Raw genomic sequence first — 113860 nt, 5'->3', positions numbered from 1 at the left:
TTTTGGATAGGTTGCAGGGCATTAATGGTGTCGTAGATGTTGGCTAAATCTTTGGCATCACGCGCCCTAAAGTATTGGCCGCCAGTGAGTTGCGCAACCTTGGTTAAGGTGCTTTCATCAAGGTCTTGGGCGGTGTTTACGGTGCGGCTCATGAAGAAGTCTTGTACCTGCATCTCTCCTGCGCCAACACCGATGGTGTAGATGGTGGTATTAAATTTTTTAGCAATTTCGGCTGCTTGAATGGGGTCTAGTACCCCAGCGTTATTACTGCCATCACTTAGCAGTATCATTACGCGCTGGGGAGCGTCGCTATCGACAAAGGTTTTAGTGGCTAAACCTATGCCATCGCCAATGGCAGTTTGAGTACCGATGAGCTTTAATACCGTTTGATTGAGTTGTGTTTTTACTGTTTCGCGGTCAAAGGTCAACGGGGTTTGTAGATAGGCATGGTCGGCAAAATATAACAGTCCTAGTCTGTCTCCTGAGCGTTTGTCGATAAAGTCAGCAACCACATTTTTCACCGCAGTCAATCGGTCGATGTAATCATTACCTGCCTTCATATCGTTTTGACTCATAGAGTAAGACAAGTCGATAACCAGCATCATATCTCTATGCTTGGGATGAATTTCTATGGGATCGCCGTACCAAACTGGTCTAGCACAGGCGATGACCAACAACACCCACGCCGAGATAGCCAATAGCTTGGCTACTTTCTCGGTTTTGTCTGCTGTTACCGTCGCTTGGGTAACGTGGGGTAGAACAATCAGCGATGAAGACCTGTGTTCCTTTAGTAGGCGAAATGCCAAATAGGGAAGGGGCAGCGCCAACAACATCCACCACCATTCAAAGCTAAAACCACTCATGATGCGTTCCAGTCTCTATATTTTCTTTTCGGTGGCAGAGCGTGTTCAAGCCAATGCTGGCAATCTTCGATTAGGGATGTATTGATGTCGTGATTGTTTACCCCTCTACAATACAGCGCTGATTGCCACTGCGATTGATTGGCTAAGAAGCGCGGCGTTGCCAGCTGAGAGTCCAAAAACGTTAGCCAGTTTGCGCCGGTTAGTTGAGCAATATCTTTACGCGGGAAATAGCTCAATGCTGCTTGTCGTAGCAACTCTTGGGCCTGTGAAACCGTTATTTGGTTTACGTTTTGTTTTAGGATATGCAGGGCGGCCTTTTTGGCACGCCGCCTACGGCGTAGTTTTCGCTGTAGTGCAAAGCCTAACAAAAGTGCAATAACGATAACGGCCAAGAGGCTCCAATAACCCCAAGCCAACGGCCAAGAACTTGGTTCAAGGGGAAGGTGAAGCGGTTTTAGTGGCAAGCTGTGTGCTGAATTTATCTGACTCATTTATTAGTTCTTAAAAAGGATGTTTGAGCAATTGATTCAATAGCGGTGCGCCGCTAGAAACCTGCGATAGGGTGATGCCATATTGACTCAGTTGCGCGTTCAATTGCTGTTGTTGATGGGTAAAGGCGTGTTTTATGGACTGTTTGGCTCTACTGCTAGAGAGATTAACTGATAATAGTTGGTCTCGCCCTTGTAGCACCTGTATACCTTTGGCTTGGGTTTGTCCAAGCTCTAGCGGATCGTAGATCTGAATAGCTCGCACTCGGTTATGGGCAGCAATCTGGGTTATAGAGGTAATATCTTGCTTGGAAAGTGTCGCGAAATCCCCAAGGCAGATTAACTCACACCCTTTTCGACATAGATTAGCCAGAGATGGAAAGGGATCGCACGGCTGTTGTAGCCCCGCTACCATGTCCAGAGCATTATTATGGATGTCGCACAAACGATTAAGTAGCCTAAGAACCGCTGTCTTAGAGTTAGATGGGCGGATCTCGGTCAGGGTTTCCCCACAGCGAATAATGGCTCCAACTCGGTCTTTACTGCCAATGGCAATCCAAGCAAGTAAGGCCGCCAAATGACAAAGCTGCACCGATTTTAATAGCAGTTGCGTGCCTGTGAACATGCTCGGGGTAAGGTCAATAAATAGCACCACTGGGCGTTCACGCTCTTCGGTAAACAGCTTGGTATGTACCTTTCCAGTACGCGCTGTAACGCGCCAATCAATCTGGCGAACGTCATCACCAGCTTGATACTGACGCACCTCTGAAAAGGTCATACCGCGCCCTTTGCGCGAGCTGCTGTGTTGTCCATTAAGTTGCGACCAAAGGCTTTTAGCAGGTGGCTGCCAGCGTTGACCGTGAATTCGGTAAAAACTCAGCTCTTCAACACTTACGGTCACGCCATTACTGACCTGAGGCAACTGAGCTGCGCTGATGGCTTGCTCAAGCACATTAGAGCTAGTGTGCTTATTGGCAAACAAGTGATTAAGGCGCTTAAACATATCTAATCGCCTTAAGCGGATGCAACTGTTCGCAGCAGCTCTTCGATAACTGCATTACTGGTGATACCTTCAGCCTGAGCTTGATAGGTCAATAGGAGACGGTGACGAAGCACTGGGAATACCACAGCATGAATATCTTCAGGGCTAACGAAATCTCTGCCGGATAACCAGGCGTTAGCGCGCGCAGCTCTATCTAAGGCGATGGTAGCTCGTGGGCTCACTCCCATCTCAATCCATTTGGCTAGGTTGTCATTATAAGCTTGTGGATTACGGGTAGCCATGATCAGTCGAATGATATATTTCTCTATGGTGTCGGCCATATGAATAGACAATACTTGGCGACGCGCCTTGAAAATATCCTGTTGTGATAGGGGGTGTTCAAATCGCTGAACCTCTCCTAACGCTTCACCACGATTAAGGCGCAAGATCTCTAATTCACTCTCAGCGCTTGGGTAGTTAACCTCAAGATGAAGCAGGAAACGGTCTAATTGTGCCTCGGGTAGCGGGTAGGTGCCTTCTTGCTCGATTGGATTTTGGGTTGCCATTACTAAAAACAGCTCTGGCAGAGGGTAGGTGGTTTGACCTACGCTGATTTGTTTTTCTGCCATAGCTTCAAGCATTGCCGCTTGTACCTTGGCAGGGGCACGGTTGACTTCATCGGCTAACACTAATGAGTGGAATATGGGGCCGGATTTGAACTCGAACTCACCGGTCTCGGGGCGATATACATCGGTGCCTGTTAGATCAGACGGCAGTAAATCAGGGGTGAACTGAACTCGATGAAAACTCCCTTCAATGCAATCAGCAAGGGATTTAACGGCGCGGGTTTTAGCCAGCCCCGGAGGCCCTTCAACCAAGATATGCCCATCGGCTAATAGCGCAACCAGTAATTGTTTTACTAGGTTGTCTTGACCAATAACTTGAGATTCTAGGTAGCGTTGTAGTTGCTGGAATGACTGCGCTGGCATGTGCGATGTTCCTTAAAGCGAGCGTTTGAATACATAAGTAGAGGGATAACCGTCAGGAAAGTTCCCTTTTTATTACGATTGTTTTGACCGAATAGATAGTGGCCATTGTTAAATATAAATATTTGGGTGTTTTATCGTAATTTCAAGGGGTTATGAATGAAAATCAATAAGAGATTGTGTGCTATTCAAGGGGTTTATTATGATTGTGGCTGCGGCTCTAAGTATGATTTGAATAGCGCGCTTTAGTATTCGTTTTACTTATTGGTAGAGGGCGTTTACGAGGGTATACATAAACAGCGTTAATGATACAAGATAACCTTGGTATATGTATTCATGCATAGGGTTTCTCGATAATAGCGGCATACTTTATCGAGGCACAAAAAATCATGTTTAACAAAAATCCTATGTACAATAAAAAATCTTCACTTAATAAATCACTTATCGCATTGGCTATTGCCGCGGTTGTTCCTACAAGTGCTTTTGCTCATGGCAATGTAGATGTGTCAAATGGTTCGCAGATGGAAGTTTACGTTGCGAATGAGGAGCATCATGGGCACGGTGAAGCAGAAAAAGCTTATGGGATTGAAGCGATTTGGATGCATGAAAGTGGATTTTTCGTTTATGCTGAGGGTGAAACAGGAGCACATGATTTTTATCAAGTTGGTGCGGGTCAATACTTCAAGCCGACGGATAACATCGGATTATTTGCGTATGGCGCCTATGCCCAAGGTGGTTATGAGGACAGCAATGAGCTTAGGGCACGTTTAGGTGTTGATTATCAGGTGACGCACGAGTTCGCCTTGCATGCGCGTCTTGGATTTGATTATGGTAATAGTGCTATCTCAGTGGGTGACGATCATGACCATGACCATAGCTTCAGTAACCAGGGTTCCAAGTCAAAAAATAGCCAAATTGGTCGCCTAGATGCAGGGTTTTCTTATGAGATTGGCCATGTGGCGGAGTTCTCGTACAACTATGTAGTACAGACCCAATATGAATCGGCACTGGTGCAAGATAATGACACTAACCTGCATTATGAGGCGAGGTTGACCTACACTGATGCGGCGCTAAAGCCATATGTAGAGTATAGACAAACCAACAAAGCGTTTGACTCCCATCACTTCGAAGAAAGTGCCGTTCAGTTTGGTATCTCTTTTAACTACTGATGACTGACAAAACATAGACGTATTGTAAACCGCTCTAAGCATCAAGGCTTAGAGCGGTTTTGGTTTAATTCATGGAGTGCAGACCGAACATATTGCCTTCAGTATCTGTGGCTAGGGTCATAAACCCGTATTCGCCGATAGCCATCTTGGGTTGTTGAATACTACCGCCACAGCTTATAACTCGGGCTTGTTCGACAGCGCAGTCGTCACATGAAAAATAGACTAAGGTTCCACCAGCGCCGGCAGAAACACCATTCATCTTAGCCAGTGCACCGCTTGCCCCATACTGCTCCATCTCAGATGGAAACCCCCACATCTCGATTTCATTAGCCGATGGATTGTCCATTTTTTGTAGTTGAAGGTTGAATACACCTTGATAAAAAGAGACCGCTCGAGGCATGTCATCAACATAGATTTCAAACCAAGCGATGGGATTTTTAGCCATGATTTCAATTCCGATAAAATGAGTTGAAGTTTAAGCTTATGCACAACTTGCAATAATGTCAGGTTTGGATAGTTTGTATGTGGCGTAACGGATCTATTGTGAGGTTTGGTGCGTTCGAAAATTATAATGAGATCAAATCTAGAATCAGTTTCAATTTTTTATTAATAATAAACCGCGCTACTTTGTAATAATATACTGGTGGTAGATGAGAACGAATTACTTGCCTGAGGGTATGGGTTTGATTGATTTGCGACATTACTTCTATATTAAACAGTTAACTTTACTTAGGTTTATGAGGAAAGCTCGATGAAAAAGACAATTCTAATTACAGGCTCAACCGATGGCATTGGTCTAGAAACCGCTAAATTATTGGTTGCCGAGGGGCATAATGTTCTCGTTCATGGACGTAACCAAAGTAAGCTAGAGAGCGTTATTACCAGTCTCAAACAGATACCTGGCGCTGGGATTATCGAGGGTTATGTCGCGGATTTATCGAGCCTAAAAGAGGTTGAGTCTCTTGCCCAGGCAGTACGAACAACCCATGATAAGCTGGATGTGCTTATCAATAATGCCGGCGTTTATAACGTACCAACCATCACCACCAAAGATAATTTGGATGTGCGCTTTGTGGTAAATACCATTGCACCTTACCTGTTAACCCAAAAGCTATTGCCTTTGTTTGATAGCAAGGGACGCATTGTTAACTTGTCGTCTGCGGCTCAAACAACGGTTAATCTAAACGACTTAGTAAGCCCAGATGCCGGTCCATCTCATGGTCAGATCTACGCGCAAACTAAATTGGCACTTACGATGTGGACAGTGCATTTGGCTCAGCAACTACAAGGCAATGGCCCGGTGTTGGTGGCGGTTAACCCGGCGTCTTTCCTTGGCAGTAAGTTAGTCAAAGAAGCGTATGGTATGGCGGGTAATGACCTGGGTATCGGCGCTGATATCTTGTATCGAGCGGCATTATCGGATGAATTTGCCAATGCATCCGGTAAATACTTTGATAATGACCTTGGCAGTTTTGCCGCACCACATGCCGATGCTGAAAATGCTGCAAAGAATGCAAAAGTGGTTGCTACTATCGAATCACTATTGGTTTAGACCTTATAGCAGGTAGATTTGAAAACGTCGGTTGCTTATAGCGCCGGCGTTTTTTTGTATTTAGGGGATTATCAAGATTTTGTTGATACTGATTCTGCAATTGGGTTTCTTATCACACCGATAAGCGAGGAGTAGACTTCGCTACCACAAACCACAAACCACAAACCACAGACCCAAAGCTGAGGAGCTTAATATGCATTTCGAAGGTAAAATCTACCGCCCTTGGATGGAAGCAGAGAGTGTTCTAATTCAGACAACGCTGGGCTGTAGCAATAATCAGTGCACCTTTTGTACTATGTTCGACGATAAACGGTTTAAAGTACGCGATACTGAAGATATCTTTAAAGATATTGAGCAAGCAAGGGTACTGTATCCAAAGGTTGAATCTATCTTTTTAATTGATGGCAACGTAATGGCGATGCGCACCGACAAGCTGTTAAAAATCTTAGATAAGATCAGAGTCACCTTCCCTGAGCTGAAGAACCTTGCTCTGTACTCAGCATTTAACGATTTTCGTCGTAAGAGTATTGCAGAGCTTAAAGAACTGCGCTCGGCAGGATTGACAACCGCTTATTCTGGCCTTGAATCTGGTGACCCAATTGTGCTGGAGCGAATCAAAAAAGGCATGACTCGTGAGCATGCGATTAAAGGTATGGAAATGGCTCGTGAAGCGGATATTAAGGTATTGGCATCATTTATCTTTGGCTTGGGTGGTCGTGAGCGTTCAAAAGAGCATGCACAAAATACCACTAGCTTGCTTAATATCATGCAGCCAGATGCCATCGCACCAATGGCGCTAGCCATTCAGCCTGGTAGCGAGTTAGAGCGTGAGGTAGAGCGCGGAGAATTTATCCTTCCGACACCGATGCAGATCTTAGAAGAAGAGAAATATCTACTTGAAAATATGCAAGACTTTCCATGCTTTTATTGGGAAATCATGGTAATAATATTGCGTCGATGCGCGGTCCGTGGCCAGAGGTTCGTGACCCGTTCCTTGAGCATATTAACAAGCATATTGCCCATAACCCAATGGCGCAAAAGAATGTGATTGAAACCTATGCATGGTAAATAGAACCTAGAAATCGGTTAAACGTAAAAAGCGGCGCACTCTATATGTAGGAGTGCGCCGCTTTTTTGTTTGTCAGCCGCTGTATAAGTGAGACCTGTTAAAGGGATTGCCAGTCCAGCATGTCATAGACCTCAAAGGCAACCTCTTCATAGGGATGGCTGTTGAGTAGTGCTTCTATACTCGGCTTTAGATAGTGATCATCGCATACCAACTCGACCTTAAGTTCAGGGACTTTTTCGAGTTTGCCGTGCTCACCAAGGTGTGGGTTGGCACCGGCAAGTGGACGAAACTGTCCTTGTCCTTCTGTTTCAAAACAGCAACGGTCGTAGTCGCCGATCTTGCCTGCACCGGCGTTAAAGATGGCCTCTTTGACCGACTCAGCATCGGTGATAGGCACAAAGAAAATGATTTTTTTCATAGGGTTGCAGCCACCGAAATCAATGTTTAATAAAGAATTATAGCGACACCATTGCACCTTTGCCTACACCCTCATAAGCGATAACTTGTAGGGTGTCGTTCGAGGTAAGGCTACCTTTGACTTGTTGTGCGATATAGCTTGCCAATAACTCAACTGTGGTATCGGTGTCTAGCACCTCGGCGTTAGCTTGTGCGATGGCTAATTCAAACTCACCCTGCGGCGCGGTGTAACGAAAGCCAAAATGGGTCTGGTTTGAGATGCGATTGGCATGCTCGCTCAGCTGCAATGTTTCGACTGCTACTTGGTCTTCCTTAGTGCCAAGGTAGATATCTTGCCAACGTTCGGCAAATTCCTGTTCGCGAATACTATCGCGCTGGCCATTTACCAGCAGTTCAATGGGGGAGCGATGACCGTGTGCGATTCTTTGGCAGTTACCGTCGTGCTTTTTAAGGCCGTGGGTATAGTGATAAAAAGCGCCATCAATAGGTTCATGGCGCAGCGTTAGTTCAATACCTTGTACGTTGTCAGGTAGATGTCCTTGCAGCACTTGATAGACATGTTCGGTGACACTATCGATGGTAATCTCATCGCTGTCGATCAAACAATACGCTTCATCAGGGCAGTGCAGGTGGATACTTCGTGTATCGCCCAGTAAATCTAGGGTTGAGTAACCTGGCTTAGTCGATGTATGGCGAATCGATTTGTTGCGTGATGGAACCAATAGTCGGTGGTCGACATATTCATCAATCAGGTGTTTTATTTGCTTTTTAACCTTACCAAAATCGAGCACCATGCTCATTTCATTGAGTTCCCCTGACATGATGATATCGACAATCCAACTTTCGCCAACCATACCGCGGGTTGGACATAGATATGAGGCATCAATGACGGTGAGTTCTCTGACAAATAGATTCAAGCTAATTTCCTTGTTGATGATAGTCGGCAATATAACGCCCAGTATTATACCTATTCCATTGAAATGTGCATGTTTGTCTTAATGCAACCTGAGTAAGTCTGATGAATGTTAGTAATATGTCAGCGACAAGTCAGTAATGACTATTTAACGCATATTGCACATTTATGGAAAATATCTTTACAGACGAAATAGCAATATTTATTGAACTTTTTTAAGAGAATCTGTGATACTTGTCACGCTTAGTTAGCAGGGTAATATCGATTAATTAAATTAATGACAGGAATCTCATGAATAAAGTTAAAGCTTTAGTTGCAGCAAGTGTGCTTCTAACTTCTGTTGCCGCTCACGCGGATACAGGTAAATCAGTGAATACTACGCCACGTAGCTACTCAAACCAGGCGGATTTTAAGGTTGGTGTAGGTTTTGACCAAGGCTTTGGTCTTACGGCTGAGTTTTTCCACACTGTAGATGCATTTGTTGGTAACGATGGCCTTTCTGCGGATTACCTTGTTGTTAAAGATAAGCGATTCACTCCGCGCCTACCGTTTACATACTATGTAAGCGTGGGTGGTTTCTATGATTTTGACAAAACATGGCACGGCGATAACGGTCACTGGGTACAGCACCCATATGGCAACAACTATCGCAACTACTGCGACAGCGTAGATGCAAATGGCAACTGTCACCATTGGCACAATGGCTATCGCGACTATGGCAATGGCTACTACGGCTATTGGGAACGTGACGAAAGCAAACACTTCAATGATTACGGTATCCGTGTACCGCTAGGCGTTGATTGGCAGTTTGCTCCTGAGTGGGATGGCTACGCGTCATTGGCTCCACGTGTAAACGTGCCTGATGATTTCCACTTCGGTGTAGATGCTGCTATCGGTATCCGTTTCGCGTTTAACTAAGCGATTAAAAACTGAATTTTAACTAGCTGTTACGCAGTTGGTTCAAAGCCGCTCATTGGCCTGCCTAATGAGCGGCTTTATTGTTATGCGTTGTTCTATTTCTAACCATAGTTAGCTCTAAACTTCATGCGAAATAAAATATCTTAAATTCCTTGTCTTTTCTTACACTTAGATAAATTTCTAGCCTACGCTTATGGGTAGAATTATCACAAGGAAGAGATATGGTCACCTCAAAAGAATTTTCAAAGCAGGCGATTGATGCCTTTATTAAAGTCACAATCATTGGGCTGCTTTTATATTGGTGTTATGAAATATTAAGACCCTTTATGCTGCTGGTGGTATGGGGAGCGATTATCGCCACCGCTTTGTTCCCTGTTGCCAAAACAATGCAATCTAAGTTACGCCTTTCTCAAGCTAAAGCCAGTTGGTTACTGTCTCTAGTGGGGGTGTTGATTTTGGTTGTCCCAACCTATTTAGTCTCCGATAGCCTGTTTGCTAGTGCCAGTGATGTTTATGGCAATATTCAAGACGGCACTTTTGAACTTAAGCCTCCTTCCGAGTCAGTAAAGTCATGGCCTTTCATTGGTGAAAGGGTGTATGCAACACTGCTTGGCATCTCTGCCAATCTGTTGAGCACCATGACCCAATATTCTGATGAAATAAAAAGTGTATTAGGCAGTGTCGCTTCTGCTATTGGTACGCTTGGTGGTGGCATCTTGCAGTTTGTTATATCGCTACTGATCGCAGGTGTGTTTATGTCAAATGCCCAGAGCTGCGAGCGAGTATTCCAACAAATATCGGTTCGCTTAGCTGGAGAGTATGGGGTTCAGTTTACTCAGATAGCAAAATCAACGGTGCGTAGTGTGGTGCAAGGCGTCATCGGGGTTGCGGTTACACAAGCCATTATGGCTTCGATTGGTCTTTATCTGATTGGAACACCATTTGCAGGTCTATGGGTCGTTGCAGTATTGATTGTGGCAATTATTCAACTGCCGCCTATTTTGGCGCTTATCCCAGCGATTATCTTTGCTTGGACTACTGACTCCACACTTGCCGCAACCCTATTTACGATTTGGTGTGTTTTAGTCAGTGCCAGTGATGCAATCTTAAAACCTATGTTGATGGGACGTGGTACCGATATTCCAATGCTGGTTATTCTACTTGGTGCTATCGGTGGTATGGCAATGTCGGGCATTGTTGGCTTGTTTGTTGGGGCTGTGGTATTGGCGGTGACGCACCGTTTATTCTTAGCTTGGATTGAGCAATCTGAGGTTGATGTCGACGCCGCTCCTGAGGCAAAGGGAAGTAGTCAATAATGGCGAAGTTAACCGAGCGTGATAACTTCTTATTTCTATTGGTTGCATTGGTATTGTTGCTGTTTGGTTGTTCGGTATTAGAGCAGTTTTTTGATACTGGACAGGGAGTGGTGCTGGTTGGACTATTGGCGTGCATGTCAGCATCTACTTTAGGGATAGACAAACAGCGGATTTTTACCCGCGGCTGGCTTGGATTCTTAATTGTATTGGTACTTATCTCTGCCACTGTGTCTATATTAGAGGCGGCAAATCTGGCATTAGTGTCGTTATCGGCTTTGATTATCTTTATCGGGCAGTACTTGAAATACGCCACTCGTTTGGTGCTAAAAGCGCCTAAAATAGACAAAAATCAGATTGTGGGTTCGATTTGCATCTATTTGATGATGGGTTTGTGGTTCGCGTTCGTTCAGTTGCTGTTGCTGGAGTTACTCGGTGGCGGATTTAACGGTATTGAGTACGGACCTTGGCTAGATAACCTGTCGCGGATGATCTACTTCAGTTTTATTACTATGACATCGGTCGGTTACGGCGTGATTGCCCCTACGGAACCATTAACCCGTTTTGTCGCATACTTTGAGGCGGTAGCGGGGGTGTTCTATCTGGCTATCTTGGTGTCTAGCTTAGTGAGCGCGGGATTGAATCAGCGAAGTGACGATTAATACAATATGTCGCATTCCTTAGGTGTCAGCCCAGGAATGCATCTTGTATTATTGCAATGGCTGTAATCTGAACTCTGAACTTATTTCACCCAGGGTGAGATAGATACTGTCTTCGCTACACATTACGCTTAAATCATTGGTTCTTTGCAGCCCCGCAACCAGATTTAATAAGGCTTCGCCATCGAGTTTGGTCACTGAAAGGTCGAGCTTAGAGAGTTTAGACTGGTTTTTGTCAAACCATACCTGAGATTTAGAGTCAGCAAATGGGTAGACCTTTACTGTTTCAGCCAATCGAGTCGCTTTTTTCAGGCGTTCATAACTCGGTTCACCCACCTCAATCCATGTCTTAGTTATACCGCTGTCATCATGTAGCCAAATATCAGGCTGCTCTTGGTCAGATAAACCTTTAGTAAAGGTGAGTTCAGGGGTGTAATTGAGAGCAAAAGCAACAATTCGAGCCAGCATACGTTCGTTTGTTTCTGACGGATGCAGTGCAACGGTTAGATTGAAGTCGTCGAATTTGTTTTGATTGGTGTCCGCTAGATTAACGCGAAATTTATATATAGTCGGTTTGAGAGCCAAGATAGGGTGCCAGGCAGTAGAAGTGTGGCGCGATTATAACCAAATTTGTTGGCTGAAGGTATTGATAAATGGAAGGAATCGGGCCGATTTACATCGGCCCTAGCGAATTATACCGCTTTGATTTGTTCTGCTTGTGGACCTTTTTGTCCATCAGTTACAACAAATTCTACTTTTTGCCCCTCGGCAAGGGTACGGAAACCGTCACCAACAATTGCTGAGAAGTGTGCGAAGACGTCAGGGCCGTTTTCTTGTTGGATAAAACCAAAGCCTTTAGTCTCGTTGAACCATTTTACGGTGCCGGTTACTGCGTTTGACATTGTCGAATTTCCTTAACAATAAAAATATAGCGATTAAAAGGGGGAGGCATTTTTAATTGTGCCTCTCTCACCCTAGCAAATCCAGTCTATGGTTAATGGCTTATAAGTCAACGAGATAACCAACAGTTTTAAGCGCTGATTTTCATTTCTGTTACTCGGTAGGCATTTTTAATTAATATCTTTTAAAGATTACAATTTCGCCATATTGCTGCAAACTCATCAGCTGGTGAATTGGCGATAGTGGTTGTGAACAAATCCAGTAAATTAGTTGCCGGCAATAATTAACCTCAACCCACTATTTGGGTATAGTAGCCAAACTAATTAAAAAAGGTGGTAGTTATGCAAGCAACAGTATCATGGGTTGATGGGCTTAAATTTATCGGTGAATCTCAATCTGGGCATTCTGTGGTATTGGATGGCAATGGTGGCAAATCTGCACCAAGCCCAATGGAGATGGTTCTAATCGCGGCAGGGGGCTGTAGCTCAGTTGACGTTGTTGATGGGCTAAAAAGCGCAGGGCAATCGGTTACTGGCTGTGTGGCGAAGTTATCTAGCGAGCGCCGTGATGTAGCACCTAAATACTTTACGTCTATAAACATCCATTTTGAGGTATCCGGAACGGATCTTGACCCTGAATTGGTTGCCCAGGTAACCGCAGACTCATTGCAGAAATACTGTTCGGTATGCTTAATGCTCGATAAGGGCGTTGAGATGACTCATACTTGGGAAATAGCATAAAAAAATCCCCATCGGATGATGGGGATAATTATTAAGATTGAGTGTCTTGTGCCGGTTGGTCGTCAGGACGTTCATCTTCATGATTTTGATAGTAATAGTCCCAGATTTCGTACTTTTCACTATCTGAGATTTCGCAATAGGTGTTGCGTTTGTCGTTCTCATTAGCACGAACGATATCATAACCTTCTTGCACGCAATAGGTGGATGCCTTGCTGGTCACCGGATCCCAGTCTTTTACGGTATATTCATTTGATTCACTGGCACACCCTGCAAGGATGGCGCTACCTGCAATAACGGTCAACAATAGACTTTTTTTCATTCTTGTGGCTCCACAGACTCTAATATATGAGTTATTCCTTTCAGTGTACGAGATATCTTAATTAATTCAATAGCTAACAAAAATCCGCTCAACAAAATTTGTTTGATAATTATAGGTGTTGATAGGGCTGGGTGTTATTTGGGCAAGGGTCAAATATTAACCCGCCCTTAACCCAAGCTTTGTTAGTGTAGCGAGCAACGAGCCTTCGATTGAGTAATGGAATATAGAATAATGCATAAAGGTAGCTTACAGTTTTTATTGGTAGAGGATGACCTTGACCTTGCTACGGCCATTGTGGATTACCTCGAGCTTGAGGATATAGCCTGTGATCATGCTGCAAATGGGGTGTCTGGGTATAACCTAATCCGAGATAATCATTACGACGTGGTGATTCTAGACCTTAATTTGCCTAAGTTGAGTGGTTTAGGTGTGTGTGAGCGGTTGAGGGCGCAAGGTATTGATGTGCCAATCCTAATGTTAACCGCAAGAGATACCCTTGAAGATAAGTTAAAAGGGTTCTCTATTGGTGCTGATGATTACCTGATTAAGCCGTTTGCGATGCAAGAACTCATCGTGCGCGCGCAGGTTTTATCAAGGCGTCGCAGCGGTGAGGTCAATCGGCTTAAGGTAGCGGATCTGGTATTGGAGTTAACCACCAGAACGGCAAGTCGCAATGGGGTGCAACTAAAGTTATCACCTATCGCAATGAAGCTCCTTGAAACCCTGATGCGTGATAGCCCCAACATCGTGAGTAGAGAACGCCTGATACAGGGCGTTTGGGGTGATGAGCAGCCAGATAGTAATAGCTTAAAAGTACATATGTTTAACCTGCGTAAAGCCGTCGATGCCAACTTTGACCACAAATTGATTCATACCGTTGTTGGGCAGGGCTTTGTGTTAAAGGAGAGCGTATGAAATTAAGGTCTAGCCTGCGATTGTATGTGGTTGGCGCTATGTTTGTAGCCGGCTCACTGGCCATTTTAGCCATGTCAGGGGTTGCGATAAATTATTTCTTTGCGGGTATGGATGTCGGCATGAAAGAACATATGCATTCCTACGCTTTTTACCAGAAAGTGAGTGACGACCATCCCTTGTACAAGCGTGACTTAACGGTGGCAAGTCGCTGGCAAGATCTGCCGCCGATAATTCAACAGCGCTTTGACGAACAAGATTTAACCAACGACGTGTTGATGAAATCCATTGATGGGTTCCCTCTATTTGGTCACCCTAAGGCAGGCTACTTTGTGATGCGTTTGCAAGAGCAAGGTGAGACACGCTATATCTCGATAGAGCATAGTCGCCGCTTTGCCGGAAGTAACAATCCCAGATTTGGCTATATATTACTATTTGGATTGTTAGCCATTGTTCTGCTCGGAGTGACCCTAATACTGCTGATACGCAAGGTATCAAACCCAGTGCGGGGCTTAAAAAATTGGGCTAGTGTTCTTGATAAGCATAATCTCAATGAGCCTATTCCTGACTTTAGGTACGCAGAGCTCAATACATTGGCACAAATTATTCAATCAAGCCTTAGCTCAGTACAAGAAGGGCTAGAGCGCGAACAGCGCTTTTTGGGCTATGCCAGCCATGAACTGCGTACGCCAATTGCCGTTATTCGTAGCAATACTGAGTTATTACGTAAGATGCAACAAAAGGGTGTGTCTGTAGCCAAACAACAACAGGTTTTGCAAAGGGTTGAACGAGCAACTTATACTATGGGCGATCTCACCGAGACACTGTTGTGGCTAAATAGACCTCAACAAAAAAGCTTACCCGTTGAGTCATTACGGCTTGGAGAGTTAGTCAGCCAGCTGGATTATGAATTGCGATATCTGCTCGATGGCAAGGGGGTGGTAGCGACGGTTACTACAGATGATACCGAGCTGGTCGCTTCGGCGGCATTGTGCCGTATTGTGATTACTAACCTGATCAGAAACGCGTTTCAACATACCTACAACGGCAAAGTCATCATTACTCAAACTGGTTGCAGATTACTGATTGTTAATGAGAGTAGCCATGACCCTATTGGGCAACAAGACCTTGGATTTGGATTGGGATTAGAGTTAACTGAGCGATTGGTAACTCACTGTGGTTGGGCATACAGCAATCAAGTCGTGGGTAACGGCAGGGCAGTTAAACTGGATTTTAGCTAATGCTATGTAGTGTGTGGATTCACCTGTCACGGGGTTAATGGCATACTGCGCCATTGAACATTAACATAGAGCTTTACGTATGCGTCATCTCCACACTGCAACCCATCCCGATATAGTACATTTGGATAAAGTCTGTATCGTTCAGAGAATGGCAACACGCGCCATTGCGTTACAGGGTGACAAAATTCTGCTTTTGTATACCGAGCGTTATGAGGACTATTCGCTACCGGGTGGAGGCCTAGAGCAGGACGAAGATCTGATCAAAGGTATGGTGCGCGAGCTTGAAGAAGAAACGGGTGCTGTAAATATCCGTAATATTAAGCCATTCGGGGTGTATGAGGAATTTAGACCTTGGCATAAAGATGATGCCGATGTAATGCACATGCACTCGTACTGTTTTACCTGTGATGTGGACAGCGAATTGGGAGAGCCTAATTTTGAAGAGTACGAGATCAAAAATGGAATGCAGGCCCAATGGGTGCCGCTGGTAGATGCCATTGCACATAATGAAAAAACCATGGCTCAAAGTGCCAAACAAGGGTTAAGTATCCAGCGCGAAACCTTCCTGCTACACCTTATTCAAAAAGAGCTATTGCCTGTTGCATAATACCACCACCATTAATCACGGGAAAATCATGTCTAATCCTACTCATCTATCTGTTCCTATATTGACTACCACTCGCTTTGTTGTGCGCCCATTTCAAGAAAAGGATCTCGCGGCTTTTGCGCGATATCGAGCCAATGATGAGGTAACCAAATATCAAAGTTGGAGTGATTATTCTATTGATGATGCGATGAGCCTATTTAAGCGCATGGATTACTCCCGCTTTGGGGAGAATGATAGCTGGTGGCAACTGGCTATAGCATCTCAAAATGAGGATGATCTGGTAGGGGATATAGCGGTCCATTTTGTGGATGAGGATCAAATAGAGATTGGCTTTACTGTCGCACCAGATTATCAAAGACAACAGGTTGCTTTCGAAGCGGTGAGCCGCTTTGTAGAATACGTGTTCACGGATCTTAAAAGACACCGCATAACCGCCACAACCGATACCCTAAACCAAGCCTCTTATAAATTATTAGAGAAACTTGGTTTTCGCCGAGAGGCCCATTTTGTACAGAACATCTTTTTTAAGGGAAGCTGGGGAGACGAATATCAGTATGGGTTATTGCGCAGTGAATTTGAGTCAAATTTAAAATCTTAAGTTTGTATGCAGATTTATGCAGTAAATAGGCCGAGAATGTAGCGCTGTACATTCAAAGGCACATCAATATGGCATATGCAAAAATCACATTAAAGAATAACGAGTCTGGCGCAGTTAAAGAAGCTCCACTTGGTTTTTCATGGTCACTACTTTTTTGTGGAATGTTTGTTCCACTAGCACGACGAGATTGGTTGTGGGTATTGATCTTAGTTGTGCCAACCATTCTTTCTGTGTGGGTAGGACCGGGGTATTTTGCCTATGTATCTGCGTTTGGTACGCTTTTAAATATCGCGATTGCGGCGGTTTATAATCGCATATATATTCGAAACTTGCTGCACCGCGGCTTTGTTATTTCTCATATTGAAGAAAAAGATCTCAACAAGATCAAACAGAAAAACGCTGAACTGTTCGCTTAAAAGCCATACTTAAAGACTATGCAGGTGATGTAAATTTGGGAATTACCAACCACAGCAAAACCAGAACAATCACCGCATAGCTCATAACTATTCCAATAAAAAAGAACACCACTAGGCACAGCGCCAAAGCCAGCATTGCGATATAACGTCCCACACCTTGTAACAGTCGTACTGCGCTCCACATTGCAAACAGATAGATCACCACAAAGATCCCATTGGCGAGAGTTAGAAATAGTTCAATATCTAAGCCGGAGTAATGTCCAAACACACAAGCCAAAGCGATGACTATCCCTACGCTAATCGTCGCGGTTGCCGGCACGCCTTGTCTGGATAATTCGGCCATTTTGCTGTTAGGTTTGTATTCACGAGCCAGTGACCACAGCATCCGCGAAAGGCTTTGGGTATATAGATTAATCGTGGCAAAGCAGGCTAAGAATCCCATAATACTAATTAACCAAGTCGCCTGTGAACCGAATAGTTTATTAGCTAAAAAGGGCACTGAGGTCGTATTGAGTTGGGGCGTTCCATAGGCGTGATGCTTAAGGACCACCACCGAGAAAAGGTAGTACGCAATCCCGGCCAGTAAACAGCCAACCAGAATCGCAATTGGATAATCGCGCTCAGGGTTTTTGAACTCTTCTCCCATATGCGCAAAAGCCTCGATACCTACAAAACACCAGAACATAACAGCAATTGCAGGCCCAATCGTACTTGGTTCAATTGCAGTTAGATTGTGAGGCGCCACATCATAGCCGCTGATATCCCCTTTATAGAGAAATAGACCGATTAGTAGCACTATGCCAAGTGCAATGGCTGTTTGTAAGCGGCTAGAGGATTTACTTCCAGCCAGATTGACGGCCATCAGCAGCGCCACAATAAGTAACTGAGCGATGACCGGTGAGGCTAATGCACTGGGTAATAGCTGCTGTGCAAACCCACCTGCGATGGCAACTGCGGCAGGAACGCCGACCGGAATCACGCTAATAAAAAGCAATGCAATCGCTTTTTCAAGGCGCGGGCCAAATGCCATCTTTACAAAATATGAGGCGCCGCCTGCATTGGGGTAGCGTTTACCTAAGGCGGCGAATGTCATGGCAATAGGGCAGACAGCGAGGATCAGAAACCACCATGCCCATAAGAGATCTTGATTGGCGATAGTGGCCGCAATTGCTGGAACCATAAACAATCCAGTACCAAGTAAGGTCGTGGACATCTGTCCTATGCCGCCAATAAGGGTGATTTCTTTTTTTAGTGATGCCATGAATGTGCGCTTGAAGGGTTACACGAAAACGCCAAGTATAGGCGCAAATTGCAATTTAACGTGACTAAAATACAGACCCCGACATCTTGTGCCGGGGTCTGTATTTATCTTTGACTGCGAGTTTGTATTAAACCGTGGCTTTTTTAACTCGGATCTTACTTTTAGCAACTTCAGTCATGTTGAGTTGTTTGATAGCTTCTCTTGCTTCAGACATCTCTGGCATTTCTACAAAAGCAAAACCTTTAGAGGCACCTGTTTCTTGGTCCAATACCAGCGTACATTCTTTGACCGTGCCATGAGCTGAAAATAAAACACGGAGTTCATGTTCTGTGGTGGTGCGAGCGAGGTTGCGAACTAAAAGTTTCATAGGTATCCGTTGATATATTGATTACCGCTGAATTGTCGCAGTAAATGCCGCATAAACCAAGAAATGATTGTATTGCTATCCATTTTAACTCATGGGTTAAGCCTTAAATCGAACCTGAAGCCAGAGCTAGCGGCCTTAGCGGGGGCAGATATAGCGCTCAGCAAGGTCTCTATTTGTTGCAGCGTAATCGCAGGACACTGGGCGTTATCGCTATAGCTTAGTTGTAGCAATTGATCCCATATCTCACGAGATTGGGTGTCTAAACGCGCTTCGAATGTCGCGCAGTTGGCATAATGGTATATGTGCTCAACTGCGAGTGGATAGTGTTGCGCTTGGACGGCACTTATAATCTGCTTTTTATGACGGGCTAAATCTGGTTGATTGGTGGCAGGTTGTAGCTGGCGCTTGGCTTTAGCGCGGCTTGTCATATAACGCTTGCTCAGCACAATTACGGATGCGGTAATCATTAACCCTATCCCGATATATAGCCATTGAAGGCGGCTCAATTGTGGGAGAAAAGAGGTGGGTTGTGCATTAATAGACCGAGTATCTTCCCCAATTTGAATGGTAAGTGTATCTGTACTTAGGGTGTGCTCTGTTTGGGTTTTATTGTCCCACCATTTAACGCTTTGGCCTGGAAGGGTAAGTTTTCCGGACTGCTGAAAGACCAAGGTCACAACCTGGGTCAAAGTCGCGGTATTGCGTTTACTCAGCCTGTCAAATACGTTCTCTTTGGCAACCGGCTTAGGATAGATATCTACCCCTTGTATATTAGGTATCAAAAGCTCGGGCAATACTACAATATCTGAGTTTTTCACCTTAAGTTGATAGGTAAGTACCACTGCATCCCCAGCGCTAAATGCTTGGTTCATTGGTTTGTCGGTGGCAAGGGTAAGTGTGGCATCACTGCCCACTACATAAGACTTTTGATTGTGCAAAGCCTGTGGCAGTGACACATCAAAAGCTGTCGCAGGCGTCGATATACGGCCCTTACTATTGTGTTGTGGTGACGTTTTTAGTTCAACATCGAGATTGAAGCTTGGGATCTGAAATTGCCCTTGCTGCAGCGGAAAGACGTGAAATTGTATTTTTTTAACGAACCAATTCTTTCCATCTGCCTGATAAGTCGAACCCGTAATCTGCGGTTTTTGCTTGGCTACAACGGCATCTTTTATATCAATATAGGGCAGGGTTAATTGCCCAGAAAATGGCAGCGCACTCTTGATCTCAACCTCCACTGTGGTCTGCTGTTTTGGCACAATACTTTGATCAATCACCTTAATATTAACCGCTAAGTCGCCGCGCTTGAGCATGTTGTCAAAGTCAGTGGAAGCGAGCGCAGATGTCTGAAAAACTACATAGATCAGCACGCCCATGCAAAGTGGTAACCAAGGTAGGTAGGTAAGGTGTCTATTCTTGCTCATGTGCATATTCCTGCTGAAACTTCTGGCGTAAAAATTTTGATGGGTTCTGCCTGACTTGCTTTAACCAAACGGTATCTGAGATCTGTATTTTGTTGTCTGCTTCTTGCTCCGACTCTTCACCCACAATATTCCTATCATCAATCACTTTTTCAGACTCTTGTTTTTGTGGTGGCGCATTCTTTATTTGTTCAATAGCAGCCTTGATTACCTCAATATTTTGTGTGGCAACCGCCTTATATTTATCTACCGATTGGAGCTGTTGGTAGAGCTCTTGGGCTTGTTGCAACTGTCCTGAGTAAGCATATACATTTGCCAGTAGAAACTGAGAGTGTAGGTCTTGGCGCGTTTCTAATATTGATGCCGCGCTAGCAAAATCACCGGCCAAATAGGCGCTGTGCGCCTGCCACTGCGGATCATCGTATAGACGTTGCGCGCTATCGTACTCACCAGCATTGAAGTGAATTTGCGCTTGCTGGTTGTGAGATAACCACGCCGAAACAAAGCTTTGCGGTGCGACAAACCACCAGCCACACCCCACGATGAGAAGAGCGAATAACCACTGCCATACGGGGCGGGTGCGTAAGTATTGCCACAGATTGTTAAATGTTATTTCCATTGCAGAGTCCACCCTCGTCTAAACCACATTAACTGGATAGGAAGAAGAAAAAATAGCAGGCCATAGCCAGCATCTACCCATGGGCTGGCCTTGTCATCTACTGCAAAAAGATTGCTTTGAATATTACGATAGACCTGATCTACGTCATCCGCATTATGGGTAAATGGGGTCATAACGCCATGCCCAGCTTGTGCTAACTGGCTTAAATCCTGTAGTTGAGCCGAGGTTAACGCGTTGCCGTTGCGACCACTATCTGGGTTTTCACCGATTGCCCACACCAATACTTGGTGCTGTAGTCCACTAAAGCTCTCCGTCATCGCTTTGATGGCCTCGGAGTTGGTTTTATCGGTCACGATCAGTACCGTAGACGGAACCTTAGACTGCTGTAGTAACCTGACAATCGGCCCTATCGCTGAGCTTGGATTTGAGTCTTGATTTGGTAGCAGGCTTGCATCCAACACATCAATAAAATAGTGAAATAGCGCTCGGTCTTTGGTTACCGGCATCGCCACGTGCGCACTTCCACCGTATACCACTAGCCCGGTTTTAGCGTCGCCTCGACGGTCTATTAATTGCACAATTTTTTGCTTTGCTCGCTCAAGACGTGAAGGCTGAATATCAGTGTTAGACATAGAGCCAGAGACGTCGAGAGCCACGATTAGCTCTGCGTTATCTTCAAAAAAAGGTGCCGGTTGTCGGTTCCAGCTAGGGCCTGCCATAACGATGGTCGACAGTAGCGCAAACAAACTAAATAGACGTATTGGGGTGAAACGCACCTGACGCTGAGGATGTACGGTGAGATGCGCTATCATGTTTTTTGACATCACAGATTGCCATTGAGATGTAAGATCATCTGCCTTAGTCATTAGATAATAGATGACAGCAAACGGCACTATCGCAAGTAACCACCATGGACGTAGAAAATGGAAATTGCTGAGGACATTGATGAGCGCTCCATCAGATAGACTATTCATTGCTCAGCTCCTGAGTACGGCGTACAAGGGTATTGATGCGTGTTTGCTGCTGCCATTTCATTAGGCAAACGAAAATCGCGGCCATCAGGTTGGCAATCAGACATATTGCATATGCCCAGTGATGTAAACTGTGCTTTGGCCTATGGGTAAGCAGCTCAAACTGCTGCTGCTCCAGATTGTTAATCGCTTCATATGCCTGTTCTAGTTCTGCACGATTCATAGCATGGAACATCCGTCCCTTGGTGATGTCGGATACCGACTGTAGGGTTGGAAGATCCATCTTATAACGGCCCTTGGTAGTTGGATCGCCAATGGCAATGGTGTAGATCTTTACCCCGTATTTAGCCGCAATCTCGGCAGCTTTTATCGGGGGTATCTTAGAGCTGGTATCGTCACCATCGGTTAGCAAGATTAATACCCGTTGTTTGCTTTGCTCTTGTTCAAATATGGCGATAGAAAGCCCAATCGCATCCCCAAATGCGGTTTGAAATCCAGCATACCCAAGCTCTACATCGCTCAGCAGTTCAAGCCATGTGTGAGTGTCTTCGGTGAATGGCGCTTGTACGTAAGCGGCATCTGCAAACAGGATCAGTCCAAGCCTGTCGTGCTCGCGGCGTTGACCAAATTCTGCCAGTACCTGTTTTGCAATTGTGAGTCTGTCATGTTTGATACCTTGCTTGTCGGTAAAATCTTGTTCAGACATTGAACCAGAAAGATCAAGGGCCACCATGATCTCGCGCGCGGATTTTTTTTGCTCGATTGGCTCGCCTACCCACATTGGCTTGGCGATAGCCGCTACCAGCGACAGATAGCTTATCACCACCAGTACCCACTGAACCTTGTTGCGTACTAGGGTGGTCGAGCCCTTCGATGGTTGCTGCTCGGAAACCTTAATCAGGCGCTGAAAAAACGGCACCTGAAGTCCCTGTTTCGAGGCTTGATAGGTCGGAAAAAATCGATAGATAAAGAGGGGTAGCAATATCAAAAGAAATGCGAACGGATATTCAAATTCAATCATGGTCTACCTCATGCAGTGCTATCCATTGCGCGATATGTTGGATCAATTGTTGATACTGCGGTTGGCTGTAAGTGTTTATTGGGGCGTAGGCAAGGCTTGCCAGCATCCCTGAAAAGGTAGTCGCAAATTGACAGCCTTTACATTGCTTATCGAGCCACTGTTCCCACTGCTTTCCAATAACAGGAGAAACCGTTCGTCTAGGGTAGGCGTACAGCGCCGTTCGACGAAGTAACTGCGGAAGTTGCTGTATGCCATCTTGCTTAAGTCGCAGTTGTTCAAGCTCTAATAGCGCCATTCTTCGATAAGCATTGGCCTGATAGCGACGCCATACTAAGTAGCTTCGGTATAGTACAAAGGTCAATATTAATAAGGCGACTACTGCCCAACCCGGTGCATTGGGTAACCATGAAACCGCTTGTGGTAGATCCGGTTCGGTTAACTCGGACAACATCGGGTTTAAGCTGATGGGTTTTAAGGTATTGATAGCGGTATCAGTACTCATGATTACGCTCCCAATGCTGTTCTTAATTGCTTCTCGGCAGGAAGCAGTGTTGAAAATTCAAGCACAGGAATACGATACTTGTTGGCTACCTGACGAAAGGCATCAATGGATTGCCTGACATCGGAAGAAAATCGCTCACCAATACCTCGTTGTTCTCCAGATAAAGATATCTGCAACTCGCCATCGCTCAATACCATATTGTTCACCTGGGCTAGATTATGCTCAAGGGGGTCTGTGACATGGCACAGTACAACATCATTGTGCTTACATAGCGCTCTTATCTGCTGTTCACTGTGCGCATCGTAGCCGTAGCCATCGGTAATGAGGATGACTAACCCATCATGCTTTACTAAGCGTTTGGCTTGATGAAACAGTTTGTTAAATGAGTCGCTGTGCGACTGGCTTGCCAGCTGGGCTTTGAGTTGCTGGTTCTTAAGCACGATCTGATGCAAAATTTTCAAAACATGGTTGCTACTGCGTGATGGCGCCAGAGGAACGGCGGATGTGTCATTGAACACAATTGCGCCTACTCGGTCGGTGCTCGCTACGATCTTCCATGCAATTAACGCGGCAATTTCCGCAGCAATGACTGATTTCATCACCCCAGTGCTGCCAAAAAACATACTGGTCCTTTGGTCAACCAACAGGTACACATTGCGTTCGCGTTCTTCTGAGAACACTTTAATATGCGGTTTACCGGTGCGCATGGTGACTTTCCAATCCATGGTTCGGATGTCATCCCCAAACTGATAATGGCGCATCTCTTCGAAGTTTAACCCTCGACCGCGTAACTTAGACACATGGCGACCGGTTAATAGGCTATTGACTGGTTGATTTGGTAAAAAGTCAAAGCCAGTTGCCTTATGTTTTAAGCGGCGCAACGCATCTAGGGTGGTATAGATCTGAGGATCGATTATTGGCGAGCTCATTGAATTGCTCCGACTTAGGCTACAGCGACTTGCGCAAGGATTTCATCTATTACTTTGTCTGAGCTGATGCCTTCAGCCAACGCATCATAGGAAAGAATTAGACGGTGACGCAGTACCCCATGCACCACCGCACGAACATCATCAGGGTCGACAAATTCTTTACCTTTTAACCACGCCATAGCGCGAGCGCATTTATCTAATGCGATAGTCGCCCTTGGGCTTGATCCTACCGCTATCCATTGCGCCAGAGGCGAGTCGGCATAGTTTTGCGGCTGGCGGGTCGCGACTATGATGGCAACCATGTATTGCAACACCGCATCACTGCAATAGATGTCTCGAATTTGTTGTCTCGCGTCAAAAATACATTGTGGATCAATTGGTTCATCTGCAGAGGATTGCGGCTGATCTTCAGCTCGTACCATTCTTATGATCTGCTCTTCGGCCTTGGCATCGGGGTAATCGAGGTTTATTTTCATGATAAAGCGATCCATCTGCGCCTCTGGCAGCGGATAGGTACCTTCTTGCTCTACCGGGTTTTGGGTAGCGAGTACCATGAATAGATCGGGAAGCTTATAGGTCTTGCCTGCAACCGTGATTTGACGCTCTTCCATCGCTTCTAGTAGCGCGGCCTGAACCTTAGCTGGTGAGCGGTTAATTTCATCTGCAAGGAGCAAATTGTTAAACACTGGGCCCGGTTGAAAGGTGAGGGTTGGCTTCCCATCTACATCTTGGTAGATCTCAGTGCCGGTGACGTCTGAGGGGAGTAGGTCAGGGGTAAACTGCACGCGTCCTAAACTAACCGAGAGAGAGGCGGCTAACGCTTTAATGGAGCGGGTTTTAGCGGTGCCAGGCAGGCCCTCTAATAGCACGTTGCCATTAGTCAGCAGTGCGACTAGCAGAGTATCAACCATATGTTGTTGTCCGATAACGGACTTTTTCATTTGTTGCTTGAGTTGTAAAACCGTATCTAAGGTTGAGTTCATTGTTTTCCACCAAATGCGTTGTCTTTTAAATCACCCCGCTACGCAAGCGGTGTGCCAATTACACGCCACACTAAGTTATATGTGTGCGCTAGATACAATTAGGATAGACAAGCTTTGATATGCGCATCAAGCACAAAATGGATTATTTATTATGCTTATTCAGTATATCCATTATAACTTTAAATCAATAGCAAGCTGCTCGGTTATGACTAAACTGTATAACGTGAAAGGCAGATATCAAGTCAATCGACAACCGAGATTAGTTGGTTTGATGTGCTCAATTTGAATAAAACGTTATAGGATTCAAAACATGAAAAAACTCGCTTTAAGTGTCGCTTTAGGACTAAATATCGTTGCTCTTCCAACTCTTGCAGCAACAGAAGTTACCACCTTAACCGACTTCTTCAATGATAAAGGGGAGGTGACTACAGCAGATAACTACGCGGTAAATGAGACCTCTCGTCAGTACTTAAAGGTTCAACAACAGGTAGGGGTGAATAAGTTTTTACACAAACGCGTGCTAACCCCAACAGACAAACAACCTGTAGTGCGTATGAACCGTGATACCTACTATTCAATGGCGGTTGTGAATGTATCAAAAGGGGCAACAGTGACCTTGCCAGAGATCCCAGAAGGCAAGTATATGTCGATGGAAGTGATCACAGAGGACCATCGCATTCAACCGATGCAATACGGAGCGGGTACATTTGATCTATCAACGCATAGCGGTGACCATGTCTATATCATAGTGCGCACCGATGCGACATTCTCCTTAGACGAAGTACATGCTATTCAAGATAAGATGACAATTCAGTCTAATGCAAATGAAGAGTTTTCTGCGCCACAGGTCGATAAAGCTTCATTTATGAAGGTTGAAGAGGACCTAAAAGCAGAAATGCCTAAGTTGCTTAAGCGCGATGGCGCACAAGCCACCTTTGGTATGTTTACAGACCCAAATGATGAATCAAAAGAGCTATTTACCAAAGAGAAGTATGCTGTCGGCGCTGCAATTGGTTGGGGCGGGGCGCAATTACAAGATAACATCTATGAGGTATCGGGTAACTTCCCTGCTGATAAGTGTCATCAAGCGACGTTTGAAGACCCGCAAAATCAGGCGTTTTGGTCGGTAACGGTTTATAACAAGCAAGGCTTTATGTTCAATGATGTCGCTAATGTAAGCTCAAATACAGCTAAAAAGAACCCAGATGGCACTTATACGGTAAGCTTTGGCTGCGGTCCGGATGCGCCGAACAATATCGAAACTAAGAATAAATCGGGTGTCTTTAACCTAGCGTTCCGCCATTATATGCCAAGTCAAAAAATGCGTGATGGATACCGAGTGCTACCGTACGTTAAACAAGTAAAATAGTATGGTGACCAATCGCACTCTTGTTGGTGCGATTAGTTAAGCGCATATCGTAAACAGTTTCGGCCTTGATAGCTTGCGCTTCAAGGCCGTTTTATTTGTTAGGGCAAATCAATTGCGTTATAGCCAAGATGTAGCCCATTATACCAATGACATAATTAAATAATGATAGGGGGTATAAATGGAACCACGGATTAGCATTATTACGCTCGGCGTTGCAGATCTACAGCGCTCGTATGATTTTTACCATCAAGGTCTAGGGTTACCGGTGTCACGCACTCCACAAGATGGGATTGTCTTTATCAAGACCTCAGGCACTTGTTTGGCTCTGTATCCTTTGCAGAAATTAGCGGAGGATATCGACCCACAAATGCAGGCCGTACCGGCCAAGTTTAGTGGCATCACTCTCGCACACAATGTAAAGCAAAAGCACCAAGTAACTGAGCTACTTGAGCGTGCTTGTGCGGCTGGTGGCAAGATAATTAAACCGGCGCAAGATGTATTTTGGGGTGGATACAGTGGCTATTTTTCTGACCCTGATGGATATATGTGGGAGGTGGCATACGCTGATTCTTGGGAGTTTAATCAAGATGGCAGCTTAGTTATTGATTAAACCAGCTTACTAATAAGGAGTGAGACTTAGTGACCGTTATCCGATTTTACGAGGGGCAACTTAGCGATGATATTCAACAGACTGTCAGCGCGGGTTTTGAGCGGCATAGCCAGCTACAACACGCCCCCGAATATGTACAGAGGCACATTCATTGGCAGGCCTTTGATGACAACGGTGATTTTATCGGTATTGTGACCGGTAAATGCCTATGGGATTGGTTATATATTGATGAGCTGTGGGTCGATGATGGCTGCCGTGGTACTGGGCTTGGTAAGGCGCTAATTGAAACGGCGCAACACTATGCCAAAACCCACAAATTTACAGGGCTTTGGTTATGGACCCAAAGCTGGCAAGCACCTCGATTCTATGAACAACTTGGCTTTGAAGAATTTACTCGATTCGAAGACTTTCCAAAAGGGCATAGTCGAATTGGGCTTAGAAAGTATCTAAACAGCGTCCAATAGATTATGCCTAGACGCTGTTTGCGATGACTGCCGCTACTGCATTTTATGATACTGGGCGACGGTCAGCCCATAGTAGAGCTTATCATCATAGCCATCTGCGGTTGTGTAGTACTGTTTTTGACACCCTTCAGCTCGGTAGCCACACTTTTCTAAGGTTTTATATGAGCCGATATTGCCAGCGTAACAGTCTGCACTAACCTTGTGTGCATTTAGCTGTTCAAACGCAAGCTGGGTCATTAGCTTACAACAAGCACTTGCAATGCCTTGCTGCCATGCGCGAGTTGGTAGTTGATAGCCTACTTCAAAGTTACCTTCGAGAAACATAACCGAGGTGAGGGCGCACATTCCCATGTAGCTTCCTTGCGCATCGCGCAGTATAAAGGTGGGATTATCCGGCCAGCATCCCTCTAAAATCGCCTGTTTGGTGTTATCAATTATAGGGTTAAAGAACCCGTCATAAAGGCTGTTGTCCGCAGGCGCAAAGAACAGGTATTGATTGGCCTGGTTGTCATTGAGCATTTCGATAATATCAGCCAGATCGTCAGCTTGGATAAGGGTCATCGTAAGATCATTGTGAAAGGGGATCGACTGACCTTGGCGTAGGGTAGAAAAAGGCATGGGTGTCCTTGGAATTAGTTCTATTTGGATTGATGCTGCGTGTTTTGCAACTCAAGGAGCAGAGCTTTAATTTGTTGTAGCTCTGTTTTGATTTGTTGGTGTTGCGCGACTAAGTCATGGTTAGTTTGATTGTCTTCTTCGGTCATAAACCATGTCGCAACAAATCCGGTAAAGGTGCCAAATAACCCCACCCCAGCTGTCATTAGTACAGCAGCCAGCATGCGACCAGCGGTAGTTACTGGATAGTAGTCGCCATAACCAACGGTCGTTATGGTGACGAATGCCCACCACAGTGCATCCCCAGCGGAGTGGATATTAGACTCTGCGATACCTCGTTCAAATTGTAAAATGCCTATCGCGCCAAAGATGACCAGTAATACTGAAATACTGGCCACGATACTAAACGTCCCTTCACGGCGGTTGTGAAACAAGTAGGCAAGGATAACCTTAGATGAGCGAATAGCGCGTAACATACGCATAAAGCGGAAAAGATGCACAAAACGCCCGTACCTTAGAGCATCGAGCATCGGGATACTAGACAATAGATCTATCCATCCCCATTTCATAAATTGCAGCTTGCGTGGTGCTTTATAGAAACGAAGTCCGAAATCGGTTAGAAATACCATACATACCATGCTGTCAATAACGCGCAGTAATCGCAGCAGATCATCGGAGAGATCAAACGCACTTTCAACAAACAATGCACCGAGTACGTAGACAGAAAGGATAAGAGTAAAAAATTGAAATGGCCCTAGCTCGTGATGCGCTTGAGCTCGCTGGTTGTGGTCCATGATGCGCTCGAATGTGTACTGTAGGGGGAAGTGTCTCTGAAGAGCGAGGGTTAATTCAAGTGTAACGTATGAGTTTCGTGATGATGGCTATTAAAACAATGGTGTTGATGGCCGGTTTTAGGCGACCTAAGTGGTCACCTAATCTGCAACGGTTAGCGAATCGTAACCGCTGTGCCACTAGCAGATACCATCATCATGCCGTTTTTTTGGCCTAAGACCTCATAATCGATATCTATTCCAACTACCGCATTGGCACCCAATTGCTGGGCACGATTTTCCAGTTCTTGTAGCGCAAATGCGCGCGCACGTTCAAGCTCTTTCTCGTAGGTTCCTGAGCGACCGCCAACAAAATCTCGAATGCTAGCAAACATATCCTTGAACACGTTGGCACCTAACACGGCTTCTCCGGCAATCACGCCATGGTACTGTAAAATGGTTGACCCTTCGATTGAGGGAGTGGTGGTCATTAACATCTTAAACCTCGCAAAAAATTTGTATTTACCGACAATGATTCTAAATCTTTTTAGGTCTGATTACACAACAAAGCTAAAAAACTCTGATAGCTAGTATAAGTAAAACCCATTAATTCTATCGGCTGGGTTGGTTAAGATAACCTCAACTCGCAACAGCAACCAAATAGCTTGTTGCGTCAACACGGGAACAACGGACGGTTCTTTGAGGTATTACACCGTTAAGGGATAACCCTTAATGACTAACCAGAGAATTATTATGAAAAAACTACTCCCTCTTTTAGCTGTATTGATGATTGTTGGATGTGATGAATCAGAGACAACAATGCCAAATGACCGTCCTACCATTGAAAACCCAATTGCGATTGATCCTGGGTTTGATATCCCAGTCGAAGGTGAAGAAGAAGACGTGCTGTATTACCATGGCGATGAGGTTTCTGGTGAGTTTATTAAAAATGGGATTGTTGTCGCTAGCACCGATGCCAATGGGCAACTACTGGATATTAATAACCTGCGCATTGGTAGTGTGACACACTGGAATCGGGATGCTGAAAATAGGCCAACCGGACTCATTTTTACATTTGACGACAGGTTTTACTTCGATGGTCATGTATTTGAACCTAGATATTCCGACGGAAGTGGTGAGATCATGCACTATCATACCGACAGAGATGTTTATGATGGCGCAGTGACTATCTCGGCAATGCAACACGACAATTAAACAAAGGCGGGGCTAGTGCGCTGTCGAGTGTTTGGCCCCAATCAAAAACCGCTATTTAATCAGACATCCTTTAAAAAATATTACTACTATTTAGTCGTACTTAGGCAAGGATGTGGTATGGATTTAAAGTTATTGCAGGTTTTCAAAGCCGTTTATGAGCAAGGTTCACTGTCGGCTGCAGCCGATTTTTTAGATGTAACCCAGCCTGCGGTCACCGCTTCCATCAAGAAGCTAGAGGCGGAGTTAGATTACCAACTGTTCATTCGGAGTGGTCGCAGTATTATGCCTTCACCTGATGGTGTCCAACTCTACGATAAGATCTATCAACATATCAACGCGATTCAAGACTCGTTATCTGCAAAACAAACACTAAATGTGTATGCGGTCGAAACCACCTATTTCGTATTAGGTGACGTGCCAAACATTAATCTGAAGGAATCTCCTGCATACGAAGAGCAGATTTACGCGGATCTGCGTGCTGGCGTGGTAGATATTGCTATCGATTATTTTTCCCTTAAAGAAAGCGCCTTTTTATATGAAGATGTATTACAAGAGACACTGGTAGGTGTACATAACTCCAAATCATCGTTTACCTACCAAGAATATATGCAAGCAACGCATATTTTGGTGAATTTAAGGCGTCATAATCAGAGCATCGTGGAGTTGTTTGGTAAGTTAGGTAGCCGTAATGTAGGTTCTACTGCCAATGGCACGACCAATGCGATCATTGCCGCTAATAAAACCAATAGTGTTACGGTGACAACCCGCAGCCTAATTCCTTTTGCCGAGCAGTTGGGCATGGTTGCATTTGAGCTGCCATTTGAAGCCAAGTCTATCGGAGTGAAACTCACTTACCATAAGCGCTATAAAAATGACCCGCTATTCAAATCGATTATTGCCAATATTAAGCAGGTTCTTAAATATAATTAGCGTATCAACTGTTTAGCAGTGATACGCTATTTCTGGTTACACGCTAAGTAAGCTATCTGACTCTGCTTCGAACATTTGCATCACATCTGAAGGGTCGCTCGCTTCATTAGGTTGCAGATACAGCTCAATTAACTTTTCAACCTCACACTCATCGAAGCGGCTTTGTACCGATAACAGTTGTACGGATTTGCTATCGTCCAAAATAAGCCATTGTCCTTGACCATGCTGTGATTCAGCGCTAATAAGGCGTTGCCCTTTGACGTGCAACTCGCCCTTTAAAATTGCGGCAAGCTCAGTCATGGTAAGGGTGGATTCCATTCGATATAAGTATCCACTTTGAACCTTCTGTCGAGCCCAGTAGTCGATGCGATTTAAAGCCAAGGTTTGGTTGGTAATTAAGATAGCGCAGCTTAGACTGCTAAATGCGCAAATAGCCACCGCAGAATGCTTGAATTCCGGTTGCCCAGACAGGTTATCCGTGGTGCTGGCAATCAGTGTGCAAGGCTTACTATTTTTGGCGGTCGTCTCGTTCCAATGTATCGGCATAAAGAGCTGGGTGCGAGATACATCCGAGGTGACTTTAGCGCGTACCAAGGCTTCTCCTTGTTGATTGCTCACCTTGGCCAATTGACCGTCCTGTATATGATATTTTGATGCAGTTTCTGGATGCAGTTGCACAAATGGCTCACTGATATGGTCGGCTAATCTGGGCGAAAGGCCAGTTCTGGACATGGTGTGCCAATGGTCTCTAACCCGACCGCTGTTTAGAATCAATGGGTGCTTGTCATCTGTTTTGGCTAAAGGAGCGTGATAACGAACCGGCACAAATCGAGCTCGCTTATTCGGGGTATAGAATTGACCATTACTGAACAGCCTCTGATTGACCACTTGGTGTTGAAGCTCTGTCACTGGCCATTGTTGCGGTTTAAGCTGGCTATAGCCCTTGTCGTCTAACTGGGTTAAACCAATCAAATTAAGGTCGCGCTCAAAGTTATCATTTCCAAGAGTCGTCAGCTTGGCGTACTCTGAAAAAATCTCGCCCTCGTGTATGTAGTCAAAGGCCTCTTTAAACCCCATTTTCTGCGCAACCTGACTAACTATCCACCAATCGGGCTTTGCCTCTCCGGGGCTAGGAAGAATGCGTCGCTGTCTTGAAATTCGGCGCTCGGAATTCGTCACAGTACCTGATTTCTCACTCCACCCTTGAGCAGGCAAAACTACATCAGCCAAGCGACTGGTTTCGGTATCGGCAATACAATCTGAAACAACCACTAAGGGGCATTTTTCAAGCGCAGATCGTATCTTGTCTGAATTAGGCAAGCTGACCATAGGGTTGGTGGCCATGATCCACACCGCCTTTATTTTCCCAGAATCTATGGCATCAAACATGTCGATGGCTTTCAGGCCAGGTTGCGTGGCTAGGGTGTCCGTCTGCCAGTAATCACTGACGAGTCGCAGGTGCTCTGGGTTATCAAATTCCATATGTGCGGTAAGGGTATTGGCTAACGCGCCAACTTCTCGCCCGCCCATAGCGTTGGGCTGTCCAGTGACAGAAAATGGGCCGCAGCCGGCTTTACCGATTTTACCTGTAGCAAGGTGACAGTTGAGGATGGCGTTCACTTTATCTGAGCCACTGCTGGACTGATTCACCCCTTGAGAGTAAATAGTGATGACCTTATCTGTGTTGGAAAATTCCCGATAAAACTGAATTAATTGGTGCTCGGTAAGCCCTGTGATCTGCTCTATATTTTGCTCTGAAAGCGCAGCGTGGATTGTCTTATCAAAATGATCGGTATGTGATGAGATAAACTCGTGATCCAGAGAGTCCTGCTCGAAAAGGTGCGCAAGTAAACCATTAAACAAAGCCACATCTGAACCCGACTCTATAGGCAGATGGGTATCGGCAAGTTCGCAGGTATCGGTCTTTCTTGGGTCAACCACGACTATCTTTAACGAAGGGTTTTCTTGCTTGGCTGTGCGAAGGCGTTGAAATAAAACAGGATGGCACCAAGCTAGGTTTGACCCCACAATCACCACCATTTCTGCTTGCTCAAGGTCTTCATAGCAAACGGGAACCGTGTCGCTACCAAAGGCTCGCTTGTGCCCGACAACAGAAGAAGCCATGCAAAGGCGAGAATTACTATCGATATTAGCCGTCCCCATAAAGCCCTTGATGAGCTTGTTGGCAACATAGTAATCCTCGGTTAACAGTTGTCCTGAAACATAGAATGCCACGGAGTCTGGGCCATGTTCTAGGATAGTTTGTGCAAACCGCTCTGCGACCATTGTAGTGGCATCTTCCCACGACAATGCTTTATCACCATGGTCAGTTTTTTGGGTTGGAGATAACAGGCGACCATCATGAATAACCGTTTCTCCTAGCGCTATCCCTTTGGTGCACAACTTGCCATAGTTTGAGGGATGTTCCTTATCTCCGCGTATCTCCAACTCGCCGGAATGCTTCGGTCTGGCTTCGATTCCGCAACCAACACCGCAGTATGCACAAGTGGTTTTGATCCATCCTTCATTATGTTCAGCCATGGGCGTTCCCTTTCATGTCTTAAGCTCTAATCTCTATTACCCTGCAAAAATCAAACCAAAGCCTTAAAAAAAACACTATTCAAAAATATATCTTGTAAAACAATGCCTTAAAATTACACATACCCCTAAAGTGGTATGTGATAGTTGCTTGAATATGCTATTTGTGATTGTTTCTGCACCATTTTGAACAATTTTGCACCGCGAATGGACGTAAATTGTGAGTTTATGTTTTTCTGTGTGAAATTTGCACAGTGATTTTGTAGAGTAATTGCATGTTAAGTGATTGTTATTAAAGGTTAATAAATTTTAATTTTGTCTTAGATCAAATTATTGGCTTCAAATTTGCAGGAGTTGGCACAGACGCGAATAAAAATTTGGTAGTGATGGTGAGAAGTCATGACGTACCAGATCTAGGAGTGAAGTAATGGGAATACAAAGCAAATATCTAGGTCGAGTAACCTTAGTGGGAGCAGGTCCAGGTGACCCTGACTTGCTAACGGTAAAAGCGAGCAGAGCCATACAACAAGCTCGATTCATCATGTACGACAACTTAGTGAGTCATGAAATCAGAGCCCTGTTCCCAGAAGGTGCAGAGAAGGTATTTGTCGGTAAATCCAAGGGTATGCACTGCGCAACGCAGGATCAGATCAACACCTTATTACTCAATGCCGCGCTAGAAGGTAAAGATGTGTGTCGTGTTAAAGGCGGAGACTGTTTTGTGTTTGGACGTGGCGGCGAAGAGATGCTGATGCTGGCAAAACAAGGAGTAGAAGTGGATGTCATTCCGGGCATTACGGCGGCTTCAGGTTGTACTAGCTATGCAGATATTCCTCTTACTCACCGCGGTTTGGCTCAAGGTTGCACCTTTGTCACCGCTCACGCTGACAAAGAACTCGATATCAACTGGGATGCACTGGCTCAGCTGAAGCAAACCTTGGTCTTCTATATGGGGCTGAGTAAAACGGACATGTTAATGGAGAAACTGACTAAGGGTGGATTATCAGAAAACACTCCGGTTGCCTTCATTGAGAATGGTTGTACCCCTAAACAGCGCGTACTTATCGGCAAACTTCATCAGCTCACTTCCCTTAAACAACAGCACCAAATTAAGTCACCGGCATTGATTGTGGTGGGCGAGGTTGTGTCCGTTGCTGAGCAAATGGATTGGCTTGGTCAACTGTCTGGCAGGCAGCTACCCAAAGCAGAGCATGAGCAAACACTGCAGATGACGGCATAAATAAAATTTGGTTTTCAAGGAATGGATAATATGAAAAAGCAAACAGTGATAGTGGTCGGTAACGGCATGGTAGGCCACAAATACATAGAAACACTATTGCAGCACAAAAGGGATGACATAGAAATCATTACCTTTTCTGAGGAGCCACATCTTGCCTATGACCGTGTTCATCTTACCTCTTATTTTACTGGAGGCGCTAAGGAGTTAGCTTTAGCGGATGAGGGCTATTACACCGACAATGGTGTCAAGTTTGTGGTCAGCGATAAAGTGGTCAAGCTTGATACTGATGCCAAGCAAGTGATCACCGAAAGCGGCCGTATCGAACAATACGATTCTTTAGTGCTGGCTACGGGCTCTTTCCCTTTCGTTCCTCCAATTCCTGGTAATGACGGTGATCATTGCCATGTATATCGAACCCTTGAAGACCTAGATGGAATTGAGGAATCAAGCAAGCTAAGCCAAAGCGGTGTGGTTGTGGGCGGTGGCCTCCTAGGTCTTGAGGCAGCCAATGCTATCCAAGAACTTGGCTTAGAAACCCACGTAGTTGAGTTTGCGCCGCGCTTGATGGCAGTGCAGCTTGATGAGGGTGGCGGTGCCTTGCTGCGCCGCAAAATTGAGTCTATGGGTGTTTCGGTTCATACCCAAAAAGCGACCAGTGAAATCGTCGCCGGTGAGAATGCGCGCTATCGAATGAACTTTGCTGATGGATCTCATTTAGAGACCGATATGATCGTGTTCTCTGCAGGTATCCGTCCTCAGGATGAACTGGCTCGTGACGCGAATATAGAGATAGGTGAGCGTGGCGGGATAGTAGTAAACAATTACTGCCAAACGAACCTTCCCGATGTCTACGCAGTAGGTGAATGTGCCCTTTGGCAGAATCGCATCTTTGGCTTGGTTGCACCGGGCTATCAGATGGCTAAGGTTGCTGCCACTCATTTGCTAGAAGGTGAATCAGAGGCCGCATCATTTACTGGCGCTGATATGAGCACCAAGTTGAAGCTGCTTGGCGTTGATGTGGCGAGTATCGGTGAGGTGCACGGTCAAACACCAGGCGCTCAATCTTACACCTTCAGTGATGAGATTGACCAAGTCTATAAGCGTCTTATTGTTTCAGAGGATGGCAGTAAGATCATTGGCGCTGTGCTGGTGGGCGATGCCCAAGCCTACGGCACCTTGCTACAAATGAAGCAAAATGACATGCCTCTGCCGTCGAATCCATCTGTGCTTATTTTGCCTAATGTAGCGGGTGAAGAGTCAGCAGGTATGGGCATTGATGCCTTGCCGGACAGTGCGGTTATCTGTTCATGCTTTGATGTGACCAAAGGCGATATTAAGCAAGCGGTTCAGGCGGGCTGCAGCACCATGTCGGCCCTTAAAGAAACGACCAATGCCTCGACCGGTTGTGGAGGGTGTAGCGCACTGGCAAAACAGGTGTTGGACAGTGAACTATTAAGCCTAGGTGTAGAGGTCAACAATGACCTGTGTGAGCACTTTGCCTACTCTCGCCAAGAGCTCAGCGACATCGTTCGCGTCAATCAAATCAAGACCTTCGATGAACTGCTAGAGCAATACGGCAGTGGTCACGGCTGTGAAGTATGTAAGCCTACAGTCGGCTCTATCTTGGCGTCATTTTGGAATGACTACATTCTGAAAAATGAGCATATGGAGCTGCAAGATACCAACGACATCTATCTAGGCAATATGCAAAAGGACGGCACCTACTCTGTTGTGCCGCGTATTGCAGGCGGTGAAATTACCCCCGACAAGCTGATTGTGCTTGGTCAGGTGGCGAAAGAATTTGATCTCTATACCAAGATCACTGGTGGACAGCGTGTGGACTTGTTTGGTGCACAGCTAAACGACCTTCCTATCATCTGGAAAAAGCTAGTAGATGCAGGCTTTGAAACTGGACACGCTTACGGTAAATCAGTGCGCACAGTGAAGTCTTGTGTCGGTAGCACTTGGTGCCGATATGGGGTAGGCGACAGCGTTCGCTTAGCTATCGATATCGAAAATCGTTACAAGGGTTTGCGTTCTCCGCACAAGTTGAAGTTCGCGGTATCGGGCTGTACTCGAGAGTGTGCAGAAGCGCAGTCTAAAGATGTCGGCATTATCGCCACTGAAAACGGCTGGAACCTGTATGTGTGTGGTAACGGCGGTATGCGCCCTCGACATGCTGACTTGCTTGCTACTGATTTAGACGAAGCAACCTTGATCCAGTACATCGACCGAATGCTGATGTTCTATATCCGCACCGCAGAGCGCTTGCAGCGCACCTCAGTGTGGTTAGAGAACCTTGAAGGTGGCATTGAGTATCTAAAACAAGTGGTGGTTGAAGACAAGTTAAGCCTAGGGGCAGAGCTTGAGAAGGATATGGCAAGCACTATTGGGCAATATCAATGTGAATGGAAAACTACCCTTGAATCCCCTGAAAAGCTCAAGCGTTTCAGTCACTTCATTAATACGGACCAACGTGACAATACGCTCAGCTTCGTTTCAGAGCGTGAACAAAGGGTACCAAAGAACATTACTGAACAATCAATAGACGTGGTGGAAATCGATTAAGTGTTACGACGCTCAGTCATGACCAAAACCACGCAAACCTGAAATCATTTTTGAACTAGGAGAAACACTATGAATCACTGGCAGACCATTTGCGATGTAACCGACATCGCGCCAAATGTTGGCGTTTGCGCCCTGATCAATGGACGACAAGTCGCAATATTCAACTACCAGCGAGCTGGCGCGCTATACGCTATCTCAAATTACGACCCAATCGGTAAGGCGCAGGTGTTATCTCGCGGGATTGTAGGTTGCATTGACGGAGAGCCGTGTGTGGCTTCGCCTCTTTATAAGCAACACTTCAGCCTAAAAACAGGGCTGTGCATCGAGGAGCCTGAGATCAGTGTGAAAACTTATCCGGTAAGACTGATTGATGGCGCTGTACAGATACAGGTAACGGAAGCGGTCGCAGCCTAACACCTTGTCCATGCCAGCAGTAGGATGTCGCTGGAATGAAGGAATACAAGAAAAGGAATTATATTATGGATAACAGTAAATTTTCTCTGTTTTCGTTTAGTGGCAAGATGAAAGTCTTGCACCTTAGCTGGATGGCGTTCTTCATCACCTTTGTGGTGTGGTTTAACTTTGCACCACTTCTGCAAATGGTAAAAGAAACCCTCGGATTGAGTACTCAAGAGGTAAAAATGCTCTTGATCCTCAACGTGGCTCTGACCATTCCAGCGCGTGTCGTCATAGGCATGTTTACCGATAAATTCGGCCCACGTAAGGTTTATTCAGCACTGCTTGCAGTTTGTTCTATCCCTTGTTTCATGTTCGCTTTTGCCGATACCTTTGTGCAGGCGGCTATCGCTCGCTTCTTGCTCGGTTTTATCGGTGCAGGCTTTGTAATCGGTATTCGCCTTGTATCGGAGTGGTTCCCACACGATGAACTGGGTACCGCTGAAGGCATCTACGGTGGTTGGGGTAACTTCGGTTCAGCAGCTGCGGCGTTCTCTCTACCGACTCTAGCACTGTTGTTCGGTGGCGACGAGGGCTGGCGTTATGCTGTTGCAGTTACTGGTTTAATGAGCTTGGTGTTCTCTGTCATTTTTTATCGCTCCGTTTCTGATACACCTAAAGGCTCTACCTACTTCAAACCAAAGCATCTAACCGCTATGGAAGTAACCTCGAAAGGCGACTTCTTCTTACTGCTCATCATGAAGATCCCTATGTACGCTGTACTTGCTTTGCTTACTTGGAAGATGTCTTCAAGTGGTATCAGCATGCTGTCAGATACCGTGGTTACTTCCATTTATGCAGGTCTATTTGCGCTTTACTTGGTCGAACTTAGCCAGGTATGGAAGGTAAACAAGAAGGTGTTTAAAGAACCTGTACCTGAGATGCATCAGTACAAGTTCAAACAAGTGGCAGTGCTTAATGTGTTGTACTTTGCGACCTTTGGCTCTGAGCTGGCTGTAGTTTCTATGCTGCCGTTATTCTTTGCTGAGACCTTTGAGTTAACCCCTGTGCTAGCGGGTATGGTGGCTTCGGCTTATGCCTTTATGAACTTGATGTCACGTCCAGGTGGTGGTTGGATTTCTGATAAGTTTGGTCGTAAACCTACGCTACTTATCTTAACTGCAGGTCTTGCTGTGGGTTACTTCCTTATGGGTCAAGTGGGCAGTCAATGGCCAGTATGGCTGGCAGTAGCGGCAGCTATGTTGTGTTCATTCTTCGTGCAAGCGGGTGAAGGGGCTGTATTTGCAACAGTACCTTTGATTAAACGTCGCATGACAGGTCAGATTGCGGGTATGACGGGTGCATACGGTAACGTGGGCGCGGTAACTTATCTAACTATCCTATCGTTTGTGGATTACCAAACCTTCTTCTATGTGATTGCCGCAACCGCAGTACTTGGCTTTGTTACGCTAATCTTTATGGAAGAGCCAAGCGGTAAGATTGCTGAGGTGAACGAAGACGGCAGCGTTACCTTAATCAAGGTATCTAACTAATATTGATAGTACAGAACTTAAGCCCTGCTTTGCAGGGCTTGTCTAGTTTCAAGGATGGAGATAAGAATGCAGGCACAGCAGGGCATCACGCAGTCAAGGTTGAGCTTAAGCTACGGTGGATGTTCACTGAAAGGGGCGCGCGATGAAAACCAAGATGCATTTTTAGTTAAGGTTCCCCAGAAGCGCTACGAGCTGGAACACAAAGGGGCGGTTGCATGTATCGCAGACGGTGCCAGTTGCAGTGACAATAGTCAGAAGGCGAGTCACACCGCGGTAATGCAGTTTGTTGCTGACTACTACGCTACCCCTGACAGCTGGAGTATCCAACACTGCGCCAGCAAAATCCTCACCTCTATGAACAACTGGTTGTTTGAAGAAGGGCTCAAACAGAGCCTCAAACACAACGGGTTTGTGACCACATTCAGCGCAGTCATATTCAAATCAAATACCGCGCATCTCTTTCATGTTGGCGATACACGCATCTATCTGCTTCGAGATAACATCCTAAAATTACTCACTCGAGATCACCAAAGGGTCAACTTCGGTCAAAACCCCCACCTTACTCGCGCATTAGGTATGGATAATCGATTGGACGTGGATTATCAGATGGTTGAATTGCAAACGGGCGATCGCTTTATTCTGTCCTCTGATGGGGTTCACGATGCTTTCACCAAACAGCAATTATCGAAATACTTGTGTGAAACAGAAGATAAAGAAACGCTCAGTAATAAAATCAGTAGCGAGGCTATTGAGCAGGGGAGCGCCGATAATGCCACTTGCTTATTGCTGGACGTAGATTCCCTCCCACAGCAATCACTACTTGAACATCAAGCGAAGCTCTTGTCTCGCGCAGTGCCTCCTGCACTTAAAGAAGGCAATCGAATAGATCATTTCTCGGTGCAAAAAGTCTTGTACGCTGGGCCAAGAAGCCATGTATATCAGGTCCTCGATGAGAAAAGCAGTGAATTAAGAGTGTTAAAAGCGCCTTCGCTGACCTATAGCGAAGATACCGAGCACCTGAATCATCTGGCGAATGAGTTTTGGGTGGGTAGTCTGCTAAAAAGCGAGCGGGTTATGCAAGTCTATCCTACGCCGAATGATTCCAAATTTGTTTACCAGCTTTGCGAATGGGTGGATGGCATTACCTTAAGGCAGTGGATGTATGACAATCCAACCCCAACACTAAGCGAGGTGCGCACTGTTTTAGAAGAGATAATAAAAGCGGTGCGGGTGCTACAAAGAGCGGACATGGTGCACCGTGATCTAAAGCCTGAAAACATCATGGTGACAGATTCGGGCAAGATAAAATTGATTGATTTTGGGGCTGTGAAAGCGCTAGGGCTGGATGAAATCAATCATAATCATCACGAGAGTGAGCCATTGGGCGCTGTAAACTACATTGCGCCAGAGAGTATAGATACCGGAGAGGCAACAACGCTATCCGACCTGTTTTCTGTGGCAGTGATTGGCTATGAAATGCTGTGTGGAGAACTGCCATACAAGCCTATCTCAGCGCAAGTCGCGCAAACGGCAAGGCATCATAAATGGCATTATCGTCCCATCACTCAGTTTCGTGAAGATATTCCGTCATGGCTGGATCTGGTGTTTCGCAAGGCGACTCAAGCAAGTCCAAATAGCCGCTATCAGGTGCTCGGTGATTTTCTTGTGGATCTCTCAACCCCAAATCAAAAACTAGTTAGGCAAGCCAAAAAGGCACCGCTATTAAAGCGTGAACCTTTAACCTTTTGGAAAACCCTAGCGGTTATCGCAATAGTATGTGTTGTAGTGCAATGGTTTTGGCTATTGAACTAGCTTTGAGCCTAACGTAATTTGAACGGCTACAAGATTGAAACTTTCTCTATGGTAATAGGATCGATAGGTAAATCATCGAGCCCAAATTTTGAGTGAGTCTTTACTTTAGCAATAGCATTTACGACATCCATTCCAGCGGTAACTTGACCAAATACGGCGTAACCCCAGCCCTTATTATTGGTCGCAGTGAAGTCGAGAAAATCGTTGTCATCAAGATTGATAAAAAACTGTGAGGTAGCCGAGTGCGGCGCATCGGTGCGCGCCATCGCAACCGAACCAATTACGTTTTTAAGACCTCGATTGGCCTCATTCGCAATTGGGTCATGAGCCCCTTTTTCTAGAAGGTTCTCAGTATGTCCACCACCTTGAATCATAAATCCGTCAATTACGCGATGGAAGATAGTGCCCTCAAAGAAGCCTTCCTTGCAGTATCTAAGAAAATTTTTGCAGCTAACGGGCGCTTTTTCTAGATTGAGCTCGATGGTTATTTCGCCCAGATTGGTTGTTAATACGATCATATAATCGGGTTGCCGTTGTAGATTGGAATAAGTGCGAGTATACACGCAATATCCCGTCTAAGCTTAGGGAAGATTAAGGGGTTTTCGATATTATGAGTGGGTAAGGTGGGGATTATGAATTTAGGTATCTACATTTATGACCAAGCGGAAGTTCTTGATTTTTCAGGGCCTTTTGAGGTGTTTAGCACCGCTAATCGGCTCGGCGCTAAGGATCTAAATGTATTTCTGATCGCTGAGAAATCGATACCCGTGGTGGCACGTGGCGGTTTTAAAGTGTTACCTGATTACAGTTTTCAGGACCACCCAAAAATTGATCTACTGGTTGTGGTTGGCGGCGTTCATACTGGTGAAATGTGTAACTCAAACCTACTTAACTGGCTAGTATCAGTCGCGCCTGTGGCAACTGAGGTAGCGTCAGTTTGTACAGGTGTATTTCTACTGGCGCAAGCCGGGTTGTTAAAACAAGAGACAGTGACCACCCACTGGCAAGATATCCCACAATTAGCCATACAGTTTCCAATGTTAAACGTAATTAATTCTCAACGTTGGGTAACATCAGGGAAATTCACCACCTGTGGGGGGATTTCAGCAGGGATAGATATGAGTTTATACTTAGTATCAAAACACTACGGAGTTGAATTTGCCGAGCAAGTTGCACTGCAAATGGAATACCGTTGGTGCAAGGAACCCATTCAATAATCCATGCACAATTGCGAAAACATACCCAGTCCTTTCTCAACCGTGAAAGGAGTTGTTGCGATTAACCTAAGCCAAGTAATTAACCTGAGCTAAGTAATTAACTTTAGCCAAGTTAACCGCTGATGAATCTGTCATCCAACTCCTTAAATCACTACCAAGAGAAGGTTTGAATTACGTTCTCTTTTGCCATTGGATTGGCATGAATAGCTCGATTTATATTGGCAAGAAATTGCTCGCGCGAATCAAGAAAAGCGCCTTTTTGTGGAAGTACGTTATTGCCGTGATCACCCCAGTAGTAAGTGTCGATATCCAGATTTTCTAATAGGTACTTCTCTTCTTCTAAGACTTGCATCTCGGTGGGCATTAGAAACTCACCGCGTTTGACTTCTTGCTCCATAACCGTTCCAGGTTGAATTGCCAAAGCCATCGGCGCAATTTGTTCTGGCTTAGTGATATTGAGCAGATCAGTCGTTGCTTCAATATGTTCACGAGAACGCTCACGACCACCAAGACCAAAAATAAACGACAACAGGGTTTCAATACCGGCCTCTTTTGCCATTGCCATTCCTTCAATAGCATGCTCGCGTGTCATACGTTTCTTAATGTTTTCTAGCACCAGTGGATCGCCAGACTCTAAGCCCGAATAGCACAGATCTAATCCAGCGTCTTTGATCTCTTTTAGCTCTGAAATGGTCTTGCGACGGAAGTCATTAAGTCCGCTATACATAGAGATTTTATTCGCCTCAGGGAAGGTATGGCGAAGCTTATCTAAGATTTTGATTAAGTAATCGGTACGCGCTGCCATCACGTTGCCATCAATCAGAAAAATCGAGTCAACAAAGGGGTAAACACGGCGAGCTTGTTCAATATCTTTAAACACGTCTTCAATGTCACGTACCTTAAATCTCTTATCATCAAACATACTGCAAAATGTGCAGGTATTGATACTACAGCCTAGGGTTGTTTGAATCAGAATACTGCGAGCTTCTGGCCACGGACGATATACTTTACCTTCGTATTGCATGTTTGTTCTCCACTATCGCGCTAAATCAGTCACCACTTAGCGGTGATTGTGCGCTGTCTTCGATGGAGAAAAGATTACCAGTCGATGTTTGTTTTGATAATGGCTGTAAATATACAATCACTTTATACAAAAACAATATAATCTTGGGGGGTGGATAGTGCCGCTTGCGACATGTAGTTACTGAGTCTCGCCCCTCTCGATGAGAGTGACAGGTAAAAAAGAGCGCCTAAAATCTATGGTGAATGGTTGAAGGGGAATTGCGATAAACACCGTCACCCATAAAACGTCACAGTTCTCTACTAAAATTAAACGATAGCGAGCACGAAATGCAAAATTGTTGAACGGGCTCATATTATTGGGATGCGCGGTTTAGATAAGGCGTAGCAAAGGTTTACATCAAAGCCCAATCAAGAAACAATCCCGCTACATATGTAAGACTTGTGCAAACAACAACTGGAACACTATGAGTAACAACGTAAATAAAAAATCAAACCCGCTATTTGAGATCCTGTTTAATGTGGTTTTGCCGTCATTTATCTTGATGAAATTCAGTGGCGATGAGCACCTAGGAACAGTGTGGGCTTTGATCGTTGCCTTGGCTTTTCCTGTTGCCTATGGTGGCCTGGAGCTGATACGCAATAAAAAGTTCAACCTTATTGCGGCACTGGGTTTTGTCAGCGTTTTATTGACGGGTGGAATTGGCTTACTGGAGCTCGATACCCAATGGCTGGCTTTGAAAGAGGCGTTGATTCCGGGCTTAATCGGTATCGTGGTATTGGGTTCAACCTTTACTCGAACCCCTCTGATGCAAAAATTGATTTTCAACGAAACCATTTTAAATATGGCGCTGATCAAACAAAAATTGGCGCAGTCAGGTAATGAACAGGCTTTTCAGCGCTGCTTGATGAACTCTAACTACTTGTTTGCTAGCACCTTTGCTTTTTCTTCGGCAATGAATTACATCTTGGCAACCTATATTGTTACCAGTCCTGCCGGCACGGCAGCGTTTAACGAAGAACTGGGCAAGTTAACCCTTTATAGTTACCCGGTAATAGCTATTCCAAGTATCTTGATGATGTTTGGCATTTTCTATTATGTATGGCGTCAAATTCGCACTATGACCGAGTTGGAAACAGAGCAGATATTTCATCACAATAATTAATTGCTAGCGTTTCACTACTTACTAAGCCAGATATGTAACGCCATATCTGGCTTTTTTGTGAATGCAGACATCTGCTGAGCTTATCGGTTAGCCTAATCGATAAGCTATCTAGTCTCGAACATCTCTCGCCCATAGATAGCTCTAATAACTATGTATGTTATTGAAATTTATCGCCTCTGTAACAGGTGGCTCTACAAACCCAAACCAAGTATTATCACTTTTTCTCTTGTTGCAGGAATGCTAATCTCAAGGTCGACCTTTTAAGATTACCGTATGCGCACCTTGCGGCATCATTGATTTACGAGAAACTAATGAATCACACACATATGCGATTCCTGCTTGTAGTAGGGCTATTATTAGGAAGTTTGGTGGCTCGAGCTAGCGAACAAGCTGTGTTGCAGAAGTCTCAAAACGTTGAAGCTCAAATTACCAACAATGCGGCCCAAACACAGAAAAAGGTTGCCAGTAGTAGTGATAAGTCCATGCAACTACAAGCGGATATCGCGGCATTAAAGCAACAAGTGCAAGACTTATCTATCTATCGTTCTCATCTTCAAGGGTTGATTGCAAGTCAGCATCAAGAGCTTCAAGGATATGAGTTACAACTTTCTCAAATAGAAGTGACGCGTCAAAGTATCGTGCCATTGATGTACCAGATGCTAGATGGGTTGCAACAACTTAATGATCAAGACCGTCCAATACGTATCGAGAGCCGTAAGCTGCGTCTACAAACGCTTACCCAGATGATGACTGAGGCCGATGTGAGTGATGCGGAGAAGTATCGACGCATCCTAGAGGCGTATCAAATAGAGATGGATTACGGCAGTAAAATGGGTATCTATTCTGGCGCTATTGATGTGGATGGTCACACCATCATTGCAGAGCAGTTATATATTGGGCGGATCTCCCTTGTGGCACGCTCCAATGATCGCAACCATTATTGGGCGTGGAATAACAGCAATAGACTGTGGGAATCTCAATCAAGCAGTGTAGGGCGCAATATAGATAAGGCGTTTGATGTGGCAAACAAGCAGGCTTCTCCTAGTATTCTCGAATTGCCGGTTTCACTCCAAGGTGCACACCAGACTACGGGTGAGGAGAAATAAGCGATGAAACATCACCTGATCAAAATAAGCCTTGCCCTGTTAGCCCTGATCTATGCGATACCAAGTCATGCCAGTCAAGCGTTGCTCGAGCAGACCATCAAGGCGAAAGCTACTCAACAACAACATAATAAGCAGCGACAACAACAATTTGCAGGTCAGCTGCAACAGTTACAGCGTGAGTACGACGCCTTAGTTAAGCAGCGTAACCAGCTCAATAAAACTATCGATTCCTTAAGTAGCCGATTCCAGACAAACGAACAAACGTTAGCCGATAAGCAGAAGGCTTTGACACTCGCAACAGGGAGTTTGGGGGAGATATTTGGTGTTGTTCGTCAGTCGGCAAAAGCGTTACAAACTGAGCAGCAGCGCTCTGTCGCCTCAATTGGGTTAGAGAAAGACATTCACACTATTGACGATATTATTGAAGCGAAAACGATTCCATCTAAAGCGCAATTACATGGGTTATGGCAGGCGTATGTTCATCAAATCGATAATAGTTCGCTAGCTGCAATGATCACTGTTCCCTTTGTACCTGGCTCTGGGCAGATCGAGCAAAAGCAGGTGTTACGCATGGGAGCGTTTGGTTTAGCCGATAACTCTGGCTACCTTGCTTGGAATTCACAGACCCATCTTGCAACAGCCTATAGGGTGCAGCCCAAGCATCCGTTAACCGCCAGCACTAATATTATCTCGCAAATGCCGATGCTATCGGTAGACCCTAGTCGCGGGACGTTGCTTGAGCAGTTGTCACATAACCCGACCATAACTCAGCGCATCGCACAAGGTGGGATGGTTGGTCAGATCATTATTGCACTACTGGTTATTGGGCTTTTGATTGGGGTTTACCGCGCTATGGTATTACTGGCGATTAAATCAAAGATCAATAAACAGCTCAAATCAATCGATTCGCCGACACCGGATAACCCGTTAGGTCGAGTTATGCTGGTACATAAAGTAGACCAAAGCACGACTATTGAAGCGTTAGAGCTTCGTTTGCTAGAAGCTGTAATGGATGAGCAACAGATTCTCGACCGTGGCATTTCTACCATCAAATTGCTGGCAGCGCTGGCACCGATGCTGGGCCTTTTAGGGACGGTGACCGGAATGATTGACACCTTCCAAACTATTACTCAATTTGGTAATGCGGACCCTAGGATTATGGCTGGTGGGATCTCTATGGCGCTGATTACTACGGTATTAGGCTTAATTGCCGCTATGCCACTGCTATTGATGCATAATCTGTTATCTAGCCTTTGTGAAGGTGTGCGTAATGTGATTGAGAAGCAGGGCGTTGGTCTGGTAGCGCAAAGTGCTGAACGTAAACAAGTACTTGAAAGCAAACAGGTTGCATCATAATGAGTGGCTGGTCATCTATCTGGGCCATGGCAGGTGATGTTCCCTTTGTCAGCTCTTTACAAGAGCTGATGTTTCGAGGTGGCCCAGTTTTGTGGTGGTTGGCTGCGGTAGTTGTTGTATTCTGGGTATTGGTGCTAGACCGAGTTTTGTATTTGTATTGGGTGTTTCCTAAAAGTCAGCAGTATTGGGTTGGCAAGTGGCAACAGCGAACAGACCGTCATTCATGGTATGCCATCTCACAAAGAGAGGCTTGGCTTTCGATATCTCAAGCTAGGCTTAAGCGCTCTCTTTCATTAATCAAGGTGTTGGTTAGCATGTTCCCTATGCTGGGGTTGTTGGGAACCGTTACTGGGATGATTTCAGTATTCGATGTGATGGCAATACAAGGAAACAGTGAGCCGCGCCTTATGGCGTCAGGTATATCAATGGCAACCTTACCCACAATGGCAGGTATGGTAGCAGCGCTTGTCGGCATGTTTGTCTATTCAAGATTATATGCATTGGCAGAGCGTAAACAGTTGCACTTAGAGCGACTCCTGCGAATTAGCGAATAGAGGCTTAGTGATGAGATTAGGACGTCGACGTCAATCAAACGAAGAAGCGCAAATAGATATGACCTCTATGTTAGATATCGTATTTATTATGCTGATATTCTTTATTGTAACCAGTTCATTTGTAAGGGAATCTGGTGTTGAGGTAAATCGACCGCAAGCGGCGCATGCGACTAGCCAAAAAGATGCAGGTATATTTATTGCTATCACAGATACCAATCAAATTTATATCGACAAGCGCCTTATTGATATCGAACGGGTACAGGCGACTATTGAAGGAATGTTGATTGATAAACCAGAAGCGTCAGTGGTTATTCAAGCGGATAAATTTGCTTTTAATGGCACTGTAGTTGAGGTTATGGATGGCGTGAAAGGGGCTGGGGTAGCGAAGATTGCTCTGGCGACAGCGGCCAAATAGAGAACAGCATGAAGAGACTGTTTATTGTATTGCCAGTGGCGCTGCTGATGACCTTTTTTGTATTTGGCTCTATGACTTGGCTTGTGAATCTGGGTAAGACCCAAATACCTGAGCAAAGCCCAAGCGTACACTTTGATATTGTGCAGCTAGAGCAGCAGAGCCCGCTTTTACGCCGTCAGCGCCTATTGCCCGAGCCTCCACCTAAGCAAGTTCAAGCGCCCACAACCAAGATAACGACCACATCACATTTTCCTCAGCCAGCGCTGTCACTGGAAAATCTGGATTTACCTAAGGTAGCGATAGATAGATCGGTAACGGGGCTCGCGATTACCAGCCCGAGTGCTATCAATATAGGGCAAAATCAGCAATTAATGCCTTTGCATCGTATGGAGCCTCGCTATCCAACAATGGCGCTTAGACGAAAGATAGAAGGGTATGTGGTGCTCAGTTTTACCATAAATAAGGCTGGCACTCCGGTTAATATTAAGGTGTTGCAAAGTAAACCGCGCCGCATCTTTGATAAAGAAGCATCTCGAGCCTTAAAAAACTGGCGCTATCAACCTTTGATGGTCGATGGTGAGCCGCAACCATTGCAGGGACAGACGATAAAGTTGGAGTTTAAGCTGCAATGATCAATAGAATAATTGCGATATTGGCAGTGTTAATGTTTGGCATGTTGGGCTCAAACCTCTCAGCCCAAGAGCTAAGCCGCTTCGTTGCGGCGCGGGTTCAGCAAGCGTATGAATTTCAAAGTAACGACCAGAGTGTAAAAGCGATTAAGGTATTAGAATCGGTGGACTCTAGTCGCGCGTTTGATACCAGTTATGTGCAAAGAATGCTTGGGATTTTATACTGGCAACAACAGCAAAACAGTAAGGCGGAGACGGCGCTGACTCGCGCTATACAATCTAAGGGGTTGCCCATAGAGCAACACCTTGAAACGCAAATAATGTTAGCTGATATACAGCTTTCCAATGCAAAGGTGCCTGAGGCACTAGCCAACTACCATCAGGTAATTGTACAAAATAAACAAAAACCTAGCCTAGATGCCGCGTCTGTACAAAAGGTCTGGCTACGTATTGCGCAAGCTAATTATCAGCTAGAGAATTGGAAACCGGTTTTAACTGCGGTTCAAAATTTTTACGCACAGGCGGGAAAAGCCGATACTTCAGTGCTTCGCCTGCAATTAGCGGCTGAACTTTCTTTGAAACGCTGGAGTCGTGCTCTTGAAACCACATTCGCATTGCGCGCTATCGAGCCTAAGCGCGAAAAATGGTGGACACAAGCGGTGAATCTGCAGCTTAGAACGAGAAATTACCCGCAAGCCTTAGCGACCTTAAAGCAGTTCGAGCGCGCTGGATTTGAGTTAACCTCAAGCCAATATCGGATGATGGCTCAGCTGTATGCAAAACAGGGAGTACCCGAAAGCTCGGCGCAAATATTTCATCAATTGAATAATAGCAAACCAGTATCTGCCAATGATTTAGCAATAGAGGCTAAGTATTGGCAGTTAGCCAGAGAGTGGGATGATGCTTTGCAGGCGTGGGCAAGGGCGGCGTCTATAGATAGTGACTATCGCTGGCCGTATATTCAGTTGTTGATGCAAAATAAGCACTATCAACAGGCAATAGCTCAGTTGGAACTTTTGCAAAGCAGTGCTCGAAAAGAGCTGACTACGGCACAGGTTTACTATCGCTTAGGGGATGGTAAGAAAGCCTTGCTGCATGCGCAAAAGGCTAACCAAATACATTCCGATGAAGCCACGCTCAGTTGGATTCGTTTTCTTGATTCAAAATATCACTAAGGCTATTAAAATAGCGGATATTAAAGCGTTGTCGCCACCCAATCGCGGCGACAATAGGCTATTTATGCACAACATTTTTTGTATTTTTTGCCGCTACCACAACTGCATGGGTCATTTCGGTTGGGGGTCTTTTCAAATACGGTGGTTTTGGGTTTGTTGAGTAGCGTATCAAGTTCAACGGTGTTTTCTGGTTGCTCTGCATCTACCACAATGTTTGCCACAATCGAGTGCTGTTGCACAATTTCTTCAAGCTCGGCTCTGCGCTCTGCACTGGCAACGGTGACTGAAATAGGTGATCCTTCAGTGCCAGCCTTTACGTCACGATTTACGTTGTAGCCAGACATTACGTGGTTTTGTCTTGTTTCAATACGGCCTTTAAAAAACATTTTTGACATGCTGGTACTCTTTAACTGTTGGGATTATGCAAACGAGCGGCGATTATACGTGGCATAGCCAAATGATAAAGCATTAGTTTTATATATGGCGGGTGAAGGTGGCACTCTCACCTACGAGCTAAATAGAGAAGCAACAAAAAATGGCTCATACATCAGGTGCTTGAGCCATTATTGTGTCTGCTATTAAGTTATTCTGTTTTTAGATTGGCGCCACGAGTCGCTATTATATCTTTATACCAATAGAAGCTTTTTTTCTTAATTCGGGTCAGATCCCCGTTCCCTTCATCGTCACGGTCAACATAGATATAGCCATAGCGTTTGCTCATCTGCGCGGTTGAATTGGCCACCAAATCAATCGGTCCCCATGAGGTGAAGCCCATCAGTTCAACACCATCAAGTAAGGCTTGGTGAGCTTGAACTAAATGGTCGTTAAGATAAGAGATACGGTAATCATCGTTAACTTGATTGTTTTCATCGAGCGTATCTTTTGCGCCAAGGCCGTTCTCTACGATAAATAGCGGCTTTTGGTAGCGATCGTACAGCATATTAAGCAAGATTCTCAGACCTTTAGGGTCAATTAACCAACCCCATTCGCTCTGCTGTAGATGAGGGTTAGGGACGCTATCGACAATGTTACCGACTTGCTTTTGCATTGGGTCAGCACTCGCGCAACCGCTGGCATAATAACTAAACGAGATAAAGTCGACACTGGCACTGGCAATGGTATCGAGATCGCCAGGTAACATCTTTATCTCAATGCTGTTTTCTCTGAAGTAACGCAGCATGTAACCTGGATATTTACCTCGGGTTTGTACATCGCCAAAGAAAAGCCATTGATTGTTTTCGTGTATCGCAGCCATGACATCGTCAGGGTGACAGGTTAGTGGGTAATTTATCGCACCGAGTAGCATATTGCCTATTTTAGCGTCGGCAATGATCTCATGGCACAGGTTTACCGCTTTGGCGTTGGCAACAAGTTGATGATGTATCGCTTGGTAGATCTGTTGTTTGGTGGCATTTTCTTGTAGCCCTACACCCGTAAAAGGGGCGTGTAATGACATATTTATTTCATTGAAGGTTAGCCACAGTTTTACCTTTGAGCCAAAGCGTTCGAAAACAGTGCGGGCATATTTTTCAAAGAATCCAATAACTCGGCGGTCACCCCAACCATTATAGTTCTCAACCAAGTTATACGGCATTTCATAGTGTGACAATGTCACAAATGGGGTGATATTGTGTTTCGCTAGCTCATCGAATATTTCATCGTAGTAGGCAAGGCCTGCTTGGTTGGGCTGTTCATCGTCGCCGTTAGGAAAGATGCGGGTCCACGCAATTGAGAGCCGTAAGCAGGTAAAGCCCATCTCTTTGAATAGGGCGATGTCTTGCGGGTAGCGATTATAAAAATCGATGGCGAGATCTTTAATACCGGCGGTACGTTGTGATGTGGTCTGGTGAGGGCTGAGTATACCTTGTGGCAACATATCTGCGGTTGAAAGCCCTTTGCCGTGTTGTCGGTAGGCGCCTTCTACTTGGTTTGCGGCGATCGCGCCACCCCATAGAAAATGTTCGGGAAATTGAATCATGTTGCTCTCCAATAAGTTGGATTGTTAGTATTTATCTAAATGTGACCTAATAGGTATTATAGGGCTTGGTTTATATATTCGATGAATAGCCTTAGTCTCTGCGGCATATATTTCGTGTGAGCGTATTGCAATTGAACACTCCCATGATGGTTACTCTTTACTGTCCAATCGGCTAAGACTTGTACAATCTCTCCCTTTTTTAACGCTTGTTCGGCGACAAAGTCATGGAATAAACCGATCCCAAGGTGATTTTTTACACCGTCTAGCCTCAGTTGTGCTTGGTTTACTGCATATCTTCCACTGACGCTAACCGATTGAGATATGCCATTCTTATCAAAGGTCCACACATTGTCATGCTCAGTTTCGGCAAGGTACAAACAGTTATGGGCCAACAGATCACTAGGTCGTTGTGGTGTACCGTGCTTCATTAGATAGGGCTTACTTGCGCACAGCAACAGGTGGGTGCTTCCTAGTTCTTTGAGCACCAACTGTTCGTCGGGGGTATCTGACAGACGAAACGCCACATCAATGCCCAGTTTTTGGATATCGACCGAGCCATCTAGTGCTCGCGCTTTTATCTGTATATTGGGATATTGCTTTAGAAAATCTATGATAAGCGGTTGTAATACCACACTAAGAAAGGCTTCAGGGGCACAAATAGATAGGCTACCTTGGGCTTGAGAGTGATTCGTTGAGGAGATCTCTACCGCTTGCTGGGCCGCATTTAACATCTGCAATGCCTGCTCATAAACCTTTTGTCCCTCTTCTGTGATACGAAGGCGGCGCGTGCTACGCTCGATAAGTTTCACTTCTAATGCACGCTCTAAGCGGTTTATTGTTTTTGAAACTGCTGAGGGTGTCATAGCTAAGCTATTGGCTGCATTAGTAAAACTACCTTGTTGGACGACTAATGTATAGCTGGCAAGGTCGGGTAGTAATGCCACTAACTGAGTAGTTTTCATAACTTGTGCCTTAGATTCACAAATGATTTTCCATGTGGGGTATTATACTCGCATCGGCTTTCAACTAGAATCTCTTTACACTGTAAATCTATAAAGCTTGTGTCTGTGTAGGGCAATATTTTACACCTGACTGCCAATACTAAATAGGATGATCGAATCATGTCTTCAGCGTTTTATAAGCAAATCCAACAACAAATTGAAGAAGTAAAATCTGAGGGTTTGTATAAATCTGAACGTATTATCACTTCTCAACAGCAGGCCCTAGTATCAATATCTAGCGGTGAAGATGTACTAAACTTCTGTGCAAACAACTACTTAGGTCTTGCCAATCATCCTGAGCTTATTAAAGCAGCGCAACAAGGTATGGACCAATACGGCTTTGGTATGGCATCGGTTCGCTTCATTTGTGGTACTCAAGATATCCATAAGCAGCTTGAAGATAAGTTGTCTGCGTTCCTAGGTATGGAAGACACCATCCTTTATACCTCGTGCTTTGATGCCAACACGGGTTTATTTGAAACCATTCTTGGCAAAGAAGATGCGATTATCTCTGATGCGCTCAATCATGCTTCTATTATCGATGGTGTTCGCTTGTGCAAAGCGATGCGTTTTCGCTACTCCAACAACAACATGCAAGAGCTTGAGCAACAATTAATTGCGGCTAAAGAGGCGGGCGCTCGTAATACTCTAATCGTAACCGATGGCGTTTTCTCTATGGACGGTGTCGTAGCTAACCTGCCAGCTATCTGTGACCTAGCGGATAAATATGAGGCATTGGTTATGGTTGATGACTCTCACGCCGTCGGCTTTATGGGTGAAACCGGTGCAGGAACACATGATTATCATAATGTGATGGACCGCATCGATATCGTCACAGGCACGCTAGGCAAAGCAATGGGTGGCGCGTCAGGTGGCTACACCTCAGGTAAGAAAGAGGTGATTGATTGGCTGCGTCAGCGCTCACGTCCATACCTATTCTCTAACTCTGTTGCACCGGCTATCGTATCTGCTTCACTACGCGTATTAGACCTGCTTGCGGAAAGTGGCTCTTTACGTGACCAGCTGTGGGAAAACGCGGCTCATTTCCGTACTCGTATGGAAGATGCGGGCTTTACTATGGGCGGTGCGGACCACGCAATCATCCCAATCATGCTAGGTGATGCAAAGGTAGCAGCTGAATTTGCTGACCGGGCATTGGCTAAAGGGATCTATGTAATTGGTTTCTCTTTCCCGGTTGTGCCGAAAGGGCAAGCACGTATTCGTACTCAAATGTCTGCAGCACATTCTCGCGATCAGCTCGACCGTGCAATTGATGCATTTATCGAAGTAGGTCGTGACATGGGGTTGATAAAATAATGAAAATTAAAGCACTTTCTAAACTCAAGCCAGAACAAGGTATCTGGATGAACGAGGTCGATATGCCTGAAATGGGGCATAATGACCTGCTAATCAAGATCAAAAAAACCGCGATTTGTGGTACGGATGTTCATATCTATAACTGGGACGAGTGGTCACAAAACACCATTCCTGTCCCTATGGTTGTAGGTCACGAATATGTGGGTGAAGTGGTTGCGATTGGTCAAGAGGTACGCGGCTTTGAAATAGGTGATCGCGTATCTGGTGAAGGCCATATTACCTGTGGTCATTGCCGTAACTGCCGTGGTGGTCGTACACACCTATGCCGCAACACTATTGGGGTAGGCGTTAACCGCACTGGCTCTTTTTCTGAATACCTAGTGATCCCTGCGTTTAACGCATTTAAGATCCCAGAGGGCATCTCTGATGATTTAGCGTCTATCTTTGACCCGTTTGGGAATGCAGTACATACCGCTTTGTCATTTGATTTAGTTGGAGAAGACGTGCTTATCACAGGCGCGGGCCCAATTGGCATTATGGCAGCTGCCGTAGCAAGGCATGTAGGGGCGCGCCACGTAGTTATTACCGACGTTAACGAATACCGCTTAGATCTTGCTCGTCAAATGGGCGTAACACGCGCTGTAAACGTGGCTAAAGAAGACCTTAAAGATGTAATGACAGAATTGAATATGTCAGAGGGTTTTGATGTGGGTCTTGAGATGTCCGGTGTACAAGCGGCGTTTAGTTCAATGCTAGAAGCGATGAACCACGGTGGTCGTATTGCACTATTGGGTATTCCACCGTCAGACATGGGCATTGACTGGAACCAGGTGATCTTTAAAGGTCTGGTGATCAAAGGGATCTACGGACGCGAGATGTTTGAGACTTGGTACAAGATGGCAAGCTTGATTCAATCAGGTCTAGATCTAACTCCAATTATCACTCATCACTACAAGGTTGATGACTTCCAAAAAGGCTTCGATGCTATGCGTAGCGGGCTTTCCGGTAAGGTTATCCTCGATTGGGAATAAGCATTTAAAGGGCTGGTGGAGGATCGATACATAACCTCCACTACTGTTTATACATACAGTCAAGCTCATATATTTTTATATATGTTTAAATCTAAAATGCCCCAAGAGTAAAAACAAAAATGCCCCAAGAAGTTTGGGGCATTTTCTTTAATTGACCTCCAATAGTTGGACAACCAATTATTGGGGGTCTTTTTATGTCCAAATATAGGCATTTATACACACTTTGATTGTTGGCTTATAGCCACTGCTGAACTTGTTTATCGGTGTAGTAGCAGGCTGCTAACTTTAAGTAGAGTGATACGAAAAGGCCTTCCTCCGATAACGGAGGAAGGCCAAGCAGTAGAATTGAATGTTTGGGGGATTAAACCGTCAACTATTTACCGTTTAGTTTTAATGCTGAGAAGCTTACGCTGTTGTAGTCGCCATTCTTTTTATCGATAGCGAAATCACCAGTGCCTTTACAACCAGGGCCCCATACTGGGTGAGCTTCTTGGGTGCTACATTGGCCGTAAGCACCAGCTTTGAAGTAGAAGTCATCTTTTGCGTAGCCGATTGCATTGTCTTTAGCATCAATACCCTTGCTCAAGTCAATGTCATAGGTAACAGTGTCGTGGTTAGCTGATTTGAATGTTAGGTGCATGATTGTGCCCTTAACTTCAATGCTGTAGCTGAACTCTTCACCAAGAGCGATGCCTGCTTTACCCGGTTCTGCTGGATTCTCCCATGTGTTACCCCATACTGGGTATGCAATATCTTCACGGTTTGGATCGTTTTTAGCTAGGTTACGCTCGTAGTTCCAAAATACTGAACCGTATTCGTGATCAGGGAATTTTTTGTAGAAGATTTTTATAGGCTCGTTGCCGTAGCCATAACCTACATTTTTAGCGATAAGGTCTTTGTGGCCTTTAGCGTGGATCTGACCAACAACGACTGAGTATGCAGGGAATTTGTTAGGGTATTTAGCATGTAGAGAAACGTGATTAACCTTTAATGTTGCCTCTAATGTGCCACCAACAGCGCTATATTGGTCTGCTTGTGGATGGCTACTAAGTGCCCACTGGTTCAACTTAGAATCAGTCAGAATGTTATCAAAGTCGGCGCCACGTGGCATTTGACGTAGTTCAGAGCGTGCATTCTTCGAATTTTTTGTTGTAATGGCTTTGTTTTGTACTTCAAATACTAGGTTGCCATCTTTGTCCAAATGAAAGAAATTTTCATGCGAATAGCTAAGCATAGCTACGCCTTCGATCTCATCTACTTTGCCATCTTTATTGATATCTGAAGGGATAGTGATCTTCCAGTTAGTCATATCAAATTTGTCAGCAGGAACAGGGTGAGATACGCCGTTGTCAAGAACGTTGGCAGCCGCTGGTAGGGCAAGCAGTATAGAACCAGCTAAGACAAGAGTTTTTTTCATGTTTCTTTCTCGTTGTATGTATTATTGTCGTACATGATAGGCGGGCTAATGTTGAAAAAAAGGACTTACCCCGCGTTGTGCCTGTTAGCTCACGTTTTGATAAACAAAAATTAGCGCCAGTTCAAAAAACTAAACAGAAATTACTTAATATTCTCGGTGTTGGCATTATGCATCTAAATGCGTCATGGTTGGATTTATATGCCTAGATGCACAAGTAATAGGGACTAGATGATAAATCTGGTAACATCCAACCACCTTCAGCTCACGTTTTGATAGTGCTGGGTTTACCAAGATTAGGATCTATTTTGACTAATAATGATATTTTGCGTCGTATACGTTACACATTTGACCTAAAAGATAATGCTGTAATTGAAATTTTCTCTCTGGCAGATTTAAGTGTAACTAAGGAACAAGTTATTGCTTGGCTAAGTAAAGAGGAGCAAGAGACTTTTATCAAACTTAGCGATACAGAATTAGCGATATTTCTAAATGGATTTATTAACCTAAAACGTGGTAAGCGAGACGGCGAGCAACCGATACCTGAACAGCGTTTGAATAACAATATGGTATTTCAGAAGCTGCGCATTGCGCTTAATTTGAAAGCTGAGGATATTATAGAAGTGTTAGAGGTGGTTGATTTTCGCCTGAGTAAGCATGAATTAAGTTCATTTTTCCGCAAGCCTGAAAATAAGCATTACCGTGAGTGTAAAGACCAAATTCTACGCAACTTTTTAATGGGCATTCAGTTACAACTGCGCCCAAACTCTAGTGCTTTAGACGAATAATCGATTGAATTAGCGGCAATGGCTTGCCATTGCCGCTATTTCTATACCATCCAAACATCAAAAATACGACTTCAGTTTGTTTCTCAACCACATGTTGGCGGGACTGTTTTTATCGCGGTTATGCACCATTAGACGGTATCCAATTGGGGTGGCGGTAAAGGGTGGCGATAACACCTGAATTTCGAGTTTATCAGCGAACATATCGGCAATACTTTTGCTTACGGTCGCGATGCAGTCACTAATCGACACCATTGACATTTGTGACACCAATGATGTGCATTCAGCGGCAACGTCTCTTGCTTGCAGCGTTTCCTTAGAGAAGTAATCGGCAAGATAGAATTGATTGCGGCGCAGCTTTAATGTGATATGACGTTGCCGATAAAACTCGGTTGTCGATAGAGTACCTTTCACGCCCGGATGTCCACGTCGAGCGATAACACACATCTCATCTTCAAATAGGTCTTCAGTAAAGAAAGAACTGGAGGCGTAGTTTGAGAACTCTATGGATAAATCGGCTTGGCGCTGATGAAGATCATTTATAAGTTGTTCTTGGTTGGAGCGAGTAGGCCGCAGCTCGATTGTGATATTTCCAAGTTCGGTGTCTTGCTCAATTATAGGAAGTAGCATCAGCATCACCGGTTCCGAGGTATACACCACAAATCGATGTGGGGAGTTGATATTAAACCCTTCTAAATTTTGCAGAGCGTTATTGATTTGAACAAGCGCCGGTTCAAGCTGACGAATCAATTCTTGCGCGTCCCGAGTCGGCGCAATACCTCGCCCTGAACGTACAAATAGCTGGCTGCCTACTTGCTGTTGAAGGCGCTTTAGCAAACCACTCACACCGGGCTGAGTCATGTGTAATTCCTCGGCGGCCAAGGTGATAGATTGATGTCTATATACAACAGAGAACACCCGTAGCAGATTCAAATCGATGTCATTTATCATGGCTAACCCATAGTGAAACGTGATGTATTGAATCAAGTTTCATTTATATATCGTGATGTGTCAATTGGTTAAATTAGCGTCATACCCATTGAGACACATATCGAGGCTTAGCATGAAAATCAACTTTGCACCTTCAGTACTTTCTTTAGCTGTAATCATCTCTTTTGGCGCAACTGCCAATGATTACGCTTCTATAGACACCTATGAAGGTAAACCTGCAACAGAGCACACCGCAAAGGAAAATGCGCAGCTGGCGAAAACCCTACCTTGGCAAGATACTTCCGCTTTTAGCCGCACTGAGCGCGGCTTGATTGCTGAGTTTGGTACCCACGAAGCCGGCGAGCTTAAAAACCGCTTTGAATACATGACAGATATGTCGGTAACTGACCTTCCAGCAACGGTAAACCCATCTATCTGGCGTCAAGGTATGTTGAATTATGCGGCAGGCGGCTTATATCAAGTCGCTGATGGCGTGTATCAAATTCGAGGTGCTGATTTATCGAACATGACCATCTACCGCTCCGATAATGGCTACGTAATTCATGATCCATTGCTATCAAGGCAAGCGGCGCAGGCGTCATGGAAATTCGCCAAGCAGCATCTGCCTGCTATTAATCGCGAGCACAAAATTACGGGAATGATTTATTCGCACATGCATGCAGACCATTTTGGTGGTTCTCGTGGCATCTTTGAATCGGGTGATTTTGATAAAAACGCCCAGATCTATGCACCAAAAGATTTTATTAAAGAGCTTGCCGATGAAAACGTTATCGCCGGTACGGCCATGGGGCGTCGTGCCAATTATCAATACGGCACGACCTTAGATAACAACACTAAAGGTATCGTAGATAATGCGTTAGGGCTTGGAACATCGCGTGGTGAGGTAACGCTGGTGGCGCCAACCACTGAGATCCAAGCGCGAGAGAAGGTCGTTACTATTGATGGCCTTGATTTCCACGCAATTAATATGCCTGGCGCGGAAGCGCCCGCTGAAATTGTGCTTTATATTCCGCAGTATCGCTCATTGAACACCGCAGAGCTTACCTATGATGGTATGCATAATATCTACACCTTCCGAGGGGCTAAGGTGCGTGATGCCTTAGTATGGACCAAGTACCTAACTGAGCTAAAAATGCGCTTTGTCGATAGTGGTTTGGTTGACAATATTCACGCCGCGCACTCGGCGCCGGTGTGGAATGAAACTGGTACCGATGTTAATGAGATCTCTCAGTACATGACCCTACAACGTGATAACTATGGCTTTATCCATAATCAGGCAATGCGCCTTGCGAATCATGGGGTTACGATAAATGATGTCGGGCGAGAGATTGAAAAGATTGTCCCTCAGTCACAGCTTGATACATGGCACACCAATGGCTATCACGGATCTTATAGTCATAATGCTCGCGCGGTAGTGAATCTATATCTTGGCTATCACGATATGAATCCAGTTAACACAAATCCATTGCAAACTAAGGATAAGGCATGTGTTTATGTAAACGCCGCTGGCGCTGAGAGTCTATTTAAAGCCGGGCAAGTGCATTTTAAACAGGGTGAGTATCAAGCCGCATCACAGCTGTTTAATGATTTAGTGCAGTGTGATCCAAATAATTTTGACTATCGCTATGCTTTGGCCGATAGCTTTGAACAGCAGGGCTATCAATCTGAAACCATGGCGTGGCGTAACAGTTATCTACAAGGTGCAGCGGAGCTAAGAACCGGAGAAATCAAGCCTTCAATTAAGCTGGCATCAGCAGATGTGATTGCCAATACCCCAACCGGCATGTTCTTAGATTATGTGGCAGTCAGTCTTAATGCCCCCAAGGCTGAGCAAGCTAAACTGAACTTCACATTTGGTGTTAATCATCCGGACTTAAACGAGCTCTATTACGGAGAGGTTTCCAATGCCAATATGGCGAATATTGAAGTAGATAAACTGCCACAAGTAGATGTTGAGCTCATTATCAACAAAGGGGACTTTACCAAGGTAGTATTAGGTAAAACCACCTTACAACAGCTGGTCTCATCTGGAGAAGCAAGCATAAAAGGTAATGCTGAGCTGATTGGCCAACTGTCGGCTACCTTGGATGAATTCGACGGGTTATTTGAAATACTGCCTATGCCCACGAAATAATCGTCTGCTAAAAAGCTAGCCGTAATCAAGCCGCTCTAAACTCGTGTTAGAGCGGTTTTTCGTTTATTGAATGCCAGCGACCGTATTGAAGGTTAGGTGTGATGTGTGAATTTTATTAGCCGTTACTAATCAATGAATTGGCGTTAATAGCTGTTGCCTATTTTAAGATAGGAATTATCTATTGAATCAATAGAAACGTCCAATTTCACAATTTTGGGGTGGGGATGCATTATATATCCATCGACGCGGGACAGCGTCATCAACAACTAAAAAAAGAGATTAAAATTATGATTAATTCAGAAATCAAACCATTTCAAGCTACAGCATTCAAAAACGGTGAGTTCGTAGAAATTTCAGAAAAAGACGTTAAAGGTAAGTGGGCTGTATTCTTCTTCTACCCAGCAGACTTTACTTTCGTATGTCCTACTGAGCTAGTTGACCTGCAAGACAAATATTCAGAGCTTCAGTCTCGCGGCGTTGAAGTTTACTCAGTATCAACTGACACGCATTTCTCTCACAAAGCGTGGCACGACACTTCTGACAAGATCGGTACTATCGAGTACTTCATGGTAGGTGACCAAACTGGCACTATCACTAACAACTTCAATGTAATGCGCGAAGGTCAAGGTCTTGCGGACCGTGCTACTTTCCTAATTGACCCAGAAGGCGTTATCCAAGCAATGGAAATCACTGCTGAAGGTATTGGCCGTGACGCTGAAGACCTACTACGCAAGGTTAAAGCTGCACAGTATGTTGCTGCTAACCCAGGTGAAGTTTGCCCAGCTAAGTGGAAAGAAGGCGAAGAGACACTAGCTCCTTCTCTAGACCTAGTTGGTAAAATCTAAGACTGACTTAGTTTTATGGTATTCATAGCTTAGTTTCGCTCCTAAGAGCTAAGTTATGACCGTGTTAAAAGGTGTCATACTGCGCTGCGGTATGCGCCTTTTTTCTTTTCAGGCTAGATGGAGAGATTCGTCTGGTTGCTATATAGCAAGAATGAAGTTATCTGAGTAACAGTTATGGATAAAAAAGCGTTAGTGGTTGAAGGCGGCGCGATGCGCGGTATCTTCGCAGCTGGTGTGCTAGATGCGTTTATTGAGCGTCAGTACCAACCGTTTCAGTTTTGTATTGGTGTTTCTGCTGGGGCCTCAAACCTACTTGGCTATCTATCTGGGCAATCTAGACGCAACTATAAAATTATTACCGAGCTTGCACCTAGCAAGGGGTTCTACAGTCTGGCACGCTTTGCCACTGGCGGACATTTAACGGATGTTAAATGGTTAAGTGAAACATCCTTGCAAGAGTACCCTCTTGATATAGAAAAACTTTTTTCCAATATTCCGCTGTATGCGGCAACAACCGATATCGAAACAGGAAGAGCCAATTACTTTCAAATAACCCAGCACAATATGCGTAATGTCATCGAAGCGACGACTGCATTGCCAGTGGCATATAAAGAGATGCCATGTTTTAGCGGCGGATGTTTTACCGATGGCGCAGTGGCAGATTCAATCCCAGTAAAAGAAGCGTATCGCAAAGGCGCGCGCGATATTACGGTGATCCTTTCTCATCCCATAAACTATTCAATGCCAGAGTCGAACAGCCATTGGTTGATGAAGCGCTTATTGTCAGATAACCCAGTGGTTGCACAAGCACTGCAAACTCGAGCTAAGCGATACAATCAAGCATTAGACTTTATTCGCTGCCCGCCAGTGGATGCCACAATTCGCGTTATCGCACCACCAGAAGAGTTTCCAGTAAAGCGCTTAACGAGAAAGCGTGAGGTGTTAGATGTCGGCTATCAAATGGGACTGGATGCGGGGAATGAGCATATTGCGCACTTAAGTGGTGTTAAGGAATTTACGCCAGAAGAATGTCCTGCGTGTTATGCATGAGATTCAGGTTTATCAAAAGCAGGGTTTAGAGATGTGTGATTACACCTGTTTGATAGGTTTTGCCTACTAAATTAATAGAAATGTCCAAATTTACCTATATTCGCTCACGGGGCATTATAGATTCAACAGCACGGGACAGTGCATCAATATATAACTAAAAAATATTTTAAAAGGCGCAATTATGTTAGATCAAGCAATGAAGCAGCAATTAAAAACCTACCTAGAAAACCTAAAAACAAACATTCAGTTAGTTCTTAGCTTGGATGGAAGTGAAACCGCTAGCAAATTGGAAGCACTGGCTAGTGATATCGCTTCATTGACTGACAAAATTCAAGTAACGCGCGATGATAACGCAAGTGCGCGCAAACCCGTTATGCAGGTAGTGAATCCAGAAAAAGATACCGCAATTGGTTTTGCAGGCTTGCCAATGGGGCATGAGTTTACCTCGTTAGTATTGGCGCTTTTGCACAGCGGTGGTCACCCAATCAAATTAGACGCAGATGTGATTGAGCAAATCAAAGGCCTTGATCAAGCATTAAACGTCGAAATCTTTATTTCACTATCATGTCAAAACTGCCCTGAAGTCGTTCAGGCGTTCAATATGATGTCAGCCATCAATCCACTTATCAAAGCAACCATGATTGACGGTGCAGCCTTCCAAGACGAAGTGAAATCACGCGATATTATGGCAGTACCAAGCGTGTTCATTAACGGTGAATTATTTGGTCAAGGGCGCATGACACTGCCTGAAATCCTAAATAAAGTCGATACGGGCGCGGCTAACAAGAAAGCAGCAAGCCTAAATAAAGAAGCACCATTTGATGTTCTGGTGGTTGGAGGCGGGCCAGCAGGGTCTTCAGCTGCGATTTATGCAGCGCGTAAAGGCATTCGCACTGGGGTTGTTGCCGATCGCTTTGGTGGTCAGGTAATGGATACCATGGCAATTGAAAACTTTATCTCAGTCAAAGCGACAACAGGGCCTAAGCTCGTCGCAAGCTTAGAAGAGCACGTAAAAGAATATGGCGTGAAGGTGATTTCAGAACAGCGCGCAGCCAATATTATTGACGCAGAGCAAACCGATGATGGTTATATCCACGTCGAATTAGAAAGTGGCGCCGTACTTAAATCTCGCACTGTGATCACCAGCACAGGTGCACGCTGGCGTGAAATGAACGTACCAGGTGAGCAAGAGTATCGTAATAAGGGCGTTGCTTACTGTCCACACTGTGATGGCCCATTGTTTAAAGGTAAGAAAACAGCGGTAATCGGTGGCGGTAATTCAGGCATTGAGGCTGCAATTGACCTTGCAGGTATTGTTGAACACGTGACGGTACTTGAGTTTGCAGACACGTTACGTGCTGATCAAGTGCTGATTGATAAAGCCAATGCAACGCTAAATATTGAAATTATCAAGATGGCGCAAACCACTCAAGTTATCGGTGATGGCAATCGTGTAACCGGTCTAGAGTATAAAGATCGTAATACAGAACAGCTTAAACAGATTGAATTGGCGGGCATCTTTGTACAAATCGGCCTGATGCCAAACAGTGAGTGGTTGCAGGGCAGCAAAGTAGAGTTATCACCGCGCGGTGAGATTGAAATTAATGCGCATGGCGCAACCTCAATGAATGGTGTGTTTGCCGCGGGTGATGTGACGACCGTGCCGTATAAACAAATTATTATCGCAATGGGTGAGGGTGCAAAAGCAAGTTTGGGTGCGTTTGATTATCTGATTCGTAATCCTAAGCCGCAACAAGCATAATCATACTCCACAACTTATAGCTTGTTTGCAATCCTATCAATGCCCTCTGGGACTTCCCAGAGGGCATTTTTGTCTCTGTAATAAAGAGACATTTGTAATGTAAGTAGTTATCAAATTCTTAGATTAAAGATGATATGGTTGGCGCAAGCTGTAACCGTTGTGCTTTTAGGTGAGAGCAACGCGGCGGCTTTCGTTACATAAACATGTTTCTTGGAGAAAATAGACCGTATGAAAGTATCATTGAAGGCGATGACTGCTGACTCTTTTTTAGACTATTTGGAACTGGCAATCCCCTGCTATGCCAACGCCAATGTTGAATCGGGGCGATGGGATGAGAGCGGCGCATTAGATCGCTCTAGATTGGCTTATGAAAAACTGCTACCACAAGGCCCGAAAACTGCTGGTAACTACTTATTTCATATTGTGGACAATAGTAATGAGCTGGAGCTTGGTTACGTGTGGGTGGAAGTTGAAACGGCCACCAAGTCGGCATTTATCTATGATATTGCAATATATGAACAGCACCGTCGCAACGGTTATGCCAAATTAGCATTGAGCTGCGTTGAAGCATTTGTGACCACGTGTGGCGCAGTATGTTTAGGTTTACACGTATTTAATTATAACGTGGCGGCGCAGCGCCTTTACCTAAGTGTGGGGTACAAAGTAACGGTGCAAAATACAGAAACGTTAGTTGGGCACAATATGATGAAAGTGTTGGATGAAGATACGTTTCAGTGATTCAAAAATACTTGACCATTGGCCCTTTGGGGTCTCCATCAACAAAACTAAAGCCTAAGTCTTGATAGTATTGGATAAGTTCGGGGATCTTAAATAGCCTGATAAGTAGCCCTTTTTTATTGTGCTGTATGGCTTGTTGCTCAACCTCAGTAATTAACGCGCTGGCAAGCCCTTGACCCCGTTGATTGGGGGCTACCCAAAGCATTCCAAAATACAGGGTGTCTGATTCGACAATGGGATCATGAAAGCAAACACCAGCAATGAAAGCGTTTTGACGCTTGACTACTAAAAAGTGATTGTTGCAATCCGATAGGCTTTGCTTAAGCTGTTCAATAGATTTAAAGCGTAAATAAGGTTCGCCAGTAAAGGCTTCATATTCGTAGAAAGCCTGATTAATGGCTGTATACAATTGAATCACATCACTGTCTGATAGGCGACTGGTGTCTAACCTGCTAATGCTATATTCCATTGCCAAAATGCTCCTGTGGGGGATGACTTGCTACAGTATGCAACGTTAAAAGTTCTCAAATAAGATCTCAAGACGCAGCCGAATACTGGCTTCTTCAATAAAGCTTTGCTTGTATTCTCGATACCAATTGTATTCAGGGGTAATCTCATAATATAACCAACGATAGAATATATTGTGGCGGTACGTCATGCCTATTTGGGTATTATAGATAAAGGGTTTTGGCTCATCTGTGCCTAAAGTGCTCAAGGTATAGTTTAATGCTTGAGTATTGGATAGGTATTGGTACAAGGTAAACCCGCTACCCATACCCCATATTCCGTCTTTGGTATCGTAATCCCAGTCGTGCTCAGCAAATGAACTCCAGCGTAGTAGGAGCTTCTTGGTAAAGGCAAAGTCGAGGTCTATTTGAGTGGACTCACCAGTAATCTTTTTCTTTTGATAAAGCTTTTGGGTGATACGTAAGGTGTTGTTGATGGTGAGAGGGTAGGTAAATTGATACCTTGCTTCAATACTAGGGCGAAAAGTCGCCTTGAAGTTGAAGCTGCTGTATCCCTTGCGAATCCAATCATATCTGACGCCCACGCTGCTTTCTAACTCTTCAGCACTGCGGGGGAATAGGTCAAACAGGTCATCCTCTCCATCGGATTCAATGACTAATTTCAAGCGCCGATTTACCTTTGGTAGATTAAATTTGGCGTTTAGACGTGCGTTGTATTTAAAGCCTGTTAATTCGTAGTAGGTAAAGTCGTTTTTCCAACGCACAGACGTGCCAGCGCGGGCGTTCTCTGTGATGCGTTCATCAACAAAAAAGTTGTCAAACCAAACCGCAGGCTGACAGAACTTGGTGTTTAGATAGTGATACGCCTTGTTGAGTGCACGGTCATCGCTGGGCTTGCTTAAGCATTTTTCTTCTATGTCTTCTTGTGCAGCACCAAAGGTTGCAGTACCGTACAATACAACAAACAAAGCGAATGAAGTGAACCGCAATTTCTATCCTTGAAAGTGGTTAAATTCTTCATTTAAATTTAACACTAATCTCAAGAAGTGCTTGATTTAAATTCAAAATGTTAGAAAAAGAAAACCTGATAAAGTTGGCCACCGTCAAAATGCCATTTGGAAAATATGCGGGCAGGGTATTGATAGACTTGCCTGAAGAATACCTATTTTGGTTCGAGAATAAGGCGCAATGGCCTAAAGGCGAGCTAGGAAAACTGCTGCAATTATGTCTGGCGCTTAAAATTGAGGGGTTAGATGCGGTAGTTAAGCCATTGAAACGCTAGATTGCAAAAATGGAAAGCGGTAATTGTGGATGTTTTTGGAAAATAAGCTCAGCTGATTTGTGTATGTGATCTCGATCAATTTCTGCTTAACTTGTTGTAATTATTCGTATTTTTGTGTTTATTGTAATGTATGGTGATCCCTTGTGTATCTTGTGATTGTTTATTGTGGGTATATTTATCCAAAATGATTGGCTTAAATATTCCTTTAACTTCAGGCGCTGAGACCGTAATCTTCTTGGCAACAAAACAGCACTACCAAGTTTGAGTAGTTACTGCTTACTAAACAATAAACCATAATGGGAGGGGCATCATGTCTCATCAAATCATTAAAGATCTAGAAAAACGTTATACTGCTAAAAAATATGATGCTGACAAACGTATTTCAGCCGAAGATATGGATGTAATCAGAGAAGCTATTCGCCTATCAGCTTCTTCAATTAACTCTCAACCATGGAAATTTATTGTGCTTGAGAGCGACGAAGCAAAGCAACGCTTCCACGATACCTTTGCTAACAAGTTCCAGTTTAACCAACCACATGCTAAAGACGCATCGCATACCATTTTGTTTGCACACAACCCTAAATTCACTAAAGACGATTATCGCAAAGTTGTTGATGTAGAGGTTTCTTCTGGTCACCTTCCAGCAGAGATGTATGACAACATGCTAAACGGTGCGTTTGGTTTTGCAGAGATGCAAACCAATGAAGAGGGTGTTAACGCGGCTTGGACCAAAGCGCAAACCTATATCGCTCTTGGTAATACATTACATACTCTAGCGCGTCTAGGTATCGATTCTACGCCTATGGAAGGTGTGGACGCTGAGCTTATCGGTGAGATCTTCAAAGACGAACTTGATGGATTCGAGTGTGATTTTGCCCTAGCGTTGGGTTATCACAAAGACGGTGAAGACTACAATCATGGTGCACCTAAATCTCGACTACCAGCTGCAGCGGTAGTGAGCACTCTATAGTAGTGGCATTTGCTGATTAATAGATTAAGGCTAGGGTTTCCTAGCCTTTTTTGTACCTAGGATTTACAATGGTGTAATCGTTTGCTGTATATAGCAAATAACGGTGGCATGTATACGGGAAACCGTTAGACTATCTGCCAACTCTCCGTCACCGAACGGAGATTTTTTTGCCTGTATTACTATTTGTATGATAATAGGCAGAGGTGCCTAAGAGTCTATACTCACTGTGCACCAATTAGTTTTTGATTCATAGAGCCATATTTGTGCTTTGTGAGCTATATAAAAAGTCGCTTAAGGAAATGTGATGGCAATACCTGATAAAAGCAGCATCGTCATTTTTGGAGCATCTGGCGATCTTACCTATCGTAAGTTGATTCCTGCTTTGTATCACCTATATGAAAACGGTCAGCTTCCTGAATCGTTTGCAATCTTAGGTGTCAGCCGAACAGAATATTCGGATGAGTCTTATCGTGAAAAGCTACGCAAGTCGCTTACTGAGATGGAACAAACAAAACCAGATGTTCTGGAACGCTTTATGTCCCATCTTCACTATCAAGCTATTAATACATCCGATACCGATGATTATCAGAAGCTTGCCGTTCGTCTGGCTGAGCTAAAAGATAAGTACGGATTTGTACACAATAACCACCTTTTCTATCTCGCAACGCCCCCAAGCCTATATAGCGTTATTCCTGCAAGCCTTGGCGCGCACGGTTTAAACAGTGAAGAAGATGGCTGGAAGCGATTAATTGTTGAGAAACCATTCGGTTATGACCTGCAATCTGCGCGTGAGTTGGATATTAAGATCCACCAGCACTTCCAAGAGCATCAGATCTATCGCATCGACCATTATCTTGGTAAAGAAACGGTTCAGAACCTATTGGTGTTCCGTTTTTCTAATACCATGTTTGAGCCGTTGTGGAATCGTAATTACATCCAATATGTAGAGATCACGGGTGCAGAGTTCTTAGGCGTTGAAGAGCGAGGCGGTTATTACGATGGCTCTGGCGCAGTTCGTGATATGTTCCAAAACCACCTATTACAAGTGCTTGCGTTGGTTGCTATCGAGTCTCCACCTCGTATTAATGCAGACGCAATTCGCGATGAAGTGGTTAAGGTCATGCGCTCATTGAAGCCTCTTGATGAGAATGATCTTAAGAATAATCTGGTGCTAGGACAATATACTGAATCTGATGTGCGTGGCGATTTCTTGCCAAGCTATCGTGATGAAAACGGGGTTGCGGATGATTCTCGTACCGAGACATTTATTGGCTTAAAGGCATTTATCAATAATAGTCGCTGGAACGGCGTGCCGTTTTACGTGCGTACCGGTAAGCGTTTGCCAACTCGTGTAACTGAGGTTGTTATTCACTTTAACCCAACGCCACACCCTGTCTTTGGTCAAGATGCTCCAGCGAACAAGTTGGTTATCCGAATTCAACCGGATGAAGGCATTCAAATGAGCTTTGGCTTGAAGCAGCCAGGTGCAGGTTTCCACTCTAAAGAAGTGAAAATGAACTTCCACTACAAGAACCTTCAAGAAGCACAAATGCTAACGGCTTACGAGCGTTTGCTACTTGATGCTCTAAAAGGGGATGCGACCTTGTTTGCACGTAGTGATGCTGTTGAAGCATGTTGGGAATATGTACAGCCAATCTTGGATTATAAAAATGACCCTCAAGCTTTATTTGGCTATGCATGTGGTACATGGGGACCGAAAGAGGCGCATGACCTACTGGCAGCAGATGGACGTCAATGGCGTTTCCCTTGTAAAAACTTAACTGACACAGATTATTGCGAACTATGATCAATACCAAGATTTTTGATACTGCAACAGCAGTAGTTGAAGCATTAGCCAAGGATATGCAAGCATACAGCGAACAGGGTCGCCCTGTGCATATCTCTTTGTCGGGTGGTAGCACTCCGAAAATGTTGTTCAAGTTGTTGGCGAGCGATGCATATGCTAAGGCAATTAACTGGGATAACCTTCATTTTTGGTGGGGTGACGAACGCTGCGTGGCACCGGATGATGCGGAGAGTAACTACGGCGAAGCCAATGCATTGCTGTTTAGCCAAGTCGCGATTCCTGCACAGAATATTCACCGCATTTTGGGTGAAAACGAAGCACACGCTGAAGCCAAGCGTTTTGCAGGCGAAATGCTTGAGACTATCCCATTAACACAAGGTACACCTGTGTTTGATTGGATACTACTTGGCGTTGGTGCTGATGGGCACACGGCATCGTTGTTCCCAGGTAAAACTGATTACAGCGACCCTCAATTTTCAGTAGTCGCAACTCACCCTGAATCGGGTCAGCTGCGCGTGTCAAAAACCGCTAAGGTTTTAGAGGCGGCTAAACGCATCAGCTATCTCGTTCTCGGTGCTGGCAAGACTGAAATTGTACATGAAATTCAAACCACTGCGGCTGAAGCATTGTCGTATCCTGCTGCTAAAATCAAATCAGCAACGGGTGAAACCCAGTGGTATTTAGACTCTGACGCAGCGGCAAAGATCGCTTAATCGCTGACGCATACATATAAACGGAGAGATTTAATGAAAGGTGATATCGGTGTTATTGGCTTAGCAGTAATGGGCCAAAACCTTATCCTAAATATGAATGACAACGGGTTTACCGTTGTTGCACACAACCGTACCGCGGCGAAAGTCGATGAGTTTCTTGAAGGTCCTGCAAAAGGCACCAACATCATGGGTGCTTACTCGCTGCAAGAGTTGGTTGAGAAACTAGAAGCGCCACGTAAAGTGATGCTTATGGTTCGCGCAGGTGATGTGGTTGATAAGTTTATCGAAGCATTGGTACCGCTTCTAGACAAAGGCGACATCATCATTGATGGTGGTAACACTAACTACCCTGATACTAACCGTCGTGTAGCTTATCTTCGTGAGAAAGGCATTCACTTTATCGGTACTGGTGTGTCTGGTGGTGAAGAAGGTGCTCGTTTTGGTCCTTCAATCATGCCTGGCGGTTCACCTGAAGCATGGGAAGCGGTTAAGCCTATTCTACAAGGTATCTCAGCTAAGACAGATAAGGGCGAACCTTGCTGTGATTGGGTTGGTAACGACGGTGCAGGTCACTTCGTTAAAATGGTACACAACGGTATCGAATACGGTGATATGCAGCTTATCACTGAAGCATATCAGTTCATGAAAGATGGCTTAGGTCTATCTAATGATGAAATGCAAGCCGTGTTTGCTGATTGGAATAAAACTGAACTAGACAGCTACTTAGTTGAAATCACTGCCGATATCTTGGGTTATAAAGATGAGCAGGGTGAAGCCCTAGTTGAGAAGATTCTTGATACAGCTGGCCAAAAAGGTACAGGCAAATGGACCGGCATTAATGCCCTTGACCTCGGTATTCCATTGACCCTTATCTCTGAGTCAGTATTCTCACGTTGTCTGTCTGCACTTAAAGACCAGCGCGTAGAAGCCCAAGCGTTATTTGAGAAAACCATCACGCCTGTTGAAGGTGATAAACAACAATGGATCGATGCGCTTCGTCAGGCTCTACTTGCATCTAAGATCATCTCTTACGCACAAGGCTTTATGCTAATGCGCGAAGCGTCAGAGCAAAATGGTTGGGATCTTAACTACGGTAACGTAGCGCTTATGTGGCGTGGCGGTTGTATCATTCGTTCTGCATTCTTGGGTAATATCCGCGATGCATACGAAGCGAACCCAGAAATCGCTTTCCTTGGTTCTGATGACTACTTCAAGAACATTCTACAAGGTAGCTTAGCGGCGTGGCGTAAAGTGGCGGCTAAGTCACTTGAATCTGGTATTCCAATGCCTTGTACTATTTCTGCATTGTCGTTCCTAGATGGCTACACTACAGCGCGTCTACCAGCAAACCTACTTCAAGCTCAACGTGATTACTTCGGTGCTCACACTTATGAGCGTCTAGACCGTCCACGTGGTGAGTTCTTCCACACCAACTGGACTGGTACTGGTGGTGATACTGCTTCAACAACTTATGATGTTTAATCTGAGTTGATCTGATAGTAATACAAAGGCGCTCCTAGGAGCGCCTTTTTTATTTTTGGTTGTGTATACCGCAATTACCCAATGAATGCGATGAAGCCTTGCAGTACAACTAAGTTAACCACATCTATAAAGAAGGCGCCGACAATAGGTACCACCATAAACGCCTGAGGTGATGGGCCATAGTGGCTGACTAGCGAACCCATATTCATTACCGCAGTTGGGGTTGCGCCTAACCCAAATCCGCAGTGGCCGCCAGTTATAATGGCTGAGTCATAATTGCTGCCCATGACTCTAAACGTTACGTTGTATGCAAAGATAGCCAATACAACGGTTTGTACAGCGAGTATTATGAGTAGTGGAACCGCAAGATCGAATATCTCCCACAGCTTGAGGCTCATCAACGCCATAGCTAAAAATAGCGATAAGGAAACCGTACCCAGGATATCTACGGTGTCGGTATTGAGCTTATAGGTGCCTCTAAATTCAAAGATATTGGTTAAAATGACCCCCAAAAACAGTGCAAACACAAAATCAGGAACCCCTTTAAGCCATTTAATATCGAGCGATCCCGTCCACTCTTTGATGTAGGTAGCGCCTACCACGCAGATAAGAACCATAAACAGGGTTTCTATAACGCGGCGAGCGGAGACTTTCTCTTCTTCCATCTCGTTGTAGGTAATAATCTCGGGGTATTTATCGTGGTGTTTATCACCTGAGCCATACTCTGAAACCAGATTGTGCTTATTTATCCGCCTTTGAGCAACAGGCCCACCGATAAGCCCGCCAACAATTAAGCCGAAGGTGGCTGACGCCATCGCAAATTCTAGAGTTTTTAACCCGTATAGATCCTCAAACGTTGTCGCCCACGCAGCTCCCGTGCCATGCCCCCCAGATAAGGTGATTGAACCGGCAACCAAGCCCATCAATGGGTTGATATCTAGGATGTTTGCCAAGCTAACCCCAATGATATTTTGGATAATGATGTAAACCGACGCCACACCCAAAAAGATAAAAACCTTTTTGCCGCCTTTCAGTAATTGGCTGTAACTGGCTGACAAGCCAACGGTGGTGAAAAACATCAACATCAAGATTTTTTGTAACGGTAAGCTAAACGCAAGATCAATACCTAAGGTATGTAACAGAGTAATAATGGCGGCGATAATTAAGCCACCGACAATTGGCTCCGGTACCTTATATTTTTTCAAAAAAGAGACACGGGCATTGACGAATTGACCTAAGAATAAAACCGTAATTGCGATAAGAAAGGACTCTAGTGGACCTATTGTATAGACGGTGTGCATATCGCTTCCTTAAACGCCAATCAGAATATCTTGCTTAACTATAGACGACTATTTTGGTGTGCAAGTGCTATGAACACTAAGTGCTAATGGAGACAACCGGCAACAAAGGAAACTCGTGCAAAACCAAACACTTCATCGGATGCCTACTACAATCTTTAGTTAGGGATGCAGACTCATGGTCTGTCGCATGGCCCCTATTTCAAAGAATGAGATAACACTAATGGAGAGTGAGCAATGCAAACATTTGTAACTAAGCGCTTATTGGCTGTTTCACTAGCGTCATTTACTACTTTAGCTATAGCTGGGCAAGATGTTGTCTATGATGTCGATGGACAACCCTATCAGGGATATTGGTCAAAAGCGGCTGATGGTGCGCCATTAGTGGTGTTAGTGCATGATTGGGATGGCCTTACGGATTATGAAGTCAAAAGAGCCAAGATGCTGAACGATATGGGATACAACGTGTTTGCGGCTGACTTGTTTGGGCAAGGGGTTCGCCCAACTGAGGTTAAGGATAAAAAGCAACACACCGGTGAGCTATATAAAGACCGCGTTAAACTGCAAAAGTTAATGGCAGCAAGTCAAACTAAGGCAGAAGAATTAAACCAAGCTAAAGACAATACGGTGATGGTGGGGTATTGTTTTGGCGGAGCGGCAGTTCTTGAGTCAGCACGAGCGGGTGGTGATGCCAAGGCGTTTATTACCTTCCACGGCGGCTTAACCACACCAAAAGGGCAGAGTTATGAACAAACCTCGGCGCCGATTGTGGTGTTCCATGGTACCGCTGATACTGCAATCACTATGCAAGACTTTGCAACATTGGCCGTCGAGCTAGAAGGTGCTGGTGTGAAACATGAAATGATATCATACAGCGGCGCACCGCATGCCTTTACTGTATTTGGTTCGCAACGATACCGAGAAGATGCGGATCACAAATCATGGCGTCGTTTTGGCGAGGTGTTGCAAGAGGTGACTCAATAGCCGCTATACGCATTCATAGATAGCATAAAGATGGACGTAGCGCTTAATTGGAGTGTTACCGCCATCTTTTTTTATTGGATGGGCGTGAGATTTATAACAAGGGCTTAGCTGCAATGGTGCAAGTAACTTATCAAGCTTTTGAGTTTCAGAAGGGCTAAGAAGAATGCCTTGTTGTGCATACTCTGAGAAATCATCAGGAAAGCGGTTTAACCACCAATCAAGCAGTTGCTGGCTACTGCTAATTCGACTAAGCCAGTGATCGCAGACCAGCACTAAGCAGTCATTAGGCTGAATAGCAAAATTAAACTCGGCTTTCCATAGGCTAACGGTTTTTATTAGGTTATGTCGATGAAATCGATTGGCTGATTTCAAAGAATCGGGTATTAGCCATACGCTTCCCAAGTCGGTAGTAAAGCGTCGAAATGGGGTACTGGCGTTGTCGGCGCTGGGGTAAACCTCAAAGGTTTCCGTGGTGACAGAGGTTTGGTATCGGCTTGCAACACTGGTTAAGCTTCGCTCAACCAGACTCGCCAAATGACGATTGTCCATTCCTCGGTTATGAACGGTAGGATAGGCGTGCTGGGTTAAAGAGGAACAATCGTTTTGAACCTGCATTAGTGTCTGGATAACGATGTCTTTTAACAACTTTAACTTCCTACTCTAGAGCTTATCATTATGATTTTACTGGATAATTCTTTGTTTAGCTGTTCTTGGTCAAATATTTCGATAAAGACATTCGATTTTATTAGCTAGTCATTAACAAATACGTCACCATAATGTTTCATATCGGACGCAGGGTATGAGTTTTGCGTTCAATTATTTCATGCTGGAGGCTGTGTGACTCAAGGATACAACAATACCGCGAAACTGATCCATTGGGTATCGGCAATCGTAATCATCGGGATGTTTGCATTAGGTCTATGGATGGTTGACCTGACTTATTATAGCCAATGGTATCAAACCGCGCCGTATTGGCATAAATCGGTTGGAATACTGCTGGCTGGATTGACTCTGTTTCGAATGTTATGGAAGTTGCTTAGTTATTCACCACAGATAGACGGCAATCGATTTGAAAAAGTAGCTGCAAAATCTGCACATCACTTCATGTACCTGCTTTTGTGCATACTGTTTATTTCTGGCTATTTGATTTCCACAGAAGATGGGCGCTCGATTACGGTGTTTGAATGGTTTGATGTACCGGCCTTAGGCAAACTGTTTGACGGCCAAGCCGATCTCGCAGGTCAGATTCATTATTATGTTGCCCTTACCTTGATTGGCCTAGCTGCCATTCATGCCTTGGCAGCCCTTAAACATCACTTTATAGACAAAGACAATACGCTTCGCAAAATGACAAGAGGATTAAAATGAAAAAATCAATACTAGCGCTAGGATTGGCGGTTGCGATGGCAACGCCGCTCGCGGCAAACGCAGCAGATTATGTTATCGACACTAAGGGTGCACACGCGTCAATCAACTTTAAGGTGAGCCACCTAGGCTATAGCTTTATTAAAGGACGTTTTGACAAATTTGAAGGGGAGTTTAGCTATGACCCTAAAAACATCGCAGCTTCAAGTGTCGAAGTAACCGTTGATACTACCAGCCTTGATTCAAACCATGCTGAGCGTGATAAGCACATCCGCAGTGACGATTTTATTGATGCTGGTAAGTATAAGCAGGCGATATTTAAGAGCACCAAGGTTGAAGATAAAGGCGATGGAAAACTGGCCGTGATCGGTGACCTTACTCTACATGGTCAAACTAAATCTATTACCATCGATGCGGACTTTATTGGACAAGGGAAGGACCCGTGGGGCGGGGAGAGAGCTGGCTTTATGGGTACTACACGCTTGGAGCTTGCTGATTTTAACATCCCTGTGATGGGTGCATCGAGCTATGTTGATATGGAACTGCACGTAGAAGGCAAGAAAAAGTAGTCTTGCTACAATATTTGTAACGCGGGCCTGATCTTTAATAGATCAGGCCTTTTTCGGTTTAGTCAGACCATCAATTGAACAGTTCTATTATTAATTTGTGGTTCTTGATAACCAGATCGGGGTTTGAAGACTTTAATATCGACTCTTCCAGTTTGTTGCTGTCGAGTTTATATATAGGCTGATCGGTAAGCCCATATCCGATCATGGCTACCGCTGGTTGAATTAACGCCTTTACATCTGAACTTAGGTGTCCGGTTTTCTCTGTAAGCTGCTCAAGTCGGAGTGATTCGAGGAATATCTCACCGCTGTGGTGATCATATCTTGGAATCGCACTGAATCTTATGTCTAGGTTAAAGTGGTGTTTTTCATGCCCCATCATCTCTACAACTGCGTCTGTAGTGGCAAACACAGACAGCCTGTTAGCCTCAACCCGACCAATATTCACCTTTAGATCATCGATTGATATCTGTGCGTACAATACATCTTTTATGCCAACCGACTGTTCCAAACTTATATTCTGCTTTAGATAGTTAGTCATATCTTGTTCGCTGATGCTGTAATTAGCGCAACCCCCAAGAAAGAGACTGGTACAGAATAGAATAAGTAACTTGTGTATATGTTGGGTCATAGGATGCTCGTAGTAGGCCAAGCAGTGCTAATGATGCCGCTGCCTAAATAATGTGATGCACGTTTATAGCAAATACTAGGCGTGATAAGTAGGTTTATACACTATCACTGGCAAAAGTGGCTGATTAGATAAACATTATGCCTGTATTTTGTTCAGGTATTGCCGTTGGCCATACTAATCACGCGTTTAAGAGTCCAACGAATCAGTAGTGGCACCGAGGTATCACCATGTTTCTCACAGTACTCAACAATAGCCAGAGCAACATCGGGTTTAGCGTGCTTTTTAAGAACCTTGTTGATCACCTTTTTGGCAGGGATTGGATGATCAAGGGGGATCTTAGCCATATCTTTAAAGAAGGTTTCAAACCCATTAAAGTACAGATAGTGTTCAATATCCTTGTCGGGAAGCTCTGTGAGTCGGTGCCGCTCCTGTTCACCATGCAGCACATTGCGCACCGAGTGCGCGTATTTTTTTCCGGCAGCGTCACCATCGGTTACAACATGCCAATCTATACCAAATGCCTTGGCAACCTTAAGTAAGGACTTGAGTCCCGATTGTGCAAATTCAACAATCTGCACCCCTTCAGCGGCTAAATCATAACCACACTGGTTGGCGAGTTCATTAAATAACCACACCTCAGTTTCACCCTCAACCAACAGCCAGCAACGAGCAAATAGGGCGCTCGAACGATGAAATCGAATATGGAAACCAACGCGGCGTAACTCATCGGCTGATAATGATTGTGCGGAGATACTCCTAGATTCGGTCCGGTCAGACTTTCTAATGAGTCGCTTAATACTACCCAGTGGCACCGCGCTCAGTAATACAGCGGAATTGGTGGTTAATATCTTTTGCATGGGTAGCATTTGTAATAGAGCCCATGCCCGCGCTAGGTGAGTGGGATGTAAGCGCCCCTCTGGGTCTTCGATGATCAACAAAGGCCTGGCGCAACGTCGTAGTTCGGTATCTCCCTTTGCTTGCAGGTAATTATTAAGTAGCCCCATTAGCAGTAAGCGCGTTTGCTTGTCTTGCGCATTATCAACAAACTGACTTAACGAAGTATTGGTATGGTTTTGTTGTATGCCACTGGAGCTAAATATCCCATCTCTTGGACTGCTTGGGTCATGGCGACCTTGGGACTTATAAGAAAAGTAATGGTCAACAAGATCGTGCATAGTTCGAAAACTGCTCTTCATCTCTTGTTTGCTTACCAGCCCCGGATGGGCAAGCAGGCGGCGGCAAGTATTTTTTATACGCCTTTCTATGCGTGAATTAGGTTGTTGAGTGGTGTGTACACGTTGGAAGCGCCGTGAATCTCTTAGCCTTATAACGGGGTGCAATCCCATTAACTCTTGGGCCAACTTTACGCTGTGGTGCAAGGGTTTAGGATCTCCCATTTCATCAAGAAAGGCGTACTCGCTGGATATTTTGCCGTCTTGCATAGCAGCGCTTAACCGATAAATGATAAATGGCTTATGGTTGGGGTCTTGGTTCCATATCGGCTTGATCTTGCGATATCGCCCAGACCGTGGCTCATTAATGGTATTCGCTCTAAGCTTAAGTATGATTTGTAGATGCTGGGTCTGAGGATGAGATATGGCATAATCCACATGAAAATCACGCATCTCAAAGGTATAAGGCTCAGCATTGGTCGGTAGTGAGACAGATAAAGCGTCCAGAAGTGACGATTTACCCCAGGTGTTTTCGCCGATTAGGGTAGTTAACTCATCAAACGCCAGTGATAAACGCTTAATACCTCGAAAGCCAGAAATCTCAATACGCTCTAATTGCATATGTTTCTCCTAATAAGGTAGGCTTTAAATGGCTACTGTTACCTTGCTGTAAGTATATACAAAACCTTATACGTAAGATGTTATTTACAGAGCAATTTTTCCATCATATGGTGAGCATCTTCAGTAGGATTACAGATAGGGTTTACTTCACTCTATTTTAGAGTAAGGTGAGCTTAACGCCGCTCACTAGAATGGTGGGTGTCCTAAATTAAGAAATGAAATCTATGCCCAAAACGGTAACCCAGATCCGCATCGCCCATATCAATGATACACACTCTTATTTCGAGCCTTCTACTGTTCAACTCGAGCTCAATATAGATAATCGTCAATACACGCCGTACGTTAGTGTCGGTGGGTTTGCGCGTATTAAATCTAGAACAGAGCAATTGAAACACCAAGCTTGGGTAGATAAGCGCGCGTTTATGTTCTTACATGCAGGCGACTGCTTTCAGGGGACACTCTATTTCTCTCTATTTAAAGGGAAAGCGAATTCAGATTTATTGAATCGCTTAGGTCTAACCGCCATGACCTTGGGAAATCATGAGTTAGATATGGGTAATCAACCGGTGTTTGATTTTGCCAATCAAATTAATTTCCCGTTACTGTGTGGAAATTGGGATTTATCAAATGAGGCTGTACATAAAGTTCATAGATTGAGTAGCACTAACAGCTTGAAGCCTTATAACAATGCAACGGGAACCGCTTGCTGGATTACGCAAACCGTTGATGATACGCAAGTCGCTATATTTGGCCTGTCGATTGATAAGATGTCAGAGATCGCCAACCCTGATCCAGATACAGGGTTTATTAATGCTATTGATACTGCACGCAACACGGTTGACGAGATCAAACAAGCAGGCATTAACAAGATTATATTACTTAGCCATCTAGGTTACGATACCGACCATGAGTTAGCGAATACGGTTTCGGGGATCAGTGTGATTGTGGGTGGGCACTCGCACGTATTACAGGGCGACTTTAATGACTTGGGTATTAAGTCGAAAGATGAGTATGGAAAGCGTGTGGGTGATACTTACATTGTTCAAGCAGGAATGCATGCACAAACACTAGGACACTGTGATATTGATTTCGATGAACAGGGAAGAGTAGTGGCATTTTCGGGGAAAAATGAATTACTGGTTGGCCGGAGATTATGTATCGATGCCAGCATGACTGACGCAAAATGCATCCAGCACTATGATTACATCTCAAAGCGTCTGTTTGAACACCACAACGTAGTCAGGTGCATTAAAGACCAACACATCCAACAACACATTAATAGCGTATATCGTCCTACGGTACATGCGCTGCAAACGACGATTCTTGGTCATTTGGCCGATGGATTAAGGCATGTTCGAATTCCGGATGAACAAGGGGGAAGTGAACTGTGCCCTATGGTTGCTGAATCATTTCTAGAAGCAATGCGCGGTATCGGGCATGAGGTTGATTTTGCCATTCACAATGCAGGAGGGGTTCGCTGTTCTTTAAATTCAGGACCTTTAAGCCATGCTGATATTGCTGGAAAGCTACTACCGTTTGCTGTACCCATTGGTGTGTATAGGATCAAGGGACAATATCTAGCCGATATTCTCGAAGGGGCGATAGATAACGCGCTGGATGTACAAGGTACGGGCTCTGGCAGTTTTCCTTATTGTCATAACCTAAAGTATACATTGGATTTGAATGCACCAAAGGGCAGTAGAGTTGCGGAATTACAGATACTCGAACGAGGTACGTGGCGCAAACCACAATCAGATAAAATTTATTGTGGCACGTCATCGGCTTATACGATGAAGGGTAAGGAAGGCTATGGCGCTATTTTGTATAGTGAGCCGGATAGTGTCGTAACCGAGATGACCATGGCAGAGTGTTTTATTCAGATGATTGCTGAACAACCCCTGCGTTTTGAGTCCCAAATAAAATTAGGCCATAATCGCTAGATATCACAAAATCCAATGTTAAATTATTGTTAATATAGCGGGAGTTATTGTATCAATGTTGATTTGTAAGCGCATAATTTGCACAAATATGTACTTTAATTACCCATAGCCGCATATGCAACAATGTTTGATGTTGCAAGGATGTGTCATTAGAAAAACTAATGCATTTCTATAATTTTACTCGTTTTATTAAAAGCCACTAATTGCTTATATTCCTTCGCAGAAATCATTGAGTTTTAACTAATTTTTGCAGAGGCTTACCATGGCACAAGTAATGCACATCGATACAATTTCAGTACCTAGCTCACAGGATAAAAAGAGCTATTCAATAGATTTCAAAGGATTGATCATGCACCTAGTAGATATCTTGTTTGGCAAGAGCCAACCAACATCAAGCTACTATGTGTCAGACTTGTCAGAGCATGTCCAAAAAGATATTGGTATTGTTCGTTAATAGTCAAAGTTTGTAATTTGAACCTCGCTTTTGGGCGGGGTTTTTTTATGGTTCATCGCGGCTTTCCGGGGAAGGCCGCTTTTATCTTCATAAAGAAGTAATCCGTATCTCGGTACCCATAGCCCATTCTTTTGATTAGCTTGATCTTGTTATTAATCCCTTCCAAGGTGCATGTATTTAAATGATACAAAGCTGAAGACACTATCCCATGAAGGTACGGTTTCAGCTTTTTAGCGAAGTTTATGAGCGGTTTTACTCCGCTTTCATGGACTTGCTGCCACCATATTTCCCAAAGGTCTTTGGCTTGTTTTTCCGAGTCGCAGTACCAGAGCTCCTTGAGCTGAGCACCAAGTAAATGGGTCACCATTAAGTCACGGTTAACCGCAAGTATTTCATCCAGGTAACTTTGTTGCTTAGTATTTAAGTTCTCTCTATTTTTCAGTAATACCCAACGTGAGCGCTTGACCCAACGCCGTGCACTTTTGTCATCTTTAAGTTGGTTGGCTTGATCTACTCGAACTCTATCCATAACTTCTCGACCAAACTTAGCGACGACATGAAAAAGGTCATAGACAATACAAGCCTTTGGACAATGAGCTTGAACCTCTAGGTCAAAAGCGGTGTTCATATCCATTGCCACAACTTCGATATTTTGAGCATGCTCTCCAAGCATTTCAAAGAACGGACGTATATCTTTACGACTTCTACCTAGACCAATCCAAAGTACTTGATGCGTTTGTGCATCGGCGATAACAGTGGCGTAACGATGCCCCTTGAATATGGCAAACTCATCCATGACCAGTTGACGCAAACAACCCCAAGGAACCTCAGGTACGACACGCTTCAGACGTTGCTTATCTATTTCTTTGATGGTGTGCCAGTGCACCCCAGTAAGCTCTGAAATGTGTTTGATGGGTAGCAATGGTAATAGATTCTCAATGTAATCAATCAGCCGATTGGTAAGGCGAGAATATGGCTTAACCCAAGAAATAGACTCAGTCTTGATACCACAATTTGAACACCTGATGCGCCGAGTTTGAACGAGTAATTCGACGGGTGTGCCTAGCATCATCGCATCCTTAAGCGTTCGCCACTGAGTGTCATGAATAGAGTCAGAAACTTGACCACAAGAACAGTATGCAGGGGTATCAGGAATTAAGGTGATAGAGATTAATGAATCAGTTTTATAAGACTTTACGATCTGAAAGCCTTCCCAGAACGACGATAGGAAAGTATTATTCGGCATGAAAACGGTAGTTTGTAAAAGGTTGTGTTTGGCGATGTAACCTTACCACTAACTACCGTTTTTGTTTTCAGTTCCCACTAATCCGCGATGAACCTTTTTTATGCCAGTTGAAAATTGTATAAAGTAATAAAAAGGGAAGAAGGAGTCAAAAACCTAAAAACCTATTTGTTTCAACCAAAAAAAGCCTCGCTAAAGCGAGGCTCATATAATTGAGTGTAATCAGTTCTAACGAATTAGAAAGTTACTTTAGCACCTAGCATGCCTTTAAGTTCTTCGTCTTGAGTGAACTTCTTGCTTACGCCAGCGTAAGTTTTGAAGTAATCAGTGAACTGGTAGCCAAGGTCAAGTGCAGCTTGGTCACGAGTGTCATCTTTAAGATTTTTCTCAGAGTCGAATTTCGCGCTAGTGAAAGTAGAAGCAAGAGTCAGCTTCTCAGTGAACGCGTAAGAACCAGCAAGTTCATAGCCTTGGAAGTCATCGCCCATTTTTGAGCCGTTAACGTATAGAGCTGCAACGTAAAGAGCGTCAGTTAGGTTAGAGCTTAGGCCAACAAGAAGGTTTTTGCTGTGGTCGTCAGAAGTACGAGCACCAGCGTTGTATGCTTCTTCTGCGTAACCTGCACCAAGTTTGAATAGGTGGAAGTCGTAGCTAGCTGCTGCGCCGTAGCCATCTTGGATTGTTAGGCTTTGACCGTTAACCTTTACAGCTTCGCCGCCGCTGTTGTAGTTAGCTTTAACTGTTAGGTCACCAAAGTTACCGATGTACAATGCTTGGTTGTCAGCACGGTCAGCTGTAACAGATTTGCTGCTTGCTTCTGCGCCGTAAGTGTTCAGGATATCAGTGAAGTCAGTGATAAGGCCTAGAGAACCATCTGTTTTACCATATTGCACTTCGTTGTTCGCGTTGCCGATACCAACATATAGGTAACGAGTATTGTTGCTTTTATCTTTAGTGTATTCATTCTCGATGAAACCGTGAGCGAAGATATCGTCGGTGATGTTAGTTTTTGCATCAACGTTTAGACGAGCACGAGAAATATCAGCTTGAGAGTCGTTTTTTAGTACGTCGTTTTTGCCTTGGTCTGATAGTTCAGTACGTGCTTCAACGCGGCCGCCTACAGAAAGAGCTAGGTTATCAGCTTTGTATACTTCAGCAGCGTTTGCGCTTGCAGCGAAAGCTGCAGCTACAGCGATAGCGGTAAGGGTCAGTTTCTTCATTTTTTAGGTCCTTTAATTTGGGAGAGTGCTTCAAATCTCAAAAGAGCACTTGCGACTAAGGTTATATAAACTCAGCAGCGGTTTTAACCCGTAAAAAAGCAATCTAAGGTTATGAATTGCATGTGCAATTACATGATGTGAAATGAAGGGTGTGAATTCATTGAAAATATAAGATGTTGATTATTATGTACATTTTAGTATTGTTGATTATAAAGTGTAAGTTTATACGACTAGGGGTGCATATGTATAATGTGTGCTCTAGCGCAAAAAACAACGCTGTAATTGGAATGCAGAATTTGATGAAATCTGTAAATGGAGAACTAGGTCACAATGCCTTTTGGCGCAAAAGTAAGCAAGTGATCCTCAATAACTAAGGAATTGAATGATAAAGGCTATTTTTACGTGGAGTGGAGGCAAAGATTCTTCGCTGGCGTTACATAAGATACAGCAAAGACCTGATGTCGAAGTTGTCGCACTATTAACTACCCTAAATAAAGAATATCGTCGCATTTCAATGCATGGGGTTCGTGAAGAGCTACTCGAAAACCAAGCCGAATCATTAGGCTTACCACTGATTAAAATGTGGGTCGAGCAAGATTCATATGACGAATATGAACAGCGAATGAAAGACGTATTGCTGGAGTACCAATCACAGGGGGTTACTCATGTGGTGTACGGAGATATCTTTCTAGAGGATTTACGTGAATATCGTGATAATAATCTAGCCAAGATTGGGCTAAAAGGTATCTACCCGCTATGGAAGCGTGATACATCAGAGGTGATTCAAGAGTTCTTAGCGTTAGGGTTCAAAACGGTCACTTGTTGTATTAACGACCAGTATTTAGATGAATCACATGTGGGGGCGACCATTACCCAAGATTGGATCAATGCCTTGCCACCAGAGGTGGACCCATGTGGAGAGAATGGGGAATTTCATACTTTCTGTTTTGACGGTCCGAACTTCAGTCAGCCCGTGGTATTTGATAGTGGAGATAATGTGTATAAGCCGCTGGATGAAAAATATGTGGATGAGACCAAAAATCCGCATGTGAAGGGTTTTTGGTTTAGTGAGCTAATACCGCGCTAAACTATTTGATTGTCTTTTTAATAAAAAGAAAACCAAAAAGAGGCGCCTATTGGCGCCTCTTTTATATCAAGCCTTAATTAAGGCTTGATTATTTCTTACGGCAAAACTCACAACGTAACCACATAGATTGGCCTTCAACTTTACCTGAAAACAGTTCTGGGTCATCTTGAGCTAGGCTGATATTTCGAACCATAGTACCGATTTTAACCACCATTGAAGACCCCTTAACAGGAAGATCTTTGATGATAGTAACTGTGTCGCCTTTTGCCAGAGGTGCACCATGGCAATCAACGTGTTTTTTACCGTCATTTTCCATGCCAGTTTCAGCCCAAAGTTTGGTCTCTTCTTCCATGTACATCATGTCTAGAAGGTCTTGAGCCCAAGCTTCTGTGCGCGCTAGACGAGTCAATTGACGCCATGCCAGTACCTGAACTGGAGCCTCTTGACTCCACATGCTGTCGTTTAGGCAACGCCAATGGTTTACAACCATTTGCTCTTGGTCTTCAATTTGAGTACGACAGGTTTCACAAAGCATAGCGCCGTGATCTACCGTAACTTGAGTATGTGGGGCAACCGCAAATGGGCTTAGGTTCGAAGTTGAAGAACAAAGTTCACATTTATCGCCGCTACGTTGCAGTAGGGTTGCTTCTATAGACATCTCATTACCTTGCTAATGTATTTTTCGCGATATTATACGCTAAAACCAAAAAAATGCGAGTTTGGTCACTATTGTTAGACCTAGTCTGCATAGATTAAGGGGCGCTACAATGAGGCTGTTGTTGGTTGGTGTTAGGCAATATTTTTGCTTCTGCGGTTAAATCTTTTATTCGAGTATCGTGTGATGGGTGAGTGGAGAGTAATTCCGGTGGTTGATTGCCGCCAGATGCTTTTGCCATATTCTTCCACAGTTCAACGCTTTGGTATGGGTCAAATCCGGCTTTTGCCATTAATTTCAACCCAACAATATCGGCTTCACTCTCTTGAGTGCGACCATAGGGTAATAACACCCCATACTGAACACCTGCGCCCATTAAGGCTAAAATTTCATTGCGATACTCTTGATTAGATAGTGCGGCATCGGATATTTGCAGCCCTGCGTTAGCCAATTGGGCGTGAGACATACGCTCATTGCCATGATCTGCCAACACATGCGCTATTTCATGACCAATAACGGTTGCCAATTGGTCTTGGTTGACGGCAACCTTAAGCAGCCCTGTATATACACCGATTTTACCTCCGGGTAATGCAAACGCGTTGACTTGTGGGCTATCAAATACCACCACTTCCCATTGGCTAAATTCCTTCTGTTTTGGTACCTGCTGTAATATTTGACGGGTAACACACTGCACATATGTATTTACCGCGGTATCTTTGCTGATGGGCTGCTCTTTTTTCATTTGTTGGAAAGAGTCGGCACCAAGTTGTGACATCTGGCTATCAGAAAAAAGAATGACCTGATTCCTGCCCGTTGGTGAGGTACTACAACCCACTAAAATAATAGCGAAAATCCAAGCTGCAATACGATTAGTAAACTTCATAGTGATGGTTCCGAAATCAATTATAAAAAGGATATACTGGGTTAGCGGTTTTTGCCGTTTTTTATAATGCGACACCAAAATTAAATAGGGATGATATAGATAGTGACGATTTGGAAAAGAACAACCACATTACAAAAGCTAAACGCCAGCTCTAAAGATACCCTTATTGAGCATCTCAACATTAAATACAGTGACATTAGCGACAACAGTTTAAGTGCCACCATGCCAGTCACCACCAACACTCATCAGCCTTTGGGAATGCTGCATGGCGGTGCATCTGTAGTACTTGCTGAAACATTGGGCTCCGTGGCGGCAAACCTTTGCGTTGAGGAAGGTGAGTTTTGTGTAGGATTGGAAGTAAATGCCAATCATATAAAAGCGGTAAGGGATGGGGTGGTTACTGGAGTCGCAAGACCTATCCATCTTGGTGCTAAAACCCAAATTTGGGGAATTGATATCTTTAACCAGCAACAGCAGTTGATATGTGCCTCGCGGTTGACGGTAATGGTGCGTGGTAGTAAGTCCAGAGTAGGTGTGTTATGACCCTTGATTTTGAACTGGGTAAGATAGTGGTCACGCCACTTGAAATTATGATTCGTATTGAAGGGGTGCAACGCTTAACCCTACAAGCTCAAACAGAGGCGTTACAGATCATGGGAGATGTATTAGTTGTTCATGATGCCCAGAGCCGGTGGTCGATGAAACTTGATTCAAATCTAATCGAGCAAATTATTGAAATCACGGGAATTACTCGCCTGTAAAGCCTGCACCTTGGCAAAACAAAGTGCTAAAATAAGGAAATTATGAATTTATCTTTTTGTTCGGAATTTCCCCTTTATGAGTAGTCCCCGCTTAAGAATCCAATTTGAAACGCTATTTGAACACTTTGAAGGCAAAGACAGCGATACCCGTATAGAGGACATTACCGAAATCTTATTCTGTACTCGGCGTAACGCACGTATCGTCCTGAATAAGCTCACTGAAGAAGGCTGGATAGAGTGGCATCCGTCTGCGGGGCGCGGTAAGCACTCAAAATTGATCTTCAAGCAAAACCGTAATGCGGTAGGTGAGGAACTCGCCAAACGTTACCTTGAACAAGGCAAAATAGAACATGCGCTGCAGGTATTAGATCAAGATCCGAATCGATTAACTAAGGTCATTCAAGATTACTTAGGTGTTCAGCATAATGAAGGTCAGCAGGTAATCAGACTGCCGTACTATCGACCTTTAGCTATGTTACATCCCAGAAAACCTCACCGTCGTTCTGAACAAAATATTATTCATCAGGTGTACAGCGGCCTGACTAAATTAGATGTAGATGACAACCTTATCCCCGATCTTACCCACGGCTGGGAGTCGTTCTCAAACACGCACTGGCGCTTTTATCTGCGCTCTCAAGTGCGTTTTCATAATGGGCAGCTGCTAGATACCAAAGACATCGTCGAACATCTTCAATCTTTGGCGTCACTGCCTCTATTTGCTCATATTGAGACCGTTACATCGCCTTCAGCATTTGTAGTTGATGTTTTTCTTAATAAGGGCGATCACTACTTTGATCTAATATTGGCGGAATCGAGTGCTAAGGTCCTACCTAAGAATCACCAACAGATGGAAAACTTCGACCGTTTACCCGTTGGTACGGGGCCATATAAGGTGGTACTTAATAGCGACAAGCAACTGATTTTGGAGGCATTTGATAACTATTTTGGCTATCGAGCGCTGGTGGATAGAGTGGAGGTATGGGTGATTGATGAGATCCATTCGGCCATCGTTTACCCAAGCCTTGATCAGCCCGGTTTGCCTACTAAGGGTAGAGATAGTGATGTATCGCTCGATCCAGGCTGTACCTATGTGGCGATCAATCATAATAGTGCCCTAGGTCAAAGTACCCAATGGCAGCAATATTTCGCTTCTAAACTAACCTCGTTTAACTTGTTTTCTAAGTTGCCTCAATCCTCTATTGTTGAGCTAGGTCTGATACCTGCTCACGGATTAAAGCCAGGCTGGTATCACTCACAACCCCTTGAACTCTCGCAGCCTCCACATGGGTCAACAGTCACTATTGCGTATCATAAACAACACCCAATGTTTCCAATCATTGCTAAAGCGATTGCCAACTTGCTCAAAGAAGATGGGCTGACTGTGCAGTTTAATCGCTATGAGGTGTTCCCAGATGATTTGGATAGCGTTGATTTGTGGTTAAAGCCGATGGGGATAGGGACCCATCGCGATGATATGTTGCGTGGGTGGTTGCTGCAATACAGCGATATTGACCGTCTAGGTAATAAAGAATTGTACCCTCAATTGACCGAAATGATTGAGAGTTGGCATATCAACCCACAATTGCCATTTCCCGCAAAGGCCATTGGGCGATTTTTAGTTGAGCATCACTTCATCATCCCGATGTTTCATTGTTGGCTTGGAGTCAGCAAAGACCATTGCGGCTCACTGCAAAACGCCAAATGCAATGCGTTAGGCTGGTTTGACTTTTCTCAGGTTTGGGTGCGCCCAGAAACATAAATACGATTTATGGGTGAATGAAACTTCACCTTATCGTTTTACATCAATGACCCTAGCATAATCACTTACGTCAAATATATTCCTATTTGGAGTGATTATGCGTGTTCTTTACAAGGCTCTAACTCTGAGCTGTGTCAGTTTATTTATCAGTCTGCCAGCGCAGGCGCACGGCCTTATCTACGATAGCGGCCAATATGAAGCGAATGTATTTCAACAAGATATGCATTACTGCGAGGGATTGGCACAGCAAACACCGCAACAAGAAGCGGATGGTTTGGTTCAAGAAACGGCTAAGCGTGGTATGCGAGGTGCGACAGCTGGTGCAGTTGCGGGAAGCGTTTCAGGAAACTCAGGCAGCTCGGCGGCTAAAACCGGCGCGGCGGTGGGTATGACCCTTGGAGTTCTTGGAAATCGCGGTAATCGTAAAGCCACTGAACAAAATAATCAACGCGCTTACAGTGAAGTGGTACGTAACTGTATGTCTGGGCGTGGTTATACAGCATTAAACTAGGGGAACATCGAATGAAAAATAGAATACTTAAACGCGCTATCGTTGGCAGTACTGTGGTCGGATTTATGCTGACTATCGGAGTCTCACAATCTATGGCTCAAGCCCCAGTAAGTGACCCATTGTTATCGTTGACACAATTGTCAGGACAAAACTTATCGGGTGAAACAAGCCGCAATGTGACCATTGATGGTGTGGAATATTTAGCTACTGAAACCTATAAACAAACTACTGAGTTACAAAACAACCACAGCACGACTCAGTTGGTGCGCAATACCGTCGAAACGATAACCTTACAACCACTCGACCTTGAACCGGAGAAGGTCAAGATGAGCAACTCAAGATGATGCCTTGATTGTTATTGTGGTTAGGTAATGCCCAATCACTATGGCACGGGTGCTCAACGAAAGGGTCGCTTAGCACCTGTAACCATTGCTCTATGATGCCAAAATTGCCAGCTTCAACTTCATCTATAGCTTGCTGCGCAAGGTGAGTCCTTAGTAAATAGCGAGGGTTCACCGCGCACATCGTTTGCTGACGCTCGCTGTCAGAAAGGTGGTCTTGCTCAAGTCGATGCTGGTATTGTTTGAGCCATGTTATCCAATTAGGGTGTTGCCAATCGCTCTGCGCATACCATTGCGCATAATCAAGTTCAGATAAGCGCCTAAGGGTGTAATGATAGTCAAGCTTGTGCGATTGCATCAGTGTCAAACAGCGATTAAGCATGTCACTATCACTAGTTTGAGTGGTTGTTAGGCCAAAACGTTGGCACATTAATTGGGTGTAATGGAGTTGGAGTTGCTGCGGGTAATCTTGTAGCGCTGACTCTATGATCTCTTTATCAATAAGCGATGATAACGCATAGCCTAACGCCGAAAGATTCCAGTGTGCAACGGCAGGTTGTCGATGGAATACATAGCGCCCTTCATAATCTGAGTGGTTGGCACTAAAGCCTGGGTCATAGGTTTCCATAAAAGCGAATGGACCGTAATCTAAGGTTTGCCCTAAGATGGACATATTATCGGTGTTCATTACTCCGTGATAAAACCCATAGGCTTGCCATTTCGCTAGCATGGTTGCGGTATTACTAATTACGGCTTTATAAAAAAGCTCGTATTTGTTTTGGCGCTCAGACAGATGCGGAAGGTGCCAGCGGAGCAGGTGTTCGACCAGCCCTGAAATAAGGTGCGACTGTCCGCTATAGAATAGATACTCAAAATGACCGAAACGAATATGGGTTGGCGCGATACGCAGTAACGTTGCGGCATATTCAATATCTTCTCTCTCTACCTCAGTTTTTGAGCCGATTAAGGCTAGTGCCTGGGTCGTTTCTATACCTAGACCTTGCATGGCAGCACTTACCAGATACTCCCTTACGCTAGAGCGAATAACTGCACGGCCATCACCACTACGAGAGTATGGGGTTTTTCCGCTGCCTTTCAGGTGCATGTCCCATTTATTGTTGTTGCGGTCGATAAACTCGCTTAGTAGCAAACCTCGTCCATCGCCTAGATCAGGGTTATAGTGACCGAATTGGTGTCCGGTATATTTCATTGCTAAGGGGTGCCATTTCGGCAGTTGCTGTTGTCCTGAAAATAATTCAATAAGCGGTTGTGGGTTATCTAGGCTAATACCCAAGCGCTTAGCCAGGCCGTGATTGGCATGAATGAGATAAGGGCTTTGTAAAGGCGTCGGATTAACTTGCGATCCGAATGCACGGCCTAGTTCATAATAGGTGCTGATATAGTTAAGCTGCTCAATACTCTGCATACGTCTAATCCTTAGTACTGGTAATAGTACCTATTACGGGTAAAAGCCGTTATTGTGACAATGTCACTAAGTGCTTGGTGTAATCGTGTTGTGGAGCGGTGAATAGGGATTCTGTCTCTCCAAACTCAATCACAGTGCCTTCCTTCAGTACCATAGTGTTATGGCATAAACTGCGTACCACATTCAGGTCATGACTTATGAATAAGTAGGTAAGTTGGTATTTTTGTTGAAGCCGTTTAAGCAGATCCAATACTTGAGCCTGAACCGTTCGGTCTAACGATGAGGTTGGTTCATCTAGTAGGATAAACTCTGGTTTAAGGATTAAGACTCGCGCAATGGCAATACGTTGCCGTTGTCCTCCAGAAAACTCATTGGGATAACGATGTCGAGTATCAGGATTAAGCTCGACCTCTTGCATGGTGTGACAAATCCGTTCATCTATTTGCTGGTCGGAAAGCTGCTGGTGGACCCTAAGCCCTTCACCTATGATCTGTGCAACGGACATCCTTGGATTTAGCGCTGAAAAGGGGTCTTGAAAAACCACTTGCATGCGATGCCTAAGTGGAAACATCTGCTTGCGGTTAAAGTTTGATATTTGATGGCCATCAAATTCGATCACCCCATCACTATTAAGAAGCTTAAGCAGCGCCATACCTGTAGTAGATTTACCAGAACCGCTTTCACCAACTAAGCCTAAAGAATGCCCTTTTTTTAAGGTGAAATTGATATCCGTCACCGCTTTTACGTGACCTGTAATACGTTTAAATACCCCGCCCGTTATAGGAAACCATACCTTTAGATCTTTAACCGATATCAGGTTGGGGTTGTCGTTACTTCCTACAACGGGTTTACCCGATGGAGCGGCGGAGATGAGTTTTTGGGTGTAAGGGTGTTGTGGGGAGGTAAATAATGGCCCACAATTCGCTGTTTCTACGATCTCTCCATCCTTCATTACGCATACTCTATCGGCGATACGTTTTACAATACTCAGGTCATGGGTGATAAATAGCATCGCCATATTTAGCTCAGATTGAAGCTCCTTTAACAGCTGAAGAATTTGCGCCTGCACTGAAACATCCAGTGCCGTAGTAGGTTCATCGGCAATCAGTAGTTCGGGTTCATTGATCAACGCCAGCGCTATCATCACCCGTTGTTTTTCACCGCCAGACAACTGATGTGGGTAGGCGTTAAGTTTGTGCTCAGGATCTCGAATGCCAACCTTATTTAACCAAGTCAACGCCAGCGATTTGGCTTGGTTTTGACGTAAACCTCGGTGTATCTCAACGGTTTCAACCAGCTGTTTTCCTATCTTGTGTAGCGGATTTAAAGAGACCATAGGTTCTTGAAAAATCATGCCGATTCGTGCCCCTCGGATGCCTCTCATCTGCCGTTCTGAGATTGTCAAAAGCTCTTGATTGTCGAAATGAATGCTACCGCTTTGATAGCGAGTTGCGGCTTTAGGGAGTAATCGCAAAATAGCATTGGCTGTAACAGACTTTCCCGAGCCGCTTTCGCCAACTAAGGCAAGGGTTTCGCCGCGCAAAATAGAGAGGCTAATACCTTTAGTTACGGTAGTCATACTTTTATTTGCACCACAAAACGCGACCGATAGATCGTCAATATGTAGTAACTGTTGGTGCGACGAGCCTGAGCTTGATTGCGGCATAAACTGATATTTCCATTGAGTTACGTAAAATTATAGGGGTTATAGAGTGAATGACTTATAAACAATTGTGCTGTTTGTCTCATTTGATCAACTATTTTGTAGTTAACTAAACTATTTTTAGGTAAATTAATTGTATTACTTAATAGAGTGTTCATTTACTTTCGTAGCTAGTACCCCCCAGTATTGCTAACCATCAAGCCCTAGGACGAGAAAATGCCAAAAGACATCGATAAATCTGCTTACAGCTTAATTAAAGAAGCTGAATTACACCTGCAACTTGCTCAAAAATGTTTAAAAAGCCTCGATAACAACGTAAGTGATGTGTTGAGTCAGGCAAATACATCAATAGATTCGATTGCCGGTCAAAACCAATCTAGCTTGTTAGCCACTACACGCTTAGCCAATGAACTAAAGCAATCGATTGAAGTTTTAAAGAGCAAAGCAATTAATTAAAAATCATAATGTATGATTTAACAGCGGGGCGTTTTCGCCCCGCTGTTGTTTTAGCCCACCGCATGTGGGTCAAACGCATCTCGCACCGCCTCGCCAATAAAAACCAGCAGACTTAACATCACCGACAATACGATAAAAGCAGAAAAGCCAAGCCATGGTGCTTGTAGGTTTGCCTTTCCTTGGGCTAACAGTTCGCCTAATGAAGGAGAGCCACTAGGTAGGCCAAAACCAAGAAAATCGAGAGATGTTAGCGTGGTCACTGAACCGGATAGTATAAATGGCAACATTGTCAGGGTGGCAACCATCGCGTTTGGTAGCATATGCCTTAGGATAATCCGGCTATCACTTACGCCCAACGCATACGCCGCTTTTACATAGTCAAAGTTTCTACAGCGTAAGAATTCTGCCCGCACCACGCCCACGAGACCCATCCAGCTAAATAGCACCATAATACCGAGTAACCACCAAAAATTTGGCTCGACAAAGCTCGATAAAATAATAAGCAGAAATAGGGTAGGCATGCCGGACCAGACCTCTATAAACCGTTGCCCTAACAGATCTAGCTTACCGCCATAGTAGCCCTGAGTTGCGCCAACGATGACCCCAATGACACTGCTAACTATGGTGAGCACAAAACCAAATAGAACAGAAATGCGAAACCCGTAAATGACTCTGGCCAATACATCTCGCCCACGGTCATCGGTTCCTAGATAGTTGATGCTATCTGGAGCAGATGGCGCAGGGCCGGGAAGGTTGTAGTTGATGGTATCGTAGCTAAACGGGATCAAAGGCCATACCATATAGCCGCTTTGTTCAATAAGATCTTGCACATAAGGGTCGGTATAATCGGCTTCTGCTGCAAATTCGCCACCGAATTCTATTTCTGAATATTGAACTACAACCGGAAAGTACCATTGGTTGTTAAAGCTAATAAACAGCGGTTTGTCGTTGGCGACCAATTCAGCAAACAAGCTAATAATAAACAACAGCATAAATAGCCACAGCGAATAGTAACCACGACGGTTGGCAATAAAGCGCTGAATACGAAGGCGGAGCATAGGATTCATTTAACGAGCCTCGAAATCAATACGCGGATCAACCCATGAGTAGGTAAGATCAGAGATTATGCTTAGGATCAGACCAAGTAGCGTCATGATATACAAAGAGCTAAATACCACAGGGTAATCTCTTTGTAGGGTAGATTCAAAACCAAGCAAGCCAATGCCTTCAAGAGAAAACATGACCTCAATTAGCATCGAACCGGTAAAGAATATCGAGATAAATGCACTTGGAAATCCAGCAATAATAATAAGCATAGCGTTGCGAAAAACGTGTTTATAAAGGATGGCACCCTCATCTAACCCTTTGGCTCTGGCAGTGACGACGTACTGCTTGTTTATCTCATCCAAAAATGAGTTCTTGGTCAGCATGGTGAGGGTGGCAAATCCGCCGATCACCATAGCGCAGGTAGGAAGGGCAAGGTGCCAGAAGTAATCGATGATTTTCTGGTACCATGTCATGGTTTCAAAATCATTAGAAACCAGTCCCCTTAACGGGAACCAATCTAGATAGTTACCGCTGGCAAATAAGATAATCAGCAAAATGGCGAACAAAAAACCGGGTATCGCATAGCCCACGATAACCAGTGCGCTACTCCAGATATCAAATCTTGTGCCGTGATGAATCGCCTTAGCGATACCCAGCGGAATAGAGATTATATAGATAATTAGGGTACTCCAGAGGCCTAATGATATGGAGACAGGCAGTCTTTCTACAATCAGGTCTATGACGTCACCATCTTTAAATAGGCTTTCTCCGAAGTCGAAGGTGATATAGTTACCGAGCATTTCCAGATATCGTTGGTGCATAGGTTTATCAAAACCGAACTGTTTTTTTATCTCCTCAACAACTTCGGGATCCATACCCCGAGAGCCTCGATAGCCAGTAGTATTGGTATCTTGAGCTGCTTCAAGTTTTACTTCTTGACCACCACCGGTAAATCGCTCCATTACTCCCGAATCAAGGCCCTGCATTTGAGCAATAGCTTGCTCTACCGGACCACCCGGTGCAATCTGGATAACAAAAAAGTTGATGGTGATGATGGCCCAAAGGGTTGGCACCACTAGCAATAATCGTCGAATAATATAAGCAGACATAGCGCTTAGTAACCTAATAAAAATTAAGACATAATTCAGGGTTTCACTGAATTCAGGCTAGCGACGTTTAACCGGAAGCTTCTGGGCTTTGTCGGTATCTATCCACCAGGTATCTAAGCCCAAATCATATTCTGGGCGCGTATCAGGACGGGCAAACTTATCCCAGCTCGCGACACGAAAGGTACTGCTGTGCCATGCCGGAATCGCATAGAAGTTCCATGTTAGAACTCGGTCTAATGCTGGAGCTAGCGCTTTTAACATTTCAGGGTCTTGCTGATGCTGGTCGATCTGCTCTGTAAGGTAGTCAATAGCTTTGCTTCTTACTCCCGCTTGATTGTAGGTACTATCGATAAACTGGCTGTGCCATACAATCTTTAGGCTTGGGCTAGGGTAGGCATTGGCGCTGTAAGAACGGAATATCATATCGTAGTCACGCTCATGCCAACGCTTGAGGTATTGGGTGGTGTCAACGGTGCGGATTTTCATGCTAATGCCCATACGACTGAGGTTCTTCTTCAAGGGTTCGGCTATACGTTCGGTCGTAGGGCTAAAGGCCATCAATTCAAACTCTAGAGGCTTACCGGTTTCGACATGGGTCATCACACCATTTTTTGTCTCCCATCCGGCGCTGTTAAGGATCTTGATTGCGGTGCGCATCTGAGAACGTATTCGCCCAGAACCATCAGAGTGAGGCGCTTTATAGGCTGGGCCAAACACACGCTCAGGGATTTGTGCCTTGATTGGTGTAAGGATCTCTATTTCCGTTGCCGATGGCATACCTTGGGCTTGATATGCGGTATTTTGAAAGTAGCTATTAGTACGCTGATATTGTTGGTAGAACATATTTTTGTTCATCCATTCAAAATCTAACGCATAGGTTAACGCCTCCCGCACTTTAGGGTCTTGAAATACCGCACGCTCGGTATTGAAAATAAACCCCTGCATGCTTTGGGGGATTTGATGCTCTATCTCTTCTTTTTTGATAAACCCTTTATCAAAGTTAGATCCTGTGTACGCAGTGGCCCAGAATTTGGCCGTGCCTTCTTGGCGTAGGTCATATTCTCCAGCCTTAAATGCCTCAAGCATAACGGTATCATCGCGATAATAGTCGTAGGAGATACTATCAAAGTTGTGTCGCCCAACATTGACTGGAAGTGACGCTGCCCAGTAATCTTTAACGCGGGAATAGGTGATGCTTTGCCCCGCTTTAAAGTCGGTGATCTTATAGGGACCACTGCCAATAGGAGGGTGTGACAGGGGCTGACTAAGGTCTTTGTCTTTCCAAAAATGTTGCGGTAATACCGCCATGCCTTGTGCAAGAGAAAACAGCACGTCTTTGTCGGGTTGATTCATTTCTATGCGCGCAGTACGCTTTGATATTGCGGTGACTGATTTCACTTTTTTATAATAGGTGCGGTACTGGGGAACGCCTTGAGCCAAAAACTTTTTGAAGGTAAATTCAACGTCTTGGGCTGTGATTGAGACCCCATCATGAAACTTTGCACTGGGATTAATATCGATTTCCATCCAGCTAAAGTCGTCCGCATGGCGAATATTTTGGGCAATAAGTGGATAGGAAGTATTGATTTCATCGCTAGGTGAGAACATGAGAGTATCGTAGATTTCACCGGTCATTGAACCGGGCTTACCACGCGAACCGTAGCGATTAAAGCTATCAAAAGTACCGATTGCTCCATAGGTAATATGGCCCCTTTTAGGGGCGCTTGGGTTAACATAGTCAAGGTGTTGAAACCCATTGGGATGCTTTGCTTGTCCAAAGCCGACCAAAACATTGGTTTCGATGGTATTTGCAAAGGCCCACTGAGAGAAAATAACTGCAGACGCTACCAAAGTCCTTTTTAGCATGAGTACCTCAAATCCTAGATATATTCGTTGTGTTGCATATTCTTTACCATATCCGATTATGCACAAAAGTGGAATGGGATAAAATGGTAACTACTTGAGTATAGGAAATATTTAGGTGTAATTATCTTATAGGGAGGTGATATTTCAGGGAGTCAGTGACTAGGGTGCACATTGATGGCGTTATAATGTAAACTAAATGCAACTTATAAAAGGGGGCCAAGGTGCAAGCCAAAAAAACTAATTCTGATGTTTTACAAGGTAAACTCGTTACTGAATTTAAGACGGTGAGCGCAATGATATCGATCTATTGTCGAAATCATCATAATACGATTCACGGATTGTGTGCGCAGTGCAGCGACTTAAAGGAATATGCAAAAACTCGATTAGATCGATGTGTCTTTGGCCAACAAAAACCAACCTGTAACAAATGTCCGGTGCATTGCTACAAACCAGAGCAGAAGCGGATGATGCGCGAAGTAATGGTGTACGCGGGGCCTAGAATGCTACTTAAACATCCTGTGCTAGCAATAAGGCACCTGTATCATGAAACGAAACAGGTGCCTGAATTACCAAAGCAGAATGTGTCAAATCGTTATATCCGACGCCAATCTCCTAAAACTTAAAACCTAGGACTTAGGTCCGGTAGGCTTAGCAGTACGTCGTGGTCGACGACTTGGTCTACTTGGAGCTGATGAGGCGTTACCCTCTTTGCTGCCCGACGGGCTTCTACCGGCGCCAGGTTTTATTGAGTGGCGTTTGTTCTTGTTTGCTGGCTTGTTTCCGCTAGAGTTGCCACCTGAACGTTGCCCGTCTTGATGGCCCGTTTTGGCTTTTTTCGGTTTATTCGGCTTTATTGGGCGAGTATCAAGCCTAGATTCTGGCACTTCATTTACTGGCTTAAATCCTTCCAATTCATGTCGTTCAATAAGCTTCCCGATAAGCCTTTCTATTGAAAATAATTCTTTTGCTTCATCCGCGCAGACTAAAGAGTAGGCTTTGCCTGTCTCTCCGGCACGTCCGGTGCGTCCAATGCGGTGTACGTAGTCTTCTGATACGTGTGGAAGGTCGAAGTTTACAACCTGTGGCAGCTGAGGGATATCAAGCCCACGAGCGGCAATATCGGTGGCAACTAATACTCGGATCTTTCCAGTTTTAAAGCCTTCGAGTGCCTTAGTGCGTGCACCTTGGCTCTTATTCCCGTGGATCGGTAGAGCAGAGATGTCTCGCTCTTCCAAAAAACGTGCCAGACGGTTTGCGCCATGCTTAGTTTTGCTAAACACCAATACCTGTTGCCAATTATTTTGTTCGATTAACTTAGCTAGGATTGCGGGCTTTTGACCCTTGTCTGCTACATAAACGCTCTGCTCAACCAGATTAGTGGTTGAGTTGGGTGGGTTTACCGAGACTTCTACTGGATTGTTAACTAACCCGCGGGCGAGATCGCGGATTTCATTAGAGAAGGTGGCAGAAAACAGTAGGTTCTGACGTTTTTTAGGCAACAGATCTAGGATACGTTTTATGTCGCGATAAAAGCCCATGTCCAGCATGCGGTCAGCTTCATCGAGTACTAAAATCTCTAACTGTGAAAACTTAACCGCATTTTGATTGTATAGATCCAATAGGCGGCCAGGAGTGGCAACCAATACATCACACCCTTTGCGTAAATTTTGCATTTGCGGGTTAATCTTAACGCCACCAAATACCACATGGGAGGTTAACGGCAGGTTAGCACCATATTTAACCACACTGTCTTGGATCTGAGCTGCCAGTTCACGAGTTGGAGTTAATACCAGAGAGCGAACATGGTTTGCACGTGGTTTTGAACCCTTGCTGAGGTTTTCAAGCAATGGCAGTGTAAAGCCAGCGGTCTTTCCCGTTCCTGTTTGTGCAGCAGCCATGACATCTCTGCCTTCAATGACCGCAGGGATTGCTTTTTCCTGGATAGGAGATGCAGTTGTGTAGCCTAAGCTCTCAACAGCACGGAGGATAGGTTGGGATAGACCAAGGGAGTCAAAACTCATAGATTCTCTTTAAATTATGATGGAGGCGAATAGTGCCTAAAGACTAATAGGAGCGTAGTTGATTATTGACCACTACGTGCATTAGATTTGAAAGGTGGCCATTTTGCGCGGTTTTTCTAAATACATCAATAACAAACTGCGTGCTAGGGATGTTTTGCTATAGGATTCGTTTTTTTAACTCACATTTATGGCCTCAATACCATCTATGCAATGTGATATTGAGTTGCGGACCAAGAAAATCTTTAGTATTAAATGACTATAGAAAGTCATAGGGGGTTGTTATATCAGCAAATCCTGTGAGTGATTATGTCCAACTATTGTCGATAAGGATTAACCGTGACCCAATTACCTGATGAAAATCAAAAACGCTATATTGCCGTACTCAGTAAAAAAATGGATATCGGGCGCAGTTTTAATGTACTTGGGCACCTCAGTGTTGCCCTTTCAAATAAATTGGACAGTACCGCGACACAATATGTGGATTACATAGACGCAGACGGCAGTTGCCATCCAAATATGTCTCACTATCCCTTCATTGTGTTAAAGGGCGATAACTCGAACAAGATACGTAAGGTAAGAGAAGAGGCGTTAAATCGCGGGATTACGTTTACCGATTTTACCAACACTATGATTGAAGGGGGCTCATTGGCCCAGCAGCAGCGCACTAGAGAAACCGCAGAGGCTGATCTTGAATATCTTGGGATCTGTCTATTTGGTGATACGCAAACACTGCGCGAGTTTACTAAGAAATTTAGCCTGTATAAATAGTGATATAAGACAACAAGTTAAACCCATATACAGCCATCTATTTTTGTATATGGGTTATTCATAAATGCGGGTATCTATTTGGCTTTCGGTATGGGTATGATTAGATACAGTAATGCCACAAATGCCATCGAACCAAAGAGATCTTCCGGGCGATGCATCCCAAGCCATAGCCTGCTATACGCAACTCCAAGTGCCCACACCAACATCAAACCTGTGATGGTATATCGTTTTTGAACAGCCGCCAGGCCTCCAAAAAAGGCCAAACATACTGCGACAAATACGGTGTGTCCGGAAGGGAATGAGTAATCTGTCTCGTGTTTCCAGTGGTTAATTCGATATGGTGAAACCTCGTCTTTAGCTGACATAACTAATGCATTTTGGGCATATTTGTCATGAGCATAGAAGTCTTGCGCTGAGTCAACCAACTTTAACTGTACTAGGGTTTCAGTATATGGACGTGGACTTTGCGTCAGTTTTTTAAGGCCGGTTTTACCTGCAAAACATAATACCAATAGCACCCCAAAACAGACACACAGCTTAATAAAATGGCCTTTACGATCAGAGGTTAAAAACATGCCTAGAGTGAACACGGCTAGGGTTACCAAAAATCCTTCACTACCTGCAGAATAGGTTAGGTAAGTAAGAAGTTGCCCCTCAAAGTCACTAGGATGTGATAATAGATTGAAGGGACCTGCCAGTAATGAGATAAGGCTGATACCCACGGCAAATAGTGCAAGCACTACGATGCCATGGCGCTTGCTGTTTATATAGGTGGAGAACGTCGACACTAAGATTTCCATTGATAAGCAAAAACTACAGTTTAGCGCCTGCTTTTTGACAGGTCGCCTCTGAATCTTAAATTTCGCAATCTTTTGACATTAACAGCGGATATCCCCTCAATCTAGGCGGGTGTTAATGTCAGGTTTTTCACCCATTTGCGCTTGAGAAAGCGCGTAAAACAGAGGCCAAACTTAACTATTTCCTCTGTTAGCATCAGGCCGTAGACGTATTCAAAGGGTAAATTAAGTAGAAATGCGCCAATCGCAAGGAAAGGAATACCCACTAACCACATGGCAATGAAGTCCATACGTAGACAAAATGTATTTTCGCCGCCGGCTCTTAAAATCCCAATAATGATCAGCATGTTAGTCATTCTAACCGCTAATAAAATGGCGAATATCGCCATTGCGGGAGAGGCTAAAGGATAGAGTTCATCGCTAGTAAGATGTAGTGCGCTCAAGACGTGTTGTTTAAATATCAATAGGATAATGGCAAGGGCCACCGAGCAGATAAAAATAGTCTTAATGAACCAGTTTGCCATTGATTCTGCCTGTGCGAACTGGTCATCGCCTAAGGATTGACCAACAAGAACCGAGCACGCAACTGCGATACCAAAAAACGCGGAATAACACAGGCCTTCAAACGGCCCCATCATACTAAAGACAGCCAACTCTGTGGTGCCCATATGCCCAAATATGACTTGATAGGTTAGGGTGCCAAAGGCCCAGATGATGGTATTAGCTGTGGATGGCACCGCCAGTTTTGCAAATGAGCGAGTTAAACGTTGCGGGTTGGGCAAAAAGTTTGCACTTAGGGTCCAGTGCTTCATCTTATATAGCGCTACCGCAATGGCTAATACTTGGAACAGTCTGGCTATTGTCGTGGCAAGAGCTGCTCCTGCAACCCCCATAGGCTCAATACCTAACCCGCCCTTTATGAGCCAAAAATTAAGGCAAATATTAATTAACGCGGTCGCGCCACCAAGTATAAGCGGTAACATAGCGTTGCCTGAACTGCGCAAGCTTGATTCGGCAATCACAACGCAATGGGTAAGCATGAGTACTGGAATGCTATACCAGATATAGGTAGAACCAAGACGGATAACCTCAGTATCTGAGGTCTGTAGCAACATGATTGTATCGGAACCCAATACAATAAGTAGCGTGAGTGGAAGCATCAAATACGCACCGTATTTTAAGGCTAGGTATGTGACAGTTTTAGCTGAATCTGTGTCTTTTTTTCCCCAGTACTGAGCCACTAAAATACCGTTGGCGCTGGCGATACCAGCGGAGATCATGATAATCACAAAGTGCCATTTTGTGGCAATACCAACTGAGGCGGTCGCTTCTTTACCAAAATCGCTAACCATAAGCACGTCAGCGAGCTGCAAAATAGCAACCAGTGCACTTTGGATAGCAACGGGTACGGCTAAACGGGTTACTTTGCCCATGAATCCATTAGGGATGGCGTGTTGAGTCGCTTTTGAAAAGTGGAGGTTCATCTTGGTTGCCTGTTGATATAACAAGGCGTATCTTATTCATCAACCGGGTTAGATGGTATATTTCAATTGAGCAAAAAACTGTGCAAATCTGTCATAAGTCAATATGAGCCAAAATCACAGTGGCGGGATCGCGTATTTTTGAGTGAAGAGTGTAAAGAGCGCTTTTTAACCACCTCTGACATTCCTGAATTAGCTGAAAGCGGTTATTTTATGGCTGGATTGGCAGAGCTTGAAAATGGCTACGAGGTTGAACGAGAGGGCGTTGGCGTTCACACCTTGTTGATGACCCTTGAAGGTGGCGGCCTGCTGACCACGGCTAACAGTGTGATTGAGCTACTTCCATATTCGTTGATATTACTACCGGCTAAGATGCCATTTCGTTTCGAACTTCACCCTCAACAAACGCGCTGGAAAATGGCATGGGTATTGTTAGATAACGTGCCTAAATGGCGAGATATCGTCTCTATCGGACAAACGGTGCTACCTTTTCAAGCTAGTGAGCAAGTGTGGTCTTTAATGAATCTACTGCATTTGGAAGTAGGCGGCCGCCCTAGCTATAGGCGATTACTCATTAGTGAGATGAGCCGTATATTAGCCGGTATTCAAGCCAAGCCGTTTAGTTCCTCTATTCGCGTACAAACCCTATTTAATGATATTGAATCTCAGCTACACCTAAACTGGAGAGTCGAGTTGATAGCGCAGCGCTGTTTTCTTAGTAAGGAGCAGTTAAATCGGGTTTGCAAATCCCTGTATGGGGTCTCGCCTCGATCAAGATTGATCCAACTTCGCATGGAAAAGGCGGTTGATCTACTAAAATATGAGGATTGGACGGTAAGCATGATTGCGAGACGTTTGGGCTATCAAGACCCGCATAATTTTACGCATAGATTTAGTAAGCACTTTGGATGTTCGCCGAGAGAATACCGCAAACGGATGCAAGCATAATGAACTTTTTAGCACACCTACATTTAGCGGAACAAAGTGGTAGTAGCTTAGTTGGCAATCTGTTGGGCGATTTTGTGCGTGGCGACCCAAGTAAACAGTACCATCAAGAGTGGTCCGAAGGCATTCGATTGCATCGGTTTGTAGATAGCTATACCGACAGCCATCCTTCTATTAAGGCGCTTCTACCATTGTTTGCTAAGCAGCGCCGCTTTGCACCCATTGCATTGGACGTATTTTGGGACCACTGTTTAATTAACCAGTGGTCTAGGTTTCACCCTCACGACGTGCAACAGTTTTGCTTAAAGGCTCAGCTTAAAACGCACCCAAGGTATATTCAGCAGGCGTTGCCGGTTCGATATCAACAGGTAGTAGGCGCAATGTGGGACGGTAAGTGGCTTGAGTCTTACGCAAAGATGGATAACATTCAATATGCGCTACACAGAATGTCACTACGTTCACCTAGAATGGCGCCTTTGCAGCTCTGTTATTCTCACCTTGAGCAACACTATAACCATTTAAACCAAGTGTTTTTGGAGTTTTACCCTGAACTTATCGAAGCGGTGCGTAAAATAAAGTAAACTTCGCTCACTTAATTTAGTGGCCGTTTATATACCTAACTATGACAGATTCATCCTTCGCCGCACTCGGTATCGCAAACCCGTTTATTGATACGTTAACCGAACTCAATATCGTTACTCCAACGCCTGTTCAATTGCAGGCTATTCCTTATGTTTTAGAGGGGCGAGACGTATTAGCGGCGGCGCAAACTGGTACCGGTAAAACCATAGCGTTTGGATTGCCGATACTTCAAGCGCTTAGTCAGCAACCGCTGAAACCGGTCAATCCGCAACAGCCGTGTGAGATCCGAGCATTGATATTGGTACCAACCAGAGAGCTAGCTCAGCAGGTCTATACCGCAATCAGTCAATATGGTGTGTCCACCGCTATAAAAACTGGCGTGGTTTATGGAGGAACTAGTTTTAAAGTGCAATGTGAGATGCTACGTGAAGGCTGTGACGTGCTGGTGGCAACCCCTGGGCGGCTACTAGACCATTTGTTCAACAAAACACTGCGTTTAGATACGGTTCAAACTCTGGTTCTGGATGAAGCCGACCGTATGCTAGATATGGGGTTTATGCCTGACATAAAACGCATACTAGGCAAAGTGAGCCCGCAAAGACAGACGCTGTTTTTCTCTGCAACCTTCAACAAAAACATCAAGAATATTGCGTATAAGATCCTAACCTCTCCTGCCGAGGTAGAGGTGTCACCTGCTAACTCAACCGCCGATAGCGTTGAACAGATTGTTTACCCAGTAGATAAAAGACGTAAGCGTGAGTTATTGGCATATTTGATTGGTTCTAAAAACTGGCAACAAGTGTTAGTTTTCTGTCGTACTAAAGAGGGCACAGAAAGTTTAGCCAAAGAGCTAAAGCTTGATGGCATTCGCGCCGTGTCAATGCATGGTGATAAAAGTCAGGGTGCACGTACCCGAGCCCTTGAAGACTTTAAATCAGGTAAAGCGCGAGCGATGATTGCAACCGATGTCGCTGCGCGTGGCATTGATATTAGCGAACTAGAGTATGTAGTGAACTATGATATGCCATTTAAGGCTGAGGACTACATTCATCGAATAGGGCGCAGTGGTAGAGCTGGGCGTAAAGGCAACGCGGTATCGCTGATGAGTCATGATGAGCAGTATCTGCTTGAGGCGATTGAAAGACTACTGGATAAAAAATTACCACAGGAATGGCTAGCCGGCTACGAACCAGGTTCGATAGCGCCTATTACTGAAGATATGCCGATGGGGCGTCGCAGCCGAAGTTCAGAGAAACGTAAGTTGAAAGCCAAGCTTGGTATCCACAAAAATCGCGGACGTACCAAACGCTCATAGACATTTAAACCCCTTGAAATTAGTCGCCTAACATCTAGGGGTTTTATTTATTGGTTATATAGTAACAACTAAAGAAGCGAAGTTAGCTTTTCAAGTAAGGTATCGATATCTGATGAGCTAATGTCTTTGTGGGTTACAAAGCGTACCGGATTGCTCGGGGACACCAAAATACCTTGTTGTTCAAGCTGTTCGGTAACCGCATCGATGTTAATGCTGTGGTCGAGTTTGGCAAATACGATATTAGTTTGTACGAGCTCAGAGTTAACGTTAAAGCCAGGTAATAGTGACAAGCCCTGCGCTAGCTTTTTGGCGTTTTTATGGTCATCTTTAAGGCGCGTTACCTGTTCGGTTAATGCCAACTTACCTGCTGCGCCCAATATGCCTACCTGACGCATGGCACCGCCAAGCATTTTACGGATTCGACGTGCCTTAGCTATGGTTTCTTTATCACCGAGTAGCAGTGAACCCACTGGCGCGCAAAGCCCTTTAGACAAGCAAATGGTCATGGTATCAAAGTGCTGCGCTATCTCTTTAATATCGACATCGAGCGCTACGGCGGCGTTATACACACGCGCACCATCGAGGTGCAATTTCAAACCGTATTGATTAACAAACTCGCGAGCTTGCGCCAAATATTCTAGCGGTAGCACCTTACCGTTAATGGTGTTTTCGAGGCTAAGCAGTTTTGTGCGCGCAAAGTGAAAGTCGTCTGGTTTAATCACCGATGCCAGTTTCTTAAAGCAAAGGGTACCATCTGGTTCATTCATAACTGGCTGCGGCTGAATTGAGCCTAACACGGCTGCGCCTCCTGCCTCGTAACGGTAATTGTGAGCCTGTTGACCACAAAGATATTCATCGCCGCGTTCACAATGGGACATAAGGCCTAACAAGTTGGCCTGGGTGCCGGAGGTAGTAAATAGGGCCGCTTCAAATCCATGGCGTTGTGCTACCCAGTTCTCCAACTCATTAATTGTAGGATCGTCACCATAAACATCATCCCCAACAGCGGCGTTAGCCATTGCATCGCGCATGGCTTGGGTTGGGCGGGTGACCGTGTCTGAGCGAAAGTCCATTTTTATTCCTTACTATAACCGAGTGTTTGTCACTACAGTTTGCCACACAACATAGCTTTGGCAACAGTCGCTATCGTTTTGGCATCGGTGATATCGTCCCTTTGAATAGCTTGTAATAGGTCATTACAGGTAATGGTTTGTAACTCAATAACCTCTTCGTCGTCTTTATGTAAGCGGTTCTCCAAATGAAGTTCCTCAGCCACAAACAGGTGCTGCACTTCATTACAAAATCCAGCCATCGGGGTCAAGGTTCCAAGGCTTTGCCAGCGCTTTGCGCTATATCCGGTCTCTTCTTCAAGCTCTCGTTTAGCCGCAATTAGCGGTGATTCATCTTGCTTCATGGTGCCAGCGGGTATCTCTAGTAGCCACTGTTTAATAGACGGGCGGTACTGATTAAGTAATAAAACGGTATTGTCATCGAGTTTTGCCAATATGACTACGGCGCCTGGGTGTCGAATGGAGGTGTGAGAAATAGCCAACTTATTTGGCAAAATGAGAGGTTCCTCAACTAAGGACAGGCTCTTCCATTTATGAATGATTTTGTGCATTTTTATTGTCAATTCGAGGAATGATTGTATCGATTATATGTACTCGATCACGCTTTTGCACTTGAATAAATATATAAGGATATTTCCTGCCTAACACCTTGATAAATATTGATGTTTCTAATATTGAAAACTAAGATTGCAATGTGATCCAGTTCTCGTTACCTTGCTATATACAAAGGAAGCACATGAAATCGAGTTCATGTACACAATCACAAGGTAACATAGTCGTAGCCTAGATCGTGGTTAGATAGTTATATAGGTAGGTAAAGGAATGATACAAGCCAGCAGTGCCACACACGCACATCGAGCGCTCCGTTCGGAGCGAATTGATAAACTCGTTAAACATCTATCTGAAGGGGTTTATGAGCGTGAACATACGATTAAGTTGTGCCTGCTCGCAGCACTTTCCGGAGAGAGTGTATTCTTATTAGGGCCTCCGGGTATCGCTAAAAGCCTGATTGCTAAACGCCTAATTAGTGCCTTTCAAAGCAGCAGCTATTTTGAATATTTAATGACTCGATTTTCAACCCCTGAAGAGGTGTTTGGACCTTTAAGTATTCAAGAGCTAAAGGACAACGGACGCTATGTGCGATTGACTGATGGCTACCTGCCTAAAGCAAATGTTGTTTTTCTGGATGAAATTTGGAAGGCCGGCCCTGCGATCCTCAATACCCTATTGACGGTAGTCAACGAAAAAACCTTTAAAAATGGCAATGATATCGAAAAGGTCCCAATGCGGCTGTTGATCTCAGCGTCAAATGAATTACCAGATGAAGAAAGCGGCCTTGAGGCGTTATATGATCGCATGTTAGTGCGTGTGTTCGTCAATCGGATTCAAGATAAGCGCAACTTTTATAGCATGCTGACGGTTGGGACTACCCAAGAGGCTGAGGTACCTGATGAGCTAAAAATCTCCAATCAAGAGTATACTCAGTGGTTGAGTGAACTTGATCAGATCCCGTTAAGTGAAGCACTATTCGATAAGCTCTACTTACTCAAAAGTATGCTGGAGAAACGCCACCAGCAGGTTGAAACCACGCTTAAAGCCGATGACCTTTATGTATCCGATCGTCGATGGAAGAAAGCGGTAAAATTGCTTAAAGCCAGTGCATTTTTTAATGGCCGACAAAAGATCAACGCTCTTGATCTTATCCTAATTCAAGATTGCCTATGGAATAGCCCAGAATCTCGGGTGATCGTGCGTGAGGTGATGCGTGAATTTGCACTAGAATACGCCTTTGATCAAAGTGAGATCTTACATGTTATTGAAAGCAGTAAGGCAACCCTAGAGGATGTTCAATCCGAAATCGAAACCCAAAATAGCCTGCATGTTACCCATGAAATGGGCAGCGGTTTATTGCGTAAAGAGGGCTTTAAAATCGACCTTAAGGATTGGCGTGTACACAAGGTTGGTCCAACGGGTAACCTGGTTAAATTGGTGCTTTTACAAAGTAATCTCTCGGTTTCTGAGCACGAAAAAGGGGACTCGCGTTGGATCTATGTGCCGCACAGTGAGCTACTAAAGGTGATCTCTCATGGTGGCGGTGATGTGTATGGATACGTGAATCAAAACACCAATATGGTTTCTATTAAATTAGCGCTAGATGCAGATGACAACCTAGTAGTTAAAGATATTGCAAATCGCTCAGTGCTAGTTGGCTTAGTCACCAACCAAGGTTTAGACGCACAAACACACCAAAAATGGTATGGTTTAGCTCAAAATGCTGTGAATGAGTTGCAAAAGGCCGAATTGACCTTAACTCAGGTACGCTCTGCATTTCATGGTGCGTTACCCCATAACTTTATTGAGCCAGAACTGCCAACCGCGATGGAATCTGGATTGCAGAAACTTGCGCAGTCATTAAGTGCCGCGCAGGGGCAATCAAAAAAGCTTGCTCAGCGTATTGGGTTTATGGCCGATTACTATTCACAATAGGGATTTTAGATGCTTGGTGTTGATGCGCTAAATTTGGCTATCTCAGTTGCTGATTCTGGCATGGTAGAGAGCGCAGTAAATGATTTAATTGGGCGTAGCCAGGTACTGATGTCTACTGAGAAACCGGGCGTGCAAGCCTCGGTTAAAAATCACCTATTTAAGTGGCGAAAATCGGTTAAGCGACGAATCACCAAGGTGTGCGATACCGAGCACACCCAAGCCGAATTAGCCTTGTATCAAGAGGTCATTCATTGGGATGAGGCGCAATTTGAACAAGATATTGAGTCGGTTGTAAAACAACTTGAATGGCATAGCGCCTTTTACCTGCAGGCTCGGCGGTTACTTGATCGGCAAAAAAGCACACCTAACCCTATGTTTGCGCACTATTTCTGCGACCAGTGGTATCAATCCCTATATAACGAGATAAAGCAACTTCAACTTAACGAGCTCGAACAAGACAAGCAGAAGTTTCTAGATGATCTGTACAATCGTATGGAAAACATGAACAACATGCGCCAGCTCGGTGAGACGGGTGATGAATCGCAACTTGGGCGATTATGGGATATGGCGGCGGCAAAGCTGACCCGCAGTGATGTTAAGGTGATGAGTCACTACGCGAAATTTTTGCGTAAACACGGTGGGTTGAAGGAAATCGCCAATGAGTTAGGGCGCATGGCGAGCCAAGTTGATGATCCTTCACTCAAGATTGCGCCAGCAATGGAATTTGAGGTTGTCGAAGAGCACTCCGCTGAAGCCACAGACGATATCGTTGGCATCCACGAGGGAGATGATCTTAGCAAGCTATTACCCAACGAAACCATGTTTCTGGCTTACCCTGAGCTTGAGGTTATTTTCTATAAGCACCTTGTCGACAAACGCTTAGCCAACTATCGTACTTCTGGTAAGTCGCGTACCTTGCGTAAAGTTAATGCCCATACGCCAAGTCACAGTGAGTTGGAGGTAGAAAAGGGGCCATTTATTGCGTGCGTTGATGCATCAGGCTCCATGAGTGGCTTTCCAGAGCAGTGTGCTAAGGCGATAGCCTATGCGTTAATGCAGATAGCGATGGCAGAACAGCGAGATTGCTTTGTTATCTTGTTTTCAACCGAGCAGATCACCTACGAATTAACCAAAAAAGATGGTTTGCGAGAGGCAAGCGACTTTCTTTCTTATACCTTTCACGGTGGAACGGATTTTGAGCCGGTGCTACAAACCTGTATTGATCTAATGCAAGGGGACCGCTATCGCAACGCAGATATGGTGGTGCTTTCTGATTTTATTGCACCGAAACAGTCCGACGAAATGGTGGCTAAGGTCGAAGCATTAAAGCTACAACACAATCGCTTCCATGCGGTAAGCCTATCCAAGTATGGCAACCCAGAGCTACTAAACATATTCAGTCACAATTGGAGCTACCACCCCGGCTTAGTAGGGCGTTTTGTGAGAAAGTTTTAGGCTTCAATTTAGCAAACTCGATGATTAATCCCACACAAAGCCGCCCACATTGGGGCGGCTTTGTTATCTGCGCGCTATGTAAGCGCGCAATTAAGCAGTAAGGCCTTATTCAGCCTCATCGATTTCCAGCGCCCACGGCATAAGATCGGTCAGATCATCTTGTGGCGATCGCATCGGCAGCACTTTGAATAAGTGCACGAAGTAGTAATATGGATTGATGTTATTTGCACGACAAGTCATCACCAAGCTATACAAGTTAGCGCTCGCAGTCGCACCTTCAACTGATGTTGAGAACATCCAATTTTTTCGACCCGTTGTAAACGGACGGATATCTCGCTCTGTCACATTGTTATCAATGCTTATGTCACCATCTTCTAGATAAGTGAGCAACTTCGGCCATTGGTTAATCGTATAATTTATGGCGAGGCCGATTTGACTTTTCGGCAGTACTTTTCCTTGGCTTTCCAGCAACCACTTATGGAACGTGCCTAAGATGGGTTTCGATTTTCGTTGTCGTAGATGTTGCCGCTCGACAGTGCTCAAGCCTTTAGCTTCCTGTTCAATACCATAAAGCTTTGCGATAAAGCTGATGGCTTTCTCTATACGGCCCGATTTCTTCTTCGGTTGCGCTTTTTGTGCATCGGTAAATTTGCGTCTTACGTGTGCTAAGCACCCCGCTTGGCTAACATTATCGAGGCCGTTATAAGCTTGATAACCATCGGTGAGTAGGTAACCCGAGTAGCCACCAAGGAAGTCTTTAACACATTGCCCTGCACGACTTGGTTGATAGTCGTAAATGACCACAGGTTGTTTGGCGAACTCACCGCTACGATAAACCCACATATAAGATTTGCTTTGTGCTGAGCGCTCTTGCTCTCGCAACACTTGAACGGTCGTTTCATCCGCGCAGATGAGTTTTTCATTCAGTAAATGAGCTTTCATTGCTTCAACGATAACGGTCACTTTACTGCCCAGTTGAACACACCAGTTTGCAAGCGTGCCTCGGCTTAACTCGATATCTGAGCGCTTTAAGATTTCAACCTGGCGATAAAGCGGCAAGGCGTCAACATATTTGGCCGTAACTACCGCAGCGAATGCTTCAGGGCTGCCGATGCTTTTCGGGATCATGTTGGCAGGTCGAGGGGCGGTGACGATTTTGCTGCTGGTTTGTGTCTTTTCACACTGACGGCAGGCGTATTTCGTGCGCTCATGCCGCACGACGCTGACCTTCTGAGGGATGATTTTTAGCTCTTCCGAGACTTCAGTACCGCATGGATGTAGCGGTTCATTGCAGCATTCACAGTAAGGGGCATTGAGTGTGTGCTGATGAACTTCACGATCAAGCTCTACTGGTAATGGTTTTCGGCCTTTCTTGTGATGCTTTGGACTGGCTTTAGGTAAGGCATTTTGCTGCTCAGCTTCGTTAAACGTCCCTTTCGGGGCTTTTTCACTTTTAGCGGAGAAGCGCTTGGACTTACTTAAGTTAAGTTCCTCAAGAAGCAGCCGCATTTTATTCTCTAACTCAACCACTTCTTCTGATTGGGTATCAACTGTTTTTTTCAGTTCATAGTTCTCTTCCTGAAGCTTGAGTAGCATCGCTTTGAGTTGTTCTACATCATCAGGAAGTTCGGTCATTTTTTGGGGCTCGTCATCTGTCATTTCCCCTTAGTTTGACAGTGAAAAAGGATCGCTCAAGTCCAATGAGGTGATCAGTATCATCGCTCACACTTCTCGGCCATAAAGGGGCTGATGAGCCTTTGGGTTTTCAAGATTCAACCCAGATAATAGCCAGTTAAGCTGTTGAGTAGATATGTGGATATGGCCCGCGGCTGTAGGCTTTGGCCACTTAAAGCGGCCTTTTTCGAGTCGGCGATAGTAGAGCCAAAAGCCGTTAGTGTCCCAAAAGAGAATTTTGATTTTATCTCGGCCACGATTACAAAAGATGAACCACGCACTGCTCAATGGATCCATTTCTAGCACATCAGCGACAATGAGAGAGAGGCCGTCAATCGACTTTCTCATATCGGTAACCCCCGAGACGAGATAAACCGCGCCACTTGGGATCATTGCAGCGCCTTCAGCCAAGTTTGAATTTGAGAAAATGAAAGTGATGTCGGCAGCTCGGCGCGCACGCCATTAGGCAAATGTACAACGACCATTTCGCCACAAAAAGACGGTTGGCTATTAATGACCATTTGGTGCGCGACCTGTTCATTGTCAGTGTTCTTGAGCTTTTTTAGCCAATAGTGAAAAGTGGCGTAATTAATATCGTGCTTTTTACAAAAGTCTGGAATAGAAAGTCCACCTTCTTGCTGCTTGGAGATGATGGCCGTCCAATGTTGGTGCTTTTCTGATTGAGTCATAGTTCCTCCATTTGTTTGGGAAACTATGACAAAGGCTTGCTGATATTAGAATGTGGGGTTAATTGCGCGCTTACCGCGCTATAGCTTTACGGCAAAGGATTCGTAAGGCGCTAGAGATAACGCCTTATCAAGTTTATGTCGTGTTGCATAGTTGGCAATTAGGCATTCACCATTAAGTTGGTGTAGCTCCCTAGGAAGGGTGATGCGTTGTGGCTGGTTACTAAAATTGTTGACCACAAGTATTTGGTGATCAGCATCTTTTCGAATATAAGCAAATACGGTGTCGCTATCTTGCAATAGTGGAATGAAATCGCCATATACGATAACCGGATATTGCTTACGTAATGCAATCAATCGTTGATAGTGATAGAAGATAGAGTGTTGGTCGTGTAATGCAGAGGCGACATTGATGCTGGTAAAGTTAGGGTTAACTTTGAGCCATGGCGTGGCATCGCTAAACCCTGCATTGGGCTTGGATGACCACTGCATCGGGGTTCGGGCATTATCACGGCTGTTTTTATGTATCGCATCCATCATCTGTTGATGGCTGACTCCGGCTTTGGTTTTTACATCATAAAAGTTTAAGGTCTCAATATCTTGATAGTCACTCAAACTGTCAAATTGTACGTTGGTCATCCCTATCTCTTCACCTTGATAGATATAAGGGGTGCCTTTTAGAAAGTGCAGCGCAGTTGCCAGCATTTTTGCTGAGGCAACCCTAAATTCGCCCTCACAACCATATTTTGACACCGCACGAGGCAGGTCGTGATTATTCCAAAATAGGGAGTTCCAGCCTTCATTTGATAACTCAAGCTGCCACTTGGTTAACACCTGTTTAAAGGCTTTAAGATCCAATGGGATGGGGTTCCACTTGTCGCAATGCTTCCAAGTCAAAGTAATGTGTTCAAATTGGAATATCATTGAAAACTCATTGCGTTGCGGGCTGCTATATAGCTTCGCAATTTTCGGATCGGCATCCCAAGTCTCGCCGACGGTAAGCAGCTCGTGTTTACCAAAGGTTTCTCGGTTCATTTGTTGAATTAGAGGATGTAGGCGAGGGCCGTTACCTGAGATACCGTTATCGATTTCTTTGCCAATTAAGTCAATGACATCTAGACGAAACCCTCCAATGCCTTGCTCAATCCACCAGTTCATCATGTTATGGATTTCTTTGTGGACTTCAGGGTTTTCCCAATTCAGGTCTGGCTGTTTTTTGGAAAACAGATGAAAGTAATATTGCCCAGCTTGTTCGTCCCAATGCCATGCTGGGCCACCAAATACAGATTCAAAATAATTTTTGTCGCCGTGTTGGGGGATCTCATCACGCCAGATATAAAAGTCACGAAAGCGGTTATGCTTAGATTGGCGAGCTTGCTTAAACCAAGGGTGCTCATCAGAGGTATGGTTTACGACTAGATCCATCACCAGTTTGATATTACGTTGCTTGGCCTCTTTGATAAGCGCTTGCATGTCCTGCATAGTGCCAAACTCAGGCGCAATATCTTGGTAGTCTGAAATGTCGTAGCCATTATCGTCCATAGGGGATTTATAAACGGGAGACAACCAAAGTACGTCAACCCCTAGCTGTTTGAGGTAATCGAGTTTATAACGAATGCCATTAATATCACCAATACCGTCGTTATTAGAGTCACAAAAACTGCGCGGATAGATCTGGTATACAACGGCATTGTGCCACCACTGTTTTTTCATTATTAATCACTCTTAAAACCTAAACTGATGACACTATATGCCTAAGTTATTTTTAAATAAAATGCAGTCAGCATGGGTTGTTTTGGAGTTTAATCCAGATCACACTCTGTGAGGAATTTAGTGCTAGTTATAGGTAATCAATTGAATAACAAAAGTTTATTGATTGAGAGTTATAAAAAAGCCACTCATTTTGAGTGGCTAGCAATAGATGTGATGAGGATTATTAT

At 44.6% G+C, this 113860-nt stretch carries 116 protein-coding genes and 1 pseudogene (2 of these 117 only partly in view); 62 read left to right on the top strand and 55 right to left on the bottom strand.

Annotation, left to right across the window (positions count from 1 at the left end; genetic code table 11):
• The 4 genes in view from OCU28_RS14300 to OCU28_RS14285 are tightly spaced (at most 11 nt apart) and all read right to left on the bottom strand, a layout consistent with a single transcriptional unit that may run on beyond the window.
• Positions 1 to 863 carry the 5' portion of a vWA domain-containing protein gene (locus tag OCU28_RS14300; RefSeq protein WP_390623818.1) on the bottom strand. Its footprint begins 106 nt before the window's first position, so only the first 863 of its 969 coding nucleotides appear in the window; the start codon lies at positions 861 to 863; the stop codon falls past the left edge of the window.
• The gene (locus OCU28_RS14295) at positions 860 to 1354 is read right to left on the bottom strand and encodes a DUF4381 domain-containing protein (RefSeq protein WP_261817571.1); all 495 of its coding nucleotides are present in this window, start codon (positions 1352 to 1354) and stop codon (positions 860 to 862) included. The genes OCU28_RS14300 and OCU28_RS14295 overlap by 4 nt, the downstream gene beginning before the upstream one ends.
• A gap of 10 nt (positions 1355 to 1364) precedes the next feature.
• Complete coding sequence (locus OCU28_RS14290; RefSeq protein ID WP_261817570.1) at positions 1365 to 2354, bottom strand: DUF58 domain-containing protein; 990 nt, start codon at positions 2352 to 2354, stop codon at positions 1365 to 1367.
• 11 nt (positions 2355 to 2365) lie between these two features.
• A complete protein-coding gene (locus OCU28_RS14285) occupies positions 2366 to 3322 on the bottom strand; it encodes an AAA family ATPase (protein WP_261817569.1) in 957 nt (318 codons plus the stop codon).
• A gap of 386 nt (positions 3323 to 3708) precedes the next feature.
• Here OCU28_RS14285 and OCU28_RS14280 point away from each other — a divergent pair, with 386 nt between their 5' ends.
• Positions 3709 to 4488, top strand: coding sequence for a hypothetical protein (locus tag OCU28_RS14280; RefSeq protein WP_261817568.1), 780 nt, complete (start codon positions 3709 to 3711; stop codon positions 4486 to 4488).
• Positions 4489 to 4552: 64 nt separating this feature from the next.
• Here the strand turns inward: OCU28_RS14280 and OCU28_RS14275 are convergent, their stop codons facing one another.
• Positions 4553 to 4933 carry a VOC family protein gene (locus OCU28_RS14275; RefSeq protein ID WP_261817567.1) on the bottom strand — a complete coding sequence of 127 codons (381 nt, stop codon included), beginning with the start codon at positions 4931 to 4933 and terminating at the stop codon, positions 4553 to 4555.
• A 306-nt stretch (positions 4934 to 5239) separates the two neighbouring features.
• Here OCU28_RS14275 and OCU28_RS14270 point away from each other — a divergent pair, with 306 nt between their 5' ends.
• Positions 5240 to 6040: an SDR family NAD(P)-dependent oxidoreductase gene (locus OCU28_RS14270; RefSeq protein ID WP_261817566.1), complete on the top strand. Its 801-nt coding sequence runs from the start codon at positions 5240 to 5242 to the stop codon at positions 6038 to 6040.
• Positions 6041 to 6233: 193 nt separating this feature from the next.
• Positions 6234 to 7108: pseudogene (locus OCU28_RS14265) on the top strand (radical SAM protein).
• A 98-nt stretch (positions 7109 to 7206) separates the two neighbouring features.
• Here OCU28_RS14265 and OCU28_RS14260 read toward each other — a convergent pair.
• Entirely contained in the window at positions 7207 to 7527 is a 321-nt protein-coding gene (locus OCU28_RS14260; RefSeq protein WP_261817565.1) for an NGG1p interacting factor NIF3, read from the bottom strand.
• Between the two features lie 37 nt (positions 7528 to 7564).
• A complete protein-coding gene (locus OCU28_RS14255; RefSeq protein ID WP_261817564.1) occupies positions 7565 to 8443 on the bottom strand; it encodes a 6-carboxytetrahydropterin synthase in 879 nt (292 codons plus the stop codon).
• 287 nt (positions 8444 to 8730) lie between these two features.
• Here OCU28_RS14255 and OCU28_RS14250 point away from each other — a divergent pair, with 287 nt between their 5' ends.
• From OCU28_RS14250 to OCU28_RS14240, 3 genes are all read left to right on the top strand, one after another.
• Positions 8731 to 9357 carry a hypothetical protein gene (locus OCU28_RS14250; protein WP_261817563.1) on the top strand — a complete coding sequence of 209 codons (627 nt, stop codon included), beginning with the start codon at positions 8731 to 8733 and terminating at the stop codon, positions 9355 to 9357.
• A 221-nt stretch (positions 9358 to 9578) separates the two neighbouring features.
• Complete coding sequence (locus OCU28_RS14245) at positions 9579 to 10673, top strand: AI-2E family transporter (RefSeq protein WP_261817562.1); 1095 nt, start codon at positions 9579 to 9581, stop codon at positions 10671 to 10673.
• Positions 10673 to 11332: a potassium channel family protein gene (locus tag OCU28_RS14240; protein WP_261817561.1), complete on the top strand. Its 660-nt coding sequence runs from the start codon at positions 10673 to 10675 to the stop codon at positions 11330 to 11332. The genes OCU28_RS14245 and OCU28_RS14240 overlap by 1 nt, the downstream gene beginning before the upstream one ends.
• A gap of 48 nt (positions 11333 to 11380) precedes the next feature.
• Here the strand turns inward: OCU28_RS14240 and OCU28_RS14235 are convergent, their stop codons facing one another.
• Both OCU28_RS14235 and OCU28_RS14230 read right to left on the bottom strand, forming a co-directional pair.
• Complete coding sequence (locus OCU28_RS14235; protein ID WP_261817560.1) at positions 11381 to 11914, bottom strand: YaeQ family protein; 534 nt, start codon at positions 11912 to 11914, stop codon at positions 11381 to 11383.
• Positions 11915 to 12021: 107 nt separating this feature from the next.
• Positions 12022 to 12231 carry a cold-shock protein gene (locus OCU28_RS14230; RefSeq protein ID WP_261817559.1) on the bottom strand — a complete coding sequence of 70 codons (210 nt, stop codon included), beginning with the start codon at positions 12229 to 12231 and terminating at the stop codon, positions 12022 to 12024.
• Between the two features lie 339 nt (positions 12232 to 12570).
• On the opposite strand from OCU28_RS14230, the gene OCU28_RS14225 reads away from it, so the two are divergent.
• Positions 12571 to 12969: an OsmC family protein gene (locus OCU28_RS14225; RefSeq protein WP_261817558.1), complete on the top strand. Its 399-nt coding sequence runs from the start codon at positions 12571 to 12573 to the stop codon at positions 12967 to 12969.
• A 31-nt stretch (positions 12970 to 13000) separates the two neighbouring features.
• Here the strand turns inward: OCU28_RS14225 and OCU28_RS14220 are convergent, their stop codons facing one another.
• Entirely contained in the window at positions 13001 to 13288 is a 288-nt protein-coding gene (locus tag OCU28_RS14220; RefSeq protein WP_261817557.1) for a DUF333 domain-containing protein, read from the bottom strand.
• Positions 13289 to 13519: 231 nt separating this feature from the next.
• Here OCU28_RS14220 and OCU28_RS14215 point away from each other — a divergent pair, with 231 nt between their 5' ends.
• From OCU28_RS14215 to OCU28_RS14195, 5 genes are all read left to right on the top strand, one after another.
• Entirely contained in the window at positions 13520 to 14203 is a 684-nt protein-coding gene (locus tag OCU28_RS14215) for a response regulator transcription factor (RefSeq protein ID WP_261817556.1), read from the top strand.
• Positions 14200 to 15441, top strand: a complete 1242-nt coding sequence (locus tag OCU28_RS14210) for a sensor histidine kinase (protein ID WP_261817555.1) — start codon at positions 14200 to 14202, stop codon at positions 15439 to 15441. The genes OCU28_RS14215 and OCU28_RS14210 overlap by 4 nt, the downstream gene beginning before the upstream one ends.
• A gap of 79 nt (positions 15442 to 15520) precedes the next feature.
• Positions 15521 to 16048 carry an NUDIX hydrolase gene (locus tag OCU28_RS14205; RefSeq protein ID WP_261817554.1) on the top strand — a complete coding sequence of 176 codons (528 nt, stop codon included), beginning with the start codon at positions 15521 to 15523 and terminating at the stop codon, positions 16046 to 16048.
• A gap of 28 nt (positions 16049 to 16076) precedes the next feature.
• Entirely contained in the window at positions 16077 to 16646 is a 570-nt protein-coding gene (locus tag OCU28_RS14200; protein WP_261817553.1) for a GNAT family N-acetyltransferase, read from the top strand.
• A gap of 68 nt (positions 16647 to 16714) precedes the next feature.
• Positions 16715 to 17062 (top strand): hypothetical protein, encoded by a 348-nt coding sequence (locus OCU28_RS14195; protein WP_261817552.1) that lies wholly within the window; start codon positions 16715 to 16717, stop codon positions 17060 to 17062.
• A 16-nt stretch (positions 17063 to 17078) separates the two neighbouring features.
• Here the strand turns inward: OCU28_RS14195 and yjeH are convergent, their stop codons facing one another.
• From yjeH to OCU28_RS14150, 9 genes are all read right to left on the bottom strand, one after another.
• Positions 17079 to 18323, bottom strand: a complete 1245-nt coding sequence (gene yjeH, locus OCU28_RS14190; protein ID WP_261817551.1) for an L-methionine/branched-chain amino acid transporter — start codon at positions 18321 to 18323, stop codon at positions 17079 to 17081.
• A 127-nt stretch (positions 18324 to 18450) separates the two neighbouring features.
• Positions 18451 to 18690 carry an RNA recognition motif domain-containing protein gene (locus tag OCU28_RS14185; protein WP_261817550.1) on the bottom strand — a complete coding sequence of 80 codons (240 nt, stop codon included), beginning with the start codon at positions 18688 to 18690 and terminating at the stop codon, positions 18451 to 18453.
• Between the two features lie 89 nt (positions 18691 to 18779).
• Positions 18780 to 20114: a hypothetical protein gene (locus OCU28_RS14180; protein ID WP_261817549.1), complete on the bottom strand. Its 1335-nt coding sequence runs from the start codon at positions 20112 to 20114 to the stop codon at positions 18780 to 18782.
• Positions 20101 to 20730: a tetratricopeptide repeat protein gene (locus OCU28_RS14175; protein ID WP_261817548.1), complete on the bottom strand. Its 630-nt coding sequence runs from the start codon at positions 20728 to 20730 to the stop codon at positions 20101 to 20103. The genes OCU28_RS14180 and OCU28_RS14175 overlap by 14 nt, the downstream gene beginning before the upstream one ends.
• Positions 20721 to 21704, bottom strand: a complete 984-nt coding sequence (locus OCU28_RS14170) for a vWA domain-containing protein (protein ID WP_261817547.1) — start codon at positions 21702 to 21704, stop codon at positions 20721 to 20723. Before OCU28_RS14170 ends, OCU28_RS14175 begins: the two co-directional genes overlap by 10 nt.
• Positions 21697 to 22620, bottom strand: coding sequence for a vWA domain-containing protein (locus tag OCU28_RS14165; RefSeq protein ID WP_261817546.1), 924 nt, complete (start codon positions 22618 to 22620; stop codon positions 21697 to 21699). Before OCU28_RS14165 ends, OCU28_RS14170 begins: the two co-directional genes overlap by 8 nt.
• A gap of 94 nt (positions 22621 to 22714) precedes the next feature.
• Complete coding sequence (locus OCU28_RS14160) at positions 22715 to 23224, bottom strand: DUF4381 domain-containing protein (RefSeq protein WP_261817545.1); 510 nt, start codon at positions 23222 to 23224, stop codon at positions 22715 to 22717.
• Positions 23225 to 23226: 2 nt separating this feature from the next.
• Entirely contained in the window at positions 23227 to 24153 is a 927-nt protein-coding gene (locus OCU28_RS14155; RefSeq protein ID WP_261817544.1) for a DUF58 domain-containing protein, read from the bottom strand.
• 14 nt (positions 24154 to 24167) lie between these two features.
• On the bottom strand, positions 24168 to 25136 hold the full coding sequence (locus OCU28_RS14150) for an AAA family ATPase (RefSeq protein ID WP_261817543.1): 969 nt from the start codon (positions 25134 to 25136) through the stop codon (positions 24168 to 24170).
• A 310-nt stretch (positions 25137 to 25446) separates the two neighbouring features.
• Between OCU28_RS14150 and OCU28_RS14145 the strand changes: the two genes are divergently transcribed.
• The 3 genes from OCU28_RS14145 to OCU28_RS14135 all read left to right on the top strand — a co-directional run bounded on the left by OCU28_RS14145 (position 25447) and on the right by OCU28_RS14135 (position 27579).
• Positions 25447 to 26505 (top strand): DUF1254 domain-containing protein, encoded by a 1059-nt coding sequence (locus tag OCU28_RS14145; RefSeq protein WP_261817542.1) that lies wholly within the window; start codon positions 25447 to 25449, stop codon positions 26503 to 26505.
• 178 nt (positions 26506 to 26683) lie between these two features.
• Positions 26684 to 27115, top strand: coding sequence for a VOC family protein (locus OCU28_RS14140; protein WP_261817541.1), 432 nt, complete (start codon positions 26684 to 26686; stop codon positions 27113 to 27115).
• 29 nt (positions 27116 to 27144) lie between these two features.
• A complete protein-coding gene (locus OCU28_RS14135) occupies positions 27145 to 27579 on the top strand; it encodes a GNAT family N-acetyltransferase (RefSeq protein WP_261817540.1) in 435 nt (144 codons plus the stop codon).
• 33 nt (positions 27580 to 27612) lie between these two features.
• Here OCU28_RS14135 and OCU28_RS14130 read toward each other — a convergent pair whose 3' ends face one another.
• The 3 genes from OCU28_RS14130 to OCU28_RS14120 all read right to left on the bottom strand — a co-directional run bounded on the left by OCU28_RS14130 (position 27613) and on the right by OCU28_RS14120 (position 29461).
• Positions 27613 to 28197, bottom strand: a complete 585-nt coding sequence (locus tag OCU28_RS14130) for a GNAT family N-acetyltransferase (protein ID WP_261817539.1) — start codon at positions 28195 to 28197, stop codon at positions 27613 to 27615.
• 20 nt (positions 28198 to 28217) lie between these two features.
• Positions 28218 to 28988, bottom strand: a complete 771-nt coding sequence (locus tag OCU28_RS14125; protein ID WP_261817538.1) for an ion transporter — start codon at positions 28986 to 28988, stop codon at positions 28218 to 28220.
• Between the two features lie 152 nt (positions 28989 to 29140).
• Positions 29141 to 29461 (bottom strand): heavy metal-binding domain-containing protein, encoded by a 321-nt coding sequence (locus OCU28_RS14120; protein ID WP_261817537.1) that lies wholly within the window; start codon positions 29459 to 29461, stop codon positions 29141 to 29143.
• A gap of 256 nt (positions 29462 to 29717) precedes the next feature.
• Here OCU28_RS14120 and OCU28_RS14115 point away from each other — a divergent pair, with 256 nt between their 5' ends.
• Both OCU28_RS14115 and OCU28_RS14110 read left to right on the top strand, forming a co-directional pair.
• Entirely contained in the window at positions 29718 to 30179 is a 462-nt protein-coding gene (locus OCU28_RS14115) for a hypothetical protein (RefSeq protein ID WP_261817536.1), read from the top strand.
• Positions 30180 to 30296: 117 nt separating this feature from the next.
• Positions 30297 to 31109 carry a LysR family transcriptional regulator gene (locus OCU28_RS14110; protein WP_261817535.1) on the top strand — a complete coding sequence of 271 codons (813 nt, stop codon included), beginning with the start codon at positions 30297 to 30299 and terminating at the stop codon, positions 31107 to 31109.
• A 36-nt stretch (positions 31110 to 31145) separates the two neighbouring features.
• On the opposite strand, the gene OCU28_RS14105 is transcribed toward OCU28_RS14110, so the two are convergent.
• The gene (locus tag OCU28_RS14105; protein WP_261817534.1) at positions 31146 to 33650 is read right to left on the bottom strand and encodes a molybdopterin oxidoreductase family protein; all 2505 of its coding nucleotides are present in this window, start codon (positions 33648 to 33650) and stop codon (positions 31146 to 31148) included.
• Between the two features lie 424 nt (positions 33651 to 34074).
• Here OCU28_RS14105 and cobA point away from each other — a divergent pair, with 424 nt between their 5' ends.
• From cobA to OCU28_RS14080, 5 genes are all read left to right on the top strand, one after another.
• Positions 34075 to 34887 carry a uroporphyrinogen-III C-methyltransferase gene (cobA, locus tag OCU28_RS14100; protein ID WP_261817533.1) on the top strand — a complete coding sequence of 271 codons (813 nt, stop codon included), beginning with the start codon at positions 34075 to 34077 and terminating at the stop codon, positions 34885 to 34887.
• Positions 34888 to 34917: 30 nt separating this feature from the next.
• Positions 34918 to 37455: a nitrite reductase large subunit NirB gene (nirB, locus tag OCU28_RS14095; RefSeq protein ID WP_261817532.1), complete on the top strand. Its 2538-nt coding sequence runs from the start codon at positions 34918 to 34920 to the stop codon at positions 37453 to 37455.
• Between the two features lie 69 nt (positions 37456 to 37524).
• Positions 37525 to 37869 (top strand): nitrite reductase small subunit NirD, encoded by a 345-nt coding sequence (nirD, locus tag OCU28_RS14090; RefSeq protein ID WP_261817531.1) that lies wholly within the window; start codon positions 37525 to 37527, stop codon positions 37867 to 37869.
• A 65-nt stretch (positions 37870 to 37934) separates the two neighbouring features.
• Positions 37935 to 39404 carry a NarK family nitrate/nitrite MFS transporter gene (locus OCU28_RS14085; protein WP_261817530.1) on the top strand — a complete coding sequence of 490 codons (1470 nt, stop codon included), beginning with the start codon at positions 37935 to 37937 and terminating at the stop codon, positions 39402 to 39404.
• A gap of 66 nt (positions 39405 to 39470) precedes the next feature.
• A complete protein-coding gene (locus OCU28_RS14080; RefSeq protein ID WP_261817529.1) occupies positions 39471 to 41216 on the top strand; it encodes a bifunctional protein-serine/threonine kinase/phosphatase in 1746 nt (581 codons plus the stop codon).
• A gap of 26 nt (positions 41217 to 41242) precedes the next feature.
• Here the strand turns inward: OCU28_RS14080 and OCU28_RS14075 are convergent, their stop codons facing one another.
• Positions 41243 to 41734, bottom strand: a complete 492-nt coding sequence (locus tag OCU28_RS14075) for a peptidylprolyl isomerase (protein ID WP_261817528.1) — start codon at positions 41732 to 41734, stop codon at positions 41243 to 41245.
• A gap of 114 nt (positions 41735 to 41848) precedes the next feature.
• Between OCU28_RS14075 and OCU28_RS14070 the strand changes: the two genes are divergently transcribed.
• A complete protein-coding gene (locus OCU28_RS14070; protein ID WP_261817527.1) occupies positions 41849 to 42433 on the top strand; it encodes a DJ-1/PfpI family protein in 585 nt (194 codons plus the stop codon).
• 151 nt (positions 42434 to 42584) lie between these two features.
• Here the strand turns inward: OCU28_RS14070 and OCU28_RS14065 are convergent, their stop codons facing one another.
• Positions 42585 to 43457 carry a B12-binding domain-containing radical SAM protein gene (locus OCU28_RS14065; RefSeq protein ID WP_261817526.1) on the bottom strand — a complete coding sequence of 291 codons (873 nt, stop codon included), beginning with the start codon at positions 43455 to 43457 and terminating at the stop codon, positions 42585 to 42587.
• 463 nt (positions 43458 to 43920) lie between these two features.
• Here OCU28_RS14065 and OCU28_RS14060 point away from each other — a divergent pair, with 463 nt between their 5' ends.
• The 7 genes from OCU28_RS14060 (at position 43921) to OCU28_RS14030 (ending at position 49854) form a co-directional block, all read left to right on the top strand.
• Complete coding sequence (locus tag OCU28_RS14060; protein WP_261817525.1) at positions 43921 to 44619, top strand: VC0807 family protein; 699 nt, start codon at positions 43921 to 43923, stop codon at positions 44617 to 44619.
• A 311-nt stretch (positions 44620 to 44930) separates the two neighbouring features.
• The gene (locus OCU28_RS14055) at positions 44931 to 45725 is read left to right on the top strand and encodes a DUF3450 domain-containing protein (protein WP_261817524.1); all 795 of its coding nucleotides are present in this window, start codon (positions 44931 to 44933) and stop codon (positions 45723 to 45725) included.
• A gap of 3 nt (positions 45726 to 45728) precedes the next feature.
• Positions 45729 to 47081: a MotA/TolQ/ExbB proton channel family protein gene (locus OCU28_RS14050; RefSeq protein ID WP_261817523.1), complete on the top strand. Its 1353-nt coding sequence runs from the start codon at positions 45729 to 45731 to the stop codon at positions 47079 to 47081.
• Positions 47081 to 47635, top strand: a complete 555-nt coding sequence (locus tag OCU28_RS14045) for a MotA/TolQ/ExbB proton channel family protein (protein WP_390623815.1) — start codon at positions 47081 to 47083, stop codon at positions 47633 to 47635. Before OCU28_RS14050 ends, OCU28_RS14045 begins: the two co-directional genes overlap by 1 nt.
• Before the next feature lie 10 nt (positions 47636 to 47645).
• Positions 47646 to 48050: an ExbD/TolR family protein gene (locus OCU28_RS14040; protein ID WP_261817522.1), complete on the top strand. Its 405-nt coding sequence runs from the start codon at positions 47646 to 47648 to the stop codon at positions 48048 to 48050.
• An 8-nt stretch (positions 48051 to 48058) separates the two neighbouring features.
• Positions 48059 to 48682 carry an energy transducer TonB gene (locus OCU28_RS14035; protein WP_261817521.1) on the top strand — a complete coding sequence of 208 codons (624 nt, stop codon included), beginning with the start codon at positions 48059 to 48061 and terminating at the stop codon, positions 48680 to 48682.
• Positions 48679 to 49854 carry a tetratricopeptide repeat protein gene (locus tag OCU28_RS14030; protein ID WP_261817520.1) on the top strand — a complete coding sequence of 392 codons (1176 nt, stop codon included), beginning with the start codon at positions 48679 to 48681 and terminating at the stop codon, positions 49852 to 49854. The genes OCU28_RS14035 and OCU28_RS14030 overlap by 4 nt, the downstream gene beginning before the upstream one ends.
• 62 nt (positions 49855 to 49916) lie before the next feature.
• Here OCU28_RS14030 and OCU28_RS14025 read toward each other — a convergent pair whose 3' ends face one another.
• The 3 genes from OCU28_RS14025 to OCU28_RS14015 form a co-directional block, all read right to left on the bottom strand.
• Positions 49917 to 50249, bottom strand: a complete 333-nt coding sequence (locus OCU28_RS14025; RefSeq protein ID WP_261817519.1) for a PBPRA1643 family SWIM/SEC-C metal-binding motif protein — start codon at positions 50247 to 50249, stop codon at positions 49917 to 49919.
• A gap of 188 nt (positions 50250 to 50437) precedes the next feature.
• Positions 50438 to 51832 (bottom strand): glycoside hydrolase family 1 protein, encoded by a 1395-nt coding sequence (locus OCU28_RS14020; RefSeq protein ID WP_261817518.1) that lies wholly within the window; start codon positions 51830 to 51832, stop codon positions 50438 to 50440.
• Between the two features lie 56 nt (positions 51833 to 51888).
• Positions 51889 to 52794: a LysR family transcriptional regulator gene (locus tag OCU28_RS14015; protein ID WP_261817517.1), complete on the bottom strand. Its 906-nt coding sequence runs from the start codon at positions 52792 to 52794 to the stop codon at positions 51889 to 51891.
• Positions 52795 to 52953: 159 nt separating this feature from the next.
• Here OCU28_RS14015 and OCU28_RS14010 point away from each other — a divergent pair, with 159 nt between their 5' ends.
• Together OCU28_RS14010 and tdh are read left to right on the top strand one after the other, a co-directional pair.
• Positions 52954 to 54150 carry a glycine C-acetyltransferase gene (locus OCU28_RS14010; RefSeq protein ID WP_261817516.1) on the top strand — a complete coding sequence of 399 codons (1197 nt, stop codon included), beginning with the start codon at positions 52954 to 52956 and terminating at the stop codon, positions 54148 to 54150.
• The gene (gene tdh, locus OCU28_RS14005; RefSeq protein WP_261817515.1) at positions 54150 to 55181 is read left to right on the top strand and encodes an L-threonine 3-dehydrogenase; all 1032 of its coding nucleotides are present in this window, start codon (positions 54150 to 54152) and stop codon (positions 55179 to 55181) included. The genes OCU28_RS14010 and tdh overlap by 1 nt, the downstream gene beginning before the upstream one ends.
• Positions 55182 to 55554: 373 nt before the next feature.
• Here the strand turns inward: tdh and OCU28_RS14000 are convergent, their stop codons facing one another.
• Complete coding sequence (locus OCU28_RS14000; protein WP_261817514.1) at positions 55555 to 56598, bottom strand: polysaccharide lyase family 7 protein; 1044 nt, start codon at positions 56596 to 56598, stop codon at positions 55555 to 55557.
• Between the two features lie 305 nt (positions 56599 to 56903).
• Here OCU28_RS14000 and OCU28_RS13995 point away from each other — a divergent pair, with 305 nt between their 5' ends.
• Complete coding sequence (locus OCU28_RS13995) at positions 56904 to 57383, top strand: YehS family protein (RefSeq protein WP_261817513.1); 480 nt, start codon at positions 56904 to 56906, stop codon at positions 57381 to 57383.
• A 57-nt stretch (positions 57384 to 57440) separates the two neighbouring features.
• Here OCU28_RS13995 and OCU28_RS13990 read toward each other — a convergent pair whose 3' ends face one another.
• On the bottom strand, positions 57441 to 58331 hold the full coding sequence (locus OCU28_RS13990) for a LysR family transcriptional regulator (RefSeq protein WP_261817512.1): 891 nt from the start codon (positions 58329 to 58331) through the stop codon (positions 57441 to 57443).
• Positions 58332 to 58443: 112 nt separating this feature from the next.
• Between OCU28_RS13990 and OCU28_RS13985 the strand changes: the two genes are divergently transcribed.
• From OCU28_RS13985 to OCU28_RS13965, 5 genes are all read left to right on the top strand, one after another.
• Positions 58444 to 60465 (top strand): alkyl/aryl-sulfatase, encoded by a 2022-nt coding sequence (locus tag OCU28_RS13985; RefSeq protein ID WP_261817511.1) that lies wholly within the window; start codon positions 58444 to 58446, stop codon positions 60463 to 60465.
• Between the two features lie 287 nt (positions 60466 to 60752).
• Positions 60753 to 61310, top strand: a complete 558-nt coding sequence (gene ahpC, locus OCU28_RS13980) for an alkyl hydroperoxide reductase subunit C (RefSeq protein ID WP_261817510.1) — start codon at positions 60753 to 60755, stop codon at positions 61308 to 61310.
• A gap of 174 nt (positions 61311 to 61484) precedes the next feature.
• Positions 61485 to 62360, top strand: a complete 876-nt coding sequence (locus tag OCU28_RS13975) for a patatin-like phospholipase family protein (protein WP_261817509.1) — start codon at positions 61485 to 61487, stop codon at positions 62358 to 62360.
• A gap of 181 nt (positions 62361 to 62541) precedes the next feature.
• Positions 62542 to 64122 carry an alkyl hydroperoxide reductase subunit F gene (ahpF, locus tag OCU28_RS13970; RefSeq protein WP_261817508.1) on the top strand — a complete coding sequence of 527 codons (1581 nt, stop codon included), beginning with the start codon at positions 62542 to 62544 and terminating at the stop codon, positions 64120 to 64122.
• 228 nt (positions 64123 to 64350) lie between these two features.
• Positions 64351 to 64860, top strand: a complete 510-nt coding sequence (locus OCU28_RS13965; RefSeq protein WP_261817507.1) for a GNAT family N-acetyltransferase — start codon at positions 64351 to 64353, stop codon at positions 64858 to 64860.
• Between the two features lies 1 nt (position 64861).
• On the opposite strand, the gene OCU28_RS13960 is transcribed toward OCU28_RS13965, so the two are convergent.
• Together OCU28_RS13960 and OCU28_RS13955 are read right to left on the bottom strand one after the other, a co-directional pair.
• Positions 64862 to 65329, bottom strand: a complete 468-nt coding sequence (locus OCU28_RS13960; protein WP_261817506.1) for a GNAT family N-acetyltransferase — start codon at positions 65327 to 65329, stop codon at positions 64862 to 64864.
• Positions 65330 to 65374: 45 nt separating this feature from the next.
• Positions 65375 to 66283 carry a hypothetical protein gene (locus OCU28_RS13955; RefSeq protein WP_315972408.1) on the bottom strand — a complete coding sequence of 303 codons (909 nt, stop codon included), beginning with the start codon at positions 66281 to 66283 and terminating at the stop codon, positions 65375 to 65377.
• Positions 66284 to 66393: 110 nt separating this feature from the next.
• On the opposite strand from OCU28_RS13955, the gene OCU28_RS13950 reads away from it, so the two are divergent.
• The 5 genes from OCU28_RS13950 to gnd all read left to right on the top strand — a co-directional run bounded on the left by OCU28_RS13950 (position 66394) and on the right by gnd (position 71581).
• Positions 66394 to 66609 (top strand): DUF3820 family protein, encoded by a 216-nt coding sequence (locus OCU28_RS13950; protein ID WP_261817504.1) that lies wholly within the window; start codon positions 66394 to 66396, stop codon positions 66607 to 66609.
• Positions 66610 to 66919: 310 nt separating this feature from the next.
• On the top strand, positions 66920 to 67579 hold the full coding sequence (locus OCU28_RS13945) for a nitroreductase family protein (protein WP_261817503.1): 660 nt from the start codon (positions 66920 to 66922) through the stop codon (positions 67577 to 67579).
• 304 nt (positions 67580 to 67883) lie between these two features.
• The gene (gene zwf / locus OCU28_RS13940; RefSeq protein WP_261817502.1) at positions 67884 to 69386 is read left to right on the top strand and encodes a glucose-6-phosphate dehydrogenase; all 1503 of its coding nucleotides are present in this window, start codon (positions 67884 to 67886) and stop codon (positions 69384 to 69386) included.
• The gene (gene pgl / locus OCU28_RS13935) at positions 69383 to 70099 is read left to right on the top strand and encodes a 6-phosphogluconolactonase (protein WP_261817501.1); all 717 of its coding nucleotides are present in this window, start codon (positions 69383 to 69385) and stop codon (positions 70097 to 70099) included. Before zwf ends, pgl begins: the two co-directional genes overlap by 4 nt.
• A 33-nt stretch (positions 70100 to 70132) precedes the next feature.
• A complete protein-coding gene (gene gnd, locus OCU28_RS13930) occupies positions 70133 to 71581 on the top strand; it encodes a decarboxylating NADP(+)-dependent phosphogluconate dehydrogenase (RefSeq protein ID WP_261817500.1) in 1449 nt (482 codons plus the stop codon).
• 74 nt (positions 71582 to 71655) lie between these two features.
• Here the strand turns inward: gnd and gltS are convergent, their stop codons facing one another.
• Complete coding sequence (gltS, locus tag OCU28_RS13925; RefSeq protein WP_261817499.1) at positions 71656 to 72882, bottom strand: sodium/glutamate symporter; 1227 nt, start codon at positions 72880 to 72882, stop codon at positions 71656 to 71658.
• A 234-nt stretch (positions 72883 to 73116) separates the two neighbouring features.
• Here gltS and OCU28_RS13920 point away from each other — a divergent pair, with 234 nt between their 5' ends.
• A complete protein-coding gene (locus OCU28_RS13920; protein ID WP_261817498.1) occupies positions 73117 to 73863 on the top strand; it encodes a dienelactone hydrolase family protein in 747 nt (248 codons plus the stop codon).
• Between the two features lie 3 nt (positions 73864 to 73866).
• Here the strand turns inward: OCU28_RS13920 and OCU28_RS13915 are convergent, their stop codons facing one another.
• On the bottom strand, positions 73867 to 74508 hold the full coding sequence (locus OCU28_RS13915) for a hypothetical protein (protein WP_261817497.1): 642 nt from the start codon (positions 74506 to 74508) through the stop codon (positions 73867 to 73869).
• 192 nt (positions 74509 to 74700) lie between these two features.
• Here OCU28_RS13915 and OCU28_RS13910 point away from each other — a divergent pair, with 192 nt between their 5' ends.
• Positions 74701 to 75231, top strand: coding sequence for a cytochrome b (locus tag OCU28_RS13910; RefSeq protein ID WP_261817496.1), 531 nt, complete (start codon positions 74701 to 74703; stop codon positions 75229 to 75231).
• The gene (locus tag OCU28_RS13905; RefSeq protein ID WP_261817495.1) at positions 75228 to 75797 is read left to right on the top strand and encodes a YceI family protein; all 570 of its coding nucleotides are present in this window, start codon (positions 75228 to 75230) and stop codon (positions 75795 to 75797) included. The genes OCU28_RS13910 and OCU28_RS13905 overlap by 4 nt, the downstream gene beginning before the upstream one ends.
• Before the next feature lie 70 nt (positions 75798 to 75867).
• Here the strand turns inward: OCU28_RS13905 and OCU28_RS13900 are convergent, their stop codons facing one another.
• Entirely contained in the window at positions 75868 to 76425 is a 558-nt protein-coding gene (locus OCU28_RS13900; protein WP_261817494.1) for a DUF1439 domain-containing protein, read from the bottom strand.
• Positions 76426 to 76577: 152 nt separating this feature from the next.
• Positions 76578 to 78218 (bottom strand): ATP-dependent endonuclease, encoded by a 1641-nt coding sequence (locus OCU28_RS13895; RefSeq protein ID WP_261817493.1) that lies wholly within the window; start codon positions 78216 to 78218, stop codon positions 76578 to 76580.
• 215 nt (positions 78219 to 78433) lie between these two features.
• On the opposite strand from OCU28_RS13895, the gene OCU28_RS13890 reads away from it, so the two are divergent.
• Both OCU28_RS13890 and OCU28_RS13885 read left to right on the top strand, forming a co-directional pair.
• A complete protein-coding gene (locus tag OCU28_RS13890; protein ID WP_261817492.1) occupies positions 78434 to 80158 on the top strand; it encodes a bifunctional metallophosphatase/5'-nucleotidase in 1725 nt (574 codons plus the stop codon).
• Positions 80159 to 80420: 262 nt separating this feature from the next.
• Positions 80421 to 80612, top strand: a complete 192-nt coding sequence (locus OCU28_RS13885; protein ID WP_261818269.1) for a hypothetical protein — start codon at positions 80421 to 80423, stop codon at positions 80610 to 80612.
• Between the two features lie 52 nt (positions 80613 to 80664).
• On the opposite strand, the gene OCU28_RS13880 is transcribed toward OCU28_RS13885, so the two are convergent.
• Both OCU28_RS13880 and OCU28_RS13875 read right to left on the bottom strand, forming a co-directional pair.
• Positions 80665 to 81858, bottom strand: coding sequence for an ISL3 family transposase (locus tag OCU28_RS13880; RefSeq protein ID WP_261816841.1), 1194 nt, complete (start codon positions 81856 to 81858; stop codon positions 80665 to 80667).
• A gap of 233 nt (positions 81859 to 82091) precedes the next feature.
• Positions 82092 to 83075 (bottom strand): porin, encoded by a 984-nt coding sequence (locus OCU28_RS13875; RefSeq protein WP_261818268.1) that lies wholly within the window; start codon positions 83073 to 83075, stop codon positions 82092 to 82094.
• 382 nt (positions 83076 to 83457) lie between these two features.
• On the opposite strand from OCU28_RS13875, the gene OCU28_RS13870 reads away from it, so the two are divergent.
• Positions 83458 to 84162, top strand: a complete 705-nt coding sequence (locus OCU28_RS13870; RefSeq protein ID WP_261818267.1) for a Dph6-related ATP pyrophosphatase — start codon at positions 83458 to 83460, stop codon at positions 84160 to 84162.
• An 88-nt stretch (positions 84163 to 84250) separates the two neighbouring features.
• Here the strand turns inward: OCU28_RS13870 and OCU28_RS13865 are convergent, their stop codons facing one another.
• On the bottom strand, positions 84251 to 84820 hold the full coding sequence (locus tag OCU28_RS13865; RefSeq protein ID WP_261818266.1) for an alkylphosphonate utilization protein: 570 nt from the start codon (positions 84818 to 84820) through the stop codon (positions 84251 to 84253).
• 94 nt (positions 84821 to 84914) lie between these two features.
• Positions 84915 to 85700 (bottom strand): M48 family metallopeptidase, encoded by a 786-nt coding sequence (locus OCU28_RS13860; RefSeq protein ID WP_261818265.1) that lies wholly within the window; start codon positions 85698 to 85700, stop codon positions 84915 to 84917.
• 102 nt (positions 85701 to 85802) lie between these two features.
• Between OCU28_RS13860 and OCU28_RS13855 the strand changes: the two genes are divergently transcribed.
• The 5 genes from OCU28_RS13855 to OCU28_RS13835 all read left to right on the top strand — a co-directional run bounded on the left by OCU28_RS13855 (position 85803) and on the right by OCU28_RS13835 (position 89075).
• On the top strand, positions 85803 to 86243 hold the full coding sequence (locus OCU28_RS13855; RefSeq protein WP_261818264.1) for a hotdog fold thioesterase: 441 nt from the start codon (positions 85803 to 85805) through the stop codon (positions 86241 to 86243).
• Positions 86240 to 86461, top strand: a complete 222-nt coding sequence (locus OCU28_RS13850) for a DUF3389 domain-containing protein (RefSeq protein WP_261818263.1) — start codon at positions 86240 to 86242, stop codon at positions 86459 to 86461. Before OCU28_RS13855 ends, OCU28_RS13850 begins: the two co-directional genes overlap by 4 nt.
• Before the next feature lie 76 nt (positions 86462 to 86537).
• Positions 86538 to 88220, top strand: coding sequence for an SgrR family transcriptional regulator (locus tag OCU28_RS13845; RefSeq protein WP_261818262.1), 1683 nt, complete (start codon positions 86538 to 86540; stop codon positions 88218 to 88220).
• A 97-nt stretch (positions 88221 to 88317) separates the two neighbouring features.
• Positions 88318 to 88731 (top strand): glycine zipper family protein, encoded by a 414-nt coding sequence (locus OCU28_RS13840; RefSeq protein WP_261818261.1) that lies wholly within the window; start codon positions 88318 to 88320, stop codon positions 88729 to 88731.
• An 11-nt stretch (positions 88732 to 88742) separates the two neighbouring features.
• Positions 88743 to 89075, top strand: coding sequence for a hypothetical protein (locus OCU28_RS13835; protein ID WP_261818260.1), 333 nt, complete (start codon positions 88743 to 88745; stop codon positions 89073 to 89075).
• Here OCU28_RS13835 and OCU28_RS13830 read toward each other — a convergent pair.
• Together OCU28_RS13830 and OCU28_RS13825 are read right to left on the bottom strand one after the other, a co-directional pair.
• Positions 89053 to 90498 carry a protein adenylyltransferase SelO gene (locus tag OCU28_RS13830; protein WP_261818259.1) on the bottom strand — a complete coding sequence of 482 codons (1446 nt, stop codon included), beginning with the start codon at positions 90496 to 90498 and terminating at the stop codon, positions 89053 to 89055. The two genes, OCU28_RS13835 and OCU28_RS13830, sit on opposite strands and share 23 nt — an antisense overlap.
• A 49-nt stretch (positions 90499 to 90547) precedes the next feature.
• On the bottom strand, positions 90548 to 92164 hold the full coding sequence (locus tag OCU28_RS13825) for an ABC transporter ATP-binding protein (RefSeq protein ID WP_261818258.1): 1617 nt from the start codon (positions 92162 to 92164) through the stop codon (positions 90548 to 90550).
• Positions 92165 to 92377: 213 nt separating this feature from the next.
• Between OCU28_RS13825 and OCU28_RS13820 the strand changes: the two genes are divergently transcribed.
• Entirely contained in the window at positions 92378 to 92617 is a 240-nt protein-coding gene (locus OCU28_RS13820; protein WP_261818257.1) for a hypothetical protein, read from the top strand.
• 50 nt (positions 92618 to 92667) lie between these two features.
• Here the strand turns inward: OCU28_RS13820 and OCU28_RS13815 are convergent, their stop codons facing one another.
• The 3 genes from OCU28_RS13815 to OCU28_RS13805 are packed head-to-tail and all read right to left on the bottom strand — an operon-like array spanning position 92668 to position 96639.
• Positions 92668 to 93684, bottom strand: a complete 1017-nt coding sequence (locus OCU28_RS13815) for an ABC transporter permease (protein ID WP_261818256.1) — start codon at positions 93682 to 93684, stop codon at positions 92668 to 92670.
• Positions 93685 to 94773 (bottom strand): microcin C ABC transporter permease YejB, encoded by a 1089-nt coding sequence (locus OCU28_RS13810; RefSeq protein WP_261818255.1) that lies wholly within the window; start codon positions 94771 to 94773, stop codon positions 93685 to 93687.
• A 57-nt stretch (positions 94774 to 94830) separates the two neighbouring features.
• The gene (locus OCU28_RS13805) at positions 94831 to 96639 is read right to left on the bottom strand and encodes an extracellular solute-binding protein (RefSeq protein ID WP_261818254.1); all 1809 of its coding nucleotides are present in this window, start codon (positions 96637 to 96639) and stop codon (positions 94831 to 94833) included.
• A gap of 293 nt (positions 96640 to 96932) precedes the next feature.
• On the opposite strand from OCU28_RS13805, the gene OCU28_RS13800 reads away from it, so the two are divergent.
• Complete coding sequence (locus OCU28_RS13800) at positions 96933 to 97262, top strand: nitrous oxide-stimulated promoter family protein (RefSeq protein ID WP_261818275.1); 330 nt, start codon at positions 96933 to 96935, stop codon at positions 97260 to 97262.
• A 3-nt stretch (positions 97263 to 97265) separates the two neighbouring features.
• On the opposite strand, the gene OCU28_RS13795 is transcribed toward OCU28_RS13800, so the two are convergent.
• Entirely contained in the window at positions 97266 to 98660 is a 1395-nt protein-coding gene (locus tag OCU28_RS13795; protein WP_261818253.1) for a DEAD/DEAH box helicase, read from the bottom strand.
• 336 nt (positions 98661 to 98996) lie between these two features.
• On the opposite strand from OCU28_RS13795, the gene OCU28_RS13790 reads away from it, so the two are divergent.
• A complete protein-coding gene (locus OCU28_RS13790; protein WP_261818252.1) occupies positions 98997 to 99428 on the top strand; it encodes a DUF2000 domain-containing protein in 432 nt (143 codons plus the stop codon).
• Positions 99429 to 99502: 74 nt separating this feature from the next.
• Here OCU28_RS13790 and OCU28_RS13785 read toward each other — a convergent pair whose 3' ends face one another.
• Both OCU28_RS13785 and OCU28_RS13780 read right to left on the bottom strand, forming a co-directional pair.
• Complete coding sequence (locus OCU28_RS13785; RefSeq protein WP_261818251.1) at positions 99503 to 100216, bottom strand: phosphatase PAP2 family protein; 714 nt, start codon at positions 100214 to 100216, stop codon at positions 99503 to 99505.
• Between the two features lie 113 nt (positions 100217 to 100329).
• Positions 100330 to 101709, bottom strand: coding sequence for an MATE family efflux transporter (locus OCU28_RS13780; protein WP_261818250.1), 1380 nt, complete (start codon positions 101707 to 101709; stop codon positions 100330 to 100332).
• Positions 101710 to 101766: 57 nt separating this feature from the next.
• On the opposite strand from OCU28_RS13780, the gene OCU28_RS13775 reads away from it, so the two are divergent.
• The 3 genes from OCU28_RS13775 to OCU28_RS13765 are packed head-to-tail and all read left to right on the top strand — an operon-like array spanning position 101767 to position 104548.
• Positions 101767 to 102654, top strand: coding sequence for a helix-turn-helix transcriptional regulator (locus tag OCU28_RS13775; RefSeq protein WP_261818274.1), 888 nt, complete (start codon positions 101767 to 101769; stop codon positions 102652 to 102654).
• Positions 102654 to 103232 carry an acyl carrier protein phosphodiesterase gene (locus tag OCU28_RS13770; RefSeq protein ID WP_261818249.1) on the top strand — a complete coding sequence of 193 codons (579 nt, stop codon included), beginning with the start codon at positions 102654 to 102656 and terminating at the stop codon, positions 103230 to 103232. Before OCU28_RS13775 ends, OCU28_RS13770 begins: the two co-directional genes overlap by 1 nt.
• A 41-nt stretch (positions 103233 to 103273) precedes the next feature.
• Positions 103274 to 104548 carry a DEAD/DEAH box helicase gene (locus OCU28_RS13765; RefSeq protein WP_261818248.1) on the top strand — a complete coding sequence of 425 codons (1275 nt, stop codon included), beginning with the start codon at positions 103274 to 103276 and terminating at the stop codon, positions 104546 to 104548.
• 68 nt (positions 104549 to 104616) lie between these two features.
• Here the strand turns inward: OCU28_RS13765 and ltaE are convergent, their stop codons facing one another.
• Together ltaE and OCU28_RS13755 are read right to left on the bottom strand one after the other, a co-directional pair.
• Positions 104617 to 105621 carry a low-specificity L-threonine aldolase gene (ltaE, locus tag OCU28_RS13760; RefSeq protein WP_261818247.1) on the bottom strand — a complete coding sequence of 335 codons (1005 nt, stop codon included), beginning with the start codon at positions 105619 to 105621 and terminating at the stop codon, positions 104617 to 104619.
• Positions 105622 to 105653: 32 nt separating this feature from the next.
• Positions 105654 to 106169: an NUDIX hydrolase gene (locus tag OCU28_RS13755; RefSeq protein WP_261818246.1), complete on the bottom strand. Its 516-nt coding sequence runs from the start codon at positions 106167 to 106169 to the stop codon at positions 105654 to 105656.
• A gap of 271 nt (positions 106170 to 106440) precedes the next feature.
• Between OCU28_RS13755 and OCU28_RS13750 the strand changes: the two genes are divergently transcribed.
• Complete coding sequence (locus tag OCU28_RS13750; RefSeq protein WP_261818245.1) at positions 106441 to 108105, top strand: ATPase RavA domain-containing protein; 1665 nt, start codon at positions 106441 to 106443, stop codon at positions 108103 to 108105.
• A 9-nt stretch (positions 108106 to 108114) separates the two neighbouring features.
• Positions 108115 to 109560 carry an ATPase RavA stimulator ViaA gene (viaA, locus tag OCU28_RS13745; protein WP_261818244.1) on the top strand — a complete coding sequence of 482 codons (1446 nt, stop codon included), beginning with the start codon at positions 108115 to 108117 and terminating at the stop codon, positions 109558 to 109560.
• 105 nt (positions 109561 to 109665) lie between these two features.
• Here viaA and tnpC read toward each other — a convergent pair whose 3' ends face one another.
• The 5 genes from tnpC to OCU28_RS13720 form a co-directional block, all read right to left on the bottom strand.
• Positions 109666 to 111195 carry an IS66 family transposase gene (gene tnpC / locus OCU28_RS13740; protein ID WP_261817421.1) on the bottom strand — a complete coding sequence of 510 codons (1530 nt, stop codon included), beginning with the start codon at positions 111193 to 111195 and terminating at the stop codon, positions 109666 to 109668.
• 87 nt (positions 111196 to 111282) lie between these two features.
• Complete coding sequence (gene tnpB, locus OCU28_RS13735; protein ID WP_261816971.1) at positions 111283 to 111627, bottom strand: IS66 family insertion sequence element accessory protein TnpB; 345 nt, start codon at positions 111625 to 111627, stop codon at positions 111283 to 111285.
• Positions 111624 to 111923: an IS66 family insertion sequence element accessory protein TnpA gene (gene tnpA, locus OCU28_RS13730; protein WP_261816970.1), complete on the bottom strand. Its 300-nt coding sequence runs from the start codon at positions 111921 to 111923 to the stop codon at positions 111624 to 111626. The genes tnpB and tnpA overlap by 4 nt, the downstream gene beginning before the upstream one ends.
• A gap of 78 nt (positions 111924 to 112001) precedes the next feature.
• A complete protein-coding gene (locus OCU28_RS13725) occupies positions 112002 to 113633 on the bottom strand; it encodes a glycoside hydrolase family 13 protein (RefSeq protein ID WP_261818243.1) in 1632 nt (543 codons plus the stop codon).
• 223 nt (positions 113634 to 113856) lie between these two features.
• Positions 113857 to 113860: the 3' end of an ABC-ATPase domain-containing protein gene (locus tag OCU28_RS13720; protein ID WP_261818242.1), read on the bottom strand. Its footprint extends 1652 nt past the window's final position; 4 of the gene's 1656 nt are visible here — the last part of the coding sequence; the start codon falls outside the window, past its right edge — the gene reads right to left on this strand; it ends in the stop codon at positions 113857 to 113859.

It is taken from the genome of Vibrio gallicus, from assembly GCF_024346875.1.
GTDB classification, from domain to species: Bacteria; Pseudomonadota; Gammaproteobacteria; order Enterobacterales; family Vibrionaceae; genus Vibrio; species Vibrio gallicus.
This window is presented reverse-complemented; position numbering and strand designations above follow the sequence as displayed.

What these genes read in the sequence shown, in the direction of transcription:
- OCU28_RS14295 (WP_261817571.1), bottom strand. Translation starts at nt 1,354, where the DNA reads ATGAGTCAGATAAATTCAGCACACAGCTTGCCACTAAAACCGCTTCAC.
- OCU28_RS14290 (WP_261817570.1), bottom strand. Translation starts at nt 2,354, where the DNA reads ATGTTTAAGCGCCTTAATCACTTGTTTGCCAATAAGCACACTAGCTCT.
- OCU28_RS14285 (WP_261817569.1), bottom strand. Translation starts at nt 3,322, where the DNA reads ATGCCAGCGCAGTCATTCCAGCAACTACAACGCTACCTAGAATCTCAA.
- OCU28_RS14280 (WP_261817568.1), top strand. Translation starts at nt 3,709, where the DNA reads ATGTTTAACAAAAATCCTATGTACAATAAAAAATCTTCACTTAATAAA.
- OCU28_RS14275 (WP_261817567.1), bottom strand. Translation starts at nt 4,933, where the DNA reads ATGGCTAAAAATCCCATCGCTTGGTTTGAAATCTATGTTGATGACATG.
- OCU28_RS14270 (WP_261817566.1), top strand. Translation starts at nt 5,240, where the DNA reads ATGAAAAAGACAATTCTAATTACAGGCTCAACCGATGGCATTGGTCTA.
- OCU28_RS14260 (WP_261817565.1), bottom strand. Translation starts at nt 7,527, where the DNA reads ATGAAAAAAATCATTTTCTTTGTGCCTATCACCGATGCTGAGTCGGTC.
- OCU28_RS14250 (WP_261817563.1), top strand. Translation starts at nt 8,731, where the DNA reads ATGAATAAAGTTAAAGCTTTAGTTGCAGCAAGTGTGCTTCTAACTTCT.
- OCU28_RS14245 (WP_261817562.1), top strand. Translation starts at nt 9,579, where the DNA reads ATGGTCACCTCAAAAGAATTTTCAAAGCAGGCGATTGATGCCTTTATT.
- OCU28_RS14240 (WP_261817561.1), top strand. Translation starts at nt 10,673, where the DNA reads ATGGCGAAGTTAACCGAGCGTGATAACTTCTTATTTCTATTGGTTGCA.
- OCU28_RS14230 (WP_261817559.1), bottom strand. Translation starts at nt 12,231, where the DNA reads ATGTCAAACGCAGTAACCGGCACCGTAAAATGGTTCAACGAGACTAAA.
- OCU28_RS14225 (WP_261817558.1), top strand. Translation starts at nt 12,571, where the DNA reads ATGCAAGCAACAGTATCATGGGTTGATGGGCTTAAATTTATCGGTGAA.
- OCU28_RS14220 (WP_261817557.1), bottom strand. Translation starts at nt 13,288, where the DNA reads ATGAAAAAAAGTCTATTGTTGACCGTTATTGCAGGTAGCGCCATCCTT.
- OCU28_RS14215 (WP_261817556.1), top strand. Translation starts at nt 13,520, where the DNA reads ATGCATAAAGGTAGCTTACAGTTTTTATTGGTAGAGGATGACCTTGAC.
- OCU28_RS14210 (WP_261817555.1), top strand. Translation starts at nt 14,200, where the DNA reads ATGAAATTAAGGTCTAGCCTGCGATTGTATGTGGTTGGCGCTATGTTT.
- OCU28_RS14205 (WP_261817554.1), top strand. Translation starts at nt 15,521, where the DNA reads ATGCGTCATCTCCACACTGCAACCCATCCCGATATAGTACATTTGGAT.
- OCU28_RS14200 (WP_261817553.1), top strand. Translation starts at nt 16,077, where the DNA reads ATGTCTAATCCTACTCATCTATCTGTTCCTATATTGACTACCACTCGC.
- OCU28_RS14195 (WP_261817552.1), top strand. Translation starts at nt 16,715, where the DNA reads ATGGCATATGCAAAAATCACATTAAAGAATAACGAGTCTGGCGCAGTT.
- yjeH (WP_261817551.1), bottom strand. Translation starts at nt 18,323, where the DNA reads ATGGCATCACTAAAAAAAGAAATCACCCTTATTGGCGGCATAGGACAG.
- OCU28_RS14185 (WP_261817550.1), bottom strand. Translation starts at nt 18,690, where the DNA reads ATGAAACTTTTAGTTCGCAACCTCGCTCGCACCACCACAGAACATGAA.
- OCU28_RS14180 (WP_261817549.1), bottom strand. Translation starts at nt 20,114, where the DNA reads ATGAGCAAGAATAGACACCTTACCTACCTACCTTGGTTACCACTTTGC.
- OCU28_RS14175 (WP_261817548.1), bottom strand. Translation starts at nt 20,730, where the DNA reads ATGGAAATAACATTTAACAATCTGTGGCAATACTTACGCACCCGCCCC.
- OCU28_RS14170 (WP_261817547.1), bottom strand. Translation starts at nt 21,704, where the DNA reads ATGAATAGTCTATCTGATGGAGCGCTCATCAATGTCCTCAGCAATTTC.
- OCU28_RS14160 (WP_261817545.1), bottom strand. Translation starts at nt 23,224, where the DNA reads ATGAGTACTGATACCGCTATCAATACCTTAAAACCCATCAGCTTAAAC.
- OCU28_RS14155 (WP_261817544.1), bottom strand. Translation starts at nt 24,153, where the DNA reads ATGAGCTCGCCAATAATCGATCCTCAGATCTATACCACCCTAGATGCG.
- OCU28_RS14150 (WP_261817543.1), bottom strand. Translation starts at nt 25,136, where the DNA reads ATGAACTCAACCTTAGATACGGTTTTACAACTCAAGCAACAAATGAAA.
- OCU28_RS14145 (WP_261817542.1), top strand. Translation starts at nt 25,447, where the DNA reads ATGAAAAAACTCGCTTTAAGTGTCGCTTTAGGACTAAATATCGTTGCT.
- OCU28_RS14140 (WP_261817541.1), top strand. Translation starts at nt 26,684, where the DNA reads ATGGAACCACGGATTAGCATTATTACGCTCGGCGTTGCAGATCTACAG.
- OCU28_RS14130 (WP_261817539.1), bottom strand. Translation starts at nt 28,197, where the DNA reads ATGCCTTTTTCTACCCTACGCCAAGGTCAGTCGATCCCCTTTCACAAT.
- OCU28_RS14125 (WP_261817538.1), bottom strand. Translation starts at nt 28,988, where the DNA reads ATGGACCACAACCAGCGAGCTCAAGCGCATCACGAGCTAGGGCCATTT.
- OCU28_RS14120 (WP_261817537.1), bottom strand. Translation starts at nt 29,461, where the DNA reads ATGTTAATGACCACCACTCCCTCAATCGAAGGGTCAACCATTTTACAG.
- OCU28_RS14115 (WP_261817536.1), top strand. Translation starts at nt 29,718, where the DNA reads ATGAAAAAACTACTCCCTCTTTTAGCTGTATTGATGATTGTTGGATGT.
- OCU28_RS14110 (WP_261817535.1), top strand. Translation starts at nt 30,297, where the DNA reads ATGGATTTAAAGTTATTGCAGGTTTTCAAAGCCGTTTATGAGCAAGGT.
- OCU28_RS14105 (WP_261817534.1), bottom strand. Translation starts at nt 33,650, where the DNA reads ATGGCTGAACATAATGAAGGATGGATCAAAACCACTTGTGCATACTGC.
- cobA (WP_261817533.1), top strand. Translation starts at nt 34,075, where the DNA reads ATGGGAATACAAAGCAAATATCTAGGTCGAGTAACCTTAGTGGGAGCA.
- nirB (WP_261817532.1), top strand. Translation starts at nt 34,918, where the DNA reads ATGAAAAAGCAAACAGTGATAGTGGTCGGTAACGGCATGGTAGGCCAC.
- nirD (WP_261817531.1), top strand. Translation starts at nt 37,525, where the DNA reads ATGAATCACTGGCAGACCATTTGCGATGTAACCGACATCGCGCCAAAT.
- OCU28_RS14085 (WP_261817530.1), top strand. Translation starts at nt 37,935, where the DNA reads ATGGATAACAGTAAATTTTCTCTGTTTTCGTTTAGTGGCAAGATGAAA.
- OCU28_RS14080 (WP_261817529.1), top strand. Translation starts at nt 39,471, where the DNA reads ATGCAGGCACAGCAGGGCATCACGCAGTCAAGGTTGAGCTTAAGCTAC.
- OCU28_RS14075 (WP_261817528.1), bottom strand. Translation starts at nt 41,734, where the DNA reads ATGATCGTATTAACAACCAATCTGGGCGAAATAACCATCGAGCTCAAT.
- OCU28_RS14070 (WP_261817527.1), top strand. Translation starts at nt 41,849, where the DNA reads ATGAATTTAGGTATCTACATTTATGACCAAGCGGAAGTTCTTGATTTT.
- OCU28_RS14065 (WP_261817526.1), bottom strand. Translation starts at nt 43,457, where the DNA reads ATGCAATACGAAGGTAAAGTATATCGTCCGTGGCCAGAAGCTCGCAGT.
- OCU28_RS14060 (WP_261817525.1), top strand. Translation starts at nt 43,921, where the DNA reads ATGAGTAACAACGTAAATAAAAAATCAAACCCGCTATTTGAGATCCTG.
- OCU28_RS14055 (WP_261817524.1), top strand. Translation starts at nt 44,931, where the DNA reads ATGAATCACACACATATGCGATTCCTGCTTGTAGTAGGGCTATTATTA.
- OCU28_RS14050 (WP_261817523.1), top strand. Translation starts at nt 45,729, where the DNA reads ATGAAACATCACCTGATCAAAATAAGCCTTGCCCTGTTAGCCCTGATC.
- OCU28_RS14045 (WP_390623815.1), top strand. Translation starts at nt 47,081, where the DNA reads ATGAGTGGCTGGTCATCTATCTGGGCCATGGCAGGTGATGTTCCCTTT.
- OCU28_RS14040 (WP_261817522.1), top strand. Translation starts at nt 47,646, where the DNA reads ATGAGATTAGGACGTCGACGTCAATCAAACGAAGAAGCGCAAATAGAT.
- OCU28_RS14035 (WP_261817521.1), top strand. Translation starts at nt 48,059, where the DNA reads ATGAAGAGACTGTTTATTGTATTGCCAGTGGCGCTGCTGATGACCTTT.
- OCU28_RS14030 (WP_261817520.1), top strand. Translation starts at nt 48,679, where the DNA reads ATGATCAATAGAATAATTGCGATATTGGCAGTGTTAATGTTTGGCATG.
- OCU28_RS14025 (WP_261817519.1), bottom strand. Translation starts at nt 50,249, where the DNA reads ATGTCAAAAATGTTTTTTAAAGGCCGTATTGAAACAAGACAAAACCAC.
- OCU28_RS14020 (WP_261817518.1), bottom strand. Translation starts at nt 51,832, where the DNA reads ATGATTCAATTTCCCGAACATTTTCTATGGGGTGGCGCGATCGCCGCA.
- OCU28_RS14015 (WP_261817517.1), bottom strand. Translation starts at nt 52,794, where the DNA reads ATGAAAACTACTCAGTTAGTGGCATTACTACCCGACCTTGCCAGCTAT.
- OCU28_RS14010 (WP_261817516.1), top strand. Translation starts at nt 52,954, where the DNA reads ATGTCTTCAGCGTTTTATAAGCAAATCCAACAACAAATTGAAGAAGTA.
- tdh (WP_261817515.1), top strand. Translation starts at nt 54,150, where the DNA reads ATGAAAATTAAAGCACTTTCTAAACTCAAGCCAGAACAAGGTATCTGG.
- OCU28_RS14000 (WP_261817514.1), bottom strand. Translation starts at nt 56,598, where the DNA reads ATGAAAAAAACTCTTGTCTTAGCTGGTTCTATACTGCTTGCCCTACCA.
- OCU28_RS13990 (WP_261817512.1), bottom strand. Translation starts at nt 58,331, where the DNA reads ATGATAAATGACATCGATTTGAATCTGCTACGGGTGTTCTCTGTTGTA.
- OCU28_RS13985 (WP_261817511.1), top strand. Translation starts at nt 58,444, where the DNA reads ATGAAAATCAACTTTGCACCTTCAGTACTTTCTTTAGCTGTAATCATC.
- ahpC (WP_261817510.1), top strand. Translation starts at nt 60,753, where the DNA reads ATGATTAATTCAGAAATCAAACCATTTCAAGCTACAGCATTCAAAAAC.
- OCU28_RS13975 (WP_261817509.1), top strand. Translation starts at nt 61,485, where the DNA reads ATGGATAAAAAAGCGTTAGTGGTTGAAGGCGGCGCGATGCGCGGTATC.
- ahpF (WP_261817508.1), top strand. Translation starts at nt 62,542, where the DNA reads ATGTTAGATCAAGCAATGAAGCAGCAATTAAAAACCTACCTAGAAAAC.
- OCU28_RS13965 (WP_261817507.1), top strand. Translation starts at nt 64,351, where the DNA reads ATGAAAGTATCATTGAAGGCGATGACTGCTGACTCTTTTTTAGACTAT.
- OCU28_RS13960 (WP_261817506.1), bottom strand. Translation starts at nt 65,329, where the DNA reads ATGGAATATAGCATTAGCAGGTTAGACACCAGTCGCCTATCAGACAGT.
- OCU28_RS13950 (WP_261817504.1), top strand. Translation starts at nt 66,394, where the DNA reads ATGTTAGAAAAAGAAAACCTGATAAAGTTGGCCACCGTCAAAATGCCA.
- OCU28_RS13945 (WP_261817503.1), top strand. Translation starts at nt 66,920, where the DNA reads ATGTCTCATCAAATCATTAAAGATCTAGAAAAACGTTATACTGCTAAA.
- zwf (WP_261817502.1), top strand. Translation starts at nt 67,884, where the DNA reads ATGGCAATACCTGATAAAAGCAGCATCGTCATTTTTGGAGCATCTGGC.
- pgl (WP_261817501.1), top strand. Translation starts at nt 69,383, where the DNA reads ATGATCAATACCAAGATTTTTGATACTGCAACAGCAGTAGTTGAAGCA.
- gnd (WP_261817500.1), top strand. Translation starts at nt 70,133, where the DNA reads ATGAAAGGTGATATCGGTGTTATTGGCTTAGCAGTAATGGGCCAAAAC.
- gltS (WP_261817499.1), bottom strand. Translation starts at nt 72,882, where the DNA reads ATGCACACCGTCTATACAATAGGTCCACTAGAGTCCTTTCTTATCGCA.
- OCU28_RS13920 (WP_261817498.1), top strand. Translation starts at nt 73,117, where the DNA reads ATGCAAACATTTGTAACTAAGCGCTTATTGGCTGTTTCACTAGCGTCA.
- OCU28_RS13905 (WP_261817495.1), top strand. Translation starts at nt 75,228, where the DNA reads ATGAAAAAATCAATACTAGCGCTAGGATTGGCGGTTGCGATGGCAACG.
- OCU28_RS13900 (WP_261817494.1), bottom strand. Translation starts at nt 76,425, where the DNA reads ATGACCCAACATATACACAAGTTACTTATTCTATTCTGTACCAGTCTC.
- OCU28_RS13895 (WP_261817493.1), bottom strand. Translation starts at nt 78,218, where the DNA reads ATGCAATTAGAGCGTATTGAGATTTCTGGCTTTCGAGGTATTAAGCGT.
- OCU28_RS13890 (WP_261817492.1), top strand. Translation starts at nt 78,434, where the DNA reads ATGAAATCTATGCCCAAAACGGTAACCCAGATCCGCATCGCCCATATC.
- OCU28_RS13885 (WP_261818269.1), top strand. Translation starts at nt 80,421, where the DNA reads ATGGCACAAGTAATGCACATCGATACAATTTCAGTACCTAGCTCACAG.
- OCU28_RS13880 (WP_261816841.1), bottom strand. Translation starts at nt 81,858, where the DNA reads ATGCCGAATAATACTTTCCTATCGTCGTTCTGGGAAGGCTTTCAGATC.
- OCU28_RS13875 (WP_261818268.1), bottom strand. Translation starts at nt 83,075, where the DNA reads ATGAAGAAACTGACCCTTACCGCTATCGCTGTAGCTGCAGCTTTCGCT.
- OCU28_RS13870 (WP_261818267.1), top strand. Translation starts at nt 83,458, where the DNA reads ATGATAAAGGCTATTTTTACGTGGAGTGGAGGCAAAGATTCTTCGCTG.
- OCU28_RS13865 (WP_261818266.1), bottom strand. Translation starts at nt 84,820, where the DNA reads ATGTCTATAGAAGCAACCCTACTGCAACGTAGCGGCGATAAATGTGAA.
- OCU28_RS13860 (WP_261818265.1), bottom strand. Translation starts at nt 85,700, where the DNA reads ATGAAGTTTACTAATCGTATTGCAGCTTGGATTTTCGCTATTATTTTA.
- OCU28_RS13850 (WP_261818263.1), top strand. Translation starts at nt 86,240, where the DNA reads ATGACCCTTGATTTTGAACTGGGTAAGATAGTGGTCACGCCACTTGAA.
- OCU28_RS13845 (WP_261818262.1), top strand. Translation starts at nt 86,538, where the DNA reads ATGAGTAGTCCCCGCTTAAGAATCCAATTTGAAACGCTATTTGAACAC.
- OCU28_RS13840 (WP_261818261.1), top strand. Translation starts at nt 88,318, where the DNA reads ATGCGTGTTCTTTACAAGGCTCTAACTCTGAGCTGTGTCAGTTTATTT.
- OCU28_RS13835 (WP_261818260.1), top strand. Translation starts at nt 88,743, where the DNA reads ATGAAAAATAGAATACTTAAACGCGCTATCGTTGGCAGTACTGTGGTC.
- OCU28_RS13830 (WP_261818259.1), bottom strand. Translation starts at nt 90,498, where the DNA reads ATGCAGAGTATTGAGCAGCTTAACTATATCAGCACCTATTATGAACTA.
- OCU28_RS13825 (WP_261818258.1), bottom strand. Translation starts at nt 92,164, where the DNA reads ATGCCGCAATCAAGCTCAGGCTCGTCGCACCAACAGTTACTACATATT.
- OCU28_RS13820 (WP_261818257.1), top strand. Translation starts at nt 92,378, where the DNA reads ATGCCAAAAGACATCGATAAATCTGCTTACAGCTTAATTAAAGAAGCT.
- OCU28_RS13815 (WP_261818256.1), bottom strand. Translation starts at nt 93,684, where the DNA reads ATGAATCCTATGCTCCGCCTTCGTATTCAGCGCTTTATTGCCAACCGT.
- OCU28_RS13810 (WP_261818255.1), bottom strand. Translation starts at nt 94,773, where the DNA reads ATGTCTGCTTATATTATTCGACGATTATTGCTAGTGGTGCCAACCCTT.
- OCU28_RS13805 (WP_261818254.1), bottom strand. Translation starts at nt 96,639, where the DNA reads ATGCTAAAAAGGACTTTGGTAGCGTCTGCAGTTATTTTCTCTCAGTGG.
- OCU28_RS13800 (WP_261818275.1), top strand. Translation starts at nt 96,933, where the DNA reads ATGATATCGATCTATTGTCGAAATCATCATAATACGATTCACGGATTG.
- OCU28_RS13795 (WP_261818253.1), bottom strand. Translation starts at nt 98,660, where the DNA reads ATGAGTTTTGACTCCCTTGGTCTATCCCAACCTATCCTCCGTGCTGTT.
- OCU28_RS13780 (WP_261818250.1), bottom strand. Translation starts at nt 101,709, where the DNA reads ATGAACCTCCACTTTTCAAAAGCGACTCAACACGCCATCCCTAATGGA.
- OCU28_RS13770 (WP_261818249.1), top strand. Translation starts at nt 102,654, where the DNA reads ATGAACTTTTTAGCACACCTACATTTAGCGGAACAAAGTGGTAGTAGC.
- OCU28_RS13765 (WP_261818248.1), top strand. Translation starts at nt 103,274, where the DNA reads ATGACAGATTCATCCTTCGCCGCACTCGGTATCGCAAACCCGTTTATT.
- ltaE (WP_261818247.1), bottom strand. Translation starts at nt 105,621, where the DNA reads ATGGACTTTCGCTCAGACACGGTCACCCGCCCAACCCAAGCCATGCGC.
- OCU28_RS13755 (WP_261818246.1), bottom strand. Translation starts at nt 106,169, where the DNA reads ATGCACAAAATCATTCATAAATGGAAGAGCCTGTCCTTAGTTGAGGAA.
- OCU28_RS13750 (WP_261818245.1), top strand. Translation starts at nt 106,441, where the DNA reads ATGATACAAGCCAGCAGTGCCACACACGCACATCGAGCGCTCCGTTCG.
- viaA (WP_261818244.1), top strand. Translation starts at nt 108,115, where the DNA reads ATGCTTGGTGTTGATGCGCTAAATTTGGCTATCTCAGTTGCTGATTCT.
- tnpC (WP_261817421.1), bottom strand. Translation starts at nt 111,195, where the DNA reads ATGACCGAACTTCCTGATGATGTAGAACAACTCAAAGCGATGCTACTC.
- tnpB (WP_261816971.1), bottom strand. Translation starts at nt 111,627, where the DNA reads ATGATCCCAAGTGGCGCGGTTTATCTCGTCTCGGGGGTTACCGATATG.
- tnpA (WP_261816970.1), bottom strand. Translation starts at nt 111,923, where the DNA reads ATGACTCAATCAGAAAAGCACCAACATTGGACGGCCATCATCTCCAAG.
- OCU28_RS13725 (WP_261818243.1), bottom strand. Translation starts at nt 113,633, where the DNA reads ATGAAAAAACAGTGGTGGCACAATGCCGTTGTATACCAGATCTATCCG.